75 protein-coding genes and 3 pseudogenes are annotated in these 85799 nt (G+C 65.0%); 38 read left to right on the top strand and 40 right to left on the bottom strand.

Going from position 1 to position 85799, the window contains the following annotated elements; translation table 11 throughout:
• Positions 1-68 precede the first annotated feature (68 nt).
• The 9 genes and pseudogenes from Q2941_RS21450 to Q2941_RS21410 all read right to left on the bottom strand — a co-directional run.
• A pseudogene (locus Q2941_RS21450) lies at positions 69-146 on the bottom strand (GIY-YIG nuclease family protein); the annotation flags it as partial.
• Between the two features lie 82 nt (positions 147-228).
• Positions 229-897 carry a hypothetical protein gene (locus Q2941_RS21445; RefSeq protein ID WP_027524252.1) on the bottom strand — a complete coding sequence of 223 codons (669 nt, stop codon included), beginning with the start codon at positions 895-897 and terminating at the stop codon, positions 229-231.
• Positions 898-957: 60 nt separating this feature from the next.
• The gene (locus tag Q2941_RS21440) at positions 958-1710 is read right to left on the bottom strand and encodes a P-loop NTPase family protein (RefSeq protein WP_027524253.1); all 753 of its coding nucleotides are present in this window, start codon (positions 1708-1710) and stop codon (positions 958-960) included.
• A gap of 207 nt (positions 1711-1917) precedes the next feature.
• Positions 1918-3126, bottom strand: coding sequence for a M48 family metallopeptidase (locus Q2941_RS21435; protein ID WP_458193649.1), 1209 nt, complete (start codon positions 3124-3126; stop codon positions 1918-1920).
• A 32-nt stretch (positions 3127-3158) separates the two neighbouring features.
• Entirely contained in the window at positions 3159-3719 is a 561-nt protein-coding gene (locus Q2941_RS21430; RefSeq protein ID WP_027524255.1) for a LemA family protein, read from the bottom strand.
• 147 nt (positions 3720-3866) lie between these two features.
• Positions 3867-4844, bottom strand: a complete 978-nt coding sequence (locus Q2941_RS21425; RefSeq protein ID WP_027524256.1) for a small ribosomal subunit Rsm22 family protein — start codon at positions 4842-4844, stop codon at positions 3867-3869.
• Between the two features lie 200 nt (positions 4845-5044).
• Positions 5045-8509 (bottom strand): chromosome segregation SMC family protein, encoded by a 3465-nt coding sequence (locus Q2941_RS21420; RefSeq protein WP_458193648.1) that lies wholly within the window; start codon positions 8507-8509, stop codon positions 5045-5047.
• A gap of 196 nt (positions 8510-8705) precedes the next feature.
• Positions 8706-9362, bottom strand: coding sequence for a DsbA family protein (locus Q2941_RS21415; protein ID WP_027524258.1), 657 nt, complete (start codon positions 9360-9362; stop codon positions 8706-8708).
• Between the two features lie 131 nt (positions 9363-9493).
• Positions 9494-9973: a DUF721 domain-containing protein gene (locus tag Q2941_RS21410; RefSeq protein ID WP_027524259.1), complete on the bottom strand. Its 480-nt coding sequence runs from the start codon at positions 9971-9973 to the stop codon at positions 9494-9496.
• A gap of 196 nt (positions 9974-10169) precedes the next feature.
• Here Q2941_RS21410 and mutY point away from each other — a divergent pair, with 196 nt between their 5' ends.
• From mutY to Q2941_RS21395, 3 genes are all read left to right on the top strand, one after another.
• Entirely contained in the window at positions 10170-11291 is a 1122-nt protein-coding gene (gene mutY / locus Q2941_RS21405; protein WP_458193647.1) for an A/G-specific adenine glycosylase, read from the top strand.
• A gap of 69 nt (positions 11292-11360) precedes the next feature.
• Positions 11361-11780 carry a PaaI family thioesterase gene (locus Q2941_RS21400; protein WP_027524261.1) on the top strand — a complete coding sequence of 140 codons (420 nt, stop codon included), beginning with the start codon at positions 11361-11363 and terminating at the stop codon, positions 11778-11780.
• A gap of 366 nt (positions 11781-12146) precedes the next feature.
• Entirely contained in the window at positions 12147-12584 is a 438-nt protein-coding gene (locus Q2941_RS21395) for a cupin domain-containing protein (RefSeq protein WP_027524262.1), read from the top strand.
• Positions 12585-12709: 125 nt separating this feature from the next.
• On the opposite strand, the gene Q2941_RS21390 is transcribed toward Q2941_RS21395, so the two are convergent.
• Entirely contained in the window at positions 12710-13996 is a 1287-nt protein-coding gene (locus tag Q2941_RS21390) for a flavin-dependent oxidoreductase (protein ID WP_458193646.1), read from the bottom strand.
• 122 nt (positions 13997-14118) lie between these two features.
• Between Q2941_RS21390 and Q2941_RS21385 the strand changes: the two genes are divergently transcribed.
• Positions 14119-14739: a glutathione S-transferase family protein gene (locus Q2941_RS21385; protein WP_458193645.1), complete on the top strand. Its 621-nt coding sequence runs from the start codon at positions 14119-14121 to the stop codon at positions 14737-14739.
• Between the two features lie 105 nt (positions 14740-14844).
• Here Q2941_RS21385 and Q2941_RS21380 read toward each other — a convergent pair whose 3' ends face one another.
• Positions 14845-15777 (bottom strand): LysR family transcriptional regulator, encoded by a 933-nt coding sequence (locus Q2941_RS21380; protein WP_458193644.1) that lies wholly within the window; start codon positions 15775-15777, stop codon positions 14845-14847.
• Between the two features lie 91 nt (positions 15778-15868).
• Between Q2941_RS21380 and Q2941_RS21375 the strand changes: the two genes are divergently transcribed.
• The gene (locus Q2941_RS21375) at positions 15869-16312 is read left to right on the top strand and encodes a nuclear transport factor 2 family protein (RefSeq protein ID WP_027524266.1); all 444 of its coding nucleotides are present in this window, start codon (positions 15869-15871) and stop codon (positions 16310-16312) included.
• A 318-nt stretch (positions 16313-16630) separates the two neighbouring features.
• The gene (locus Q2941_RS21370; RefSeq protein ID WP_458193643.1) at positions 16631-18640 is read left to right on the top strand and encodes a methyl-accepting chemotaxis protein; all 2010 of its coding nucleotides are present in this window, start codon (positions 16631-16633) and stop codon (positions 18638-18640) included.
• Between the two features lie 59 nt (positions 18641-18699).
• Here the strand turns inward: Q2941_RS21370 and Q2941_RS21365 are convergent, their stop codons facing one another.
• The 4 genes from Q2941_RS21365 to Q2941_RS21350 form a co-directional block, all read right to left on the bottom strand.
• The gene (locus Q2941_RS21365; protein WP_458193642.1) at positions 18700-19380 is read right to left on the bottom strand and encodes a glutathione S-transferase family protein; all 681 of its coding nucleotides are present in this window, start codon (positions 19378-19380) and stop codon (positions 18700-18702) included.
• Positions 19381-19512: 132 nt separating this feature from the next.
• A complete protein-coding gene (locus tag Q2941_RS21360; RefSeq protein ID WP_458193641.1) occupies positions 19513-19839 on the bottom strand; it encodes a hypothetical protein in 327 nt (108 codons plus the stop codon).
• A 173-nt stretch (positions 19840-20012) separates the two neighbouring features.
• The gene (locus tag Q2941_RS21355; protein WP_305881662.1) at positions 20013-21140 is read right to left on the bottom strand and encodes a site-specific DNA-methyltransferase; all 1128 of its coding nucleotides are present in this window, start codon (positions 21138-21140) and stop codon (positions 20013-20015) included.
• A 155-nt stretch (positions 21141-21295) separates the two neighbouring features.
• Positions 21296-21547, bottom strand: a complete 252-nt coding sequence (locus Q2941_RS21350) for a hypothetical protein (protein WP_458193640.1) — start codon at positions 21545-21547, stop codon at positions 21296-21298.
• Between Q2941_RS21350 and ypfJ the strand changes: the two genes are divergently transcribed.
• Both ypfJ and moaB read left to right on the top strand, forming a co-directional pair.
• Positions 21546-22496 carry a KPN_02809 family neutral zinc metallopeptidase gene (gene ypfJ, locus Q2941_RS21345; protein WP_027524271.1) on the top strand — a complete coding sequence of 317 codons (951 nt, stop codon included), beginning with the start codon at positions 21546-21548 and terminating at the stop codon, positions 22494-22496. The genes Q2941_RS21350 and ypfJ overlap by 2 nt on opposite strands.
• A 140-nt stretch (positions 22497-22636) precedes the next feature.
• Positions 22637-23200 (top strand): molybdenum cofactor biosynthesis protein B, encoded by a 564-nt coding sequence (gene moaB / locus Q2941_RS21340; protein ID WP_254107884.1) that lies wholly within the window; start codon positions 22637-22639, stop codon positions 23198-23200.
• Positions 23201-23620: 420 nt separating this feature from the next.
• Here the strand turns inward: moaB and Q2941_RS21335 are convergent, their stop codons facing one another.
• Entirely contained in the window at positions 23621-24589 is a 969-nt protein-coding gene (locus tag Q2941_RS21335) for a bifunctional helix-turn-helix transcriptional regulator/GNAT family N-acetyltransferase (RefSeq protein WP_027524273.1), read from the bottom strand.
• A gap of 74 nt (positions 24590-24663) precedes the next feature.
• On the bottom strand, positions 24664-25239 hold the full coding sequence (locus Q2941_RS21330; protein ID WP_027524274.1) for a glycosyltransferase family protein: 576 nt from the start codon (positions 25237-25239) through the stop codon (positions 24664-24666).
• A 492-nt stretch (positions 25240-25731) separates the two neighbouring features.
• Here Q2941_RS21330 and Q2941_RS21325 point away from each other — a divergent pair, with 492 nt between their 5' ends.
• Positions 25732-26571, top strand: a complete 840-nt coding sequence (locus tag Q2941_RS21325) for an RMD1 family protein (RefSeq protein WP_458193639.1) — start codon at positions 25732-25734, stop codon at positions 26569-26571.
• Positions 26572-26737: 166 nt separating this feature from the next.
• Positions 26738-27586: an adenylate/guanylate cyclase domain-containing protein gene (locus tag Q2941_RS21320; RefSeq protein ID WP_254107875.1), complete on the top strand. Its 849-nt coding sequence runs from the start codon at positions 26738-26740 to the stop codon at positions 27584-27586.
• Positions 27587-27598: 12 nt separating this feature from the next.
• Here Q2941_RS21320 and Q2941_RS21315 read toward each other — a convergent pair.
• From Q2941_RS21315 to Q2941_RS21305, 3 genes and pseudogenes are all read right to left on the bottom strand, one after another.
• Positions 27599-27742 (bottom strand): annotated as a pseudogene (locus Q2941_RS21315) (phosphoketolase family protein); the annotation flags it as partial.
• Between the two features lie 56 nt (positions 27743-27798).
• On the bottom strand, positions 27799-28899 hold the full coding sequence (locus Q2941_RS21310; RefSeq protein WP_458193638.1) for a YncE family protein: 1101 nt from the start codon (positions 28897-28899) through the stop codon (positions 27799-27801).
• A 214-nt stretch (positions 28900-29113) separates the two neighbouring features.
• A complete protein-coding gene (locus tag Q2941_RS21305) occupies positions 29114-31510 on the bottom strand; it encodes a phosphoketolase family protein (protein ID WP_458193637.1) in 2397 nt (798 codons plus the stop codon).
• 216 nt (positions 31511-31726) lie between these two features.
• Here Q2941_RS21305 and Q2941_RS21300 point away from each other — a divergent pair, with 216 nt between their 5' ends.
• The 3 genes from Q2941_RS21300 to Q2941_RS21290 all read left to right on the top strand — a co-directional run bounded on the left by Q2941_RS21300 (position 31727) and on the right by Q2941_RS21290 (position 35687).
• Entirely contained in the window at positions 31727-32890 is a 1164-nt protein-coding gene (locus tag Q2941_RS21300; RefSeq protein WP_027524280.1) for a PA0069 family radical SAM protein, read from the top strand.
• A 198-nt stretch (positions 32891-33088) separates the two neighbouring features.
• A complete protein-coding gene (locus tag Q2941_RS21295) occupies positions 33089-33910 on the top strand; it encodes a ribonuclease HII (RefSeq protein WP_027524281.1) in 822 nt (273 codons plus the stop codon).
• 268 nt (positions 33911-34178) lie between these two features.
• Positions 34179-35687, top strand: a complete 1509-nt coding sequence (locus Q2941_RS21290; RefSeq protein ID WP_458193636.1) for a glycosyltransferase family 39 protein — start codon at positions 34179-34181, stop codon at positions 35685-35687.
• Between the two features lie 128 nt (positions 35688-35815).
• Here Q2941_RS21290 and Q2941_RS21285 read toward each other — a convergent pair whose 3' ends face one another.
• Positions 35816-36625, bottom strand: coding sequence for a uracil-DNA glycosylase (locus tag Q2941_RS21285; RefSeq protein WP_027524283.1), 810 nt, complete (start codon positions 36623-36625; stop codon positions 35816-35818).
• Positions 36626-36760: 135 nt separating this feature from the next.
• Between Q2941_RS21285 and Q2941_RS21280 the strand changes: the two genes are divergently transcribed.
• The 3 genes from Q2941_RS21280 to Q2941_RS21270 all read left to right on the top strand — a co-directional run bounded on the left by Q2941_RS21280 (position 36761) and on the right by Q2941_RS21270 (position 41468).
• Positions 36761-38422, top strand: a complete 1662-nt coding sequence (locus Q2941_RS21280; protein WP_254107869.1) for an electron transfer flavoprotein-ubiquinone oxidoreductase — start codon at positions 36761-36763, stop codon at positions 38420-38422.
• 281 nt (positions 38423-38703) lie between these two features.
• Entirely contained in the window at positions 38704-40500 is a 1797-nt protein-coding gene (locus Q2941_RS21275; RefSeq protein ID WP_027524285.1) for a tetratricopeptide repeat protein, read from the top strand.
• An 83-nt stretch (positions 40501-40583) separates the two neighbouring features.
• Positions 40584-41468: a 4-(cytidine 5'-diphospho)-2-C-methyl-D-erythritol kinase gene (locus Q2941_RS21270; protein WP_458193652.1), complete on the top strand. Its 885-nt coding sequence runs from the start codon at positions 40584-40586 to the stop codon at positions 41466-41468.
• Positions 41469-41569: 101 nt separating this feature from the next.
• Here Q2941_RS21270 and Q2941_RS21265 read toward each other — a convergent pair whose 3' ends face one another.
• The 5 genes from Q2941_RS21265 to Q2941_RS21245 form a co-directional block, all read right to left on the bottom strand.
• Entirely contained in the window at positions 41570-42460 is an 891-nt protein-coding gene (locus Q2941_RS21265) for an alpha/beta fold hydrolase (RefSeq protein ID WP_035663014.1), read from the bottom strand.
• Between the two features lie 22 nt (positions 42461-42482).
• Positions 42483-43115, bottom strand: a complete 633-nt coding sequence (locus Q2941_RS21260) for a LysE family translocator (RefSeq protein ID WP_027524288.1) — start codon at positions 43113-43115, stop codon at positions 42483-42485.
• 44 nt (positions 43116-43159) lie between these two features.
• Positions 43160-44422, bottom strand: a complete 1263-nt coding sequence (gene fabF, locus Q2941_RS21255) for a beta-ketoacyl-ACP synthase II (protein WP_458193635.1) — start codon at positions 44420-44422, stop codon at positions 43160-43162.
• 1 nt (position 44423) lies between these two features.
• Entirely contained in the window at positions 44424-44939 is a 516-nt protein-coding gene (locus tag Q2941_RS21250; protein WP_458193634.1) for a winged helix-turn-helix transcriptional regulator, read from the bottom strand.
• 445 nt (positions 44940-45384) lie between these two features.
• Positions 45385-46392, bottom strand: coding sequence for a polyprenyl synthetase family protein (locus tag Q2941_RS21245; protein ID WP_458193633.1), 1008 nt, complete (start codon positions 46390-46392; stop codon positions 45385-45387).
• Between the two features lie 129 nt (positions 46393-46521).
• Here Q2941_RS21245 and Q2941_RS21240 point away from each other — a divergent pair, with 129 nt between their 5' ends.
• The 6 genes from Q2941_RS21240 to glyS all read left to right on the top strand — a co-directional run bounded on the left by Q2941_RS21240 (position 46522) and on the right by glyS (position 52344).
• Positions 46522-46749, top strand: coding sequence for a putative signal transducing protein (locus Q2941_RS21240; protein WP_027524291.1), 228 nt, complete (start codon positions 46522-46524; stop codon positions 46747-46749).
• Entirely contained in the window at positions 46742-47518 is a 777-nt protein-coding gene (locus tag Q2941_RS21235) for a tRNA1(Val) (adenine(37)-N6)-methyltransferase (RefSeq protein WP_458193632.1), read from the top strand. The genes Q2941_RS21240 and Q2941_RS21235 overlap by 8 nt, the downstream gene beginning before the upstream one ends.
• Positions 47519-47732: 214 nt before the next feature.
• A complete protein-coding gene (locus Q2941_RS21230; RefSeq protein WP_027524293.1) occupies positions 47733-48644 on the top strand; it encodes a S49 family peptidase in 912 nt (303 codons plus the stop codon).
• A 104-nt stretch (positions 48645-48748) separates the two neighbouring features.
• Positions 48749-48940 carry a hypothetical protein gene (locus Q2941_RS21225; protein ID WP_027524294.1) on the top strand — a complete coding sequence of 64 codons (192 nt, stop codon included), beginning with the start codon at positions 48749-48751 and terminating at the stop codon, positions 48938-48940.
• A gap of 213 nt (positions 48941-49153) precedes the next feature.
• The gene (locus tag Q2941_RS21220; RefSeq protein WP_458193631.1) at positions 49154-50092 is read left to right on the top strand and encodes a glycine--tRNA ligase subunit alpha; all 939 of its coding nucleotides are present in this window, start codon (positions 49154-49156) and stop codon (positions 50090-50092) included.
• Positions 50092-52344, top strand: coding sequence for a glycine--tRNA ligase subunit beta (gene glyS, locus Q2941_RS21215; RefSeq protein WP_458193630.1), 2253 nt, complete (start codon positions 50092-50094; stop codon positions 52342-52344). The genes Q2941_RS21220 and glyS overlap by 1 nt, the downstream gene beginning before the upstream one ends.
• Positions 52345-52580: 236 nt before the next feature.
• On the opposite strand, the gene Q2941_RS21210 is transcribed toward glyS, so the two are convergent.
• Positions 52581-52934 (bottom strand): DUF1236 domain-containing protein, encoded by a 354-nt coding sequence (locus Q2941_RS21210; RefSeq protein ID WP_254107858.1) that lies wholly within the window; start codon positions 52932-52934, stop codon positions 52581-52583.
• Between the two features lie 234 nt (positions 52935-53168).
• Here Q2941_RS21210 and Q2941_RS21205 point away from each other — a divergent pair, with 234 nt between their 5' ends.
• The 3 genes from Q2941_RS21205 to Q2941_RS21195 all read left to right on the top strand — a co-directional run bounded on the left by Q2941_RS21205 (position 53169) and on the right by Q2941_RS21195 (position 58365).
• On the top strand, positions 53169-53324 hold the full coding sequence (locus tag Q2941_RS21205) for a DUF3096 domain-containing protein (RefSeq protein ID WP_084801505.1): 156 nt from the start codon (positions 53169-53171) through the stop codon (positions 53322-53324).
• 95 nt (positions 53325-53419) lie between these two features.
• Positions 53420-56329, top strand: coding sequence for a pyruvate, phosphate dikinase (gene ppdK, locus Q2941_RS21200; RefSeq protein ID WP_458193629.1), 2910 nt, complete (start codon positions 53420-53422; stop codon positions 56327-56329).
• A 590-nt stretch (positions 56330-56919) separates the two neighbouring features.
• A complete protein-coding gene (locus tag Q2941_RS21195; protein ID WP_458193628.1) occupies positions 56920-58365 on the top strand; it encodes a cell wall hydrolase in 1446 nt (481 codons plus the stop codon).
• Positions 58366-58369: 4 nt separating this feature from the next.
• Here Q2941_RS21195 and nadC read toward each other — a convergent pair whose 3' ends face one another.
• The 3 genes from nadC to nadA form a co-directional block, all read right to left on the bottom strand.
• Entirely contained in the window at positions 58370-59245 is an 876-nt protein-coding gene (gene nadC, locus Q2941_RS21190; RefSeq protein ID WP_458193627.1) for a carboxylating nicotinate-nucleotide diphosphorylase, read from the bottom strand.
• Positions 59246-59258: 13 nt separating this feature from the next.
• Complete coding sequence (locus Q2941_RS21185) at positions 59259-60866, bottom strand: L-aspartate oxidase (RefSeq protein WP_458193626.1); 1608 nt, start codon at positions 60864-60866, stop codon at positions 59259-59261.
• Between the two features lie 172 nt (positions 60867-61038).
• Positions 61039-62145 (bottom strand): quinolinate synthase NadA, encoded by a 1107-nt coding sequence (gene nadA / locus Q2941_RS21180; protein ID WP_458193625.1) that lies wholly within the window; start codon positions 62143-62145, stop codon positions 61039-61041.
• Positions 62146-62515: 370 nt separating this feature from the next.
• Here nadA and Q2941_RS21175 point away from each other — a divergent pair, with 370 nt between their 5' ends.
• The 7 genes and pseudogenes from Q2941_RS21175 (at position 62516) to Q2941_RS21145 (ending at position 72028) form a co-directional block, all read left to right on the top strand.
• On the top strand, positions 62516-63781 hold the full coding sequence (locus Q2941_RS21175) for an MFS transporter (RefSeq protein ID WP_458193624.1): 1266 nt from the start codon (positions 62516-62518) through the stop codon (positions 63779-63781).
• 40 nt (positions 63782-63821) lie between these two features.
• On the top strand, positions 63822-64808 hold the full coding sequence (gene acuI, locus Q2941_RS21170) for an acrylyl-CoA reductase (NADPH) (protein WP_458193623.1): 987 nt from the start codon (positions 63822-63824) through the stop codon (positions 64806-64808).
• A 111-nt stretch (positions 64809-64919) separates the two neighbouring features.
• Entirely contained in the window at positions 64920-65519 is a 600-nt protein-coding gene (locus Q2941_RS21165; RefSeq protein ID WP_027524305.1) for a hypothetical protein, read from the top strand.
• Positions 65520-65702: 183 nt separating this feature from the next.
• Positions 65703-65954, top strand: a complete 252-nt coding sequence (locus tag Q2941_RS21160) for a DUF6894 family protein (protein WP_458193651.1) — start codon at positions 65703-65705, stop codon at positions 65952-65954.
• A 205-nt stretch (positions 65955-66159) separates the two neighbouring features.
• On the top strand, positions 66160-67968 hold the full coding sequence (locus Q2941_RS21155) for a methyl-accepting chemotaxis protein (protein ID WP_458193622.1): 1809 nt from the start codon (positions 66160-66162) through the stop codon (positions 67966-67968).
• A gap of 166 nt (positions 67969-68134) precedes the next feature.
• A complete protein-coding gene (locus Q2941_RS21150; RefSeq protein WP_458193621.1) occupies positions 68135-70105 on the top strand; it encodes a methyl-accepting chemotaxis protein in 1971 nt (656 codons plus the stop codon).
• Positions 70106-70338: 233 nt separating this feature from the next.
• Positions 70339-72028, top strand: a pseudogene (locus tag Q2941_RS21145) (methyl-accepting chemotaxis protein).
• A 3-nt stretch (positions 72029-72031) separates the two neighbouring features.
• Here Q2941_RS21145 and Q2941_RS21140 read toward each other — a convergent pair.
• From Q2941_RS21140 to ygfZ, 6 genes are all read right to left on the bottom strand, one after another.
• The gene (locus tag Q2941_RS21140) at positions 72032-74737 is read right to left on the bottom strand and encodes a DUF2339 domain-containing protein (protein WP_458193620.1); all 2706 of its coding nucleotides are present in this window, start codon (positions 74735-74737) and stop codon (positions 72032-72034) included.
• A 45-nt stretch (positions 74738-74782) separates the two neighbouring features.
• Positions 74783-75751: an NUDIX hydrolase gene (locus Q2941_RS21135; RefSeq protein WP_027524309.1), complete on the bottom strand. Its 969-nt coding sequence runs from the start codon at positions 75749-75751 to the stop codon at positions 74783-74785.
• A gap of 22 nt (positions 75752-75773) precedes the next feature.
• Positions 75774-76280, bottom strand: coding sequence for a tyrosine phosphatase family protein (locus tag Q2941_RS21130; protein WP_027524310.1), 507 nt, complete (start codon positions 76278-76280; stop codon positions 75774-75776).
• Positions 76281-76414: 134 nt separating this feature from the next.
• Positions 76415-77032: a YfbR-like 5'-deoxynucleotidase gene (locus tag Q2941_RS21125; protein ID WP_254107833.1), complete on the bottom strand. Its 618-nt coding sequence runs from the start codon at positions 77030-77032 to the stop codon at positions 76415-76417.
• Positions 77029-77655, bottom strand: a complete 627-nt coding sequence (locus tag Q2941_RS21120) for a DNA-3-methyladenine glycosylase I (RefSeq protein WP_027524312.1) — start codon at positions 77653-77655, stop codon at positions 77029-77031. The genes Q2941_RS21125 and Q2941_RS21120 overlap by 4 nt, the downstream gene beginning before the upstream one ends.
• A complete protein-coding gene (gene ygfZ, locus Q2941_RS21115; protein WP_458193619.1) occupies positions 77652-78533 on the bottom strand; it encodes a CAF17-like 4Fe-4S cluster assembly/insertion protein YgfZ in 882 nt (293 codons plus the stop codon). Before ygfZ ends, Q2941_RS21120 begins: the two co-directional genes overlap by 4 nt.
• A 103-nt stretch (positions 78534-78636) precedes the next feature.
• Here ygfZ and Q2941_RS21110 point away from each other — a divergent pair, with 103 nt between their 5' ends.
• From Q2941_RS21110 to Q2941_RS21090, 5 genes are all read left to right on the top strand, one after another.
• Entirely contained in the window at positions 78637-79971 is a 1335-nt protein-coding gene (locus Q2941_RS21110; RefSeq protein WP_458193618.1) for a dihydroorotase, read from the top strand.
• A 199-nt stretch (positions 79972-80170) separates the two neighbouring features.
• On the top strand, positions 80171-81049 hold the full coding sequence (locus Q2941_RS21105; RefSeq protein WP_254107822.1) for a sulfurtransferase: 879 nt from the start codon (positions 80171-80173) through the stop codon (positions 81047-81049).
• Between the two features lie 69 nt (positions 81050-81118).
• Complete coding sequence (locus Q2941_RS21100) at positions 81119-81805, top strand: RNA polymerase sigma factor (protein ID WP_458193650.1); 687 nt, start codon at positions 81119-81121, stop codon at positions 81803-81805.
• 88 nt (positions 81806-81893) lie between these two features.
• Entirely contained in the window at positions 81894-82415 is a 522-nt protein-coding gene (locus Q2941_RS21095) for a DUF4142 domain-containing protein (RefSeq protein WP_458193617.1), read from the top strand.
• A gap of 10 nt (positions 82416-82425) precedes the next feature.
• Positions 82426-82743, top strand: coding sequence for a cupredoxin domain-containing protein (locus tag Q2941_RS21090; protein ID WP_027524318.1), 318 nt, complete (start codon positions 82426-82428; stop codon positions 82741-82743).
• Between the two features lie 163 nt (positions 82744-82906).
• Here the strand turns inward: Q2941_RS21090 and Q2941_RS21085 are convergent, their stop codons facing one another.
• From Q2941_RS21085 to Q2941_RS21070, 4 genes are all read right to left on the bottom strand, one after another.
• On the bottom strand, positions 82907-83173 hold the full coding sequence (locus Q2941_RS21085) for a hypothetical protein (protein WP_027524319.1): 267 nt from the start codon (positions 83171-83173) through the stop codon (positions 82907-82909).
• 311 nt (positions 83174-83484) lie between these two features.
• Positions 83485-83862: a TIGR02301 family protein gene (locus Q2941_RS21080; RefSeq protein ID WP_027524320.1), complete on the bottom strand. Its 378-nt coding sequence runs from the start codon at positions 83860-83862 to the stop codon at positions 83485-83487.
• Between the two features lie 54 nt (positions 83863-83916).
• Positions 83917-84339, bottom strand: a complete 423-nt coding sequence (locus tag Q2941_RS21075; RefSeq protein ID WP_458193616.1) for an NUDIX hydrolase — start codon at positions 84337-84339, stop codon at positions 83917-83919.
• A gap of 10 nt (positions 84340-84349) precedes the next feature.
• Positions 84350-84850 (bottom strand): hypothetical protein, encoded by a 501-nt coding sequence (locus Q2941_RS21070; protein WP_458193615.1) that lies wholly within the window; start codon positions 84848-84850, stop codon positions 84350-84352.
• 63 nt (positions 84851-84913) lie between these two features.
• Here Q2941_RS21070 and Q2941_RS21065 point away from each other — a divergent pair, with 63 nt between their 5' ends.
• Positions 84914-85672 (top strand): SOS response-associated peptidase, encoded by a 759-nt coding sequence (locus Q2941_RS21065; RefSeq protein WP_027524323.1) that lies wholly within the window; start codon positions 84914-84916, stop codon positions 85670-85672.
• Positions 85673-85799: the final 127 nt, after the last annotated feature.

Genomic DNA, 85799 nt, shown 5'->3' with positions numbered 1-85799 from the left:
TTATGGATACTCTGTCGCCACCTATCGCAACCACACCTTGCGTAAAACGGTGCTCAGAAACGTTCTTCACAAACGACGACGTAGATGCCGACGGCGGTCTTGCGCTCCTTGTAGGCGGCGATCGCGGCCTTTCGGTCGATGCTCATGGGCTTGGGTCTCGCGGGGGAGGGTGTCGCGCGGGGTCATACAGAGCGCCGGGCGGCCGGTCAATATTACCCGGGTAAAAAATTAGGACTGTTGCAGGATCAGGCTGAGCTCGAGCTCACGGAAGGCGAGATAATTCCTCCGGATCCACTGATGCAGCTCGGTCGACGAATCCTTCTCCTGGCGCAGATAGCCGGTGAAGGAGAAGGTCAGCCGGTCGATATAGGTCTTCAGGAAGCCCGGCAGCGCTGGCAGGCGGAACAGCCTGCCGCCGGCCATGGCGGGCGGCAGCTCGCCGCGCACGACGTATTCATTGTCCACGACGATCAGGTTGATCCGCGGGATCTGTGCGCGCAGCATCTCGTATGCGCGGCCGGAGACGCGGTCGGTGTCGGCGACGAACAGGATCATCGGCGCCACGTGGCGCCGTGCGGCTTCCTTCAACAGGCCGATCTCGTCGGTCATCTTGAAGAACTCGTCGAAGGCGTGGAAGCCGAGGTCGATCACCTTGGCGAGGCCGTCATCGACGATGACGCGGTCCATGAGCTGCATCTTGCCGTAGGTATCGATGACGTCGGCCGTCTCGGTGACCTTCGGCAGATAGTCGAGCAGCGACGGCTCCTTCAGATTGACGTCGAAGGATGCGACATCACCGTTCTTGAGCAGCAGGAATTCGGTCAGCAAGCGCGCAAGCAGCGTCTTGCCGACCTGTGGTCGGGGAGAGCAGATGATGTAGACGGGCGTGGCGGCCATTAGCAGCTATATCAGGCGGGTCCGGCGCCCAATCCAGCCGCATCCGCGGCTTGCCCGCAACTATTTTTCGCTGCTGCGGGCGGCGGGCTTGGAGCCGACGATGTCGGTCAGCCGGATGCGGTCAAACTCGCTCCAGACGTTCGCCAGCCAGTGCCGGACATAGCCGCGCAGCACGAACGAATAGTTCGCGGCCTCGTCGTGGATGCCTTTGTTGGCGACGAATTTCAGGAACGGAACGGACGAGACCTCGACCTGCTCATAGGCCATTTCGTTGAGCTTGGGGATGGTCAGCTCGGTCGCGTCCTTGATGCGGTGGAAGTAGGAGTTGTAGGTCGCCTGGTCCCACTGGAAGAACTGGGTGTCGTTGATGAAGTTCTTCACCAGGAAATATTTCGCGCCGGTCATGAAACCCGCCGTCTCGGCGATCTCCTCCAGCGATGCGATCGAGGGCCCCAGGATATGGAACACCGCGAAGGTGATCTGGCCGGCCTTGGCGGCGTCGAGGAAGCCGATGTCGCGCAGCGAAGCCAGCGCCGGCGAGAGCAGGCCGGCGCGGACGTCGATCACGGTCACCGACGGGCTCACCGCATTGAGCGTGTCGAAGATCTTCATCTGGTCGGCCGTCGTCGTCATATCGACGATCTCGGTGATGTCGGGATGGAAGCGCTTCAGGGTTCCGCGCGGGGATTCCGTGTCGAACGCGCGGGTCGGCACGTTGTTGGCGGAAAAATAATCGAGCAAGGTACGCGAAACCGTGGTCTTGCCGACCCCGCCCTTGTCCGCGCCCACCACAACCACTGCCGGCTTTGCCATTGCTGTCCCCTAACGCGCGCCCGCCGATCGCTGGTTGCGATCGGCCGGGTCGCAAATCGATGTCCCGAGTCTGCTGTTGGGCGCGAACATGGCAGAAACAAGGGAGAATTCAATTCCTCGCGGCCTCGTTGCGGCAATTCCCGAGGTTTTTCCCAATCGCAACGGGATCGCTCCGCGTCCGGCCTCGCGACGTGGCAAATTATGCGTTCAATGACGACCCCAGGGCCCCATCGGATTGTCGGCGGGGGTTCCGGATCGGCTGGGTGCCGTGCCCTGCGTGGCATCGGCCGGCGTGCCGGAATCGTTCCACGGGCCGCTGGGCAGCGCCGGCGGGGTATCCTGGCGTTCCGTCGGCGTGTCTGATTCCTCGAACTCCTCCGACGGCGGCGGCAGCGGGCCCGGATCATGGCCACCGGCAAAATTGACCAGCGCCTTGACCCGCGAGTCCACGGAAGGGTGGGTCGCGAACAAATCGGCGAAGCCCTCGCGGGGATTGTCGACGCAGAGCTCCATCACGGCAGAGGTCGCGCCCGGCAGCTCGCCGCGGCCGTCGATCTTGCGCAGTGCCGAGATCATCGCGTCGGGATTCTTGGTGAGCTCGACCGAGCCGGCATCGGCGAGGAATTCGCGCGAACGCGACAGCGCGAGCTTCACCACCTGCGACACCAGCCAGGCCACCACGATCAGCACGACCGCGATGATGATGACCACCACCGCGCCGCCGCCGGAGCTCTTGCTGTCGCTGGAGGAGGACGATCGCGACGAGGAGGACGAACCCGACGACCACGAGCCGCCGGAGCCGGAGCTCCAGTTGAAGCTGGTGAACAGGCGGAAGAACAACTCGCCGAAGAAGCCGACCACGCCGGCGATGATCACGGCGACCACCATCAGCTGTACGTCGCCGTTCCTGATGTGGGTCAGCTCGTGGCCCAGCACCGCCTCGATCTCCTGGTCGTTCAGCGCTTTCATCAGACCCGTGGTGACGGTGATCGCATATTGCCGCGGGTTGAGGCCGGTCGCGAACGCGTTCAGCGCCGGGCTCTCCATGATCTTCAGCTTCGGCATGGTGATGCCGCGCGAGATGCAGAGATTTTCGAGGAGATTGTAGAGCCGCGGCTCTTCCTGCCTTGTCACGTCGCGGCCGCCGGTGACGGCGTCGATCATCGACTGGTGGAAGAAATAGGCGATCACGATCCAGGCGATCGCCGCGGCGGTCGCGAAGGGCGATGCCTTGATCAGGTCGGAGAAGGCGCGGGTCAGGTAGTAGGCGACGGGCTGATTGCCGTTGATGACGACTTCGGCGATCAGCGCGCCGGCGTAGACCAGCACGTAGACCAGCAGGAACAGCCCCGCGAGCAGCACCATCGAACGAAACTTGTTCGAGGCGATATGCGTGTAGAGACCATACGCGGCCATGGCGCGCTGTCCTGCCGGTCTATCGTTTCAGATCAGAACTTGACCTGCGGCGCCGCCTCGACCTCGGTGCGGCTTGCGCCGAGATCGAAGAACTCCTTGCGGGTGAAGCCGAACATGCCGGCGAACAAGGCGGCGGGCATCTGCTGGATGCCGGTGTTGTATTCCTGGACCGCGTTGTTGAAGAAACGGCGGCTCGCCGCGATCTTGTTTTCGAGGTCGGAGAGCTCGCTCGCGAGCTGCTGGAAATTGGCGTTGGCCTTGAGATCCGGATAGGCCTCCGATAGCGCGATCAGCCGGCCGAGCGCGCCGGAGAGCTGGTTCTCGGCCGCGGACACCTGCGCCGGCCCCTGCGCCGACATCGCCGAATTGCGCGCCTTGATGACGTCGTCGAGCGTGCCGCGCTCATGCGCGGCATAGCCCTTCACGGTCTCGACAAGGTTCGGGATCAGGTCATGCCGCTGCTTGAGCTGCACATCGATATCGGCAAAGGCCTGGCCGACGCGCTGGCTCAGCGCCACCAGGCGGTTATAGGCGCCGAAGGCGAACAGCACGAGGACGACGATGACGCCGAGAACGATCCAGCCGGTCGACATGGAGAACTCCTGAAGGGGGAAGAAGGCGGATAGCGTAGACTAAAATGACGCCGGGCGGCAGGCCGGCTCGAGAAGGCAGGCAAAAGGCAAGTAAGGCTTGGTCGGGCGCGGGCCCATTCCAGTTCAAGGGAAAAGCACCGATCGAAGTTAACTTTCGGCCATGACGGCATGGCCCCAGCGCCAGCGACGGGCACCCGCATAGGCCGCCTTGTCCCGGCGCGGCACCTTCGCAAGCTCGACGCCCTCTTCGGTGCAGAGTTTTGCCGTGATCTCGGCCTTGCCGATATCAGGCTCTGCCAGCACGCGCGAAAAGCGCGCGGGGACAGGCGCGCGGGTCAGCGCCACATAGATGAACTTCTCGTCCTCGAAGGGGACCTCGGCGCCCTTGAGTTGCCGGTGCGCCTGCGAGCGCGGCAGGCGCTGGGCGAAATGGCACCAGTCGGGCGCTGTGAGCGGGCAGGGTTTGTCGTGCGGGCAGGGCGCCGCGACATGCGCGCCCGATGCGATCAGCTGCTGGCGTAGCGCAAGGATGCGCGCATAGCCGGCCGGTGTGCCGGGCTCGATCACGACGAGAGCGTGCCGGGCTTTCGCCCACATGGCCTCGCCGAGCGCGCGTTGGTCGTGCTCACTGAGCTCACCGATCACGTAGCTCGCGACGACGAGATCGGCGGGCGCCGCTTCTGCGAGGTTCGTGCCCGCGTCGCCCGGCAAATAGCGGCAGTCGGCCAGTCGCCTGCTGTCCTGCGCAAGCTCGAGCGCCAGGCTGCTCAATGTGCGGTTCGCGTCGAGCAGGGTGAAGGATTGCAACGAAGCAAAGGCTTCCGCGGCCGCCCAGCTCGCGGTGCCCGGACCTGCGCCGACATCGAGCAGGCTTTCCGGGGCAAGCTCCGGCGCGATCTCGGTTAGCGCATTGAGGCTCGCGGCCACGGCGGCATAGGTCGCGGGCATGCGCGCGAGTGCATAGGCCAGAGCATCGGCGTCCGACTTGATCGTGCCGGAGCCGCCGCCTGCGCGATAGGTGTTCGAGATGCGCCCGGCCCGCTGCGCGGCATCGGTGCGGGAAAAGCCTATGAGCTTGGCATCAAGTGCGGCTTTGAGCTCGGCGGGGAGCGTCGGTGAAATCATCTTCCATCGTCATGCCCCGCGCGGGCGGGGCATCCAGTATTCCGAGACAGTGACAGTTAACCGAGAAGCCGCGGCGTACTGGATCATCCGCCTTGGCGGATGATGACGTCAATGCTTATGGTGCGAGATTCCGGGTTCTCGCCACCGGGGCCGCGCTTTGCGCGGACCCGGTGGCGAGCCCCGGAATGACGCAGAAATCGTCACGCCACGTTCTGGTCGAGAATGTCCACGGCCTCGGCCAGGCTCACCGACACGAGCTGCGAGACGCCGCGCTCGGCCATGGTGACGCCGAACAGCCGGTTCATCCGCGCCATGGTGATCGGATTGTGCGTAATGATGATGAAGCGCGTGTCGGTCGAGCTGGTCATCTCGTGCAGGAGGTTGCAGTACCGTTCGACGTTGTGGTCGTCGAGCGGCGCGTCGACTTCGTCCAGCACGCAGATCGGCGATGGATTGGTGAGGAACACCGCAAAGATCAGCGCCATCGCGGTCAGCGCCTGCTCGCCGCCCGAGAGCAGCGAGAGCGTCTGCGGCTTCTTGCCCGGGGGCTTTGCGATGATCTCGAGGCCGGCCTCGAGCGGGTCGTCGCTTTCGATCAGGTGCAGTGCTGCTTCGCCGCCGCCGAACAGCTCGACGAAAAGGCGCTTGAAGTGGTTGTTGACGACCTCGAACGAGGTCAACAGCCGCTCGCGGGCCTCCTTGTTGAGGCTCTGGATGCCCTGGCGCAGCCGCTTGATGGCTTCGACGAGGTCGTCGCGCTCGGTGGTCAGGCTGGTGTGCTGAGTCTCGACCTCCTTGAGCTCTTCCTCGGCGCGCAGGTTCACAGCGCCGAGACGCTCGCGGTCGCGGCGCATCTTTTCGAGGTCCTCCTCGATTTCGTGCAGCGACGGCAGCTCGGCGCCGGGCTCGATCTCGGCAAGGCCGGCAACGGCCTGCGGCTCGACCTCCAGCATGTCGCGGATTTCGCGCTCGATGTCTTCCAGCCGGCGCCGCGCGCCTTCCATGCGCTCCTCGGCACGCGCTGTCGCCTCGCGGGCGCTCGACAAGGCTTCGAGCGTCAGCTTTGCGACGCGATCGGTCTCGGCCATCGCCGTTTCGGCTTCGGCGAGCGCGTCGGCGGCAACGCGGCGATCATTCTCGGCGTACTCGATCTCGTTGATCAGCGCGCTGCGCTTCTCGGCGAACACCGCGGGCGCGTTCTCGAGATCGCTGCGCTCGATCGAGACCTCGGTAATGCGGGCCTGGATGGTGTCGATGTGGGAGGCTGCGCTCTCCTTGCGGTTCTGCCATTCGGTGCGCTCGGCGAGGATCGCCTGCACGCGGCGGTCGGCAAGCTCAGCCTCGCGCGCCAGCGCCTGCGCCTCGGCGCGGACCTGGGCGGCCATGCGGCGATGGCCCTCGATGTCGCTGCGCACGGCGGCGAGCCGGACTTCGGTGTCTTCGCTCGACGGCAGCTCGGAGATCGCGGCGGCCGCATATTCATGCGCGGCCTCGGCCTCGGCGCGGTCGGCGGCGAGGCGGCTGTGCGCTTCCGACAGCGCCGACTTGCGCGCAGCGCGACGGTTGATCTCGCGCTCCGCGGTGGCGTGGCGCTCGCGCGCGGCGTTGAGCTCGCGCTGCGCGGCGCGCCAGGCCTCGCGGGTGGCGCCTTCGGTGCTGGCGGCCATCTTCAATTCGGAATCGGCATTCTCCAGCGCCTGGCGCTTGATCTGCGCGTCGATGCGGGCCTGCTCGAGCTCGTTCTCGATGTCGACGAGGCGGGCGCGCTCGGCGAGCCGCCGCGCGGCGCCGGTCGGCGCGTGAGCCGCCGCGACAAAACCGTCCCAGCGCCAGACGTCGCCTTCCGGCGAGACCAGCCGCTGGCCGGTCTTGAGTTTCGAGACGAGCTCGGCGCCGCGCTCGCGCGGCACCACGCCGATCTGGGCGAGACGACGCGCCAGCTCGATCGGCGCCTGCACGTGGCTCGAGAGCGGCACGACGCCCTCGGGCAAGGCCGGATCGCCTTCGGTGACACCGGCATTGGTCCAGCGCATCGGCGCGGAGGGATCGACGGGGGCATCGAGGTCGTCGCCGAGTGCGGCGCCGATCGCCTTTTCAAAGCCCTTGTCGACGGTGATGCCATCGATGATCGGTGGCCACAGATTCTTGGTCTCGCCGTTGACGATCTTGGAGATCGTGCGCGCCTCGGTTTCCAGGCGCTGCACGCGCTTGTCGGCCTCGTTCAGCGGCGAGCGCGAGGATTCCAGCGTCTGTCGCGCGGCCACATGCGCGGCTTCGCTGTCCTGCGCTGCGGCCTCCGAGGCCGCCAGAGTCTGCTCGGCGTTCTCGACCGCAGCGGTCAACTCGTCGAGATCACCGAAGCCGCCGGTCTCCTCGGCAAGCTTCTGCTCCTCCGCCGCGACGTTCGCGATCTCCTGGTCGAGCCGGGCGAGCTTGTCACGGTGGGTGCGGACGTTGGCTTCGAGTTGATTCCGCTTGGCGGTGAGGTCGGCGAGCGCCGTGGTCAGCTCGGAGAACTGCTGCTCGGCTTCAGTCAGCGTCGCCTCGGCCTCGGACACGCGCTCATCGACGCCGGAGCGCTTCTCGACGCGCGACTTGATCTCTTCCTTCAGCTCCAGATCCTCGGCGTCGAGCCGCTGAAGCGCGACGTCGGCGTCCATGGTCTGCTGCTGCGCGCGGGCGATGTCGCCCTCGAACTGGGTCAGCCGGCGCTCGAGCTCGGTAACGCGCTCCTTGGCGCGCTCTTCCTCGCGATCGAGCAGCTCGCGTGCATTGGTCAGCCGTTGCAGGCCTGCCGCAGCGCGCGCTTCCGCATCGCGCAGCGCCGGCATCCCGGCGGCGCGGATCGCCTGGATGCGAGCGGCTTCGGCCTGATGCTGGGTGCGCTCGGCCATCTCGCGCACGGCGAGATCATGGGTGTGGCCGGAATCATTGACCTCGGCATGCGCGCCGATCCAGCGCAGATGGAACAGCGTCGCCTCGGCCTTGCGGACCTTGGCCGCGACCTCGCGATAGCGAACGGCCTGGCGGGCCTGCTTCTTCAAGCCTTCCATCTGCCCTGCGAGCTGGCCGATCACGTCCTCGACGCGGGTGAGGTTGGTTTCGGCCGCCTTCAGCCGCAGCTCGGCCTCATGGCGGCGGGCGTGCAGGCCGGCGACGCCGGCGGCATCTTCGAGCACGCGGCGGCGCTGCTCGGGCTTGGCCTGGATGATCTCGCCGATCTTGCCCTGGTGGACGAGGGCGGGCGAGCGCGCGCCGGTGGCGGCATCGGCGAACAGGATCTGCACGTCACGGGCGCGCACGTCGCGGCCGTTGATGCGATAGACCGAGCCGGCCTCGCGCTCGATGCGGCGGGAGATTTCGAGAAGCTGGCTGTCGTTCATCGCCGCCGGCGCGGTGCGATCGGCATTGTCGATCGTCATCGTCACTTCGGCGTGGTTGCGCGCGGGACGATTGCCGGAGCCGGCGAAGATTACCGCGTCCATGTCGGCGGCGCGCAGCGATTTGTGCGAGGTCTCGCCCATCGCCCAGCGCAGCGCTTCGACCAGGTTCGACTTGCCGCAGCCGTTCGGTCCGACGACGCCGGTGAGGCCCGCTTCGATCACGAAGTCGGTGGGCTCAACGAAGGACTTGAAGCCATGAAGGCGCAGGCGAGTGATCTTCATAAAACACGCTTCTCTGTTGGCAGGACGCGAATCTCCCTGCCGTGACAATACCATAGAAGGCAAATGTCGGTGTCTGGGCTACCGCTTCGAGCGGCTTATGCACAAGCGACAATGGCTGTGCCGGTGCTCAAGGGCAACCGGCCAGCAACGCTTTTCCCAAGGCTTTTGAGGCGCGAATCAGGATCAAGCGTGAAGATCAGCTCTTCAACAGCGGATTGATCTTCTTCGCGAATTCCTCGAACGAGGCCTCGCCCTTGATCTTCTCGCCGTTGATGAAGAACGTCGGCGTCGAATCGACCTTCAGGACCTCGCTCGCATATTTCTGGTCGGCGGCGATCTTGTCGAGCAGCGCCTGGTCCTTCAGGCAGGCCTCGACCTGGCTCTGCGAGAGGCCCGCCTGCTTGCCGATCCGGGCAAGCGTCTCCGTGGTGTTCTTCGTCACCCAGTCGGCCTGCGAGCGGAACAGCATGTCGGTGACGGCAAAATATTTCGGCGCATCACCATTGGCGATGCAGCGCGCCAGCATCGCGCCGGCGGCGGCTTTGATGTCGAGCGGGAACTCGCGGAAGATGTAGCGTACCTTGCCGGTGTCGATGAATTCCTTCTTGATCTTCGGGAACACCTGCTCGTTGAAGGCCGCGCAATGCGGGCAGGTCATCGAGGCGAACTCGGTGATGGTGACGGCGGCGTTGTCCGGGCCGAGCGCCATGTCGGGCAGCGACACCGGCTTGGCGACATCGGAGGCGCTCTGCGCCATGGCCTCGGTGATAAGCCGCAGCGGCGACAACCCGGCAGCCACGGCAAGTCCGGTCAGCGAAAGCATCGTGGTGAAGACGCGGCGGGTGATCATCAAAGGTCCAACTCCCGAAATTGGCGTGGGCACGCCCAAAGTTCCCCGATTGAGCGGCCTGTCGCTAGCTTGAAACCGCAATGGAGGCAATGGCGGGCCGCAATATCCGCTCCAGATTAGCGACGGAATGAGGCTCAATTTCGCTTGATTGCGGCACCCAGCCGGGCCAGCGCGTCCCGCAATTGTTCATCGTCGATATTGCCGAGGGTCTCGGCCACCTTTGCCACCGCCGCGGCGTCGGGCGGGCGGGGTCGCGCCGGGCGGCCGCGGCTGGATAGGGGGGCCTGGCGGAAGGCGAGCTTGCCGACCGCATTCCAGCCGAAGAAGCGGTTGACCCGCTCCAGGATGACGTCGGCCGAGTGCTGGATCTCCAGCGCCATCGGCCCCTCGACCCGCAGCACCAGTGTCGCCGGCTCCTGCGGCTGGCCCTCCACCGGCCGCGGCCATTGCATCTTCAGCGGCTCCGAATGCGCGGCGATCTCGGAGCCGGCAATCTCGCCCCACCGCGTCACCAGTTCGCGCGCGGCAAAGCCCTGCTTGGCATAGGCCTCGGCGAAGACGTCGTTGAGCAGGATCGACAGCGGCTTTGCACTGATGGGGCCGGGCTTGGACATGGCTTCCTTATATCATCCGGCGACGCTGACCAGAAGCTATCCGGCGCCATGCCGGGCATAGCCGTCCAAGGGACGGTGTCGCTTCCGCTCGCCTATGCCCGGCCATCCACGTTGTGCCGTGAAGAAAGGCGTGGATGCCGGCGACAGGCGCGGGCATGACGTGGAGAGTTCGGTGCGACGTCGATACAGTGTCTGCATGAGCCCCAAACCCGCCCTGAGGGCGAAATCGCAACCAGTTCGGCCGGAAGTCTCCGCGCGCCCATTGGCGCTGCTGCAGTGGTACGACCGCCATCGCCGCCGCCTGCCATGGCGCGCGGCGGCGGGCGAGACGCCCGATCCGTACCGCGTCTGGCTGTCGGAGATCATGCTCCAGCAGACCACGGTCAAGGCGGTCGGGCCCTATTTCGAAAAATTCCTCGCGCGCTGGCCTGACGTCACCGCGCTCGGCCGCGCCTCGCAGGACGACGTGCTGCGGATGTGGGCGGGGCTCGGCTACTATTCGCGGGCGCGCAATCTGCATGCCTGCGCGGTCGCGGTGGCGCGCGACCATGGCGGCGTGTTTCCCGATAGCGAAGAAGGTTTGCGGTCTCTGCCGGGCATTGGGCCCTACACCGCGGCGGCGATCGCCGCGATCGCGTTCGATCGGCGCACCATGCCGGTTGACGGCAATATCGAGCGGGTGGTGTCGCGTCTGTACGCCGTCGAGGAGGAATTGCCGCAGGCAAAACCGCTGATCCAGCAATTGGCGGCGACCCTGCTCGCCGAGACCCGTGCTGGCGACGAGAAGTCTCGCGCCGGCGACAGCGCGCAGGCGCTGATGGATCTGGGCTCCTCAATCTGCACGCCGAAGAAGCCGGCGTGTTCGCTCTGCCCGTTGAACGAGGATTGCGTCGCGCGGGCGCAAGGCACGCAGGAGACGTTTCCGCGCAAGGCGCCGAAGAAGAGCGGTACGCTGCGGAGAGGAGCGGCCTTCGTCGTCGTCCGTGGCGATGAGCTGCTGGTCCGCTCGCGGGCCGAAAAGGGTCTGCTCGGCGGCATGACCGAGGTGCCGGGCTCGGATTGGCTCGCCGGCCAGGACGACAAGGCCGCGCGCGCGCAGGCGCCTGAGATCAAGGGCCTCACGCGCTGGCAGCGCAAGCTGGGCGTGGTCACCCACGTGTTCACGCATTTTCCGCTGGAGCTCGTTGTCTACACCGCCGAGGTCGACGGCCGCAGCCGTGCGCCAGGGGGCATGCGGTGGGTTCCGATCGCAACCCTTGCTGACGAAGCGCTGCCCAACCTCATGCGCAAGGTGATCGCGCACGGGCTTGATCTCTAGCTTCTCGCGCACTCCTGACAGGATGCTGGCAGCAGCGCTGCGCTATCGGAACCGAAACGGAGGTTCCCGATGGTCAAGACTGCGCTCGACGATTTCAACATGCCACCCTGTGCCAAGCTCCTGGGCTGGCGCCTTTTGGACGCCCGGCCCGAGGAGGGCTGGATCCAGCTTGGCTTCGAGGGCAAGCCGGAATTCTGCAACCCGGCCGGTTTCATCCAGGGGGGCATGCTGTCCGCGATGCTCGACGATACGATGGGTCCGGCCGTGCTCGTGATGAGCGAGGGCAGGCTCTATACGACGACCGTCAGCATGACCGTGAACTTTCTCGCGCCGGCCAAGCCCGGGCCGATCGTGGCTGAGGCCAGGGTCACCCAGCTCGGCAAGACGATCGCATTCGTCGAAGGGAAGCTGGTGGCCGAAGACGGCACGCTGCTTGCGACCGCCACCGCCAGCGAGCGCCTGCTCGATGCGGCGAAAGTGGTTCGCTGATACAGGCGCGGTGGACCTGCTTCACGTTCCCAGCCTGGAACAGGGTCTACCCGCGCGTGCAATGAGAGGATTTGCTCGCGGATTCCTTGCGCGCACAATGAGCATGCCGATCGTTGCCGACCCCAACAGCGCGAGCATTTCGATGCGCGCATATTGTCGCAGCGGCAAAAGAGAGAGGCGGATACAGCCAATCTGCAGGCGAATCGCGATGTTCGATACATCGTCGACCTGGTTGCGGCAAAGTGGCCACTTCATATTCTTTGCGGAAGCTTTGATTGTAGGTTGCCCGTGGCCGATAGAAAATTAACAAAGGTTAAACGGGATAATTTTGAAAGCCGTCCTTTACTTAAGGCCTTGAGGTGAGCCATGTCGCTTGCGCTTATTGAGACCGGCCATTGCAACGTCGATCTCAAGCCGTCCCCGATAGAGCCATCATGGATCATTGAAGGAAACCCGCAGGCGCGTTCGCACCTGCTGTCGACCAGCGCGTGCGGCACTGCCACGACCCTGATCTGGTCCTGCACCGAAGGCAAGTTCAACTGGTACTACGATCTCGACGAGACGATCATGATCCTTGAAGGATCGATGGTGATCGAGAGCGATGGCATGCCGCCGAAACGCTATGGTGTCGGCGACGTCGTCTTTTTCCGCGAGGGCGCGCACGCCAAATGGCACATCGAAAAGTATGTGAAAAAGGTCGCCTTCCTGCGCCAGACCAATCCGGCTGGGCTCGGTTACGCCATTCGCGCCATCAATAAGCTGAAGCGGATGTCGTCGGTGTTGGGTGGTCGTCGCTCCGGGTAACTCGCGCCGTCAACGGCGGCGCCCCAAGGCGCGATGAGATTGAGCAACGAGCGGCTGGGCTCTACTTCTCCCTTTGGGAGAGGCGCTCCCCGGGTCGCATCGATTTAATCAAAAATCATGATGCTTCAGGTGCTCTCGTGCCTCGCGTCGGCGTGCCGCGGCACGAGCGGCGGCTTGGCGTTGAGGGCCTCGACCTGGAAGCCGGCGACGCGCTTGTAGTTCGCGGCGATGTCTTCCAGTTCCTTCTGCGACAGCACGTCCGTGACGACGTCGTAGCCATCAGGCGCGCGCTCCTCGACAAGCTGCATCACCTGCTCCGGGCCGTTCTTGCGGTTGAGCAGCACAAGATCGGTCGTCGCCGGCCGGCGCTCGGCCTCATAGGCCGACAGCGCTGCATTCGTCAGCCCATGCGCCAGAATCTCACGGGTGATGACGCGGGCATCGAGGATCGCCTGCGAGGCGCCGTTCGAGCCGATCGGATACATCGGATGCGCGGCGTCGCCCATCAGCGTGACGCGGCCAAACGTCCATTGCGAAACGGGATCGCGGTCGACCAGCGGATATTCGTAGGCGTGCGGGCAGTTCCGGATCAGGCCGGGCACGTCGAGCCAGTCGAACTGCCAGCTCTCGAACCACGGCAAGAACTCCTCCAGCCGCGCGGTGCGGTTATAGTCCTCGCGCCGCCACTGATAGGTCGGCGGCATATGCCGCTCGGCAACCCAGTTGATCTGGTGGTTGCCGGACGAGTCCGGCGCCTTGGTGATGGGATAGCAGACGAATTTCAGGATCTCGTGCCCGGCCATGATCATGGTGCGGCCGGTGAGGAAGGCTTTGGCCGGCGTCACGCCGCGCCAGAGGATGCGGCCGTTCCAGATCGGCGGCCCCTCCTGCGGGTAGAGCTTTTCGCGCACGGCGGAATGGATGCCGTCGGCCGCGATCAGGAGCGGGCCCTCGTAGGCTCCGGCGGGCTTGCCGGTCGCCTTGTCGATGAACTCAGCACGCACGCCGTCTGCCGTCTCATGCCAGCCGGTGAGATGATGACTGGTCAGAATGTTCTCGCGGCCGAGCCGCTCGACCGCGGTGTCGAGCAGGAGCTGCTGGAGAATGCCGCGATGGATCGAGAATTGCGGCCATTTGTAGCCGGCCTCCAGCCCGCGCGGCTCGCTCCAGATCGGCTTGCCGTGCTTGGAGAAATAGGCGAGCTCGCGGGTGCGCACGCCGCTCGCATCGAGCTTCTCCATCAAGCCGAGCTCGATCAATTCGCGCACCGCATGCGGCAGTACGTTGATGCCGACGCCGAGCGGTTTCAGCTCGGCGACGCTCTCGAACACTCTTGCGGGCACACCGATCTGGTGCAGGCTGAGCGCGAGCGTCAACCCGCCGATGCCGCCGCCGGCGATGAGTACCGTCATGTCAAATCCCCCGTTGCGGCGTCTTCGCACGGCGAGGCGGCCGTCGGCAACTGCGAAGAGAACGGCCTATGGACGCCGCGCCGGCCTGCCGTTAACGTTCCCCTTTCGGTACGAGGTCTCCCATGCTCAAGCTCTACTACACCCCCGGCACCTGCGCGGTCGCCTCCCACATCGCCCTGGAAGAGGCCGGCGCCGACTACAGGGCCGAGCGGATCGACTTCAAAACCAATCAGCAGAACAGCCCGGACTATCTCGCAATCAACCCGAAAGGACGCGTGCCGTCGCTGGTGACCGATCGCGGGGTCCTCACCGAGACGCCGGCGATGCTCGCCTACATCGCGCAAGTGTTTCCCAAGGCCAAGCTTGCGCCGCTCGACGATGCCTTTGCGCTCGCGCAGGCGCAGTCGTTCAATTCCTATCTGTGCTCGACGGTGCACGTGGCGCATGCCCACAAGATGCGCGGCGCGCGCTGGGCGACGGAGGAGACCTCCTTCGCGGACATGAAGCGGATGATCCCGAAGACCATGGGGGCCTGCTTCTCGCTGATCGAGCAGAAGATGCTCCGGGGCCCCTGGGTTATGGGCGAGCAGTATACGATCTGTGATCCCTATCTCTACACGCTGTCGCTCTGGCTCGAAGGCGACGGCGTCGACATCAAGGCGACACCTAAGGTCGCCGATCATTTCAAGCGGATGTCCGAGCGGCCCGCCGTGCGCAAGGTGATGGACGCGCACAAGGCCTGAGACCTCGGATTGTAGGGTGGGCAAAGGCGCGTAGCGCCGTGCCCACCATCTCGCAAGGCTACAACGGAAGTGGTGGGCACGCTTCGCTTTGCCCACCCTACGAAGCTAGCCCACCTGAAGCTGCGAAGCTTTCCGCTTCTCCAATTCCCGTCCGGTCTCCAGCATCAGCCGTCGCAGCCAGATCGAGCCGGGATCCATCTGCGCGCGGGTCGGATAAAACATGAACTGCTCGTCGATGCCGGGATCGAGCGGCGGCGTCACGGTTGAGAGCGCGAGCTGCCTTGACAGCGCCGCGATCAGGCGGCGGGGCACGAAGGCGACGAGATCGGTGCGGGCGGCAACATGCAGCGCTTCGAGATAGCCTGACACGACGAGCGCGATGTGCCGTTCGATGCCTTTGGTGCGCAGCCAGGTGTCGATCAGGTCCTCGGCCTGGCCGCGGATGATGACCGCGACGTGACGCGCGGCAAGGAACGTCTCGCGCCGTTTCAGCCTTGCGCCGACGGGATGGCCGCGCCGCACGGCAAGCGCATCGCTGTCGGTATAGAGCAGTTGCCGGTGAAATCCCTTGAAGGCGTTGCCGATCGAGATCACGAGATCGATGGTGCGGGCGAACTCGGCGTGGAAGATCGCAGGTCCCCGCCATGGCACCACGTCGATGCGGACGTTGGGTGCAAGGCGCGTCACCTTCTCCATAAAAGGTGGCATCAGAAGCTCGACGGCGAGGTCCGGCATCATCAAGCGGAACTGCCGCTCGCTGTGCGCGGCGTCGAATTCCTCTGATACGAAGAGCCCGCGCACCTGGTCGAGCGCCTGCGCAAGCGGCGCGCGCAGGGCCTGCGCCCGCGGCGTCAGCTCCATCCGCGCGCCGGTGCGCACCAGGAGCGGATCCCCGAAAATGTCCCGCAGGCGCTGGAGCGCGTGGCTGGTTGCCGGCTGCGACAGCCCGATCCTCAAGGCCGCGCGGCTGACATTGGCTTCGCGCAAGAGCGCGTCGAGCGCGCTCAGCAGATTGAGGTCAAGCGAATTCAAATTCATGAGGTGAATAGATATCATATTCACTATCGATTGGAAGAATTTGCATGAGGCGGCGATGATCCCGGCGAACTCAAGCAAAGGAGAAGCCGCCATGAGCGCCGCCGCCAACAAGAAACTGATGCAGGATATCTTCGCCGCCGCCGCAGACCCCGATCCAGCCGCCCGCGACCGTGCGCTGTTCATAGAGAGCCTTGCCGACGACGCGAAATGGGTCGTGACCGGACAATACTCCTGGTCGCGGACCTTTGCGGGCAGGGACGCCATCCTCAACGACCTGCACGGCCATGTCCGTTCGCGCCTCGTCGACCGGACGCGCACGGTGGCCCACCGTTTCATCGCCGACGGCGACTTCGTCGTGGTCGAGGCCAAGGGCGACAACGTCACCAAGGAAGGCGTTCGCTACGACAACGACTATTGCCTGGTGTTTCGCATCGAGGACGGCAGGATCAAGGAGATCCGGGAGTACTGCGACTCGGTCCTGACCGAGAAGGCGCTGGGCCCGTTTCCGGAAGCGGCAAGCCGGGCCGCGGGCTGATCCGGGTCGCGTTGTCTCACGGTTGCGGACAAGCGTTCGTGATGCGCTTGTCCGCACGAGCCTGCGTCCGATCCGTTAGCCGTTCGAGCCTTTCGGCCGGTTTTGTGCAAAACCGCCCGCCTGCTCATTGCGTTGTCCTGCCCGAGTTCCACCGGCGTCCACGCGAAGCGAGTGAAGGACACAATTAACAAGTGTCACGCATTGTGTCGCCGCAGACCGTGAGTCGCCGGACGGGCAATCAACGGCTGCAAGGGAGTCGCCTGGCGATTTCAGGTTCGTCCGGCTGCCCCGCGTCTCTTGCTTGGGTGGACAGAGGAAATGGCGGGCGTTCGTTTGAAGATCAGGGGGCGTCTTTACGCCGGCTTCGCAGCTCTCGTGGCAGTTGGCCTGATCATGGCCGCAGTGGCGGTCTGGAACCTGTGGGCTGTCCAGGACCAGGTCGCAAAGGCGGCGGCTCTCTCGGACAGCACGGCGCGGGTCCTGGAAATATCGAACCACCTCCAGGCGATCCAGCGAGCCAACCTTCGCTATATTCACGACGGGAACGAGCCGTCTCTCAAGGAGGCTGGAGACCGGGAGGCTGCGGCGACCCAGCTGCTTCAGGTGGGCGCGAAAGCGACGCTCTCCGAGGAGCGGCGAAATCTCTATAGCGATCTCATCGGCGATATCGCAAAGATGCGGACCCTGCGCGACGATCTCGGCGACGCCGTCAACGAGATGAGGACGGGCAGGGCGACCCTGTTGCCGGGTGGTGACGATCTGGCCGCAAAGACCGCCAAGCTGGTCATCGCTGCGCGCATCTCCCACGATGCCGAAGTCGCGGCCGCGGTCGCGGATCTCGAATCCAAGATCGTTCTTGTCCGAATTGCAAACTGGCGCTTCCTGGCCTTGCGCGACAGCAAGGGGGCTTCGGCCTTCAGGACGAGCGTCGAGAATACGCAACAAAAGCTCGCCGCGCTCGAGAGTGCCACGCTGCCGGAGGCGGTCCAGTCCGCGATCGCGCCGGTGAAGGCATCGCTGACGATCAACAAGAACGCCTTTGAGACGACGTCCGCCGCGATGCTCAAGGCGGACGACATCTACAACAACAATCTCGCGCCCCTGATCATCCGAAGCATCGACAAGCTCAAGGTCGCGGAAAGCGGATTGAAGACCGAAAATCAGGCCTCGCGCGCAGCCGCCGAGGGTGTCATCGCGAGCACGACGTCGGTCCAGGAGGCGGCTGGCGCCGTCGCCCTCCTGTTCGGCGGCATCATCGCCTTCCTGATCGCCCGCAGCATCGTCGGACCGATCACCTCGATGACCCGCGCGATGGGATCGCTCGCCGGCGGCGATCTCAGGACCGAGATCCCCGGACGCGGCAATCGCGACGAGATCGGCGACATGGCCAAGGCGATCCAGGTATTCAAGGACAACATGGTCGAGACCGAGCGCTTGCGCACCGAGCAGAAGGAGCTCGAGGTGCGTCAGGCGGAGCAGCGCAAGGCCGACATGGTCGAGCTCGCCGAGCAGTTCGAGCAGGCGGTCGGCGAGATCGTGGAGGCGGTCTCATCGGCGTCCGGCGAGCTGGAAGCGTCGGCCGGCACGCTGACCACGACCGCTTCGCGGGCCCGGGACCTCTCGACGGAGGTCGCGGCCGCTTCGCAGGAAGCCTCCGCCAACGTGCAGGCAGTCGCGTCCGCGACCGAGGAGCTTTCATCGTCGGTAGGCGAGATCGCGCGCCAGGTGCAGGAATCGGCCCGCATCGCCAATGAAGCCGTGGCGCAGGCGGGCAGGACCAACGAGCGGGTCGGCGAGCTCTCGAAGGCGGCCGCCAGGATCGGCGACGTCGTCGAACTGATCAGCACGATCGCCGGCCAGACCAACCTTCTGGCGCTGAACGCCACCATCGAGGCCGCGCGTGCCGGCGAAGCCGGCCGCGGTTTTGCCGTCGTTGCGACCGAGGTCAAGGCATTGGCCGAGCAGACCGCGAAGGCGACCGGCGAGATCGCCCAGCAGGTCTCCGGCATCCAGGCGGCGACCGAGGAGTCGGTCGGTTCGATCCGGGAGATCGGCGGAACCATCGAGCGGTTGTCGGAGATTTCAGCCGCGGTCGCGGCTGCCGTGGAAGAGCAGGGCGCGGCGACGCAGGAGATCTCGCGCAACGTTCAGCATGCCGCGCGCGGAACGCAGCGCGTGTCGACCAATATCGGCAACGTGCAGCGCGGCGCCTCCGAGACCGGCTCGGCGTCCTCGCAGGTGCTGGCGTCCGCCAAGTCGCTGTCGGCGGACAGCAGCCGGCTGAAGGTCGAGGTCGCCAAGTTCCTGAACTCGGTGCACGCCGCCTGATCGCGGGCGGCGCCGGCGGGGCCGGGCCGCGCTTTAGACGCGCGACCCGTCACGGGTGGTCAGGCCACCTTCGTCTTCATGTGCTTGAACATGTTGTCGCGGGCCTCGTCATCCATCACGGTCTTGAAGGCGAACTTGTCCTTCAGCGCGATGGCGCGCGCAGCCGCTGGTCGCGCGGAGATCTCGTCGACGAGACGCTTGACGTTCAGGTATTTCGCCGCTGCGTCCTCGCCGAGCACGAAGGCGGCCATGCGTGCCCAGCCCCACATCGCCATGTCGACGATCGAGTAGCTGTCGCCGACCATGTAGCGATTCTTCGCCAGATGATCGTTGAGGATCTGGTAGTGGCGATGGCCCTCGTACTGGTAGCGGTTGTGCGCGTAGTCCTGGTCCTTGGGCGAGAAGTGCCTGAAGTGCATCGCCTGTCCCGAATAGGGGCCGAGCCCGGTCGCGATGAACATCAGCCATGACAGCGTCTGCGCGCGAACGGCGGGCGCGGGCAGGAACTTGCCGGTCTTCTCGGCGAGATAGAGCAGGATGGCGTTGGAGTCGAACACGATGGTGCCGTCATCGTCTATCGCCGGCACCTTGGCGTTGGGATTGATCTTGAGGAATTCGGGCGTGAACTGCTCGCCCTTGCGGGTGTCGACCGCGACCGGCTCGAACGGCAGCGCGGACTCTTCCAGATAGAGCGCGACCTTGGTCGGGTTCGGCGAGCCGTTGAAATAGAATTTGAGCATCGAGAGTCTCCCCAGTCCTTTGTGAGCCGAGATCGGGCGCAGCATCATTGCCGCCGGCGGCCCTCTCTTGCCCGAACCCTTGCGGGAAGCACAAGTGACGCGTTCGTGGATGGAGCCTGCACGCCGTGCAGGTCAGCCGGCGTAGAAAAAACCGAGGATGGCGACGATGATCACGCCGAGACCTGCAGCTTCGACGCGGTGCGCAAGCCGTGTCGCGGCATGCACATCGGAGGCCCGCGCGGCGCGCTCGGAGCCTTTGGGATAACCGTGGACGATGACGTCGTGATTGAATGTGTCGTGAGCCTCGTTGCCGCTGGCGAGCCCGGCACAGACGAGGAGCACGCCGAACAGAGCGAGTCCGGCAAAGCCCAATAAGCCGATCATCAGCATCGGAAACATGCCGATCAGGAAGATCGGCAGCAGCGGCAAAAGCAGCAATGTCTCGGACTGTCGTCGCATGGCTCGACCGGTCAAGACGGGAACTGACGCCTGAATGTAGTCCCGGGAGCTCAGTGGTTCAAGTATTCCTCATTCCGGGGCTCGCGAAGCGAGAGCCCGGAATCTGGAGATTGTGACGCGAGATTCCGGGTTCGCGCTTCGCGCGCCCCGGAATGACGATCGGGAAAGGGGCGTTACTCGGCCATGCCGGAGCGGATTTCGGCGCGCAGCTCGTCGATCAGCTTGAGGCCCTGCTTGGTCTCGACATGCCAGTAGGTCCAGCCATTGCAGGCGGCAGAGCCCTGCGCCACCGCACCGATGCGGTGGATCGAGCCGACCTTGTCGCCCAGCATGATGGCGCCGTCGGCGCGAACGAGCGCACCGAGCTTCTTCTTGGCGTCGAACAGCTTGGTGCCGGGCATGATCATGCCGCGCTCGATCAGCTCGGAGAACGCCACGCGCGGGGCCTCGCGCGCGGTCATGAACGGGGCGAGGCTCTCTTCCGGCAGCGGCTCGACGGCCGCGATCCGCTCCTCGGCGGCCTTGGCGTAAGTGTGCTCGCGCTCGAAGCCGATGTAGCTGCGGCCGAGCCGCTTGGCGACGGCGCCGGTGGTGCCGGTGCCGTTGAAGGGATCGATCACGAGGTCGCCGGGCTTGGACGACGACAGCAGCACGCGCGCGAGCAGGCCTTCCGGCTTCTGCGTCGGGTGAACCTTCTTGCCGTCGGCGCCCTTGAGGCGCTCGTCGCCGGTGCAGAGCGGGATCAGCCAGTCGGAACGCGCCTGCACGTCCTCGTTGGCCGCCTTCAGCGCTTCGTAGTTGAAGGTGTAGCCCTTGGCCTTCTCGTCGCGCGCGGCCCAGATCATGGTTTCGTGCGCATTGGTGAAACGGCGGCCGCGGAAATTCGGCATCGGGTTGGACTTGCGCCACACGATGTCGTTGAGGAGCCAGAAGCCGAGATCCTGCATGATCGCGCCGACGCGGAAGATGTTGTGATAGGAGCCGATCACCCAGATCGTGGCCGACGGCTTCATCACGCGGCGGCAGGCGAGCAGCCAGGCGCGCGTGAAGTCGTCATAGGCCGAAAACGAATCGAACTTGTCCCAGGCGTCGTTGACGGCATCGACATGGGATTCGTCGGGGCGCTTGAGATCGCCCTTGAGCTGAAGATTGTAGGGCGGATCTGCGAACACCAGATCGACCGAACCGGATGCCAGCTTCGACATCTCGGCGACGCAATCGCCGACGATGATGCGATGCGATGCGGACTCAAAATTTGTGCGGGGCGCCCTTGCAGACGCCCCGCGACGCGACACAACCATGACTCAAGAACTCTGACTCAGGCGACGCTGTCGGCGACGCGGGACCAAACAACCGACTGGCCGCTACATTGACCGCGCAAAGTAAAAAACGACTTAACTCGCATCGTCTCGCGATTGCTTCGACATTGCGCATCGCGCAGGCAAAGATGTGCGGATCACTCGTGTTTTGCAGCATCTTTCGCGTTCGCGCGGTTGCGATCGCCTCGCTCGCGCCAAACTTTCTCTCGGAAAAAAATGCTGCTCTCCCGGAAAAAATTGCAGCCGTCGGCGCGGTGCCGCACTAGGCAATCTTTGCCGAGCAGGATATTGATTAATAGAACGGAAATTTTACGTTTGTGACGCGGGTAGGTCTTGCGCTGTTGCGTGCCCCCGCGGATGCAATCTAAGGACTTGAGGGAAGCCGCCATGCGTTACGATGATTTCCGCCGCAGCGACGACATCGAGGATCGTCGCGACGAGGGTGGTGGTGGGTTTGGTGGCGGTGGCGGCGGTGGTTTCGGTCTGCCGATGGGCGGCGGCGGCCTCGGCATCGGCACCATCATCGTGCTCGGCCTGCTCGGCTACGCCTTCGGCATCGATCCGCGCATCCTGATCGGCGGCGCCGAGATCCTCACAGGCGGCGGCCAGGCGCCGAGCTACCAGACCGATCGCCAGGCATCGGGCGGGCAGGTGAAGCGCGGCGCTCCGACCGACGAGATGGGCAGCATGATCTCCGGCATCCTGGGCGAGATCGACGATCGCTGGAGCGAAATCTTCCAGGCCAGCGGCCAGTCCTACACCGGTCCCAAGATCGTCCTGTTCCGCAACGCCACCAATGGCGGCCGCTGCGGCATGGCGCAGTCGGCGATGGGACCGTTCTACTGCCCGCCTGACAAGACCATCTTCCTCGACACCGGCTTCTTTCGCGAGGTCGAGACACGCTTCCGCGGCTGCTCCGGCAAGTCCGCCTGTAATTTCACGACCGCGTACATCATCGCCCATGAGGCCGGCCATCACATCCAGAATCTGCTCGGCATCATTCCGCGCGTGACGCGGCTGCAGCAGCAGGCCGGCTCCAAGGCCGAAGCCAACGCGCTCCAGGTGAAGGTGGAACTACAGGCCGACTGCCTGTCCGGCGTCTGGGTCAACCGCGAGGCGAAGAAGCGTCCGAACTTCCTCGAACCGGGCGACATCGACGCGGCGCTGACCACGGCCAGCGCGATCGGCGACGACACGCTGCAACGCCAGGCCACGGGCCGCGTCGTGCCCGACTCCTTCACCCACGGCTCGGCCGAGCAGCGCAAGCGCTGGTTCATGACCGGCTATCAGCAGGGCACGGTGCAGGCCTGCAACACGTTCGGGAATGGGTCGTTGTAAACTGGTCGTAGCGTCATCCTGAGGCGCTCGCCTCCTGGCGAGCCTCGAAGGATGACGAGCCCCCCGGCTCATCCTTCGAGGCGCGCTTATCGCGCGCACCTCAGGATGACGTCGGAGAATGGGTAAGGAGATGTGATCCAATGGCGTCGATCGACGAGACAAAACAATTCATCCCGCTCAACATCGCGGTGCTGACCGTCTCCGACACGCGCGCGCTCGCTGACGACAAGTCCGGCCAGACACTCGCCGATCGCATCAGCGCTGCCGGCCATCATCTTGCTGCGCGCGAGATCGTCACCGATGACGTCGAGGCGATCCGCGCCGTCATCCGCCGCTGGATTGCAGACGCCGGCGTCGATGTCGTCATCACCACCGGCGGCACCGGCTTCACCGGACGCGACGTGACGCCGGAGGCGATCGAGCCCTTGTTCGAGAAGCGCATGGACGGCTTCTCGATCGCGTTTCACATGATGAGCCACGCCAAGATCGGCACGTCGACGATCCAGAGTCGCGCCACCGCGGGCGTTGCGGGTGCGACCTACATCTTCTGCCTTCCCGGCTCGCCCGGCGCCTGCCGCGACGGCTGGGACGGCATCCTCGCCGCCCAACTCGACTATCGCACGCGCCCCTGCAACTTCGTCGAGATCATGCCGCGCCTCGACGAGCATTTGCGAAGGCCGAAGGCGCAAGGCGCGACGGTGTAGTCACGCACGGTGTGTGCGTGAGGCAATTGCGGTGCTTTCCCTTCTCCCCTTGCGGGAGAAGGTGGCATAGGCGGCCTACGGCCGCCGTTCTTGAGAACGCCGATGCTTCGCATCGGCTATGGCGCCGGATGAGGGGTTCTCTCCGCGCGATCAATAGTCAAAGTTGATCTCGCGGAGAGAGACCCCTCACCCCAATGAGCCTGTGTCTTCCGGCGGAGCTGCCCTCTCCCACAAGGGGCGAGGGTACATCAACGCGCACCGCGCTGGCTGAAGCGATATTCTTGCTCTTCCGTGTCAGCGAACACCACATCGCGCGCCATAGCTCGCGGCAGGCATCGCGTCGCAAGCGCCGGGCGCGGCGCTTGTAGAGATCGACCAGTTCTGCGGTGACGCGGCGCGCAGCTTCGGGCCGCGCGCGCATCAGAGATCGCGCTCCCAGGTTTCGCCGATCAAATTCTGGCCGAAGCTGCGATGCGGCTCGCTCGCCACCAGCTTGAAGCCCGCGTCCTGATAGATCTTGCGCGCGCCGACCAGAATGCTTTGCGTCCACAGCGTCATTCGCCGATAGCCGCAGGCGCGCGCGAAGGAGACGCATTCGGCGACCAGCCGCTGGCCAAGGCCGCGGCCGCGGGCGGCGGGATCGAGCAGCAACAGGCGCAGCTTGGCGACGTCGTCGCTGGCCTTCACCAGGAACACCGAGCCGACCGGGCGCCCTTCGATGTCGGCGATCCAGCAGCGCTCGCGCGAGGCGTCGAAGGAGGTCATGTATTTCGCCACGATCTCGGCAACGAGCGCCTCGAAGCCTGCATCAAAACCGTATTCGCTCGCATAGAGCGCGCCGTGGCTCTGCACCACCCAGCCCATGTCGCCGGGGCGTGGATCGCGCAAGGAGGCGGGCGCCGGCTCGGCGCGCGGCATGGCAAGCAACCGCTCGACCGTCTCCATCGCACCCGTCAACCGTTTGCGATCGGCCCCGGTGAGCGGCCGCAGCATAGCGGCGACGTCCTCTTGCGACGAGCGCTCGAGTCTGGCGAAGGCCTGGCGCCCCTTCGCGGTCAGGCTCAACTGATATTGCCGCCGGTCGGTTGGAAGCGGCCTGCGCGCGATCAGGCCGGCCTCGTCGAAATTCTGCACGATACGGCTGAGATAGCCGGGGTCGAGCCCGAGCTCGATGCCGATCTCCTTGGCCGAGCGCTCGCCGCCATGGGCGAGCTCATAGAGCACGCGCGCCTCGCTGAGCGAGAACGGCGTCTTCAGCAATTGCTGATCGAGCACGCCGAGCTTGCGGGTGTAGAACCGGTTGAAGGCACGAACCGCCTCCACCTGGTCGTCGGAGACCTGACCGGCCGAAGCGCCAGAGGGCGCGCTTGATGACAGGCTGGATGACATATCGGACGACATGGGGCACCTCCAATACTTGCCATTGTCAATCAATTATTTGACTTTGGCAAGTATCTTCTGGATCACGCCATGCTGACGATCTTGCTCCGCAACAGCGTCCGGGACGATCGGCCGAGCCGCCGCAGCAGCCGGGCCTCGGAGCGGCGAGCCTGGGGTGGGTAGCCGCCGATCCGGTCGTAATGGTCGCGCGCTATCAGGAGGCCCTGATCGCCGAAAGGCCCTACGATCTTGCGCGCCACGAGGCGGAGGATGTCGCGCAGGCCGGTATCGGCGTAGGGCGAACGTGCATAGCGGAACACGGCCGCGCGGTCGCGTCCGCTGGCGGAGACGACCTGGATGAACTGGGTGGTCTCTTCGATCCAGCCGGTCTCGAGCACGGCGCCGGCGTGCAGGAACATCAGCCAGGGCGATCGCGCCTGCAGCGCGCCGGCGGCAAGCGCCGCGCCCTGCGAGGAGCCTTCGTAACCGATGAAGCGGCAGCCCGCGACGTCGGCGACGCGCTCGATCACGCCGTTACGCGTGCCGTCGACGAGCAGGACTTCCTTGATCAGGCCGGCAGCAGCACCCGGGACCAGCGCGGCCAGAGTTGCGACCGTCGGCTGCTCGATGCCTTCCGTCGGTATGATGACGCTCAACATGTTGAGGCTTCAATTGTCTCAAGCTGTGGAAAAAGCGCAATTGTTATAGCGTATAACCGTGCCGTGGTGCCGGACGCAACGATTTGCCGGTGCGTTGGTGCTGCGGTGTCGCGGGATGGTAAACCGTGCAGCCGGCCGCAGCCAAGCCCGTCGCACGCCGGCCGTATTATTGCGGAATGTTTCAGCAGCCGCGCGCCGCATGCGACCTGATTTCATCGTGGACATTTTCGGGGCAGTGCGACCGTTCGCATCGCTCTCAAGAATGGCCGCCCCTGTCGCGCGCGGTCCTGTCAGGCCTGGACGAGCAATCATGCAAAAAGGTGACCTGATCTGCCCGAAATGCGGCGCCGGATTCCGCCGGATCACGCTATCATCGCTCAAACGTGAATGCGGCGAATTTCGCTGCACGATCTGCGATCGCGTTCTGGAGGTCTTCGATGACTCCAGCGCAGTTGCCTATCGCCTCACCGTAGTGCCAGCTAGGATATTTGTGTGAACGCCGATCAACTGACTGTTGGCACGGCCGCAACATCGCCCAAGGCGGACGCCGCGCCTGCCTTGCGGATTCGCGCCCTGATGCTGGGCGACCGCATCAATGCGGCGGGCCTGGAGATCGGAACGCTGGTGTCGTCGACGCCGGTCGCATTCCGCGTCCATGCCGGACTCGCCGTGATCTTCCGCTACGGCGTCGTGGTGCTGATCGGACTATTGCCCTCGGAAGAGAAGGTCCTGATCGACACATTGAAGCCGCGCGTGATCGGCGAGTTCAGCCCCTACGAGGAGGAGACCGCGCAGGCGCAACTCTGCAACGACGAAAACGCCGAGGTGATCCAGCCGGGCGGGCCGATCTGTCTCAGCAAATTCTCCGAGGACCGGCTCCTCCTAATCGCAGATGCGCTCGCCAAGAGTACGGCGCTCGCCCGCGACGAGCGCCGCGTCGCCGCCGTCTTCGACGTCATCGAACCGTTTGCGCGCGAGCTTGCCCAGCGCGGCCGCACGCCGCGCCGTCGCAAGGGAATCCTGCAACTGATCGGCAACGCGCTGCTCGTGCAGCAGCGCGTCGCGGGCCGCGTTGCCGTCGCGGAGAAGCCCGACGTGCTCTGGGAGAAGCCCGGGCTCGATCGCCTCTATTCGCGGCTCGAGGACGAGTATGAACTGAAGGAGCGTCTCGACACGCTCGAGCGCAAGCTCAAGGCCATCTCCGAGACCGCCAACGCGCTGACCGACATCATCGACACGCAGCGGTCGCTGCGGCTGGAGGTGGCCGTGGTCGTGCTGATCGTGATCGAGGTCGTGATCGGCTGCATCCAGATTTTTGCTGGAACTCACTAGACTAGGGGGCACGTAATAATATTCGGTCGTGTCTGCTTTGCTCCAATAGCGATGGACTTTTGTGCAGGCGCAGCAAATGACGCGATGGCCATGCACGGCCATCTAACCGCTGTCGCGCCAGACGATGCCTGGTGCATTCGGCGGTCAGTGAGGTACCATATGGTCGATGACTGATGACAAGGTGAAACGGCGGCTGACCACTGTCCTGTGCGCGGATGTGCACGGCTATTCTCGCCTGATGGGAGCAGACGAAGCGGGAACGCTGGAGATGCTGCGCCGCTGCCGCACTGCCATTGCAGGATTGGTGGAGCGCCACGACGGGCGGATCGTGAATACTTGGGGCGATGCCGTGATCGCCGAGTTCGCCAGCGTGGTCGAGGCCGTGCAATGTGCGGTCGAGATTCAGCAGGAGGTTTCCAGTCAGAATTCGGCCCCACCACCTCACGCGCCCCAGATGCGGTTTCGCATCGGCGTCAATCTAGGCGATGTGATGGTGGATGGTTCCGACATTTTTGGCGACGGGGTCAACATCGCGGCGCGGCTGCAAGAACTCGCCGAGCCCGGTGGCGTCGTGATCTCCGCTTCCGTCTACGATCAAGTGCACAACAAACTATCTCTTGGCTTTGACTGTCTCGGCCAGCAACAGATGAAGAACGTGGCCCCCGTAACCACGTATCGAGTGACCGTGGGTGGCCGAACTGGTGGTAGTGGAAGCCCTGCTACCCAAGTTGGAGCAGTTGCAGCCTCGGAAGCTGGCGCTCAACGGATTCGCGATCGATACGAGCCATCCACCTGGATGAGCTCGATCTCGGATCGGTTAGCGACCCTGCCTCGCCCCGTTGCAGCAATTCTCACAGTTTCAGGCTTTCTGATTCTGATCAATGTTTTCACCGGCCTGCACAGAATCTGGTTTCATTGGCCAGTCGCCGCACTGCTCTTCATTGGCGCCCTGCGGGCGCTACGGCACGGATCCGCGTCGGACAGAAATGAGGGGCGCCGAAGGACTCGGGACTGAGCGGCTCGGCCGTTGCACCGCGAGTCCGGGCACGCGCTCGATCGCCTCGATCGCGAGACGAAACCGATCGAGCTCGTCGAGCACGACCATGTCGAACGGCGTGGTCGTCGTGCCTTCCTCGGCAACGCCGCGCACATCTGTGCCGGCGTGGTTGGTGCCGCAATCGGAAACCAATTTCGTGGACTGAGTCCGCGGAATCGGAACGCAACGCTCTACCGTGCTGGCGCGCGCATGGACGCCGGCTGCCCTGGCAGCTTCAGCCTCGGACCTGCCTCGGTCAACTTTCCATCGGCGAGGGCAAACACCTGCAAATCCTGGTCGATGTAGTTGCCCACATAGAGGTAATCGCTGTTCGGGCTGTAAACGATGCCCTCTGGCAGGCCGCCGAGCGGTGCGCGCGCAGTCACCGTCAGCTTGCCGCCGGTGCCGATCGACATCAGCACGAGCTCGCCGGCTTTGGTCTTGAACCAGTCGCTATCCTTGGCCGCGGTGCCGAGCAGCAGCGGGGTGGCTGCGGTCTTCCCGTCGGGCGCGACGGCGAAGCCTTCCGGTCCGATGCCGGGGCTCATCACATCGACGACGTGGGGATGTGGACCTGTCGCTTCGATGGTCACCACGGCATCTGCGTTGTCTCTCAGTGCGCCGGTGTTCGATGCGATGACGTACTTGCCGTCTGGCGTGATGTCGATGTTGTAGGGATTGAATGCCGATGGAATGTCCATCGACTTGTCGTAGGTCACGTCTTGTCCATCGATCGTCAAAACGCCGATTTTGTTCGCGAGGTTGAGGCAGACGAAGGCGCGCTTGCCGTCGGGTGCGATGACAACAGCCGCAGCCTGCTGCTCCACCGGTACCTCGCCGACGGCTTTGACCGTTGAACCCTGGATGGAGACGACAGAGACACTCTTGCCGTCTCGGTTGGCAATCAATGCCAGGTCGCCCTTCTTTGAGATCGACAGACCGGAGGGCTGCCGCCCGACGGTAACCGTGTCGATCAACCTCGGCGGATCTGCACTGAGGTCAATCACGTACAGCTTGTCATCGGGGACCGTTTTCCAGGAGCTTCCTTCCTGGACGTGAACCACGGAATTGGCGACCAGGCCCAGCTTGCCGTCTGGTGTGATCTGCAAGTTCGTGGGTGGCCCCAGCAGAGAGTTCGCCAGCGGCAGGCTCGCGCGAATCCTGGGTTTGGCGGGATTGGTGACGTCCACGACCAGCACCGCGTCGATACCCGGAGTGCTATTCGTCTGGCCTTCGGGACCAAAAGTGATCTTGCTGTCGAGGCCGATCAGGATGTCGTTGGTTCCGGCCATTGCCGAGCCGCCGGCAACGAGGCCAGCCAAGCAGGCGGCGCAAAGAGCACTGCGTAAATTCATGATGCGATTTCTCCCACCCGGCTCATTTCTGGATGAGCCTGTCACTCTACCTTACCTTGCAGGTTTTGCAGATAGCAATCACTACCGCGCCGACGGCGTCGGGACATTCGCCAGGGCCTTGATCTTTGAACCGCGTGACAACTGCGTCGGGTCACTTCGTCACGCCCCGACTGTTCGGCCACACCCAGTTGCGGATCTCCGGCATGTCCTCGCCATGCTCGCGCACGTAGCGCGAATGTTCGATCAACTTGTCGCGGAACCGCTGCTTCACATGCGCCGCCTTCGTCGCGAGGCGCGGCACACGCTCGATCGCCTCGATCGCGAGATGGAAACGGTCGAGCTCGTTGAGCACGACCATGTCGAACGGCGTCGTCGTCGTGCCTTCCTCGTCAAAGCCGCGCACATGCATGCCGGCGTGGTTGGCGCGGCTGTAGGTCAAGCGATGAATGAGATAGGGGTAGCCGTGATAGGCGAAGATCACCGGCTTGTCGCGCGTGAACAGCGAGTCGAAATCCCGATCGGAAAGGCCATGCGGATGCTGCTCGTTCGGTTGCAGCGTCATGAGATCGACGACGTTGACGACGCGGATCTTCAGGTCGGGCAGGGCGTTCCGCAAGAGATCGACCGCAGCGAGCGTTTCCACCGTCGGCACGTCGCCGGCGCAGGCCATCACGACGTCGGGCTCGCCGTCGGCCCTTTCCGTGCCGGCCCAGGTCCAGATGCCGATGCCGGCATCACAATGTGTCGCCGCGTCCTGCATGGCGAGCCATTGCGGCGCGGGCTGCTTGCCGGCAACGATGACGTTGATGCGGTCGTAGGTGCGCAGACAGTGATCGGCAACCCACAGCAGCGTGTTGGCGTCCGGCGGGAAATAGACGCGGACGATATCGGCCTTCTTGTTGGTGACGAGATCGACGAAGCCGGGGTCCTGATGGCTGAAGCCGTTATGGTCCTGGCGCCAGACATGCGAGGTCAGGAGATAGTTGAGCGACGCGATCGGACGCCGCCACGTCAGCTCGCGCGACACTTTCAGCCATTTGGCGTGCTGGTTAAACATGGAGTCGACGATGTGGATGAAGGCTTCGTAGCAGGAGTAGAAGCCGTGGCGTCCGGTGAGCAGATAGCCCTCGAGCCAGCCCTGGCAGAGATGCTCGCTCAGCACCTCCATGACGCGGCCATCCTGGGCGAGGTGAACATCATAAGGTTCGGTCGGCTCCATCCAGACCCGTTCGGTCGCCTCGAACACGGCGTCGAGCCGGTTTGACGCGGTCTCGTCCGGACCCATGATGCGGAAGTTGCGCGCATCCGCATTCAGCCTGACGACGTCGCGCAGGAATTTGCCGAGCTCGCGCGTCGCCTCCGCGACCGTCTTGCCCGGCTCCTTCACCTCGACGGCGAAGCTGCGGAAATCGGGCAGCTTCAGCCCGCGCTTCAACAGCCCGCCATTGCCATGCGGATTGGCGCCCATGCGGCGATCGCCTTCCGGCGCGAGCGCCTGAAGCTCGGGAATGAGCGCGCCGTTGCGATCGAACAGCTCCTCCGGCGCGTAGCTTTTCATCCAGCCTTCGAGCACCTTCAAATGCGCGGGATTTTCCCGGCAATTGGCGACCGGCACCTGATGGGCGCGCCAGAAACCTTCGACCTTCAGCCCGTCGACCTCCTTGGGGCCGGTCCAGCCCTTCGGTGAGCGCAGCACGATCATCGGCCAGCGCGGCCGCTCGATCGTGGTCCTTGTTTCGCGCGCATGCTGCTGGATCGAGCGGATCCTTGCCAGCGCCACGTCGAGTGCGTCCGCCATGATCCGGTGCATCGTCTTGGGATCGTCACCCTCGACGAACAGCGGCTCGTGGCCAAACCCGCGGAAGAGATCGCGGAGCTCCTCGTCGCGCATCCGTCCGAGCACGGTAGGGTTGGCGATCTTGTAGCCGTTGAGATGCAGGATCGGCAGCACCGCGCCGTCATGCGCAGGATTCAGAAACTTGTTCGAATGCCAGGACGCCGCGAGCGGCCCGGTCTCGGCTTCGCCGTCACCGACGACGCAGGCGACGATCAGATCGGGATTGTCGAGCGCCGCGCCATAGGCGTGGACCAGCGCGTAGCCGAGCTCGCCGCCCTCATGGATCGAGCCCGGCGTCTCCGGCGCCGCGTGGCTCGGAATGCCGCCGGGGAAGGAGAACTGCCTGAACAGCTTGCGCAATCCGTCCGTGTCGCGCCCGATGTCTGGATAGATCTCGCTATAGCTGCCTTCGAGATAGGTATTGGCGACCATGCCCGGGCCGCCATGACCGGGACCGCAGATATAGAGCACGCTGAGATCGAGTGTGCGGATCGCGCGGTTGAGATGGGCATAAATGAAGTTCAGCCCGGGTGTCGTGCCCCAATGGCCGAGCAGGCGCGGCTTGATGTGCTCGGGCCGCAGCGGCTCGCGCAGCAGTGGATTGTCCAAAAGGTAGATTTGCCCGACGGATAAGTAGTTTGCGGCGCGCCAGTAGCGATCGAGCAGGTCGATATCGCCCGCGCTGGCGCGCTCTTGTTGTTTGCTTGTCATGATAAAGCTGACCCTGTTGCGTCGATCGTCACCAACACGGTTCCGCTGCGATCGATCCGTTGCCAACGCTCGGCATCAAACGTCATTGCGGCCGGCACCCTTTGCGGGAGGTCAAATTCCGCGCGCGAAGTTTGGGCGGCTACTTTGCATGGGGTTGTTTTGCGGTTTTTGAATTGGTGTTCTTGATTTGTTCCTTTTGCGTGTTATCTTGGCTTCATGAGTCGAGCATCCTCTCATGCCCTCAAGCACCCGCCGGTCACGGCGCCCTCCGAGCCGGCGGGTGCGCCTTCCGCCTTTCCTGAGCTTGCCGTCGCGATCGACCGCGAGCGCAGGCGCGGGCGGGGCGCCCAGTCCAACGCCAGCGGCCGTTATGAGGCCGAGGCGCGCGTTGCCTTTGACGACGGCTGGCAGAGCCTGGAGGAATTGCCGCCATTCAAGACCACGGTGGCGGTCGATACCTCTCGCAAAGTGATCACCCGCAACGACTCCCCCGACATCGGCTTCGACCGTTCCATCAATCCCTATCGCGGCTGCGAGCATGGCTGCGTCTACTGCTTCGCGCGGCCGACCCACGCCTATCTCGGGCTCTCGCCGGGGCTCGACTTCGAGTCAAAGCTGTTTGCCAAGCCCGAGGCGCCGGCGCTCCTGGAGAAGGAACTCGCCGCGACCGGCTATGAGCCGCGGATGATCGCGATCGGCACCAACACCGATCCCTATCAGCCGATCGAGCGCGAGCGGAAGATCATGCGCGGCATCCTGGAGGTGCTGGAGCGCGCGGGTCATCCCGTCGGCATCGTGACGAAATCGGCGCTGGTAACGCGTGACATCGATATCCTCTCGCGCATGGCCAGCCGCAACCTTGCCAAGGTCGCGATCTCGGTCACGACGCTCGATCCAAAGCTGGCGCGCACCATGGAGCCGCGCGCCTCGACACCGCCCAAGCGGCTGGAGGCGCTGAAGCAGCTTACGGAGGCCGGTATCCCCACGACCGTGATGGTCGCTCCCGTGATCCCTGCGCTGAACGATTCCGAGATCGAACGGATCTTGGACGCGGCCGCGCATGCGGGCGTCAAGGAAGCTTCCTACGTGCTGCTGCGGCTGCCGCTCGAGGTCCGCGACCTCTTCCGCGAATGGCTGATGGCGAACTATCCGGATCGCTATCGCCACGTCTTCACCCTGATCCGCGACATGCGCGGCGGTCGCGACTATGACTCGAAATGGGGCGAGCGGATGAAGGGCACGGGTCCCATGGCCTGGACCATCGGCCGCCGCTTCGAGATCGCCTGCGAGCGCCTCGGCCTGAACAAGCGCCGCTCCAAGCTGACAACGGACCACTTCGCCAAGCCGAAGCGCGGCGGCGAGCAGCTGAGCCTGTTCTAGGGCGAAGGCGCAAAATGCCTCCACATCGTCATTGCGAGCGCAGCGAAGCAATCCGGAAATGCATCTGCAGCGACAGTCCGGATTGCTTCGTCGCATCGCTCCTCGCAAATGACGGAGGATGGGCTGGCGTCTGAATAACGGGAATTATCCCGAGTTCCCCGTTGCGCCGGCCTGAGCCGCGTGCGCACGATCCCGGCCATGATTCGGGACAAATCCGCCAGCAAGCCGGCCAAGGACGCCGCGAAGAAAGAGCCCAAAGCGGCCGCGAAGGAGCCCAAGGGCACCGTCAAGGGCGTCATCGCGATCGCGCCGCCGAGCTTTCGCCGCGAGCGCGCGCTGATCAAGCGCGGCGTATGGCCGGTCGCCGGCTGCGACGAGGCGGGGCGGGGGCCGCTGGCGGGACCTGTGGTCGCGGCCGCCGTGATCCTCGACCCGAACCGGATCCCGCGCGGCATCGACGATTCCAAGCGCCTGACGGCCGAGGAGCGCGAAAAGCTGTTCGACAAGATCTGCGCAACCGCGCAGGTCTCTGTCGCCGTCGCCTCGCCGGCGCGCATCGACCGCGACAATATATTGCGCGCCTCGCTCTGGGCGCTGAAGCGCGCAGTGGTGGCGCTTCCCGAGGCGCCCCGCCACGTCTTCGTCGACGGCCGCGACAAGCTTGATACAGCCTGCGACTGCGAGGCGGTGATCGGCGGGGACGGCCTGGTGCTCTCGATCGCGGCGGCCTCGATTGTCGCCAAGGTCACGCGCGATCGGCTGATGTGCGCGCTGGCGGGTGATTGTCCGGGCTACGGTTTCGAGCAGCACAAGGGCTACGCGGTGCCAGAGCACCTGGATGCGCTGGATCGCCTCGGTCCCTCCATCCATCACCGCAGCTTCTTCGCCCCCGTCGTCGCCGCGCGCGAGAAGCACATGCCCTGGACGGTCGAACCCAAGCGCGACCTGTTCACGGCGGTGGATGAGGTGGTTGTGCAGGTTGAGGCGGAGGTACAGGTCGACGTTTCGACCAATCTCTAAAGCATGATCCGGAAAAGTGCGAAGCGGTTTCCCCTCGCGACAAACGCGGAACGCGTTTGCGCGGAGATCATGCGCAAACAACAACCTAAAGCGCGATGACGATTCATCCTGATCTCATCGCGCTTTAGCAGCGGGTTTCACTCCCTCTTCACCGCTCCCCGTAAAAACGGGGAGAGGCAGACGAGCTGGTTGCCACGGCGCGCAGCGCGCTTTATCAAACATGGACGCGCCGGCTTGAACGGGTTGGCTGCATCATTTCGGACGTTGCATGCGGTTTACCTCCCTGGTCATCGAGCTGATCCGTGCCCGGCCACGGCTGGTGGTGTGGATTGTGGTGCTGCTGCAGGCCGCGATGTGGCTGTTCGTGGCGCTGGTCTTCTACCGCGGCCCGCCCGGCAATCTCGCCACGCTCCTTGCCTTCGGCCGCGAATATCAAGTCGGCACCGAACTCGGGCCGCCGCTCGCCTCCTGGCTCGCCGACATCGCCTACCGCGCCGCCGGCAGCCACATGACCGGCGTCTATGTGCTGGCCGAGCTGTGCCAGATCGCGACCTTCATCGCGCTCTATCATCTGGCGCGCGCCGTGGTCGGCACCCAGCAGGCGGTGCTTGCCGTGCTCCTGACCATGACGGTGCTGGCCTTCTCATCGCCCGCGCTCGACTTCGGTCCGATGGTGCTGGCGCGCCCGCTCTGGGCGCTGCTCCTGCTGCACTCCTGGCAGTTGATCGGCCAGCGCCGCGGCAACGCATGGTTCGCCTGGTCGATAGCTGCGGGCCTGCTGCTGCTGACGACGCCGGCCGCCATCGGCCTGTTGCTGCTGCTCGCCATCTTCGCGGTTGCGACCGAAGGCGGCCGCAGGACGCTGCGCGTGCTCGATCCGATCTATGCGCTCATCGTCGTTGCCGTGCTGGTGCTGCCCTATGCGATCTGGCTGATGCGTGCCGAGACGCTGTCCATGCCGGCCTTGCCGCAGGTCCAGGATTTGAAGGCACATGCGATCAACACGGCCTGGCTGTTCGGCGGCCTCGTGCTCGGCGCGGTCGCGATCCCGGTGCTGACCTTCCTCAACACCAGCTGGTTCGCCGGTAAAACTGAGGACGCGCCCATCATCTACCGGCCGCCGGTCGAGCCGCTGGCGCGTCACTTCGTCTACTTCTTCGCGCTGGCGCCCGGGCTTGGCGCTGTGCTGATCTCCGGCGTGTTCGGGCTCGATAGCGTCGCTGGCGGGGCAGGCGTCGTGCTGCTGATGTCGGGCCTTGCCGTGATCGTCGCCGCCGGCGACCTCATCGCGATGCGCCGCGCCCGCGTGCTGCGCATGGTGTGGGCGGCCGCCGTCGCCGCGCCCGCCGCGGGCGTCGTGCTCGCGGTTCTCCTGATGCCCTGGACCGGGACCGGCGAGATGGCGACCTCGATGCCGGCGCGTGCGATCTCGGACTTTTTCGACGACAGCTTTGCCCGGCGTACCAACCAGCGTCTGCGCGCAGTCGCCGGCGAGACGCAGCTTGCGAGCTTGATCGCGTTGCATTCCGGACGGCCGCATCTCCTCATCGACGCCGAGCCGCAGCGCACGCCCTGGTTCACGCCGGCCAGGTTCAGCGAGACCGGCGGCGTCGTGGTCTGGCGTGCCTCCGATACCGCCGGAACCCCGCCGCCGGAGATTGCGAAACGCTTCCCTGGCATCGTGCCAGAAGTGCCGCGCGCCTTCGAGTGGCTGGTGAACGGCCGCCAGCCGCTCCTGCGTATCGGCTGGGCCATCGTGCGTCCGAAGGGGACGTGAGGTGCTCTCGTACTCTCTCCGTCGTCATTGCGAGGAGCGAAGCGACGAAGCAATCCAGAATCCCACCGCGGTGATAGTCTGGATTGCTTCGCTGCGCTCGCAATGACGGGGAGGGGGCATGGCGACCCTCACGACGTCGCCAGCACCTTCGCGATCGTGCGCAGATCCTGCCAAGCCAGGCGCTTGTAGGACGGCGAGCGCAGCAGATAGGCCGGATGGAACGTCGGCAATGCGCGGATGACGCGTCCGCCCGTGTCGTAGTCGAACCAGCGCCCGCGGGTGCGCATGATGCCTTCGCGCGTTGAGAGCAGCGTCTGCGTCGAGGGATTGCCGAGCGTCACCAGCACGTCGGGATTCACGAGCTCGATCTGGCGTTGGATGAAGGGCAGGCAGGTTTGCGTCTCCTGCGGCGTCGGCGTGCGGTTGCCGGGCGGCCGCCACGGAATGACGTTGGCGATATAGGCCTTGCTGCGGTCGAGCCCGATCGCGCCGATCATGCGGTCGAGCAGCTTTCCCGAGCGCCCGACAAAGGGAAGGCCTTCGATGTCCTCATCACGACCCGGCGCCTCGCCGACGAACATGATGCGCGCTTCCGGGTTGCCGTCGGCGAACACCAGCTGCGTCGCGGTGTTCTTCAGCGCGCAGCCGTCGAAATTCTGCATCAGCTCGCGCAGCGCTTCCAGCGTCGGCGCCGTCCGCGCCGCTTCGCGCGCTGACGCAATCGCAACGTCAGGCGCGGGCGCAGCCTCGCCGCGCATCACGGCGGGCGCTGCGACGGGCCGCGGCGCCTCGACCGGTTGAACCGCGCGCGCGGCCGGGGGCGGCGCCTCCGGTTCGGCGAGCCGATCGATCGGTTCCTCGGCAAGCGCGCAGTCGACGCCGGCCTCCAGATAGAAGGCCAGCAGCTCGCGGACGGTGGGGGCGGGTTCGTTGATCATGGCAACTTATGACATTTAGGTCAGTTTAGGGGCCCTTGCATCCCAGCGAAACGCATTTCCGAGGTTGTCCTGCCCGGAAAAATCGGAAACAAGGGGGCGCAAACGACCAAGGACCGTCTCAAGGGCTGAGATCAGATGAGCACCGAAGAACTTCCCCCGCGCGAATCCATGGAATTCGACGTCGTCATCGTCGGCGCCGGCCCCTCGGGCCTGTCGGCCGCGATCCGGCTGAAGCAGCTCAACGCCGATCTCAACATCGTCGTGGTGGAGAAGGGCTCGGAAGTCGGCGCGCATATTCTTTCGGGTGCGGTGATTGATCCGGCCGGCCTCGACAAGCTGATTCCCGACTGGCGGAATGATCCCGACTGCTCGCTGAAAACAGAGGTCAAGGACGACCGCTTCTACTGGATGACGGCGGGCGGCGCGATCAAGCTGCCGAACTTCGTGATGCCGCCGCTGATGAACAATCATCATTGCTACATCGGCTCGCTCGGCAATGTCTGCCGCTGGCTGGCGCGGAAAGCCGAAGCGCTCGGCGTCGAGATCTATCCCGGCTTTGCAGCCGCCGAAGTGCTCTATGACGAGAACGGTACGGTGAAGGGCATCGCCACCGGCGACATGGGCATCGGCAGGGACGGCAAGCCGAAGGACTCCTTTACCCGCGGCATGGAATTGCTCGGCAAGTACACGCTGTTCGCCGAGGGCGCGCGCGGCAGCCTGACCAAGCAACTCATCGCCAAGTTCGCGCTGGACGCGAAGAGCGAGCCGGCGAAATTCGGCATTGGCCTGAAGGAAGTCTGGCAGATCGATCCCGCCAAACATCAGAAGGGGATGATCCAGCATTCCTTCGGCTGGCCGCTCGACATGAAGACCGGCGGCGGCTCGTTCCTATATCATTACGACGACAATCTCGTCGCTGTCGGCTTCGTCGTGCATCTCAACTACGACGATCCGTATCTGTCGCCGTTCGACGAGTTCCAGCGCTTCAAGACCCATCCCTCGATCCGCGGCACCTTTGAAGGGGGCAAGCGGCTCGCCTATGGTGCGCGCGCCATCACCGAAGGCGGCTACCAGTCCGTGCCGAAGCTCAGCTTCCCCGGCGGCGCGCTGATCGGCTGTGCTGCGGGCTTCGTCAACGTGCCGCGCATCAAGGGCGTGCACAACGCGATGGGCTCGGGCATGCTCGCCGCCGAGCATGTCGCGGCCGCGCTCGCCGCGGGCCGCGCCAATGACGAACTGGTTGAATACGAGAACGCGTGGCGCTCGTCCTCGGTCGGCAAGGACTTGTTCCTGGTGCGCAACGTCAAGCCGCTATGGTCGAAGTTCGGCACCGTGCTCGGTGTCGCGCTCGGCGGCTTCGACATGTGGTGCAACACGCTGTTCGGTGTCTCGCTGTTCGGCACGCAGTCGCACGCCAAGCCCGACCGCGCCACGCTCGATCCGGCGAAGATCCACGCACCGAAGAACTATCCGAAGCCGGACGGCAAGATTTCCTTCGACAAGCTGTCGTCGGTCTTCCTGTCCAACACCAACCACGAAGAGGACCAACCGGTTCATCTGAAGGTTGCGGACATGAACCTTCAGAAGACCTCGGAGCACGACGTCTTTGCCGGTCCCTCGAACCGTTACTGCCCGGCCGGCGTCTATGAATGGGTGGAGGAGGGCGCGGCTCCGCGCTTCCAGATCAACGCCCAGAATTGCGTCCACTGCAAGACCTGCGACGTGAAGGATCCGAATGGCAACATCACCTGGGTTCCGCCGGAGGGCGGCGGCGGGCCGAACTACGAGGCCATGTAGGATTCGGGCAAACTGCCGCACGATTGCGTGAGGGGCACTGGCCGCGGATCACCGTCCGCGGCCACGATAAGGCCATAGTAAAAGCGTCTTGGGCAGGATCTTGGGGCGGACAGGGCCGGTAAGGGCGAGCGCCGAATCGGCTTCCGAAAACCCCGCCGAATCCTTGCGATTGGGCGCCAAAAGCGGCATTGTTCCCGGCCATGACGGTTCCGGGTCCCGATGCCACCGGTCGCGTTTGCAAGCGAGACGACCCCGACTTTCCAAACTTAAGGCGAGCCCTGATGTTTTCAAATCGTTTCAACCGCTGGACTGCTGCTGCCATCGCCCTTGCTGGCTCTGCGATCGTCGCGGTCCCCGGTGCGGTCCTGGCGCAGACGCCGGATCATCCGGCCGACACGGCGGTGCAGTTTCCGACCCGGAATGATTTGAAGTCGCTCACCGGCGCAGGCAGCTATCTCGCTGCGCGCCACGCCAGCGTCGAACGTGACGCCTCGTCCGCGGCCGCCTTCTACCGCTCGGCGCTGCGCACCGATCCCAAGAACAACGAGCTGCTCGACCGCGCCTTCATCTCCTCCGTCGCGGATGGCGACATCGACGAAGCCGTCAAGCTCGCCGAGCGCATCCTGACGATCGACAAGTCGAACCGGGTCGCGCGCCTCGTGGTCGGCGTGCACGACCTGAAGATGAAGAAATATGCGACCGCCCAGAGCAACATCAACCAGTCGATCCGCGGGCCGATCACCGATCTGGTCGCGACGCTGTTGTCCGGCTGGGCCGCCTATGGCGCGGGTGACTCGAAGGCCGCCGTCGCCAGCATCGACAAGCTGACCGGCCCGGAATGGTATCCGCTGTTCAAGGACCTCCATGCCGGCATGATCCTCGAGCTCGCGGGCAAGGAGAAGGACGCCGGAACCCGCTTCGAGCGCGCCTACAAGCTCGACGATTCCATGCTGCGCATCACGGAAGCCTATGCGCGCTGGCTGTCGCGCAACAAGGATGCGGCCGCCGCGACCACGGTCTACGAGGCCTTCGACAAGAAGCTCGCCCGTCATCCGCTGATCCAGGAGGGCCTGCGCGAGACCCGCGCCGGCAAGAAGATGCCGCCGCTGATCGATTCCGCGCAAGCAGGTGCGGCCGAAGCGCTCTACGGCATCGGCGCCACGCTGACCCGCCGCGGCGGCGAGGACCTCGCGCTGGTCTATCTCCAGCTCGCGCTCTATCTCCAGCCGAGCCATCCGCTCGCCCTGCTCTCGCTCGCCGACCTGTATGAATCGGTGAAGCGGCCGCAGATGGCGATCAAGGTCTATGAGCGCGTGCCGGCGAGCTCGCCGTTGAAGCGCAACGCGCAGATCCAGCTCGCGGTCGATCTCGACTCCGCGGACAAGACCGACGAGGCGATCAAGATCCTCAAATCCGTGGTCCTGGAAGATCCGAAGGATCTCGAAGCCATCATGGCGCTCGGCAATATCGAGCGCGGCCGCAAAAAGTTCGGTGATTGCGGTGCGACCTATTCGCAAGGCATCGAGGTGCTGCCGGCCGGCGCCGACAAGTCCAACAGCGTCTGGTACTACTATCGCGGCATCTGCGAGGAGCGCTCCAAGCAGTGGGGCAAGGCGGAAGCCGACATGAAGAAGGCGCTCGAGCTCCAGCCCGACCAGCCGCATGTCCTCAACTATCTCGGCTATTCTTGGATCGACCAGGGCGTCAATCTCGACGACGGCATGAAGATGATCAAGCGCGCCGTCGAGCAGCGGCCCGACGACGGCTATATCGTCGACTCGCTCGGCTGGGCCTATTACCGCATCGGCAACTACGAGGAGGCGGTGAAGAACCTCGAGCGTGCGATCGACCTGAAGCCCGAGGATCCCACCATCAACGACCATCTCGGCGACGCCTACTGGCGCATCGGCCGCGCTTTGGAAGCCAAATTCCAGTGGTCGCATGCGCGCGATCTGAAGCCCGAGCCGGATGATCTGCCGAAGATCGAAGCCAAGATCGCCAACGGTCTGACCGACGACAATTCGAATTCTTCGGCCGCGCAGGCAGAGAAGAAGAAGGACGACGGCAAGGGCGGTTGATCGGGGCGCGCATGATCCGGAAAAGTGTGTAGCGGTTTTCCGATAAGATCATGCGCAAGAATAGAGTTGGGGGTTGGTCGCCGATGCCGGCGTTGATTGAAGAGGGGCGCGCGAAGGTCAATTTGAGCCTTCGCGTCGTCGGCCGTCGCACCGACGGCTATCATGATCTCGAAAGCGTGGTCGCATTCGCCGATTGCGCCGATCGTCTTACACTCGAGCCGGGCGAAGAGCTGAAGCTCACCACCGCGGGTCCGTTGGCTGCAGCCTGCGGCGACACCGCCGACAATCTCGTGCTCAAGGCGGCAAGGCTTCTCACTGAGGCCGTGCCGAACCTGAAGCTCGGCGCCTTCGCGCTCGACAAGGTGCTTCCCGTCGCAGCCGGTATCGGCGGCGGCTCGGCGGATGCCGCGGCCGCCTTGCGGCTGCTCGCGCGCCTCAACAATCTGTCGCTCGATGATCCCCGCTTGCAGGAGGTCGCACTTGCGACCGGCGCAGATGTGCCGATGTGTCTGCTCTCGCGCGCCTGCGACATGACCGGCGTTGGCGAGCAGCTCCTGCCGCTGATGCTGCCGAGCATGCCCAGTGTGATGGTGAACCCGCGCGTGCCGGTGGCGACCAAGGACGTGTTCCAGGCGCTGGGCCTGCGCAACGGCGAGCTTTTGGTCGGTGCCACCGACGTCCTCGAAGCGCCGGCCTGGCCGGAGGAGGGCGCCTCGACCGCAGACTGGGTCGACGTGCTTGCGACCGTCGCCAACGATCTCGAGGCCCCCGCAATGCGCATCGAGCCGGTGATCGGTGACGTGCTGGATTCCTTGCGCGCCTGTGCCGGCGTCAAGCTCGCCCGCATGTCGGGTTCGGGCGCCACCTGCTTTGCGATCTTCGGCGGACCTGCCGAGGCGCATGCCGCAGCCGAGACGATCCGCCGCGACCACCCCACCTGGTGGGTGCATGCGGGGACGTTGAGTTAAACTCTGCCGCCGTAAGGTGGGCAAAGCGAAAGCGTGCCCACCACTTCCGTCCCCCGATCTGGATGCATGGTGGGCACGGCGCTGTCGCGCCTTTGCAAACCCTACTGAGGCTGAGCCAAGCCTCCGCCTTCATCCGCCACCCCGAGAAACCGCCGGATCGCGCCAAGCACCTCTTTCGGTCGGTCGTGATGCAGCCAGTGTCCGGCCCCGGAGATCATTTCGATGCGCGCTTGTCGGAAGTAGCGCTCCAGGCCCGCCGCCTTCGAGGCGGCGAGAAAACTCTCGTCCGCGTTCAAGAGCAGCGTGGGGCAGGTGATGCGCCCCCACAGTTCGACGTGATCATCCGGCCAGAGCCGCTGCGGCGCTGTGACGCGCTGGTAGGGATCGAACTTCCAGCGATAGCTGCCATCCTCGTTTTGCCGCACCCCGTGCGTTGCAAGGTGCAGCGCCAGCTCGCGCGACAGGCGTTTGTTGTAGGTTCTCATCTGCGCCGCAGCGTCCTCGATCGTGCGATAGGAGCGCGGTGCGCGGTCATGCAATTTGTCGAGCTGGCCGACCCATTTGGTGATGCGCTCGTGCGTCGGAGCCTTTTGCGCATCCGGCAGGACGGTCACGCCGTCGAGAATCACCAGCGCAGATACCTGCTCCGGAAACGATGCCGAATAGATCAGGCTCACCATCCCGCCCATCGAATGGCCGACGAGGATAACCTCTGGCGCGGCGATGGCACGGACGAGATGGGTCAGATCGTAGACGTATTCCGTCAGCGCGTAGCTGCCGCCTTTGGTCCAGTCGGAATCGCCGTGGCCGCGAAGGTCTGGCGCGAGCACGTGAAAATGCGGCTGCAACGCGCGCGCGATGACGTCCCAGCTCCGGCAATGATCACGGCCGCCATGGACCAGGATGACGACTGGCGCTCCCTCATTGCCCCAGTCGGCACAATGCAGCCGCAGGCCGTGAGACTCGTAGAAGCGACTTTTTGGAGCGAGCATCATGCCACGGCCCTGCGGCTCGCTAGCTTTGCACCGGCCGCCGCGCCAGCGCGAGGGAGAGGCCGAGACCTGCGATGAAAACGCCGGAGCCTTGCGTCAAGCGCTGCACGAGTCGCGGCCGGCCGATCAGTTGCGCGCGGGTGAGGGAGGCCATCAGCACGACGACGACATCGGCGAGCGTGTTCAGCGTCACCGAGATCGCGCCGAGCAGGATGAATTGCAGCGTGGGGCTGGCGGCGGACGGTTCGAGAAACTGCGGGATGAAGGCCAGGAAGAACGCCGCTGTCTTCGGGTTCAGTGCCTCGACCAGCACGCCGTCGCGGAAGGCGCGCTTGTCGCCGACGGGCTCCGCCTCCAGCGTCTGGAGCCGGCCGGCACTGCAAAAGGTCCGGATGCCGAGCCAGACCAGATACAGCGCGCCCGCGAACTTCACGGCGGCAAAGAGCTCGGCGCTCGCAAGGATGATGGCGGAGATGCCGAGGCTGCCCGCGACCACATGAACCATGCCGCCCAGAGCCGTGCCGGCCGTCGAGGCAAATCCGCTTGTCCGCCCTTCCGACAAGGTCCGCGCCGCGACATAGAAGATGCCCGGGCCGGGAACGAGCGCAATGACGATGGCGGCGGCGAGGAACAGCCAGAAATTCGTGTCGCTCATCCTGTTTTCGTAGCGAAGCTTGCGGCGATTGCAAGCCCTCTCGTCTAATCGAACCGGCGGAAGATCACGCTGGCATTCACCCCGCCGAAGCCGAAACCGTTGGAGATGGCGTGCTGCATTGGCATCGGTCGAGCGGTGCCGGAGACGATGTCGATACCGTCCGCGCCCGTATCGGGATTTTCGAGATTGAGCGTCGGCGGCGCGATCTGGTCGCGCAAGGCGAGGACGGTGAAGATCGCCTCCAGGCCACCGGCGGCTCCGAGCAGGTGGCCGGTGGCCGATTTGGTCGCGCTCACAGCGATGGTTCGATTGCGGCCGAACAGCCCGGCGATCGCGCCAAGCTCGCTCTCGTCGCCGGCGGGCGTCGATGTTGCATGTGCGTTCAGATGCTGCACGTCAGCGGGCGCGAGCCGCGCCTGCCGGAGCGCGATCTCCATGGCACGCCTCGCGCCGTCGCCGTCCGGCGGACCCGATGTCATGTGATAGGCGTCCGCGGTGGTACCGTATCCGACGACTTCTGCCATCGGCGAGGCGCCTCGCGCCAGCGCATGCTCCAGCGCTTCGATCACCACAATGCCTGCGCCTTCGCCCATGACAAAACCGTCGCGGTCGCGATCGAACGGGCGCGAGGCGCGTGCGGGCTCGTCGTTGAACCCACTCGACAGCGCGCGCGCCGCTGCGAAGCCGCCGAGGCTGACGATATCGATGCAGGCCTCCGCGCCGCCGCAGATCGCGATGTCGGCTTCACCCGCGCGGATCATGCGCGCGGCATCGCCGATTGCCTGAACGCCTGCGGCGCATGCAGTGACCGGCGCGCCCAGCGCTCCCCTGTAACCGTATTTGATCGAGACTTGGCCCGCCGCGAGATTGGCGAGGAACGAAGGGATCGTGAATGGCGAGAGGCGGCGCGCGCCGCGTTGCTCGGTGATGCGCACCGCCTCCGCCATCGCCGGGAATCCGCCGACGCCGGAAGCGATGATCGTTGCGGTCCGCTCCAGCGCCGCCGTGTCCTGCGGCGTCCATTTGGCCTGCGCGATCGCCTCGGCGGCGGCGAGCAGCGCGAACCGGATGAAGCGGTCCATCTTGCGCTGGTCCTTTGGCGCGGCGGCCTGCGCTGGGTCGAAGCCGCCCTCCGCGTCGTCGGTCTTGTCGGGCACGAGACCGGCGATGCGTGCGGGGAGCGCCTGCGCCCATTCAGGCAGCGCGCGCAGTCCGCTTTGGCCGGCGAGGAGCCGCCGCCAGGCAAGTTCGACGCCGCAGCCGAGCGGTGACACCGCCCCCAGTCCCGTCACGACGATGCGACGCATGTCAGTCTCCCCCCGGCGCAACGGCCGGGTTCATGGCCTTGAGCGAAACGAGCCGCTTGCGCATACCGCGGCTGGCGCGGGGCCCTGCGATGACGGTGGCATTGGCGAGCGTGATCGGACGCTTGTCGGCGGCATCGACCACGACCGGATCGAGTGGGCGGCGATCGTCTCGGCTTGCCAGCACGACGGATTCGCCTTCCGGCGCGAGATGCTTGTTGCCCCAGGCCAGCAGCGCCACGACCACGGGAAAGAAATCCCGGGCTTTGTCCGTCAGCACATACTCGTAGCGCGGCGGCCGCTCATGATAGCGACGGCGCACGAACATCCCGCTCTCGGTGAGATGGGCAAGGCGCCGCGACAGGATGTTCGGCGCGATCCCGAGGCCTCGCGAAAACTCGTCGAACTTTGTTGCGCCCTGAAACGCGTCCCGCAGGATCAAAATGCTCCACCACTCGCCGACCGTCTCCACGGCGCGGCCGACCGGGCATTCCAGGATGGAGGGGGATTTGGGCTGCATGGCCGGGAAGGTAGGTGAGTAACTTGCAAAATGCAAGTAACTGACTGGCCTGCAGCAGGTGCGGGTAAGAAGTGACCTGGAACGCGAAGCCGCGTCCGTGATTTCGAATGTGGATTGGAGACTGACGCCTACGAACCTTGCTCCGTCATTGCGAGCGCAGCGAAGCAGTCCAGTCAGTCTCTGTGGAGGGATTCTGGAGTGCTTCGCTACGCTCGCAATGACGATGTCGATACAGCAAGCTCCTACATATCGTCGTCATCCTGAGGTCCGGGCTCGGCGGCGCAACTGCGCCGCTGAGCGAGCCTCGAAGGGTGAGGGCCCGGCTGCAGCTCGGCCGTCCATCCTTCGAGGCTCTCCATGGGACGCGTTGCGTCCCATGCATCGCGCCTCAGGATGACGGGGCTAACGGTGGTGCTGAATCAATAAGAGCGTCAGGCCGTCGCGCCTAATGCGACCGCGCCAGGCAGAACGCCACGACCTGCTCCAGCGCGCTCTTCATCGGCGAGGGCGGGAACAGCGCCAGCGCATCCACGGCCATGGCGCCGTAGTGCTGGGCGCGGCTCAGCGTGTCCTCGAGCGCGCGGTGCTTGTTCATCAGCCCGATGGCGTGATCGAGATCGGTGTCGCCGATCTCGCCGCGCTCCAGCGCCTGGATCCAGAAGGCGCGCTCGGTGTCGTTGCCGCGGCGGAAGGCGAGCACCACGGGCAGCGTGATCTTGCCTTCGCGGAAATCGTCGCCGGTGTTCTTGCCGAGCTTGGCGCTCTTGCCGCCATAGTCGAGCACGTCATCGACGAGCTGGAAGGCGATGCCGAGATTCATGCCGACCGAGCGGCAGGCGGTCTGCTCGGCCTTCGGACGGTTGGCGAGTACCGGCCCAACCTCGCAGGCGGCCGCGAACAATTCTGCGGTCTTGGCGCGGATCACGGCGAGATATTCGTCCTCGGTGGTCGCGGTGTTCTTGGCGGCCGCGAGTTGCATCACCTCGCCTTCGGCGATGGTTGCGGCCGCTGCCGAGAGGATGTCGAGCGCGCGCAGCGAGCCGACCTCGACCATCATGCGGAAAGCTTGTCCCAGCAGGAAGTCGCCGACCAGCACGCTCGCCTCGTTGCCCCAGAGCATGCGCGCCGACAATTTGCCGCGCCGCATCTCGCTCTCGTCGACGACGTCGTCGTGCAGCAGGGTTGCTGTATGCATGAACTCGACGGAGGCGGCGAGCTTGATATGGCCGTCCCCGGTGTAACCGGCGAGGTTGGCCATGGCGAGGGTGAGCATCGGCCGCAGGCGCTTGCCGCCGGAGGAGATGAGGTGGTTGGCCACCTCCGGGATCATGGTCACCTCGGAGCCGGTCCGCGACAGTATGGTCGCATTGACGCGCTCCATGTCAGGGGCGACAAGGGCAACCAGCTCTTCGATCGACGCGCCGGGAGTTTCGAAAGGTACGATTACGGCCACGCCGGTCTCCAATATTTGCCCGGGAAGGGCTATTCTGACGACAAGACAATAGAAACTGCGGGCGGACGCGGCAAGTGCCGCGGAACCATTGACATTTCCGCCCAACCCGCGTCAGGCAGGAGGCTCGTTTTGCGCGAACTGGTTCGGACCAACGACATGGTGCTGGTGTCGGCGATCGGCGCGCTGCTCGACGGCGCCAACATCCACCATCTGGTGCTGGACCAGAACATGAGCATCATCGAGGGCTCGCTCGGCATCCTGCCGCGGCGAATCCTGGTCCATGAGGATGACGCCAGCGAGGCGCGACAGCTCCTGACCGAGGCCGGCCTCAGCCACGAATTGCGCGGCGATGACTGAGCTTGCCCCGAACGTCGATGACGTCACCGAGGACGCGTTTCTCGGCGGGCAACTGCACTTGAGGCAGAAGCGGTCCGGCCACCGGTCCGGCCACGATGCGATCCTGCTGGCCGCGGCGACCGCTGCCAAGGCAGGCGATCGCGTCGTCGATTTTGGCGCTGGCGTCGGCGCGGCGGGGCTAGCGCTGGCGCATCGCGTCCCCGGGATCAGCCTGACACTGGTCGAGATCGATCCGGAGCTTGGCAGCCTCGCGCGCGCCAATGCGGCCGCGAATGCGATTGACGCCGAGGCGATCGTCCTCGACGTCACGGCCGGTGCAGCGAGCTTCGCGGCAAGCGGCCTTCTGCCGGACAGCGTCGACGTCGTCCTGATGAATCCGCCCTTCAACGATGCCGGGCGCCATCGCGGCTCTCCGGACCAGGCGCGTCACGTCGCACATGTCGCGACAGCGGAGACGCTGCATGCCTGGGTGCATGCAGCGCGGCGTATTCTCAAATCCGGTGGCGCGCTGACCTTGATCTGGCGCGCAGATGGGATAGCAGACGTACTGACAGCGCTGTCACGCGGCTTCGGGAGCCTCTCGGTGTTGCCGGTTCACGGTGACGCGGAAAAGCCCGCGATCCGCGTGCTGGTCCGCGCCATCAAAGGCGGCAGGGCGCCGACGCGCATGCTGGCGAGCCTGATGCTCAACGAGGAGTCACGCGTGCCTAAAAAAGAGTTACGGGACGTGCTTGCGGGGAGGGCGGTACTGCCGCTGGCGACAGCTTGAAGATCTACTGGGGAAGCGAACTCGACTGCTGTTCCTGCGCTGTGGTGAAGCGAATCGCCGCGAACAGCGCACCCATCAGCATGATCAACAGATAGATCTTCATTGTGCCCTCCGCTTCGCCATTGCAGCCTCCCAATGGAGACTTTGCAAAACACGTTCCAGGCACTTCCAATGACAGTCGCGTGATAAAAAGTGGTTAAGACGAGGTAACGGCATGGCCGAACAATTGAGTCATCGTAGTGAGTCGTCCGGCCTGGCCGACAGGTTCATGGAATATCTGCCTGCGCGCTTTCGCCCCGGCGCCGCGATCGTGCCGGTGGTGCGACTGTCGGGCGTGATCGGCGCGGTGACGCCGCTGCGCCCGGGCATGACGCTCGCGGGCGTCGCGCGGGTGCTGGAGCGGGCCTTCTCGGTTCGCAATGCCAAGGCAGTGGCGCTGGTGATCAACTCGCCCGGCGGCTCGCCGGTGCAGTCGCGCCAGATCTATCTGCGCATCAAGCAGCTTGCGGCCGAGAAGAAGCTTAAGGTCTTGGTGTTCGTCGAGGACGTCGCCGCTTCCGGCGGCTACATGATCGCCTGCGCGGGCGATGAGATCTTCTGCGATCCGTCCTCGATCCTCGGCTCCATCGGCGTGGTCGGCGGCAGCTTCGGATTCCAGGAGGCGATCAAGCGGCTCGGCATCGAGCGGCGTCTCTATACCGCCGGCGAGCACAAGGCGATGCTCGATCCATTCCTGCCCGAAAACCCCGACGACGTGGCGCGGCTGAAGAAGCTCCAGCGCGAGATCCACGCGATCTTCATTACGCTGGTGAAGGAGAGCCGGGGGGCGCGGCTGAAGGGCGACGAGGACACGCTGTTCACCGGCGAATATTGGGCGGGCGACACCGCAATCTCGCTGGGGCTTGCCGATGGGATCGGCGATCTCCGCTCAACTCTTCGTGCCCGCTATGGCGAGAAGGTTCTCACCCCCGTGATCGCGCAGCCGACCGGGCTGCTGTCGGGCCTGTTTGGCCGCAAATCGCCCGGCGCTGGCCAGCTTTCGGCCCTGGAAGGAATGGTTGGGCTGCCGGATGAGCTGATTTCGGCGCTGGAAACACGGGCGATTTGGGCGAAATTCGGGTTCTAGCAGCCGCCGGCCCGCGCCATTTGGTCCGAACCAAGCCAATTGCGGCGCGGGCCCGTCTGCGCGAGAATACGCGTGGGGGCTGAGCATTGAACAAGGATCGACCGATGCCGCCGTTCGTTGCATTCGCGGGCGTCCTGGGCGGGCTAGCCGTGGTCCGCTGGGCCTACAAGACCGCTGTCCGGATCAACCAGGAGCTGGAGGAGATGCGCCTGTCGCGCGTCGCCGAAGCCGCCCGCATGGGGGAAATCCAGACGCTGAAGCGCGACCCCGTCACCGGGGCGTACCGCCCGGGTTAGCTACTCGATTTTCACGCTGTCATTCCGGGGCGCCCGAAGGGCGAACCCGGAATCTTGAGCTTCCGGGTTCGATGCTCCGGGCCGCGCTTGCACGGTCCCGTCGCATCGCCCCGGAATGACAGCCATTTTGGGCCCCCTTTGCCTTGATTCCCACCGCCGCCGTCGATACGGTCCCGCGCGATTCAAAACCCCCCGCGAAAGCCTGACCTGACGATGGACGCCTCATTGCCCGCCCATATGCGCCCGGACCGCTCGTTCCAGGGCCTGATCCTGGCGCTGCAACGCTATTGGGCGGATTACGGCTGCGTGATCCTCCAGCCCTACGACATGGAGGTCGGCGCCGGCACCTTCCACCCTGCGACCACCCTGCGCGCGCTCGGCCCGAAGCCGTGGAATGCTGCCTATGTGCAGCCTTCGCGCCGGCCGAAGGACGGCCGCTACGGCGAGAACCCCAACCGGCTCCAGCACTATTACCAGTTCCAGGTGATCCTCAAGCCGTCGCCGCCGGGCCTCCAGGAGCTGTACCTGAAGTCGCTCGCCGCGATCGGCATCGACTCCGCCGTGCACGACATCCGCTTCGTCGAGGACGACTGGGAGAGCCCGACGCTGGGCGCGTGGGGCTTGGGCTGGGAATGCTGGTGCGACGGCATGGAAGTGTCGCAGTTCACCTACTTCCAGCAGGTCGCCGGCGTGGAATGTGCGCCGGTCGCGGGCGAACTGACCTATGGGCTCGAGCGGCTTGCCTGTTATCTGCAGGGCGTCGACCGCATCATGGACCTCAACTTCAACGGCCGCGAAGGCGACCAGAAGGTCACTTACCGCGACGTCTTCTTCCAGGCCGAGCAGGAATATTCGCGGCACAATTTCGAACATGCCGACACCGCGATGCTGTTCGAGCAGTTCAAGATGGCGGAAGAAGCCTGCAAGAAATACCTCGCGGCCGGCTGGCGCGATGCCAGCTCCCGCAGGGAGCACCTGATGGCGCTGCCGGCCTATGACCAGTGCATCAAGGCGAGCCACGTGTTCAATCTGCTCGACGCGCGCGGCGTCATCTCGGTGACCGAGCGCCAGAGCTACATTTTCCGGGTGCGCGAGCTGGCCAAGGCCTGTGGCGAAGCCTGGGTCCACACCGAAGCGGGCGGAGTCGCCTGATGCCCGATCTGTTGCTGGAGCTGTTCTCCGAGGAAATTCCCGCGCGCATGCAGGCCAAGGCGGCCGACGATCTGCGTCGCATGGTCACCGACAAGCTCGTTGCCGAAGGCCTCGTCTATGAAGGCGCGAAAGCGTTTGCGACGCCGCGCCGTATTGCGCTCACCGTGCACGGCATCCCCGTGCGCCAGCCTGACCTGAAAGAAGAGCGCCGCGGCCCGCGCGTCGGCGGACCCGAGCCTGCGATCCAGGGATTTTTGAAAGCCACGGGTCTGTCGTCGCTCAGCGAAGCAAAGATCCAGAGTGACAAGAAGGGCGACTTCTACATCGCGCTGATCGAGAAACCCGGCCGCGCGGCGATCGACGTGATCGCCGAGATTCTCCCCGTGATCATCCGCACCTTCCCCTGGCCGAAGTCGATGCGCTGGGGCGCGCGCTCGGCCAAGCCGGGTTCGCTCAACTGGGTGCGTCCGCTGCACGCGATCACCGCGACCTTCGGGCTCGAGACCGAAGAGCCTGATGTGGTGAATTTCTCCGTCGACGGCATCGAGACCGGCCAGACCACCTACGGCCATCGTTTCCTCGCGCCGGCCGCGATCAACGTCCGCCGCTTCGAGGACTACGAGGCAAAGCTGCTCGACGCAAAGGTCGTGCTCGATCCGGAGCGTCGCAAGGATTCGATCCTGACCGACGCCAAGCAGCTCGCATTTGCGCAGGGCTTTGAGCTCGTCGAGGACCAGAACCTGCTCGACGAGGTCGCGGGTCTCGTCGAATGGCCGGTCGTGCTGATGGGCTCATTCGACCAGGAATTTTTGTCGATTCCGGCGGAAGTGATCCGCGCTACTATCCGCAACAACCAGAAGTGCTTCGTGGTGAGCGATCCCAAAACGGGCAAGCTCGCGAACAAGTTCATCCTGGTTGCGAATATCGAGGCGACCGACGGCGGCAAGGCGATCGTAGCCGGCAATGAGCGCGTGATCCGCGCGCGGCTGTCGGACGCGAAGTTCTTCTACGAGACCGACCTGAAGACGAAGCTCGAGGACCGGCTGCCGAAATTCGAGCAGATCGTGTTCCACGAGAAGCTCGGCACGCAGGCAGAGCGGATCAAGCGCATCGAGCGCCTGGCGGCCGAGATCGCGCCGCTGGTCGGCGCCGATGTCGCGAAGGCGAAGCGTGCCGCGCATCTGGCTAAGGCGGATTTGCTGACCGAAGTGGTCGGTGAATTCCCGGAAGTGCAGGGCCTGATGGGCAAGTACTACGCGCTGGCCCAGGGCGAGGATGCTTCCGTCGCCGCAGCTTGCGAGGAGCACTACAAGCCGCAAGGGCCTGCGGATCGCGTGCCGACCGATCCGGTCAGCGTTGCGGTGGCGCTTGCCGACAAGATCGACACGCTCGTCGGATTCTGGGCGATCGATGAGAAGCCGACGGGCAGTAAGGATCCGTATGCACTGCGTCGTGCGGCGCTAGGTGTAATCAGAATTCTCCTAGAGAACGAGATTCGTTTCGATTGGTCCGAACGCCTCCTCTCGTGGATCGGCGAACTAGTGAGAGATATCTATCAAAGTCTCTATTCGAGCGGCGGCACCATTCCAGGCGCTGCCATCGGCCAATTAGTGTCCGAGTGGACGAAGGGCTCCGAGCTTTCCCGAGGTGAGACGTTCTTTTCGGAGTGGACCCGCAAGCTGGCTGTTGAAAACCCAGCTTTCTTTCCAGCCTTGGTTGAGCGAGCGCAAAGTTTGCTATCCTTCTTCGCCGATCGCCTCAAGGTCCAGCTCCGTGAGCAGGGCGCGCGTCACGATCTCGTCGACGCCGTGTTCGCGCTCGGTGGCCAGGACGATCTGCTGATGATCGTGCGCCGCGTCGAGGCGCTTGGAAAGTTCCTCGACAGCGATGACGGCAAGAACCTGCTCGCCGGAACAAAACGCGCCAGCAACATCCTCGCTATCGAGGAGAAGAAGGACAAGCGCACGTTCGACGGCGCGCCTGATGCGGCGCTCTACAGCCTTGCTGAAGAGAAAGCGCTGGCGAAGGCGATCGGCGAGGTGAAGGCGGAAGCAAGCGCCGCCGTCGCGAAGGAGGACTTCGCCGGCGCGATGAGCGCAATGGCAAAACTGCGTCCGCCGGTCGATGCCTTCTTCGACAAGGTCCGCGTCAACGACGAGGATGCAAAGGTGCGTGAGAACCGGTTGAAGCTGCTGAATGAAATCCGCAGCGCCACGCGCGCGGTGGCGGACTTCTCGAAGATCCAGGATTGACACTCTCGTGCCCCGGATGCTGCGCAGCGCGCCGCCAGCTGCGGCGTGGTGCGCTGCTGATCCGGGGCCCACGCCGCGTGCACTCGGCTTCTCGTGTCCCGGGTCTGCGCTTCGCTTGCCCGGGACACGAGAACGCACGCATAAAAAGCCCCGCCCGGCGGGGGGGAGGACCGGGCAGGGCCTGATGTCCGAAAACTCTATTCGCGCCAAGTCTTCCAGTGAGGCGCGCCGGACATCTAGTCGAGTACCTCGACGATGCGTCGTGAGCGCGGTTCGACCAGCACGGTCTCGCCGTTCACGACGGTGTAGCGATAGGTCGTCGCGCCGAAGCGCTGCGGCACGTCGTAATAGGTGATGCCGGTCTCCGGCAGCACGGTGCCGACCACGATGCGGTCCGGCACGCTGAAGGCCGGTACGCGCTGCTCGACGACATAGTCGCGAAACGCTGGACGCTGTTCGACGGCGATGCCGGGGCTGCGTTCGACCACGGCGGGCGCGCGGCCGATCGTGACGTCGGCTTGCGCCTGCGCCGCGACCGGCGTGCCGAGCGCGACGCCAAGCGCTGCAAGTGCAAGAATCCTGTTCCGCATGGGCAACTCCTCACGAAGATGATTCGGCGCCACGCCAGTGGCGCGACCCCGGTTGCCAATGCATGCAACTGCCCAACGTTCCCAAAGATTGAATGCCGCATCCGCGGCAATTTCAGGCAGTTTTCGCGAAGGGCGGAACTCAACTATGGGCTCATGCGTCTCTACTCGCGGAACCGGGCCCGGTATGATCCGGCCGCGATTCGCATTACCCGGAAGCCTCGAGAAAGATATTTCATGCACCTCACCATCGCCCACATCTCGCCGATCATGTCCCTGATCGCGGGCGTGCTCATCCTGATCATGCCGCGGCTCCTGAACCTGATCGTCGCGATCTTTCTGATCCTGAATGGCGCGATCGGGCTTGGCCTTTTGAGGTGGCTGCATCTGTAAAGTCCTAATCCCCCATCAGTCCGACTTGCGCGAGCCCGCCCAAAATGGTGTAAGGCCCGCGATTTCCCGTTCCTCTCGCAGGTTGTGTGCAAGCCATGGCCAAAGCCGCCTCGAAGCCTAAGAAAATGCCAGCGAAATCAAAGCCCTCCGCAAAGGCGAAAGCCGCGCCGGCGGCCCGCAAGGCGCTGCCCAAGAGTGCAGTGAAGACCGCTGCGAAGCCGGTCGCGAAACCCGCGGCCAAGGCTCCGAGCAAGCCTGTGACTAAGCCTGTCAGCAAGCCGGCTGCGCCCAAGGTTGTCGCGAAGGCCGCGCCAAGCGCCGCCAAGGCGGGCAAGTGGGTCTACACCTTTGGCGATGGCAAGGCCGAGGGCAAATCCGAAATGCGCGACCTGCTCGGCGGCAAGGGCGCCAACCTCGCCGAGATGGCCAATCTCGGCCTGCCCGTGCCTCCCGGCTTCACCATCCCGACCTCGGTCTGCACCTACTTCTACGCCCACGAGAAGAGCTATCCGAAGGAATTGAAAGCGCAGGTCGAGAAGGCGCTCGATTATGTCGGCAAGCTGACAGGCAAGGCATTCGGCGATGCCAAGAACCCGCTGCTCGTCTCGGTGCGCTCCGGCGCGCGTGCCTCGATGCCGGGCATGATGGACACCGTGCTCAATCTCGGCCTCAACGACGAGACCGTGGAAGCGCTGTCGGAGCTGTCGGGCGACCGCCGCTTTGCCTATGACAGCTATCGCCGCTTCATCACCATGTATTCCGACGTGGTGCTCGGCTTCGAGCATCATCACTTCGAGGAAATCCTCGATACATTCAAGGACAGCCAGGGCTATTCGCTCGACACCGACCTCTCCGCCGAGGACTGGGTCGATCTGGTCGGCAAGTACAAGGATGCGGTGGCGCGCGAGACCGGCAAGGAGTTTCCGCAGGATCCGCACGACCAGCTCTGGGGCGCGGTGGGCGCCGTGTTCTCATCCTGGATGAACGCGCGCGCGGTGACTTACCGCAAGCTGCACGACATTCCGGAATCCTGGGGCACCGCGGTCAACGTGCAGGCCATGGTGTTCGGCAACATGGGCGAGACGTCGGCGACCGGCGTCGCCTTCACCCGCAACCCCTCGACCGGCGAGAGCAAGCTGTACGGCGAGTTCCTGATCAACGCGCAGGGCGAGGACGTGGTGGCGGGTATCCGCACGCCGCAGGACATCACCGAGGATGCGCGGAAAGAGTCCGGGTCCGACAAGCCGTCGATGGAAACGGCGATGCCGGAGGCGTTCAAGGAGCTGACGCGCATCTACACGCAGCTCGAGAAGCACTACCGCGACATGCAGGACATGGAGTTCACCGTCGAGCGCGGCAAGCTCTGGATGCTGCAGACCCGCGGGGGAAAACGCACCGCCAAGGCGGCGCTGCGCATTGCAGTCGAGCTCGCCAATGAGGGCCTGATCTCGAAGAAGGAAGCGGTGACGCGCATCGATCCGGCGTCGCTCGATCAGCTGCTGCATCCGACCATCGATCCCAACGCCAAGCGCGACGTGATCGCAACCGGCCTGCCGGCTTCGCCTGGTGCTGCCTCCGGCGAGATCGTGTTCTCCTCGGATGAAGCCGCCAAGCTCCAGGCCGACGGGCGCAAGGTCATCCTGGTCCGCATCGAGACCAGCCCGGAAGACATCCACGGCATGCATGCGGCCGAGGGTATCCTCACCACCCGCGGCGGCATGACCTCGCACGCGGCTGTGGTCGCGCGCGGCATGGGCAAGCCCTGCGTCTCCGGCTGCGGCACCATCCGCGTCGATTACGGCCGCGGCACCATGAGCATCGGCTCGCGCACCTTCAAGACCGGCGACGTCATCACCATCGACGGCTCGCTCGGCCAGGTGCTCGCCGGCCGCATGCCGATGATCGAGCCGGAGCTGTCCGGCGAGTTCGGCACGCTGATGAACTGGGCCGACCAGGTCCGCAAGATCGGCGTGCGCGTCAACGCCGATACGCCGGAGGACGCGCGCACCGCGCTCAAGTTCGGCGCGCAGGGCATTGGCCTGTGCCGCACTGAGCACATGTTCTTCGAGGAGACGCGCATCCGCACGGTGCGTGAGATGATCCTCTCCGAGGACGAACAGTCGCGCCGCGCCGCTCTGGCAAAGCTGCTGCCGATGCAGCGCGCCGACTTCGTCGAGCTGTTCGAGATCATGAAGGGCCTGCCCGTCACGATCCGCTTGCTCGATCCGCCGCTGCATGAGTTCCTGCCACACACCCACGCCGAGGTCGAGGAAGTGGCGCGGGCCATGAACACCGACCCACGCCGCCTGGCTGACCGCGCACGCGAGCTCTCGGAGTTCAACCCGATGCTCGGATTCCGCGGCTGCCGCATCGCGATCGCGTATCCCGAGATCGCCGAGATGCAGGCGCGCGCGATCTTCGAGGCTGCGGTCGAGGCGCAGCGGCGCACCGGCAAGGCCGTTGGTCTGGAGGTGATGGTGCCGCTGATCGCGACCAAGGCCGAGCTCGACCTCGTCAAGGCGCGCATCGATGCCACCGCCCAGGCGGTGATGCGCGACACCAACACCAAGCTCGCCTATCAGGTCGGCACCATGATCGAGCTGCCGCGCGCCTGCCTGCTCGCGGCCGAGATCGCGCAGTCGGCGGAGTTCTTCTCCTTCGGCACCAACGATCTGACACAGACCACCTACGGCATCAGCCGCGACGACGCCGCGAGCTTCCTCGGTCCCTACGTGACCAAGGGAATTTTGCAGATCGATCCCTTCATCGCGCTCGATCAGGAAGGCGTTGGCGAACTCGTCAAGATCGGCGTCGCGCGCGGCCGCAAGACTCGCGCCTCGCTCAAGGTCGGCATCTGCGGCGAGCATGGCGGCGATCCCGCGTCGGTGGCGTTCTGCCACGCGATCGGCCTCGACTACGTGTCATGCTCGCCCTATCGCGTGCCGATCGCACGCCTCGCCGCCGCCCAGGCCGCGCTCGGCAAGGCGGCCGCAAGCCAGGCGTAGAACGCGACTGAGATTTGAGAGCCGAAGAGGCGGGGCGAATGCTCCGCCTCTTTCTTTTGAAACACTGCTCTGTCCACATCGTCATTGCGAGCGCAGCGAAGCAATCCAGAATCTTTCCGCGGTGACAGCCTGGATTGCTTCGCTGCGCTCGCAATGACGAGATTGTTGCACGCGCGCGCCACACTCTCGATGTCATCGCCCGCGAAAGCGCGATCCAGTATTCCAGAGGCAGTGACGTATGCGGAGAAGCCGCGGCGTACGGAATTCCCCGCTTTCGCGGGGAATGACAGCGGTTGTGTGGAAGGACCGTCGCTATGACGGTGTTTGTGGACGCGCGTCCCGTAATGACACGCATCATAAAGAGTTCCTTCACCATATCCGTTGACGGGGCGTTTACCTCGTCGCGTGAGGTCGCATTTACCAACGCGTCCTATTGCGCCGTAAAAACACCTGCGATTGCTTGAGTGTGGTGCGCGCGCAACGTCGATTAACTCCCCGGCAACCTAAATTAGATACGAACAAAAAGGATCGAATTGCACGGACGCACTGCGTTCGATCTTCTCTAGCGTAAGCGTTGCGTGAGCGTATCGATGTTTGTGTTGCGTAACCATCCGAAGGGCGCGCGGTTCGCGTCCTTCGGCATCGGTCTCTGCATCTTCGCATTGGTGCCGAGAGAGACCGGATATCAGGACATTGCTTCGCTGCTCGCGCGCCAGCCGGGCGTCGCCGAGCGCTGGGAGAAGCAGGTATTTTCCGCGGCGTCCTCGATCCAGCTCGCGACCTACAGCTTCGCCCGTCCGATCGGAACCTCGGTTCCGCAGAGCGCGAGCTACCGCCTCGCGAGCCTGGACGATCGCGACATCACGGGCAGCATCTCGCGCAATCCGGCGCTCCAGACGCCGCCGCGCTATCAGGCTGCCGATTTTCCGCGCGTGGATCGTACCCTGAAGGGCGATCGTCTCGCGACAGTCACGCCCGCGCCGGCTGAGCCGTCCGCGCCGTCTGCAGCACCCGCCACGCAGGATCCCGCGACATCGAACAGCTCGGTCTTTGGCGCCAAGACGGCCGCGTTGCCACAGGCGATGTCGCCGGAGTCCGCGGCCGCGCTTGATCCCGAACTCGAGGAGGCGTTGCGCGCGCCGCCGCTGCCGCAATATTCGGGCACGCCATCGGCAAGCGACACCGCGCTGTCGCTTGCAGCCCAGCCGCTCAACGATTTGAAGCGGGCCCCGGCCGCGCCAGCGCGCGATCCCTTCAGCGTCAAGACGTCGAACCTGTTCTTCGGCAGCTCGTCGCTTGGCGGCAGCCTCGAGAGCATGGAGAGCTGGCAGCCCGGCGCCGAGCCGCTCATCGTGATGTCCGACCCCGACATGAAGGTGACGGCCTCGCTGCCGCCGTCGTCGGAGGAGGTCGCAAGAGCAACCGAGGGTGGCGAGAGCGTCGCGCCCAAGGGCGAGGTCAACGCCGACGACCAGCGCGTCAGGTCGCCGGCCGAACGGCTAGCCCTCGACGAGAAGTCGCGCGCCAAATCAGAGAAGTGCCTGGCTGAAGCCGTGTACTTCGAGTCGCGCGGCGAGGCTGTGCGTGGCCAGATGGCGGTTGCGCAGGTGGTGATGAACCGCGTGTTCTCCGGCAAATATCCGGACACCGTGTGCGGCGTGGTCTATCAGAACAAGTACCGCCACTTCGCCTGCCAGTTCACCTTCGCCTGCGACAACAATCCCGACGTGATCCGCGAGCCCGACATGTGGGAGCGCGCCAAGAAGATCGCCAAGGCGACGCTCGACGGCCAGATCTGGCTGCCCGAGGTCGGCAAGTCGACGCACTACCACGCCTATTGGGTGCGCCCGTCCTGGGTCGCCGAGATGAAGAAGATGTACAAGTTCGGCGTGCACACCTTCTACCGACCGCGCGCCTGGGGTGACGGCAGCGAGGAGCCGAGCTGGGGCACGCCGGCGCAGACCGCCGCGCTCTCAGCCGAGCTCGCGCAGGAAGCCAGGAGCTCGGCCGAGCTCGGCGCGACCGAGCGGCGGTAGCCGCTCACGCCTCGATATCCAGTGCGCAGTCGAAATTCGGTGCCGAGTGCGTCAGCGCACCTGACGAGACGTAGTCGACGCCAGTCGATGCGATCTGCGCAATCGAGCCCAGCGTGACACTACCGGACGCCTCCAGCGCGACACGGCCGGCGGCGAGCTTCACCGCTTCACGCAACGTGGCGATATCCATGTTGTCCAGCAGCACCGCGTCGGCAAGGCCGGTGTCGAGCACCTCGCGCAGTTGCGCCAGCGTATCGACCTCGATCTCGATCTTCACGAGATGACCGGCATGGCTGCGGGCGCGCTCCAGCACGGGGCGGATGCCGCCAGCGACCGCGATGTGGTTGTCCTTGATCAGGATCGCGTCATCCAGGCCAAAGCGGTGGTTGAAGCCGCCGCCGCAGCGCACCGCGTATTTCTCCAGCGCGCGCAGCCCCGGCGTGGTCTTGCGCGTGCAGCAGATCCGCATCTTGCTGCCTTCGGTCTGGCGGACGTAGTCGGCCGTCAGCGTCGCGATGCCGGAGAGCCGGCCGACGAAGTTCAGCGCGGTCCGCTCGGCGGTGAGAATGGTGCGGGCAGGGCCGGTGATCGTCATCACGCGCTGTCCGGCCTTCACCCGCGCGCCATCGCGGACGTGCGCCTGCACCTCGATCGCATTGGAGAGCGTTTGCAGCGTCGCCAGCGCCAGCGGCAGGCCGGCGATCACCCCGGCCTGGCGCGCGACCAGGATCGCGTGGGCCGTGTTGGCCTCGGGGATCGTCGCGAGCGAGGTGATGTCGCCTGCGCGGCCAAGATCCTCGTCGAGAGCGCGGTGCACGGCCTCGTCGATCGCGAGCGGTGACAGGAAAGCATCGGGATGGAGCAGGGAAGCTGGGGTCATGACAAAATCTCCGTCAGGCGATCATGGCTTGCGCCGTTCGGCGCGCGGGTTGTTCGGCGAGACCTTCGGCAACCTCGCGGGCGGTGGCGAGCGTCGTCATGGTCCGCTTGGCGAAGGCGGACGCCTCGACCGGATGGTCGGAGCGGAAATGCGCGCCGCGGCTCTCGTGCCGCGTGAAGGCGGATGCGGCGACGAGCAGCGCCGTGGTTGCCATGTTGCGCAGCGCGACGCTGCCGGCATCGCGTTCGAGCGACGCAAAATGTTGCACGGCCCGTGCAAGCCCGTCGCTATCGCGGATCACGCCGACATGCGCGCTCATCATGGCGCGCAGACTGGTCTCGGCTCGCTTGTCGATCGCGCCGTTGCGCGGCGTCACCAGCGCTTCCGGCAGCCATGCCGGTGAGGGGATCGCGCGGCCGGCAATGTCCTCCGCAATGCGCGCGGCATAGACGACGGCCTCCAGCAGCGAGTTCGAGGCGAGCCGGTTGGCGCCATGCGCGCCGGTCGACGACACCTCGCCGCCGGCCCACAGCCCGTCGATGGACGTGCGGCCGCGCGTGTCCACGGCGATGCCGCCCATGTGGTAGTGGGCGGCGGGCGCAATCGGGATCGCTTTCGTCGCCGGATCGAGCCCGGCCGCAATGCAGCTTGCATGGACGGTTGGGAATTTGTCGGCGAAGCGCGTACCCAACGCCTCCCGCGCATCGAGGAACGCCCCGCGGCCCGCCGTGATCTCCGCGAACACGCCGCGTGCGACGATGTCGCGCGGTGCCAGTTCAGCGAGCGGATGGCGTGCCGCCATGAAGCGTTCGCCCTTGCCGTTGATCAGAACGGCGCCTTCGCCGCGCAGCGCTTCGGTCGCAAGCGGCGCCGGATCGCGGCCGGCCATGATGGCTGTCGGATGGAACTGCACGAACTCCGGATCGGCGATGACGGCGCCGGCCCGCGCCGCGATCGCGAGTCCTGATCCGCTTGCTTCCAATGGATTGGTCGTGACGGCGTAGAGATGGCCGATGCCGCCGGTTGCCAGAACCACCGCGCGCGAAGCGATGATGATCGGACGCGACGTCGCATTGCTGGCGTCGCGGAGCTGCAATCCGGTGATGGCGCCGTCCTCGGTCAGCAGCGCCTCGGCGACAAGGCCTTCGATCAGGCGGATCGACGGCGTGCGCCGCACGGCCTCGCTGAGCGCCGCGATGATCGCCGCGCCCGCCATGTCACCGCGCACATGCACGATGCGCCGCGCCGAATGCGCGGCTTCGCGCCCCACCGCGAGCCTGCCTTCGAGATCGCGGTCGAAAGGCACGCCGTAGCTGAGGAGATCGTGAATGCGCGGCGCCGCTTCGCGTGCGATTCCGAGCGCGATCGCTTCATCGACGAGACCGGCGCCGACCGCGACGGTGTCGGCAGCATGCGCCTCGGGGCTGTCGCCTTCGCCAATGGCTGCTGCGATGCCGCCTTGCGCCCAGGCGGATGATGCGCCCTGTCCGAGCGGCGCAGCCGAGATCAACGTCACCGGCCGCGGCGCCAGCTTCAGTGCACAGAACAGTCCGGCAAGGCCGCCGCCGACGATGACGACGTCGTCGGTGGTGCGGGTGAGGTTGTGGATGGTGTTTGGCATGGCTGTCTCCATTCACTCAGCTGTCGTCCCCGCGAAGGCGGGGACCCATACCCCCAGGGAATGATTTGGCGAAGACTCGCGGTTGGGAACTTCGCGCCAAAACCACGTCCTGTGGTTATGGGTCCCGGGCTCGCGCTTCGCGCACCCCGGGACGACAGTGTTGGTTGTGGCGCTAGTTCTTCAGATTGATCATCCGCTCGACCGAACGCCGCGCGCGTTCGGCTATGGCGGGATCGATCGTCACCTCCTCACTGAGCGTCAGCAGGCTGTCCAGAATGTTCGACAGCGTGATGCGCTTCATGTGTGGGCAGAGATTGCAGGGTCGCAGCATCTCGACGTCGGGCAGCTCGGCGCGCACATTGTCGGCCATCGAGCATTCGGTGATCATGACGAGCCGCTTCGGCCGCTTCTCGCGCACCCAGTTGATCATGTGCGCGGTCGAGCCGGTGAAGTCGGCCTCCGCCAGGACGTCGGGCGGGCATTCCGGATGCGCGATGATCTGCACCGACGGATCAGCTTCGCGAAGGCCGCGCAGCTCTTCGCCGGTGAAGCGCTCATGCACCTCACAGGCGCCTTTCCAGGCGATGATCTTCACGTCGGTCTTCGAGGCAACGTATTTCGCGAGATACTGGTCGGGCAGGAAGATCACGCTCGGCGCGCGCAGGCTTTCGACCACCTGCACCGCATTCGACGAGGTGCAGCAGATGTCGACCTCGGCCTTCACCTCGGCGGAGGTGTTGACATAGGCGACGACGGGTACGCCCGGAAATTTTTCGCGCAGCAGGCGTACATCGGCGCCCGTGATGCTGGCGGCGAGCGAACAGCCGGCGCGGGAATCCGGGATCAGCACCGTCTTGTCCGGATTGAGCAGCTTTGACGTCTCCGCCATGAAGTGCACACCACACTGCACGATGATGTCGGCCTTCACCTTGGTCGCCTCGACCGCGAGCTGGAGCGAGTCGCCGCTGATATCGGCGACGCAGTGAAAGATCTCGGGCGCCTGGTAGTTGTGCGCGAGGATCACCGCGCCCCGTGCCTGCTTCAACTCGTTGATCACCTTGATGGCCGGCGCCATCAGCGGCCACTCGATCGACGGGATCACGTGCTTCACCCGCTCGTAGAGATGCGCCGTGGCCTGCTCGACCTCCGGTGTCCATTCCAGCAAAGGCCGCGGCAATGCGGGGCCGCGATTGCCGAAGGGCTTGCGTGCGGTGGGAGCGGGGCGGGCCTGCGGCCGCGTGGCAAAATCGTCGGGACCGTAAATTCCAGAGATCGGCATCGAAGCCTCCCGTTCTCATATACTCAACTTGAGTATATGTAGGCCGTTAGAAATCCGGCCTTTCCGGCCGGTTGGGTTTGCGAGCCGCAATCAGCTTTACCCGGACAACATCCGCAGCTCAGGGAGGGCCAGGCAGCTCATGTCGATATGCTCAATATGAGTAAATCAAACATAACATGTGAGGCTGCCGGCCGCCAGACCCATCCGGACACATTCCCGTGCGCTCGCTCCGCCCCGTGCGCTCGCTCCGCGCGCGATTTGCAGGGCTGCAATGTTCGGCATCCCTCTTGGGCTTTGCATGCAGATGCATTAACTGGTTGCGGCGCGGTGACCTATTCCGGATCCGCCAACGGCAGAAAAAGGAAAATGCATGTCGGCAAGCGTGGGCGACGTCGGTCCGGTTTCGCGTTCTTCTACCTCTCATTCTTCTTGGCGCACGCCAGCGATCATCATTCTCTGCGGCTGCGCCATCGGCATGCTGAGCTTCGGCCCGCGCTCGAGCCTCGGCTTCTTCGTCCAGCCGATGAGCCATGAATTTTCCTGGGGCCGCGACGTCTTCGGCCTCGCCATCGCAGTGCAGAACCTGGTGTGGGGACTGGGCCAGCCGTTTGCCGGCGCGATTGCCGATCGCTTCGGCCTGTTTCGCGTGATGTGCGTCGGCGCCGTGCTCTACGCCGGCGGCCTGCTTTTGATGCGCTATTCCTCGACGCCGCTCTCGCTCAACGTCGGCGCCGGCGTCATGGTTGGCTTCGGCCTTGCCGGCTGCTCCTTCAACCTCGTGCTGTCGGCTTTCAGCAAGTTGCTTCCGGCCGAGAAGCGCGGCCTTGCGCTCGGCGCCGGCACTGCGGCCGGCTCGTTCGGGCAGTTCCTGTTCGCGCCCGTCGGTGTCGCGCTGATCGACAATTTCGGCTGGCAGCAGGCGCTCACGGTGTTTGCGGGCCTGATGCTTCTGATCATTCCGCTCTCGTTCGCGCTGTCCACGCCGCGGGTTGCAAGTTCGTCCGGCACGCCGGCCGCAGACGAGCAATCCTTCACCAAGGCCCTCGCCGAGGCCTTCGGCCACCGCTCCTATGTTCTGCTCGTGCTGGGCTTCTTCACCTGCGGCTTCCAGCTCGCCTTCATCACCGTGCACCTGCCGGCGTTCCTGGTCGATCGCGGCATCTCCACGCAGGTCGGCGGTTGGGTGATCGCGGCGATCGGGCTCTTCAACATGATGGGCTCGCTTAGCGTCGGCTGGCTGCAGAACTATCTGCCCAAGCGCTACATCCTCTCGACGATCTATTTTATCCGTGCGCTCGCAACACTCGCCTTCATCTCGTTCCCGATCACGCCGTTCTCGGCGATCGCCTTCGGTGCGGTGTCCGGCCTGATGTGGCTCTCCACCGTGCCGCCGACCTCGGCGCTGGTGGCGCTGATGTTCGGCACGCGCTGGCTCGCAACCCTCTACGGCTTTGCCTTCGTCAGCCATCAGGTCGGCGGTTTCCTCGGCGTCTGGCTCGGCGGCATCGTGTTCGAGCGCTTCGGTTCCTATACGCCGATCTGGTGGCTCTCGATCCTGTTCGGCGTGCTCTCCGCGCTGATCAATCTCCCGATCGTGGAGAAACCCGTCCAGCGAGCGGTTGCGCAGCCCGCCTGATCGGCTAAACATCCCCTGAAACAAGTCAGGGAGTTTTGCCGTGGCAACGTTCAAGGCGATCCGGATCGACAAGGCGGACAAGGGCACCACCGCCGCATTGACGCAGTTCGACGAAGCCGAGCTGATGGACGGTGACGTCACCGTGCGCGTCGAATGGTCTACGCTGAACTACAAGGATGGCCTCGCGCTCACCGGCAAGGCGCCAGTGGTGCGGCGCTTCCCGATGATCGCCGGCATCGACTTCGCTGGCACTGTCGAAAATTCCTCTCATCCACAGTGGAAGGCGGGCGACAAGGTCGTCTGCACCGGCTGGGGCATGGGCGAGACGCATCTCGGCGCCTATGCCGAGAAGGCGCGGGTGAAGGGCGATTGGCTGGTCGCGCTGCCGCAGGGCCTGTCGGCGCGTGATGCCATGGCGATCGGCACCGCCGGCTTCACCGCGATGCTCGCGGTGCTGGCGCTGGAGAAGCAGGGCATCTCGCCGAAGAGCGGCCCCGTGGTGGTGACGGGCGCGGCCGGTGGCGTCGGCTCGGTTGCAACCGCCGTGCTGTCGAAGCTCGGCTACCACGTCATCGCCTCCACCGGTCGCGCAGCGGAAGCGAGCTATCTAAAGGAGCTGGGAGCGGCCGAGGTGATCGACCGCAACGAACTGTCCGCGCCCGCAAAACCGCTCGCCAAGGAGCGCTGGGCCGGCGGCGTCGACAGCGTCGGCTCGACCACGCTCGCCAATCTCTTGTCGATGACCAAGTATGGCGGAGCGATTGCCGCCTGCGGGCTTGCCGCCGGCATGGACCTGCCGTCCTCGGTCGCGCCGTTTATTTTGCGCGGGGTGTGCCTTCTCGGCATCGATTCGGTGATGTGCCCGATTGCGCCGCGGAAGGCTGCCTGGCAGCGCCTGGCGTCCGATCTGGATCGGACGAAACTCACTGAAATCACTAAGGAAATTCCGCTCGACCAAATTGTCGAGTGGGGACCGAAGATTCTCGCCGGTGAGGTCCGCGGCCGTATCGTGGTAAAAATTCTCTAACGGCGTTCAGACTTTACCAACCAAGCTGCTTCAATGTCGCCACGGTTAGTATGGTAAGCAGCGGGTAAAGGGATCAGGCTTGCCCGCTACTGGGGTTGTCGGAGTAAGAGCATGCTTGCGCGTTTTGTGTTGGGGGCCGTTACGGCGGCAGCAGCGATTGTGCCGGCCGTTGCTGGAAGCATGAATGCCGATGAGGCGCGCCGGTTTGTCGCCGGCAAGGTGTTCGCCTTCACCTGCTTTGACGGGACCCGCGGGGCAGGCCGCATTCTCGACGATCTCGGCGCCGCAGGCGCCGTGCAGTTCTCGGGCGCAGGCCCGGTCCGCCACCTTCGCCTGCCGGGCAACACGCTCCAGATCCGTGGCCAGAACGTCTGCGCCTCGATCAAGGGCATTCCATTCGAACCCTGCTTCAACCTTGAAAAGACCGATGATCGCAGCTTCCGCGGCTCGGTCTCGGGCATGGGCTTCGCCTATTGCGATTTCCACCACCAGGGTGGCAATCAGATGCTGATGGCGCGCGCGGTGGCGCGGCCGCGATCGCCGCATGCGCCGCGCACGACTGGCTCGGTCAGCGCATCCTCAACCGAAGTCGCCGCGCGTGTCGAGACGCCGCGTGTCGAGACTGGCCGCATCGAGCCAGTGAAGTCGGGACCAAAGCCCGAAGCGCCGAAGAATGAGGGCCCGCTCGAGTTGCGCCGCTCGACCGACTGAGCCTTGCCAGCCCTTGCCTGCCAGGCGCGTGTGCTTTCCGCGCCGTTATCGTTGAAACCTGACGAGCTGTGTTCGCCGCCGCGCCGTAGTCATACGGGCGGCGGTTTTCATGCCTTGGTAGCTGTTCGCGCCACAGCCTTGCGTGACGGCCGGCAGGCAGCGGCTCGACAAGAAGGTTCGACGATGGCGCTGTATTACTTTTGGATCAGCACCGGACGCTATTCCGGGGCATCCGATCACGCTTATGAATTCGAGGATCGCGCGGCGGCCTGGAGCGAGATGACGGAGGTCTGCGCGAACCTCGTCGGTAGCATCGCACGCGGCCTGAAGCCCAACGCGCAATGGCACATGGATCTCCTCGACGAAAACAAACAGCTCGTTTTTCGCATCAGCCTGGTCGGTGAGAGCCCGAAGGCATGCGGCTTTGCCAGCTAGAAGCCTCGCATACTGCCGCGTGTGGTTAACCGGTTAAGCGCGTGAAACGTGCTGGTTTTCAAGTGTTTTTTGTCAAATCTCAGTAGTTCCACGGAGCGTGTTGTTAACCAAATCGGAATTCCCGGCGCTCAGTTCTTAAGCAAGGGCGAACAACGCCGAGAGCGGCCGACAATGACTCGACCGCGCCTGTCCGGGAAACGTGTCCATGTTGAGCCTTGTTCAGAATTTGCGGATCGGTACCAAGCTGGCGGTGACGTCGGCGTTCGGTATTCTTTTGGTGGTCGCCATGATCGCGAGCCAGCTCGTCGGCAATGGCAATGTGCGTCGTTCCAACGAAGCCGCCTTCGCGCAGCAGGAGCTGGCGCGGGACGCCGTCGAAGCCAAGCTTGGGGCGCGTAGCATGCAGCTCAGCGTCCGGGACATCCGGCTCGCCAACAATGCAGGCGAATTGCAAAAGGCGAGCGAGTCGCTGGTCGAGCGCTCAAGGTCGCTCGGCAACGTCGTGGATGCGATGCTCAAGCTGTCCCGGTCTGCGGAAAACCGAGCGCGGATCGAAAAGCTCAAGAACCTCTCCGCAGATTATTTCAAGGGCGCCCAGCAGATCGCCTCGATCCGCAGTGAGATGATCGCCGCGACCGGCGCAGATGCCGCCCGTGTCGCCAAGCTCACCGAAGAGAGCATGCGCATCGCGCGCGAAGTCACATTGCCGACCGCTGCCGAAACGGACGTGCTGGCGGGCCAGATCGCCGATTTCGCCAGGCACAGGAGCGAGGAGGAGATCGCCGGCTCGGTGCAGGAGATGGCGTCCAGCGAACATATCGGAACTGTGGTCGGCGTCTGTGCCGCGCTTGTCCTGTTCGGCTCCTGGCTAATGTCCTTCCTGACGATTGCTCGGCCGATCCGCGCGCTCACGGTGGCCATGGACAAGCTCGCCGGTGGCGACTTCTCCGTGGTGCTGCCGGGGCTCGGTCGCAAGGACGAGGTCGGCGGCGTCGCCGCGGCTGTCGAAAAATTCAAGATCGTGTCCGAGCAGAAGGCGCGCGAGGAGGCCGAGGCCAAGACCAGGCAGGATCAGATCGCCGCTGCTCAGCGCAAGGCCGAGATGCACAAACTCGCCAGCGGCTTCGAAGCCGCCGTCGGCGAGATCGTCGACACGGTGTCCTCCGCCGCGACCGAGCTCGAAGCATCGGCTTCGACGCTCACTTCCACTGCGGAGCGCGCACAGCAGCTGACCACCATGGTCGCAGCGGCGTCTGAAGAGGCTTCCACCAACGTGCAGTCGGTGGCCTCTGCGACGGAGGAGCTGTCGTCGTCGATCACCGAGATCAGCCGGCAGGTGCAGCAGTCCGCGCGCGTCGCCAACGAGGCGGTCGGCCAGGCGCGCACCACGACCGAGCGCGTCAGCGAATTGTCCAAGGCGGCCACCCGTATCGGCGACGTGGTCGAGTTGATCAACACCATCGCGGGCCAGACCAACCTGCTCGCGCTCAACGCCACCATCGAGGCGGCGCGCGCCGGCGAGGCCGGTCGCGGCTTCGCCGTCGTGGCTTGCGAGGTCAAGGCGCTGGCCGAGCAGACCGCGAAGGCGACCGGCGAGATCGGCCAGCAGATCTCCGGCATCCAGACGGCGACGCAAGAATCGGTCAACGCCATCCGCGATATCAGCGACACCATCGAGAAGCTGTCGGAGATCTCCTCGACCATCGCGGCCGCAGTGGAAGAGCAGGGCGCAGCGACGCAGGAAATCTCGCGCAATGTGCAGCAGGCCGCGCAGGGCACACATCAGGTGTCATCCAACATCACCGACGTGCAGCGCGGAGCGGGCGAGACCGGATCGGCCTCAACGCAGGTGCTGGCGGCCGCGCAGTCGCTCGCAGGCGACAGCAACCGGCTCAAGCTCGAAGTCGGAAAATTCCTCGATACCGTGCGCGCGGCCTATGCCGCCGGCGCGGGTCGCGCGGCTGTCAGCCTCGCCGCACCAATCGCCGCCTTCCGAGGCCCTGATCTCGTCTGAACCGCCGCGGGCAAGCCGCGGCGGTTTTGCGTTGTGCGATGCCGCGATGAAAAAGCCGCACGGTTAACTTTCCAGAAAAGCGAAGCAGGCATCATCCCCGCAACATTCCGGTCACCAACCCTGTCCTTTTCGGTCATTTGCACCTCGAGCGTTTCGGAGCACATTCATGAGCGGCCTCTCCATCCGCCTCACCCACAAGGTGATGGCGATCGGACTTTTCGGGCTCGTCGGTCTCATGGCGTTTGGCGCGATCTACGAGATCGGCAGCCGGTCGCAGGACGCCTCCCGCATCGTTGCGAACCGCGCCCGGATGATCTCCGACCTCAACAAGCAGCTCTCGATCGAGCTGCTCGAGGCACGGCGCAACGAGAAGAACTTTCAGCAGCGCAGGAACGAGAGCTACGCCAAGGCCCATGCGGAGCTGATAGGACCCATCACGAGAGATTTCGACGAGTTGCAGCGCTTGATGTCGGCCGGCGGCATGAGCGCGCTGTCGGAGAAGACCCAGCAGGCCGAGGCTGGCTTCAAGCGCTATGCGGCTGATTTTTCCGCGCTGGTCGCGAGCGAGATCAAGCTCGGCCTCAATGAGAATCTCGGCCTGTCCGGCTCGCTGCGCGCCGCCGTGCATGAGATCGAGGCCAAGCTGAAGGAGATCGACAATCCGCGGCTGACGAGCTGGATGTTGATGATGCGGCGGCATGAAAAGGATTTCATGCTGCGGCGCGACCCGAAATATATCGCCGAGCTGAAGAAGGCTGCATCCGAATTCTCCAAGGCGATGGAGGCCGCGGCCGTGCCGGCCCCCGTCATGGCCGACATCACGGCCAAGCTGCAGAAATACCAATCGGAGTTTTCGAACTGGGCCGAGGCGGCACAACAGAGCGCGGCCTATGACGCGAGCATGATGAAGACGTTTCGCGAACTCGAGCCGCTGATCATCGACGTCCGCAGCGCCGTCGATCGAACCTATAAGGAGGCCGATGCCGCCGAGGCCGCAACGCGCGATGCGGTACGGCTGTGGATGATGGTCACCTTCGGCGTCACGGTACTGTTGCTGGCTGTGGTCGGATTCCTGCTGGGCCGTTCGATCTCCAGCGCGCTTTCGGCAATGGTGAGCGCGATGACGCGGCTTGCGCGTGGCGAGCTCTCGATCACCGTGCCGGGCCTCGGACGCAAGGACGAGATCGGCGAGATGGCCGGCGCGGTCGAGGTCTTCCGCAACAATATGGCGGAGGCCGAGCGGCTGCGCACCGAGCAGCTCGAGGCGGAAGCGCGGCAGCGTGAGACGCGCAAGGCGGACATGCAGCGTCTCGCCGACGGTTTCGAGGGCGCGGTCGGCGAGATCATCGAGACGGTGTCGTCGGCGGCGACCGAGCTCGAAGCCTCGTCCAACACGTTGACGCGGGCCGCCGAGCGCTCGAACGGGCTTGCCACCGCGGTCGCCGCGGCCTCGGAAGAGGCTTCCGCCAATGTGCAGTCGGTGTCCTCGGCAAGTGAGGAAATGACCTCCTCGATCACCGAGATCAGCCGCCAGGTCCAGGAATCGGCGCGTGTGGCCGATGCCGCGGTCGAGCAGGCGCAGCGCACCAACGCGCGCGTCGCCGAACTGACCAAGGCGGCGAGCCGCATCGGCGACGTCGTCGAGCTGATCAACACCATCGCCGGCCAGACCAACCTGCTGGCGCTCAATGCCACGATCGAGGCGGCGCGGGCCGGCGAGGCTGGCAAGGGTTTTGCCGTGGTCGCGACCGAGGTGAAGGCGCTCGCCGAGCAGACCGCGAAGGCGACCGGCGAGATCAGCCAGCATATTGGCGCGATCCAGACCGCGACGGATGACTCCGTCGGCGCCATCAGGGAGATCGGCGACACCATCGCGCGGATGTTCGGGATCGCCGCGACCATCGCCGCGGCGGTCGAGGAGCAGGGCGCCGCGACTCAGGAGATCTCACGCAACATCCAGCACGCCGCGCACGGTACGTCCGAGGTCTCCGCCAATATCAGCGACGTCCAGCGCGGCGCCGGCGAGACCGGCGCTGCGTCCGCCCAGGTTCACGCGTCGGCGCAATCGTTGTCGCTGGAAAGCAACCGGCTGAAGAGCGAAGTCGCGCGCTTCCTCGACTCCGTACGGGCTGCATAGCGGGAGGCATGCAAAGAAACGTCTAAAGGTTGCACAGAAATCGATGATTGATCGGTTCCGTATTAGTACGGGGTTTCAAATTAACCGAGGCTTGGAACTCAAGGTGCATCTTCTACCCAAAGAGAACCAGCCAGCATTGTTGAACCAAGCACCGTCCGATCGTCTGTTTTCCCGATCGCGGCGGTAGCGACTGCGTCCGCACTGGGTAACGTCCATCTGCCGGGATTATTGCGATGTCGAAATTCTCGATCCGATTGAAAATATTGACCGTGTTGAGCGCTCTGGTGCTCGCGCTCGCCGGTGTCGGCATCATGGCGATCACCACCATGCAGGCCATCAATGCGCATACGGTCGAGATTTCCGAGAGCTGGCTGCCCAGCGTCCGCGCGCTGGGATCGCTCCGCGCCGACATCAACGAGCTGCGGGTCGCGCTGCGCTTGCACCTGATGCAGGACAGCGCCGAGGGCAAGGACGCCGCCGAGAAGCGGATGGCGTCGCTGCGCGATCGCATCGAGACGACGCGCAAGAGCTATGAGCCCCTGATTACCTCGCCCGAAGAGCGCGCTCTCTATGACCAGTGGAGCAGAGCCTGGGCCGAATATCTGAATGGCGTGCAGGAGGTGATGACGCTGTCGACGCAAGGGCGTCGGCCACTTCCCGACTGACGCCAACGAGCTCTTGCAGACCAAGGTCGCCAAGATGGCGCAGGCCGCCGATCCGCTGCTCCAGCAGGACATCGAGCTCAACAACAAGGGCGCCGAGGCGGAGACGAAGAAGGCCGCCGACAGCTACACCATCACCTTCCGCGTTCTGCTCGGCATCATCGTGACGTCGGTGCTGATCGCGGTCGCCGCCGCCTATTTCCTGGTGCAGGATGTCTCGCGCGGCATCGCCTCGATCGTTCGGCCGATGCAGGCGCTCGGCAATGGCGAGCTCTCGGCCGAAGTCCCGCATCGGGGCGCGCGGACCGAGATCGGATCGATGGCCGATGCGCTGCAGATCTTCAAGGAAGCGCTGATCGCGAAAAAAGCGGCCGACGAGGCGGCGGCATGCGACGCCGAGGCCAAGATCGAACGGGCTCGCCGCGTCGACGGCATCACGCGCAATTTCGAGACCGTGATCGGCGAGATCGTCGAGACCGTGTCGTCGGCCTCGACCGAGCTCGAGGCGTCCGCGAGCACGTTGAGCGGCACCGCGCAGCGCGGCCAGGAACTCGCGACCGTGGTTGCGGCGGCGTCCGAGGAAGCGTCCACCAACGTCCAGTCCGTCGCGTCGGCGTCGGAGGAGCTGTCCTCGTCGATCACCGAGATCAGCCGGCAGGTGCAGGAATCGGCGCGGATGGCGGCGGAGGCCGTCGACCAGGCGGCGCGCACCAACGAGCGCGTCAACGCGCTGTCGCAGGCGGCCGCGCGCATCGGCGACGTCGTCGAGCTGATCAACACCATCGCGGGCCAGACCAACCTGCTGGCGCTGAACGCGACGATCGAAGCCGCGCGCGCCGGCGAAGCAGGCCGTGGCTTTGCCGTGGTGGCGTCCGAGGTCAAGGCGCTCGCCGAACAGACTGCAAAGGCGACCGGGGAAATCGGCCTCCAGGTTTCGGGCATTCAGACGGCCACGCAGGAGTCCGTCGGCGCCATCAAGGAGATCGCCGGCACCATCGAGCGGCTGTCCGAGGTGTCGTCGGCGATTGCCGCGGCCGTCGAGGAGCAGGGCGCCGCCACGCAGGAAATTTCACGCAACGTGCAGCAGGCCTCGGTCGGCACGCAGGAGGTCTCCTCCAACATCACCGACGTGCAGCGCGGCGCGATCGAGACCGGCTCGGCCTCGACAGAGGTCCTGTCGGCCGCGAAATCGCTTGCTTCCGACAGCACGCGCCTCAAGGTTGAGGTCGCGAGCTTCCTGGAGTCGGTGCGCGCGGCCTGACCGTCACGCGCTCGTCTGCGTCACGGCTGGCGGCGCCTGCTGGCGGAACAGGATCCGCTGGTAGAGCCAGCCGATCGCGACCAGCACGATGCCGAGCCCCATGAACGACAGTGCGCGCCAGACGCCTGTCAGCGTCGACATGTCGATGACGAAGGCTTTCAGGATCGTCAGCGCGATCACGACAGCGGAGGCGAGCCGCGCGCGCTCCGAATTGACCAAGAGGCCAACGCCGAGCAGCACCACGCCGAAGCCGAGCCAGCCGATCGAATAGGTGTATTGCTCGGCGCCCGTTGTCGCGCCATAGAGCAGCACCGGTCCGTGATAGAAGCGGCGGATCTCCAGCGTCACATATGCGAGAGCGAACACCAGCGCGCCGCCGGCAATCGTGTTGGCATAGGCGGTCGGACGATGTCCTGCCACCGCATAGGACAGCAGCAGCATGAGCACTGCCGGCAGCGCGTAGCCGAGCAGCAGCAGGTTGAACACGAGGCCGCCGACATCGATGCTGCTGAATAGCCACGGATTCTCCAGGATCAGAAGGCCGAACACGCTGATGAGCCCGGCGATCACCGTAAGCACGACCGCGCCGACATTATGCACGATGCTGAGGCTCCTCAGCCGCAGCCGCTCCAGCCCGATCGCCATGGCGAGCGTCACGCAGGCCTGGAGCGCGAATTCGAGCAGCGACGGCGGCGACGTCATGTCGCCGCCGGTGGCGAAGTGACGAATTTCCATGAAGGCGAGCAGCGCGGTGAACAGGATCGCGGCGGCTTCCACCATGCGCAGCGGCGCGTCGTCGCCGCGGCGGTGCAGGAAGCTGCTCGCCGCCCAGAACGACAACGCCGGCACGCCGTAGCCCCACAGCAGCCAGTTGAAGATCGGCGTGGTGCCGACGGCATCGCCAACGATGCGCGGGTCGTACACGATGCGCGCGGTGACGATGCCAGCCAGGATCGCGGCAAGCCAGCGCAGGAAGGCGATCGGCCGCTGGATCGAGATCCAGGCGGTGCCCAGCGACATCAGCGCCAGCGCGATCGTGAGCCAGCCTTTCTCCAGCGCGAAGGTCAGCGCCAATGCCAGCGCGCCGAGCGTGCCGGTGGCGAAGAGGGCAATCGAGATCGCAAGGCCCGGCCGGTTCTCGCGCCGTGAGAGCGCTTCGGTCGCGGCCGCGAAAGCGGCGGCGAGCAGCACGGCGAGGATCGCGAACGGGATCGAGCGGTCGAGATGTGCGATGCGGGCGTAGAGCGCGACCAGGAGCGCAACGGGCGTGAAGGTCGCCGCCGCCGACCACACGACGGGGATGATCGCGGAGGTCGAGCGTCCCTGTGCGAGGAAGCCCACGCCGCCAAAGCCCACGGCGAAGATTGCGGCCATCACGAGGTGCAGCCACACCGAACTGTCGGTCGCGGTCGGTCCGATGCCGGGCAGCGGGCCGCCCGGCAGCACCAGCATGTCGGGGTTTGCGCGCACGGCCCATTCGGCGAACACGATGAAGACGAGCGCTGCCGCCGCACCGAGTGCGCCGGTCGCCGCAGGCGCGCGCCAGGCGACGAACAACGTTCCGGCAACGAGGAGGGTGAACGTGATCAGCGCCAGATCGGCATGCGCGCTCGACAGCACGATCAGCGTCGCGCCGAACAGATAGGCGGCGAGCGAGCCGGAGGACACCGGTTCGATCTGGCCGTCGTCGATGGTCGGGCCGAACATGAAGCCGCAGACCACCAGCAGGGCGGCGAGCACGAAGCCCGCGATCACATGGAAGGCATGCGGGGCGGCGAGTGTCGCTCCGAGGTCGAGACCCGGGAAAGTCCACAGAAGCGCGAAGACGATCGTGGTCACCGCAAGCCAGCGCCACAGCCGGATGCGCGCGAGGCCAAAGCTCGCCGCGCTGACGATCGCGAGGTAAATGTAGAGCGCCCAGTAGTCCGGCTTGTTGGAGGAGACCAGGATCGGCGTGACGAACGCGCCGACCACGCCGAGGCCGGCGAGCGCCGGCCCGTGCAGCAGCGCCGCCGCGAGCGTGCCGAGCGCAACGAGGCCGAGCAGCACGAAGGCGGTCGCAGGCGCGAGGAAATCGTACAGCGCGTAGGCCGCATAGACCGTCGCAAACGCCACCGCCGTGCCGGCCGCGGTGAGGATCGCGGGGATGTTGGCGATCGGCAGCGCCTGGATGTCGGCGATGCTCTCCTTGCGCCGCGTCCATTCGCCGGCGCCAAGCAGCCCCAGCGCGAACAGGCCGCCGAGAAACACACGCACGCCGGGGCCGACGAGGCCGGCTTCGATCGAATAGCGCACCATGAAGAAGCCGCCGAGCGCGAGCGCCAGGCCGCCGATCCACACCACCCAGCGGGTGCCGAGGCGCTCTTCGAGACCCGGCCCCGCAGCCGGCATCGGAGGCGGTGGCGCGGCTTGAGCTGCGTCCGTGTCGATGGGCGGCGGTGTCGCCTCATCGGCGACGAGGGGCGGCGCCAACTCGGCGTCGGGCGCAGGCCGCTCGGCGGTGCCCGGCGTTGAAGCCGCAAGCGTCTGCTCCATCTCCTGCTGTGGCGTGAGCGGCGGCGGCTGGACCTGCCGCGGCGTGTGCAGGCCAGCTTCCAGCGCGCTCAGCCGTCGGCGCAGGTCGGTCGCCTGGTTGGACGCTTTCAATGCAATAAGGAAGGCGGCGATTGCGATCATCACCGCAAAGACGTCGAACGGAGCGTCGAACATAAGGCCTCCAGGCGAGTCGCGAAAAGCGACCCGCGTAACATGCTCTTAGCGCCGGGAGCGGACGCGCAAGCCGGGCGCTGGCCGCTCCTGGAGCACTTCGCGGCGGAAGCGATAGAGTGCTGCCGGCCGCCCGCCGGTCTGTGTCGACATCACGCCGGTCGGTTCGACCAGGGCCTCGCTTTCCACCAGACGACGGAAATTCTGCTTATGCAGGTGTCGGCCGGAGATTGCCTCCACCGTGTGCTGCAATTCCGTGAGTGTGAACTCGGCGGGCAAAAGTTCAAAGATGACGGGACGATACTTCAGCTTTGCGCGCAGCCGGGCAATGCCCGTGGCGAGAATCCGGCGGTGGTCGAACCGCATCGAGAGGCCAAGCGCAGGAAGCGCCTTGCGCGCTAATGCCGCAGGACGCCCGTCGCGCCGCGCTTCCTCGATCAGCCCGGCCTCGTAGAGCAACTCGTAGCGGTCGAGCACGCGCTCCTCGTCCCAGCTAGCTCCCTCGATGCCGAAATTCAGCCGCACGCGATCCTTGCGCGGCAGCGCACGGATCGTCTCCGGCGTTTCCTCCTCGGCCCATTTTGTCAGCGCCGGAATGATGTCGCGGGCGATGATCGCCGGCGGCTGCTCGCGCCAGTCCTCCCAGGGGAAGAAGCGATACCACGGCGCGAACGTCGCGCCCGCCGCGTGCACGCCGTTGTCGGCGGCGCGGGTCAGCGCGAGATAGCCGATCGAGACCATATGCGCGCCGGTATCGGCGGCCTCCGCATGACGGCCGCGATCGCCAAAAGTGTAGAGCTGCTCGACATAGCCGAGCCGTAAGCCCGCCTGCTCCTCGACCCAGGCGCGCAGGCCGATTTCGAAGGTCCGATGTGTCAGCGCATCGAACGGACCGAAGGGCAGGCCCGCGAGGCCATCGCTGCCGCGCGCAGTGAGGATCAGCGGTTCATTGTCCTCGATCGCGACGATCGCGGCAGTCAGGCCGATCTCGATCGGCGTCAGCAGCTTGTCGCTCATCCGGGAAAGGGGTTTTGCGTGGTCATTCGAGCTCGATCACGAACGGACGGCTCTCCACCATCATCGCGCCCGGACCCATCTCATCGAGCGCGCGCAGCATGCGGCCGTCGCGGCGGAGCGCGCGATCGGCGAGCTCGACGATGCGGCGGTTGGGCGAGGCGATCGGGGAGGCAGCGCGGATCTTCTTCGCGATCTCGATCTCGTCGCGATGCGGATTTAGCAAGCATGCTGCGGCAAAGGCGCTCGCGGTGGAGCGGCTGATGCCGGCATAGCAATGCACGACCAGCGGCGCGCTGCGATCCCAGCCGCGAACGAAGTTGAGCACCTGGTTGATATGTCCTTCCGAGGGCGCGACGAAGCCGTCGAGCTCCTCGGTGATGTCATCCATCGAGACTTTCAGATGATTGGCCGGTAGCACCGAGACCGGCCGCACTACTTGCTCGACATTGGCCATCACGGTCAGCACATGGCTGGCGCCGGTGAGACGAACGGTTTCGGGCAGGGCGGCAAGCGAGCAGACGTGGATCATGACGTTCCCTTTGGCAGCCGATTATAGCTGGCGCCGTAGAGTGGGCAAAGGCGCAACGCGCCGTGCCCACCATGCTGCACCTTGCACTGATCGGTGGGCACGCTTCGCTTTGCCCACCCTACGAATAGCCTACGCTACGAAAACACCGCATTGAACCGCTCCAGAAACCGCTTCTCGGCTCTTGCGGCCGTCCACGGCGTCAGATAGTCGCGCAGGACGGTTTCGGGCAGGCCGGGGTCGCGGCCGAACAGACGCCTGGCTTCGCTCTCGCTGAAGCCGGCGAGTTCGGTGGCCTCAAGATACGCCGCGCCGCGATCGGCGGCCTTGATGGCCTGCGTGATCTCCTCGGGCAGCGCCGCCGGCAGGCCGAAACGAATGTGGATGGCGCCGAGCAGGCGCTTCTCCACCGCCTTGTAGTGACCGTCGAGCACCGCCTTGAACGGCGAGATCATGTCGCCGATCACGTATTCCGGGGCATCGTGCAGCAGGGCGGCGAGCCGCAGGCGCTGGTCGACGCGCGGGCTTTCGTGGCGCATCACGGTTTCGACCAGCAGCGTGTGCTGGGCGACGGAGAAGATGTGCGCGCCGGTGGTCTGACCGTTCCAGCGCGCGACGCGCGCCAGCCCATGCGCGATGTCGGCGATCTCGACGTCGAGCGGCGAGGGGTCGAGCAGATCGAGGCGGCGGCCGGACAGCATGCGCTGCCAGGCGCGGGACTGCACGTCGTTTGCGGCGCGCTTTCCGGCCTTCATTTGGCTTTGAGGCGAAGCTTGCGCTGCGTCTTGCCGCAGGACGCGTGGCAATGGCAGTCGACGAGATGGTCGTTGACCATGCCGGTCGCCTGCATGAAGGCATAGACGATGGTGGGACCGACGAATTTGAAGCCGCGCGAGGACAGCTCCTTGGAAATCTGCACCGACAGCGGCGTCGACGCCGGCACGCTCGCCGTGGTCTTGAACTTGTTGACCAGAGGCCTGCCGTCGACAAAATCCCAGAGCAGCTTCGAGAAGCCGGGGCCCTTTTCCATGATCTCCAGATAGGATTTTGCGCTCGCAATCGTGCCTTCGATCTTGGCGCGGTTGCGCACGATGCCGGCATCGTTCATCAGCGCGTGGACCTTCTTCGCGTTGTAGCGCGCGATCTTCTCCGGCTGGAAGTCGTCGAAGGCTTTGCGGAAATTGTCGCGCTTGCGCAAAATCGTGATCCAGGAGAGGCCGGCCTGGAAACCGTCGAGAATCAGCTTCTCATAGAGCGCGCGGTCGTCATATTCCGGCACGCCCCACTCGGTGTCGTGATAGGCAACATACAGCGGATCTTCGCCGGGCCAGGGGCAACGCGTCAGGCCGTCGGCATGCAGGCGAGCGGCGCGGCTCATGCGACGGGCTGTTTCGCTGGAATGCGGACCACATCGGGTTCCGCGAGTCTCACTTCAAGCCCGCCGGCGCTCAGCGTCTGTCCGGCATCGAGCGCGTCGGCGACGCGATCGATGCGCAGCAGCGCAATGCCCTTGCCCTGTGCCGTCGAGCCGATGGTGCCGACCGGCTTGTCGCCGGCGAGGATGGTGGCGCCCGGCTCGGGCGAGGGGCCGTCGAGCAGCACCTTGACGCTGCGGGTGCGCGCGGTGCCGCGATGCTGCATGCGCGAGACCACCTCCTGGCCGACATAGCAGCCCTTGTCGAAATCGACGCCTGCGAGCCGATCCATGTTGGTCTCGTGCGGGAATGCATCGCCATACATGAAATCAAGCCCGCCGCGCGGCACGCCGAGCGCAATGCGATGCGCCTCATATTCGGACGCCTCGACGAGCTCGGCACCGATCAGCGCGGCGAGCTTCTCCTTGAGTTCCGCGGGGATCAGGGTGCGAAACCCGAGCCGCTCGTCGCGCGGGTCGGTGAAAGACAGGTCGGGCTGGGCGGCAGGCGTGCCGTCCCAGCCTGCGAGCACGCCGAGATCATCAGAGAGATTTTCCACAGTGACCTTGGCGCGCAGCTTGTAGAACTTCAGCTTGGTGGCGAGGGTTTCCGCGAGCGCCTTCGGGCAGTCGATCAGGAAGCCGCCGCCATGGCCGGCGGGTGCCTCCGTGATCAGGAAATCCACGATGATCTTGCCCTGCGGCGTCAACAGCGCGCCGAATCGGCCGAGCCCGGGCTTGAGCCTGCCAATATCCGTGGTGAACAGGCCGTTGAGGAAGCTCTGCGCGTCCTCGCCTGTGACCTTGACCACTCCCCGATCGGGGAGAAACGCTGCCTTCATTGCGAAAATCTCTTGCGACATGCCGGCTTCGAACGTAAGCCCGCCCTGCTTAAACGACAAGGCCTCGAGCCCTGCGCCTGAGGGATGAGAGAGACTGATAGCCATGACCCAGCGTTTTGACCTGATCCTGAAATCCGGCACGGTGGTCAATCAGGACGGCGAGGGCGTCCGCGACATCGGCATTGTGGCTGGCCGCATCGCGGAGATCGGATCGCTCGCGCAAGGCGCGGCGGCGGAGGTCGTCGACTGCAAGGGCCTGCACATCCTGCCGGGCGTGATCGACACGCAGGTGCATTTCCGCGAGCCGGGGCTGACGCACAAGGAAGATCTCGAGACCGGTTCGCGCAGCGCCGTGATGGGCGGCGTCACCGCCGTGTTCGAGATGCCGAACACCTCGCCGCTCACGGTGACGGAGGCCGATTTCACCGACAAGGTGAAGCGCGGCCATCACCGCATGCATTGCGATTTCGCCTTCTTCATCGGCGGTACGCGCGAGAACGTGCAGGATCTGCCGCATCTCGAGCGTGCGCCGGGCTGCGCCGGCGTGAAGGTGTTCATCGGCTCCTCGACCGGCGCGCTGCTGGTGGAGGACGATGACAGCCTGCGCCGCATCTTCCAGGTGATCCGCCGCCGCGCCTCGTTCCACGCGGAGGACGAATATCGCCTCAACGAGCGCAAGTCGATGCGCATCGAGGGCGATGCGCGCTCGCATCCCGTGTGGCGCGACGAAGCCGCAGCGCTGATGGCGACGCAGCGCCTCGTGAAGCTCGCGCGCGAGACGGGCAGGCGCATCCACGTGCTGCACATCTCGACCAAGGAAGAGATCGAGTTCCTGCGCGACCACAAGGATGTCGCATCCTGCGAGGCGACGCCGCATCACCTCACCATGTCCGCGCCCGAATGCTATGAGCAGCTCGGCACGCTCGCCCAGATGAATCCGCCGGTGCGCTCGGCCGATCACCGCGCCGGTATCTGGCGCGGCATCGAGCAGGGCATCATCGACATCCTCGGCTCCGACCACGCGCCGCATACGCTGGAGGAGAAGGCCAAGACCTATCCGGCCTCGCCCTCGGGCATGACCGGCGTGCAGACGCTGGTGCCCTTGATGCTCGACCACGTCAATGCCGGCCGGCTGTCGCTCACCCGCTTCGTCGATCTCAGCAGCGCCGGCCCCGCGCGCCTCTTCAACATCGCCTGCAAGGGCCGCATCGCCGCTGGCTATGACGCCGACTTCACCATCGTGGACCTCAAGCGCAGCGAGACCATCACCAACAAATGGATCGCCTCCAAAGCCGCCTGGACGCCTTACGACGGCGTGCGCGTCACGGGCTGGCCGGTCGGCACCTTCGTCCGCGGTAAGCGCGTGATGTGGCAAGGCGAGCTGGTGGCGCCGTCGCAAGGCGAGCCGGTGCGGTTTCTGGAGACGCTGAAGCAGTAGGGTTTGGGTGAAGGGCGGCCGTTGCGCTCAGATGCGCGCAACATTCTCCGCTGTCGTCCTGGCGAAAGCCAGGACCCATAACCCCGACCGGAAGTTGTTATGAAGACTGGTGGCCAACTTCGTTCGCCACAACTCAATCCTGTGGTAATGGGTCCTGGCTTTCGCCAGGACGACACTAGGGAGGCATGGGAGGGCACCAATGACCCGACTGGCACCGCTCGTCACCACCGAACGGCTCGCCGCCATGCTCGGCCGGCCCGACTTGCGCATCTACGATTGCACGACCTACAACGAGCCCGTGCCGCAGGGCAGCGACGTGCCGTACATCGCCGTGCCCGGCGACAAGACGTTCGCGGCCGGCCACATTCCCGGCGCCGATTTCCTCGATCTGCAAGGCGAGTTCTCCGACACCTCCGCACGTCCGCTCTTCATGATGCCGGCGACCGCGCAGCTTGAGGCCGCCTTCGGCCGCCACGGCCTCGATGCCTCCAAGACGATCGTGCTCTACAGCATTGGCAGCATGATGTGGGCGACGCGGTTCTGGTGGATGCTGCGCTCGCTCGGCGTCGATGCGCGCGTGCTGGACGGCGGCTTCGACAAATGGAAGGCCGAAGGGCGACCAGTCGAGCAGGGGGCGCCGGGCGGTTATCCGGAGACGATATTCAAGGCCGCGCCGCGCGAGGGCTTCTTCGTCGACAAATCCGCCGTGCTGGCGCGGATCGACGATTCCTCCACCATGATCGTCAACGCGCTCGGGCCACAGTTTCATCGCGGACTGGAACCGAGTCGCTATGGCAGGCCCGGCCGCATTCCCGGCAGTGTGAACGTGCCGGCCGCAACGCTCGTCAATGCCGCCGACAAGACGCTGACCGCGCTCGCCGATGCCGAAGCAAAGTTCGCGGCCCAGGGCATCACGCGCGACAAGAACGTGATCTGCTATTGCGGCGGCGGCATCTCGGCGACGATCGATCTCCTCATGCTGACGCAGCTCGGCTACGACAAGCTCACGCTCTACGACGGTTCCATGGGCGAATGGGCCAGGGATCCCGGGCTGCCGATCGAGACGGACAAAGAGTAGATTGGCGGGAACCTTTTGGGCGGGCCTGCATCCAATGTGCGGAAAAGCTGGAGACGAGCCGTGACCGCCATCCGTCGCACTGCAATATCGGAAGCCACAGGCCTGACCGAGGCCGAACTGGTCGAGCGCGCCCGTGCCCGCGACGAGGCGGCGCTGCGCGCGATCATGCAGGCCAACAATCGCAGGCTCTATCGGCTGGCTCGCGGCATCCTGCGCAACGACAGCGAGGCCGAGGATGTGGTGCAGGAGACCTATGTGCGGGCGTTTACGCATCTCGACGGCTTTCGCGGCGAGTCCGGCCTGTCGACCTGGCTGTCGCGCATTGCCATCAACGAGGCGCTCGGCCGGGTGAGAAGCCGGAAGATGCACGTCGAGCTCGGCGCGCTGCCGGAGGCAACGCTTGAAGCCCAGATCATCCAGTTTCCCGTGTCCTCCGCCGCAGGCGATCCGGAAAAATCCATGGCCCAACGTGAAATCCAGCGCGTCGTCGAGCACGCGGTCGATGAACTGCCCGATGTCTTCCGCATGGTCTTCATCGCGCGCGTGATGGAGGGTATGAATGTCGAGGAGACGGCAGATCTGCTCGGCGTCAAACCGGAGACCGTGAAGACGCGGCTGCATCGGGCTCGCGCAATGCTGCGGGAAAATGTCGAGAAGAAGATCGGACCGGTGGTGATGGATGCGTTCCCGTTCGCAGGTCACCGTTGCGAGCGCCTGACCGAGATCGTGCTGAAGCGGCTCGGCGTCGGCGCGTAATTTTCTCGGGAACGTCAGCGCCGATTCTCCATCCAACGCCTGTGAGGTCATATGCCGGGAACGACCGGCAACACAGGAGTGTCAAGCCATGTTCATCCGATGCAGCGCGGCCATCGCCACGATCGCCCTTCTGATCACCCCTGCGCTGGCGCAAGGCGCAAAGCCCACTGATCCGCAGATTGCGCATATCGCCTACACCGCCGGCGTAATCGACATCAACGCCGCCAAGCAGGCGATGAAGAAGGCGAAGAACAAGGACGTGAAGGCATTCGCGCAGGACATGGTGCGCGACCACGAGGCAGTGAACAAGCAGGCGCTCGCGCTGGTCAAGAAGCTGAACGTCACGCCGGAGGACAACGACACCAGCCGCACGCTGTCGAAGCAGGCGAGCGACAAGCTCGCCGAGCTCGGCAAGCTCAACGGCGCGGCCTTCGACAAGGCCTATGTCGAGAACGAGGTCGCCTATCACAAGGCGGTCAACGGCGCGCTCGAGACCCAGCTCATTCCATCGGCGAACAATGCGGAGCTGAAGGGGCTGTTGCAGACGGGTTTGAAGATTTTCCAGGGCCATGAACAGCATGCCGAGCACGTCGCGGCCGAGCTGAAATAGGCGGGAGGCGATGATGCCGGGACGGCTGTTGGCGATGATCGCAATCGTGCTCGCGTCGATGCTGGTCCAGGCACGCGCCGCGACCGTGCAGATCTCGATGGAGAATCTCGAGATCTCGCCGGCCGAGGTCTCGGCGAAGGTCGGCGACACCATCGAGTGGGTCAACAAAGACGTCTTCGCGCACACGGCGACGGCGAACAACGGCGATTTCGACGTGAGCCTGCCGGCGAAGAAATCGGCGACGTTCGTCGTGAAGAAGAAGGGGGCGGTGGAGTATTATTGCCGCTACCATCCGAACATGAAAGCGACGCTCAAAGTAGAGCCGTGACGTTTTCTTGTCGGTATCGGGAAAAACTCCCCGGCGCTTTGCGGACTATTGCTTATCTCGTGACGCGCGCCTTCGTGCGATCATGAGCACAGCCATCGCGACCTGTCGTGGGGTCATTCATCCCTAGACTTCGCCCCGCCTCTCCCGGCGGGGTGATTTTTGGCTACTGCTTCGCCAGTCCGACCGAGAACTCGCCGTTGCGAATGCGGGCGGGAAAACCCTCGACGAATTTCGCCACCGCATCCTCGCCATAGGTGCCGACGAGCTCGGCGAGCGCGGCGAACAGGCTCGCCTGCGCGAGACAATCGCCGTCGACGCCGTCATGGCGCGCTTCCGCCCATGCCTCGTTGAGATAGCTGAGCGCGGCCTGCTTCTGCTCGTGGTCGGGCAGTGGCGCGCGGGCGGGGGCGTAGGACACGGGAATGCTCATGAAGCTCGGAACAGGCTGGAGGCGCGATCCACTGCGATGCGCTGCGTGAGAGGTGTAGCACGCAGATTAACGCCGCCTAGGCCACATCTTTAGGAAAGGTTAACGGAGGTGAACAATGTGGATGAGTTGTTCCAGCGACACGTCCGGTAGTGCCAAATCCTCATGGTGAGGAGGCGCGGAACGCGCGTCTCCGGACGATGCTTCGCATCGCCGGGCGAACCATGCAGGCCCGGCTGATGCAGCTCGACCTTACATCCTTCGAGACGCCTGCTCCGCAGGGATGAGGGTTGGCAGTTGAAGGCGGCGGCAATTCAGTTCGCGTAGCGCGCCGTGAGGTCGCGGGAGATCTTCGAACCTTCCTCGATGTAGCGGCGGATCGCTACCGTCGCGGCCGGCGTACAGCTCCGGTAGGTCTGTTGAAAACCGTTATAGCCGCGGTTGAAGCCGGCGATCATGCGGGTGCGGCGCTCGCCGGAGGGGGTTTCGGCGTCGATCAACGCCTGCATCTCGTTGCGCCATTTGTTGCCTTCGTTGGCCCCGCAGATGCCGCGCAGATAGTGCAGGCCGCCGAGGATTTCCGCCAGCCGCTGCAAATCGCCGTCGAACGGCGCAGCCACGTCCTGGGCCCGGGCGGGCAGGACGGCGCAGGCCAGAATCAGGGCCAAAACGGCCGGAAATCGCGTGGACATCGGCGGCGTGTATGCCCCTTAAGGGCGGCAGACGCAAGGCGGCCACACGGGCCGTCAGGACCCGATCAGGCGCTTTGCGGCCTGGATGACTTCGTCCAGCCCGCCGGTGAGCTTGAGGTTGCCGAGGCTGCCCAGCGCGTCGGGAGCGAGCCAGCGGAAATCGTCGAGCTCCTCGTTCAGAACCGGCTCCCTGGCCGTCCAGCGCGCCGCAAAGGACATGATCAGGTAGTGGCCGGCACCGCCGGTCGACGGCAGCACCTCGCGCCAGCCGGCAAGGCCGACGATGTCGATGGCGAGCCCGGTTTCCTCGTCGACCTCGCGCGCCAGCGCCTGGTGCAGCGATTCGCCGAATTCGACCCGGCCGCCCGGCAGCGAATAGAAGCCCTTGGCCGGCGAGCGGGCGCGGCGAACCAGCAGCACCTTGCCGTCGCGGAAGATCGCGGCGCTGACCGCGAGCTGGGGATGGCGCGGCTGCATGGCGTCGGCCTCAATTCGACATGATGGTATCGACGTCGGCTTCCGCGCCGCCGTTGATGATGCCGCCGCACGCCGCGATCAGCGGCTTGACCCAGAGGGTGGCCTGCTCGGCCAGCCGGACGCGCGTCGTATCCTTTTCGACCTCGCGCATCGCCGAGCCGACCGCGGTCAGGATCGAGGTCATGGTGTCGGTGATGTGGTCGAACTGGGCGCGCACGTTGGGGGCGGCCTTCTCATAGGCCTCGATCGCGAGATCGCGCGCCTTGAAGTTCGAGGCCGTGAAATGCTCGGCATAGGACAGCGGCGTCCAGGTCAGGAAGTCTTCGGCGCATTCCGGCATGTCCGGGACCATTTCGAGCAGCATGACGGCTTCATTGAAATGGTTCAGATAGTCGGTGGCAAGCCCGGTCAGCGGGTTGATGTTGGCCACGCGCAGCCGCTCAGCCCAGGCCGCCGCCTCGGGGCCCGTCACTACATGTGTCCGCGCGGGATCGGAGACCATTGAGCTCATCGGCCGCAGTGTTAACGTTCGGGGTTAAAAGGTGCTGAACGGAACCTATATAGGCCCTCAAGGATGTGCGGACGCTTTGTCATAACCTCGGCCCCGGCGGCCTTGCGGCAACTCTTTGGCTATCTCGAGCAGCCGAATTTCCCGCCACGGCACAATGTCGCCCCGACACAACCGATTCCGGTGGTGCTCATCGACAAGGGCGCGCGGCATTTCCAGCTCATGCGCTGGGGGCTGTTGCCGACCTGGGTGAAGGATCCCCGTGGTTTTACGTTGCTGATCAATGCGCGCTCGGAGACGGTGCTGGAAAAGCCCGCCTTCAAGAACGCGATTCGGCGGCGCCGCGGCCTGATTCCGGCCGACGGTTACTACGAGTGGAAGGCGGTGGACGGCCGCAAGCAGCCCTATTTCATCCATCGCGCCGATGGGCAGCCGCTCGGCTTTGCCGCGGTGTTCGAGACCTGGGTCGGGCCGAACGGCGAGGAGCTCGACACGGTCGCGATCGTCACGGCGGCTGCGAGCGAGGATCTCGCCGCGCTGCATGACCGCGTGCCGGTGACGATTTCGCCTGACGATTTCGAGCGATGGCTCGACTGCCGCGGCGACGAGGTCGATGCGATCCTGCCGCTGATGGCCGCCCCGCGCATTGGCGAATTCGCCTGGCACCCGGTCTCCACCCGCGTCAACCGCGTCGCCAATGACGACGCGCAGCTTTTGCTGCCGATCAGCGCCGAGGAGATGGAGGCGGAGGCGCCGCAGTCGAAGAAGGTGGCGCGAAAAGCAGCTGCAGCGCCAGCCGATGACGGGCAGGGCTCGTTGTTTTAGGTGGCGACGCCGCTTACTCCGTCGTCATCCCGGACGAGCGCAGCGAAGATCCGGGATCTACCGTGTCGGTTGTCAAGCAATGGCAGCTCCTTTCCAGGGCTGACCTGACTTGAGGACGGCGTTGGCG

The sequence above is a fragment of the Bradyrhizobium sp. UFLA05-153 genome (assembly GCF_054185185.1).
The sequence above is the reverse complement of the archived record's forward strand: the minus strand, read 5'-3'. Positions and strand labels throughout refer to the sequence as shown.

What these genes read in the sequence shown, in the direction of transcription:
- Q2941_RS21445 (WP_027524252.1), bottom strand. Translation starts at nt 897, where the DNA reads ATGGCCGCCACGCCCGTCTACATCATCTGCTCTCCCCGACCACAGGTC.
- Q2941_RS21440 (WP_027524253.1), bottom strand. Translation starts at nt 1,710, where the DNA reads ATGGCAAAGCCGGCAGTGGTTGTGGTGGGCGCGGACAAGGGCGGGGTC.
- Q2941_RS21435 (WP_458193649.1), bottom strand. Translation starts at nt 3,126, where the DNA reads ATGGCCGCGTATGGTCTCTACACGCATATCGCCTCGAACAAGTTTCGT.
- Q2941_RS21430 (WP_027524255.1), bottom strand. Translation starts at nt 3,719, where the DNA reads ATGTCGACCGGCTGGATCGTTCTCGGCGTCATCGTCGTCCTCGTGCTG.
- Q2941_RS21425 (WP_027524256.1), bottom strand. Translation starts at nt 4,844, where the DNA reads ATGATTTCACCGACGCTCCCCGCCGAGCTCAAAGCCGCACTTGATGCC.
- Q2941_RS21420 (WP_458193648.1), bottom strand. Translation starts at nt 8,509, where the DNA reads ATGAAGATCACTCGCCTGCGCCTTCATGGCTTCAAGTCCTTCGTTGAG.
- Q2941_RS21410 (WP_027524259.1), bottom strand. Translation starts at nt 9,973, where the DNA reads ATGTCCAAGCCCGGCCCCATCAGTGCAAAGCCGCTGTCGATCCTGCTC.
- mutY (WP_458193647.1), top strand. Translation starts at nt 10,170, where the DNA reads ATGAGCCCCAAACCCGCCCTGAGGGCGAAATCGCAACCAGTTCGGCCG.
- Q2941_RS21400 (WP_027524261.1), top strand. Translation starts at nt 11,361, where the DNA reads ATGGTCAAGACTGCGCTCGACGATTTCAACATGCCACCCTGTGCCAAG.
- Q2941_RS21395 (WP_027524262.1), top strand. Translation starts at nt 12,147, where the DNA reads ATGTCGCTTGCGCTTATTGAGACCGGCCATTGCAACGTCGATCTCAAG.
- Q2941_RS21390 (WP_458193646.1), bottom strand. Translation starts at nt 13,996, where the DNA reads ATGACGGTACTCATCGCCGGCGGCGGCATCGGCGGGTTGACGCTCGCG.
- Q2941_RS21385 (WP_458193645.1), top strand. Translation starts at nt 14,119, where the DNA reads ATGCTCAAGCTCTACTACACCCCCGGCACCTGCGCGGTCGCCTCCCAC.
- Q2941_RS21380 (WP_458193644.1), bottom strand. Translation starts at nt 15,777, where the DNA reads ATGAATTTGAATTCGCTTGACCTCAATCTGCTGAGCGCGCTCGACGCG.
- Q2941_RS21375 (WP_027524266.1), top strand. Translation starts at nt 15,869, where the DNA reads ATGAGCGCCGCCGCCAACAAGAAACTGATGCAGGATATCTTCGCCGCC.
- Q2941_RS21370 (WP_458193643.1), top strand. Translation starts at nt 16,631, where the DNA reads ATGGCGGGCGTTCGTTTGAAGATCAGGGGGCGTCTTTACGCCGGCTTC.
- Q2941_RS21365 (WP_458193642.1), bottom strand. Translation starts at nt 19,380, where the DNA reads ATGCTCAAATTCTATTTCAACGGCTCGCCGAACCCGACCAAGGTCGCG.
- Q2941_RS21360 (WP_458193641.1), bottom strand. Translation starts at nt 19,839, where the DNA reads ATGCGACGACAGTCCGAGACATTGCTGCTTTTGCCGCTGCTGCCGATC.
- Q2941_RS21355 (WP_305881662.1), bottom strand. Translation starts at nt 21,140, where the DNA reads ATGGTTGTGTCGCGTCGCGGGGCGTCTGCAAGGGCGCCCCGCACAAAT.
- ypfJ (WP_027524271.1), top strand. Translation starts at nt 21,546, where the DNA reads ATGCGTTACGATGATTTCCGCCGCAGCGACGACATCGAGGATCGTCGC.
- Q2941_RS21350 (WP_458193640.1), bottom strand. Translation starts at nt 21,547, where the DNA reads ATGGCGGCTTCCCTCAAGTCCTTAGATTGCATCCGCGGGGGCACGCAA.
- moaB (WP_254107884.1), top strand. Translation starts at nt 22,637, where the DNA reads ATGGCGTCGATCGACGAGACAAAACAATTCATCCCGCTCAACATCGCG.
- Q2941_RS21335 (WP_027524273.1), bottom strand. Translation starts at nt 24,589, where the DNA reads ATGTCATCCAGCCTGTCATCAAGCGCGCCCTCTGGCGCTTCGGCCGGT.
- Q2941_RS21330 (WP_027524274.1), bottom strand. Translation starts at nt 25,239, where the DNA reads ATGTTGAGCGTCATCATACCGACGGAAGGCATCGAGCAGCCGACGGTC.
- Q2941_RS21320 (WP_254107875.1), top strand. Translation starts at nt 26,738, where the DNA reads ATGACTGATGACAAGGTGAAACGGCGGCTGACCACTGTCCTGTGCGCG.
- Q2941_RS21310 (WP_458193638.1), bottom strand. Translation starts at nt 28,899, where the DNA reads ATGGCCGGAACCAACGACATCCTGATCGGCCTCGACAGCAAGATCACT.
- Q2941_RS21305 (WP_458193637.1), bottom strand. Translation starts at nt 31,510, where the DNA reads ATGACAAGCAAACAACAAGAGCGCGCCAGCGCGGGCGATATCGACCTG.
- Q2941_RS21300 (WP_027524280.1), top strand. Translation starts at nt 31,727, where the DNA reads ATGAGTCGAGCATCCTCTCATGCCCTCAAGCACCCGCCGGTCACGGCG.
- Q2941_RS21295 (WP_027524281.1), top strand. Translation starts at nt 33,089, where the DNA reads ATGATTCGGGACAAATCCGCCAGCAAGCCGGCCAAGGACGCCGCGAAG.
- Q2941_RS21290 (WP_458193636.1), top strand. Translation starts at nt 34,179, where the DNA reads ATGCGGTTTACCTCCCTGGTCATCGAGCTGATCCGTGCCCGGCCACGG.
- Q2941_RS21285 (WP_027524283.1), bottom strand. Translation starts at nt 36,625, where the DNA reads ATGATCAACGAACCCGCCCCCACCGTCCGCGAGCTGCTGGCCTTCTAT.
- Q2941_RS21280 (WP_254107869.1), top strand. Translation starts at nt 36,761, where the DNA reads ATGAGCACCGAAGAACTTCCCCCGCGCGAATCCATGGAATTCGACGTC.
- Q2941_RS21275 (WP_027524285.1), top strand. Translation starts at nt 38,704, where the DNA reads ATGTTTTCAAATCGTTTCAACCGCTGGACTGCTGCTGCCATCGCCCTT.
- Q2941_RS21270 (WP_458193652.1), top strand. Translation starts at nt 40,584, where the DNA reads ATGCCGGCGTTGATTGAAGAGGGGCGCGCGAAGGTCAATTTGAGCCTT.
- Q2941_RS21265 (WP_035663014.1), bottom strand. Translation starts at nt 42,460, where the DNA reads ATGCTCGCTCCAAAAAGTCGCTTCTACGAGTCTCACGGCCTGCGGCTG.
- Q2941_RS21260 (WP_027524288.1), bottom strand. Translation starts at nt 43,115, where the DNA reads ATGAGCGACACGAATTTCTGGCTGTTCCTCGCCGCCGCCATCGTCATT.
- fabF (WP_458193635.1), bottom strand. Translation starts at nt 44,422, where the DNA reads ATGCGTCGCATCGTCGTGACGGGACTGGGGGCGGTGTCACCGCTCGGC.
- Q2941_RS21250 (WP_458193634.1), bottom strand. Translation starts at nt 44,939, where the DNA reads ATGCAGCCCAAATCCCCCTCCATCCTGGAATGCCCGGTCGGCCGCGCC.
- Q2941_RS21235 (WP_458193632.1), top strand. Translation starts at nt 46,742, where the DNA reads ATGACTGAGCTTGCCCCGAACGTCGATGACGTCACCGAGGACGCGTTT.
- Q2941_RS21230 (WP_027524293.1), top strand. Translation starts at nt 47,733, where the DNA reads ATGGCCGAACAATTGAGTCATCGTAGTGAGTCGTCCGGCCTGGCCGAC.
- Q2941_RS21225 (WP_027524294.1), top strand. Translation starts at nt 48,749, where the DNA reads ATGCCGCCGTTCGTTGCATTCGCGGGCGTCCTGGGCGGGCTAGCCGTG.
- Q2941_RS21220 (WP_458193631.1), top strand. Translation starts at nt 49,154, where the DNA reads ATGGACGCCTCATTGCCCGCCCATATGCGCCCGGACCGCTCGTTCCAG.
- glyS (WP_458193630.1), top strand. Translation starts at nt 50,092, where the DNA reads ATGCCCGATCTGTTGCTGGAGCTGTTCTCCGAGGAAATTCCCGCGCGC.
- Q2941_RS21210 (WP_254107858.1), bottom strand. Translation starts at nt 52,934, where the DNA reads ATGCGGAACAGGATTCTTGCACTTGCAGCGCTTGGCGTCGCGCTCGGC.
- Q2941_RS21205 (WP_084801505.1), top strand. Translation starts at nt 53,169, where the DNA reads ATGCACCTCACCATCGCCCACATCTCGCCGATCATGTCCCTGATCGCG.
- ppdK (WP_458193629.1), top strand. Translation starts at nt 53,420, where the DNA reads ATGGCCAAAGCCGCCTCGAAGCCTAAGAAAATGCCAGCGAAATCAAAG.
- Q2941_RS21195 (WP_458193628.1), top strand. Translation starts at nt 56,920, where the DNA reads ATGTTTGTGTTGCGTAACCATCCGAAGGGCGCGCGGTTCGCGTCCTTC.
- nadC (WP_458193627.1), bottom strand. Translation starts at nt 59,245, where the DNA reads ATGACCCCAGCTTCCCTGCTCCATCCCGATGCTTTCCTGTCACCGCTC.
- Q2941_RS21185 (WP_458193626.1), bottom strand. Translation starts at nt 60,866, where the DNA reads ATGCCAAACACCATCCACAACCTCACCCGCACCACCGACGACGTCGTC.
- nadA (WP_458193625.1), bottom strand. Translation starts at nt 62,145, where the DNA reads ATGCCGATCTCTGGAATTTACGGTCCCGACGATTTTGCCACGCGGCCG.
- Q2941_RS21175 (WP_458193624.1), top strand. Translation starts at nt 62,516, where the DNA reads ATGTCGGCAAGCGTGGGCGACGTCGGTCCGGTTTCGCGTTCTTCTACC.
- Q2941_RS21165 (WP_027524305.1), top strand. Translation starts at nt 64,920, where the DNA reads ATGCTTGCGCGTTTTGTGTTGGGGGCCGTTACGGCGGCAGCAGCGATT.
- Q2941_RS21160 (WP_458193651.1), top strand. Translation starts at nt 65,703, where the DNA reads ATGGCGCTGTATTACTTTTGGATCAGCACCGGACGCTATTCCGGGGCA.
- Q2941_RS21155 (WP_458193622.1), top strand. Translation starts at nt 66,160, where the DNA reads ATGTTGAGCCTTGTTCAGAATTTGCGGATCGGTACCAAGCTGGCGGTG.
- Q2941_RS21150 (WP_458193621.1), top strand. Translation starts at nt 68,135, where the DNA reads ATGAGCGGCCTCTCCATCCGCCTCACCCACAAGGTGATGGCGATCGGA.
- Q2941_RS21140 (WP_458193620.1), bottom strand. Translation starts at nt 74,737, where the DNA reads ATGTTCGACGCTCCGTTCGACGTCTTTGCGGTGATGATCGCAATCGCC.
- Q2941_RS21135 (WP_027524309.1), bottom strand. Translation starts at nt 75,751, where the DNA reads ATGAGCGACAAGCTGCTGACGCCGATCGAGATCGGCCTGACTGCCGCG.
- Q2941_RS21130 (WP_027524310.1), bottom strand. Translation starts at nt 76,280, where the DNA reads ATGATCCACGTCTGCTCGCTTGCCGCCCTGCCCGAAACCGTTCGTCTC.
- Q2941_RS21125 (WP_254107833.1), bottom strand. Translation starts at nt 77,032, where the DNA reads ATGAAGGCCGGAAAGCGCGCCGCAAACGACGTGCAGTCCCGCGCCTGG.
- Q2941_RS21120 (WP_027524312.1), bottom strand. Translation starts at nt 77,655, where the DNA reads ATGAGCCGCGCCGCTCGCCTGCATGCCGACGGCCTGACGCGTTGCCCC.
- ygfZ (WP_458193619.1), bottom strand. Translation starts at nt 78,533, where the DNA reads ATGAAGGCAGCGTTTCTCCCCGATCGGGGAGTGGTCAAGGTCACAGGC.
- Q2941_RS21110 (WP_458193618.1), top strand. Translation starts at nt 78,637, where the DNA reads ATGACCCAGCGTTTTGACCTGATCCTGAAATCCGGCACGGTGGTCAAT.
- Q2941_RS21105 (WP_254107822.1), top strand. Translation starts at nt 80,171, where the DNA reads ATGACCCGACTGGCACCGCTCGTCACCACCGAACGGCTCGCCGCCATG.
- Q2941_RS21095 (WP_458193617.1), top strand. Translation starts at nt 81,894, where the DNA reads ATGTTCATCCGATGCAGCGCGGCCATCGCCACGATCGCCCTTCTGATC.
- Q2941_RS21090 (WP_027524318.1), top strand. Translation starts at nt 82,426, where the DNA reads ATGATGCCGGGACGGCTGTTGGCGATGATCGCAATCGTGCTCGCGTCG.
- Q2941_RS21085 (WP_027524319.1), bottom strand. Translation starts at nt 83,173, where the DNA reads ATGAGCATTCCCGTGTCCTACGCCCCCGCCCGCGCGCCACTGCCCGAC.
- Q2941_RS21080 (WP_027524320.1), bottom strand. Translation starts at nt 83,862, where the DNA reads ATGTCCACGCGATTTCCGGCCGTTTTGGCCCTGATTCTGGCCTGCGCC.
- Q2941_RS21075 (WP_458193616.1), bottom strand. Translation starts at nt 84,339, where the DNA reads ATGCAGCCGCGCCATCCCCAGCTCGCGGTCAGCGCCGCGATCTTCCGC.
- Q2941_RS21070 (WP_458193615.1), bottom strand. Translation starts at nt 84,850, where the DNA reads ATGAGCTCAATGGTCTCCGATCCCGCGCGGACACATGTAGTGACGGGC.
- Q2941_RS21065 (WP_027524323.1), top strand. Translation starts at nt 84,914, where the DNA reads ATGTGCGGACGCTTTGTCATAACCTCGGCCCCGGCGGCCTTGCGGCAA.